The 114,204-nt window shown below is 71.5% G+C and carries 106 protein-coding genes and 1 tRNA gene (2 of these 107 only partly in view); 38 read left to right on the top strand and 69 right to left on the bottom strand.

The window, feature by feature from the left end:
* A protein-coding gene (locus tag KZC56_RS12425; protein ID WP_136045664.1) for a peptidase crosses the window boundary here: on the bottom strand, positions 1-121 show its beginning. 215 nt of this gene lie to the left of the window's left edge; only the first 121 of its 336 coding nucleotides appear in the window; it begins with the start codon at positions 119-121; its stop codon lies off the left edge, out of view.
* Positions 118-1,524 (bottom strand): inorganic phosphate transporter, encoded by a 1,407-nt coding sequence (locus KZC56_RS12420; RefSeq protein ID WP_136045665.1) that lies wholly within the window; start codon positions 1,522-1,524, stop codon positions 118-120. The genes KZC56_RS12425 and KZC56_RS12420 overlap by 4 nt, the downstream gene beginning before the upstream one ends.
* Positions 1,525-1,676: 152 nt before the next feature.
* Between KZC56_RS12420 and KZC56_RS12415 the strand changes: the two genes are divergently transcribed.
* Positions 1,677-3,818: a S9 family peptidase gene (locus KZC56_RS12415; protein ID WP_247638670.1), complete on the top strand. Its 2,142-nt coding sequence runs from the start codon at positions 1,677-1,679 to the stop codon at positions 3,816-3,818.
* Here KZC56_RS12415 and KZC56_RS12410 read toward each other — a convergent pair.
* The 6 genes from KZC56_RS12410 to truB all read right to left on the bottom strand — a co-directional run bounded on the left by KZC56_RS12410 (position 3,788) and on the right by truB (position 10,079).
* Positions 3,788-4,816, bottom strand: coding sequence for a 6-phosphofructokinase (locus tag KZC56_RS12410; protein WP_136035092.1), 1,029 nt, complete (start codon positions 4,814-4,816; stop codon positions 3,788-3,790). The two genes, KZC56_RS12415 and KZC56_RS12410, sit on opposite strands and share 31 nt — an antisense overlap.
* A 209-nt stretch (positions 4,817-5,025) precedes the next feature.
* Positions 5,026-7,170 (bottom strand): DEAD/DEAH box helicase, encoded by a 2,145-nt coding sequence (locus KZC56_RS12405; RefSeq protein ID WP_247638669.1) that lies wholly within the window; start codon positions 7,168-7,170, stop codon positions 5,026-5,028.
* A gap of 209 nt (positions 7,171-7,379) precedes the next feature.
* The gene (locus KZC56_RS12400; RefSeq protein ID WP_136035096.1) at positions 7,380-8,330 is read right to left on the bottom strand and encodes a bifunctional riboflavin kinase/FAD synthetase; all 951 of its coding nucleotides are present in this window, start codon (positions 8,328-8,330) and stop codon (positions 7,380-7,382) included.
* Positions 8,327-8,764 (bottom strand): hypothetical protein, encoded by a 438-nt coding sequence (locus KZC56_RS12395; RefSeq protein ID WP_205812769.1) that lies wholly within the window; start codon positions 8,762-8,764, stop codon positions 8,327-8,329. Before KZC56_RS12395 ends, KZC56_RS12400 begins: the two co-directional genes overlap by 4 nt.
* Positions 8,765-8,820: 56 nt before the next feature.
* Entirely contained in the window at positions 8,821-9,189 is a 369-nt protein-coding gene (locus tag KZC56_RS12390) for a hypothetical protein (protein WP_136035100.1), read from the bottom strand.
* A complete protein-coding gene (truB, locus tag KZC56_RS12385) occupies positions 9,186-10,079 on the bottom strand; it encodes a tRNA pseudouridine(55) synthase TruB (RefSeq protein ID WP_247638668.1) in 894 nt (297 codons plus the stop codon). The genes KZC56_RS12390 and truB overlap by 4 nt, the downstream gene beginning before the upstream one ends.
* A 142-nt stretch (positions 10,080-10,221) precedes the next feature.
* On the opposite strand from truB, the gene KZC56_RS12380 reads away from it, so the two are divergent.
* Positions 10,222-11,088, top strand: a complete 867-nt coding sequence (locus tag KZC56_RS12380) for an iron-sulfur binding domain-containing protein (RefSeq protein WP_247638884.1) — start codon at positions 10,222-10,224, stop codon at positions 11,086-11,088.
* 7 nt (positions 11,089-11,095) lie between these two features.
* On the opposite strand, the gene KZC56_RS12375 is transcribed toward KZC56_RS12380, so the two are convergent.
* The 6 genes from KZC56_RS12375 to KZC56_RS12350 all read right to left on the bottom strand — a co-directional run bounded on the left by KZC56_RS12375 (position 11,096) and on the right by KZC56_RS12350 (position 19,120).
* Positions 11,096-13,231: a LuxR C-terminal-related transcriptional regulator gene (locus KZC56_RS12375; RefSeq protein ID WP_247638667.1), complete on the bottom strand. Its 2,136-nt coding sequence runs from the start codon at positions 13,229-13,231 to the stop codon at positions 11,096-11,098.
* 105 nt (positions 13,232-13,336) lie between these two features.
* Positions 13,337-13,762 carry a 30S ribosome-binding factor RbfA gene (gene rbfA / locus KZC56_RS12370; protein WP_136035107.1) on the bottom strand — a complete coding sequence of 142 codons (426 nt, stop codon included), beginning with the start codon at positions 13,760-13,762 and terminating at the stop codon, positions 13,337-13,339.
* Between the two features lie 69 nt (positions 13,763-13,831).
* Positions 13,832-16,579 carry a translation initiation factor IF-2 gene (infB, locus tag KZC56_RS12365; RefSeq protein WP_206251390.1) on the bottom strand — a complete coding sequence of 916 codons (2,748 nt, stop codon included), beginning with the start codon at positions 16,577-16,579 and terminating at the stop codon, positions 13,832-13,834.
* Between the two features lie 94 nt (positions 16,580-16,673).
* Positions 16,674-16,913: a YlxR family protein gene (locus tag KZC56_RS12360; protein WP_240744613.1), complete on the bottom strand. Its 240-nt coding sequence runs from the start codon at positions 16,911-16,913 to the stop codon at positions 16,674-16,676.
* Positions 16,914-16,989: 76 nt separating this feature from the next.
* Positions 16,990-17,973: a transcription termination factor NusA gene (gene nusA / locus KZC56_RS12355; protein WP_136032885.1), complete on the bottom strand. Its 984-nt coding sequence runs from the start codon at positions 17,971-17,973 to the stop codon at positions 16,990-16,992.
* Positions 17,974-18,079: 106 nt separating this feature from the next.
* Positions 18,080-19,120: an LOG family protein gene (locus KZC56_RS12350; RefSeq protein ID WP_247638666.1), complete on the bottom strand. Its 1,041-nt coding sequence runs from the start codon at positions 19,118-19,120 to the stop codon at positions 18,080-18,082.
* Between the two features lie 140 nt (positions 19,121-19,260).
* Here KZC56_RS12350 and KZC56_RS12345 point away from each other — a divergent pair, with 140 nt between their 5' ends.
* Positions 19,261-19,761: a pyridoxamine 5'-phosphate oxidase family protein gene (locus tag KZC56_RS12345; RefSeq protein ID WP_136032881.1), complete on the top strand. Its 501-nt coding sequence runs from the start codon at positions 19,261-19,263 to the stop codon at positions 19,759-19,761.
* Positions 19,762-19,779: 18 nt separating this feature from the next.
* Here KZC56_RS12345 and KZC56_RS12340 read toward each other — a convergent pair whose 3' ends face one another.
* The 3 genes from KZC56_RS12340 to KZC56_RS12330 form a co-directional block, all read right to left on the bottom strand.
* Positions 19,780-21,537 (bottom strand): proline--tRNA ligase, encoded by a 1,758-nt coding sequence (locus KZC56_RS12340; protein WP_247638665.1) that lies wholly within the window; start codon positions 21,535-21,537, stop codon positions 19,780-19,782.
* A gap of 40 nt (positions 21,538-21,577) precedes the next feature.
* A complete protein-coding gene (locus KZC56_RS12335) occupies positions 21,578-22,348 on the bottom strand; it encodes an isocitrate lyase/PEP mutase family protein (RefSeq protein ID WP_136032878.1) in 771 nt (256 codons plus the stop codon).
* A 131-nt stretch (positions 22,349-22,479) separates the two neighbouring features.
* A complete protein-coding gene (locus tag KZC56_RS12330; RefSeq protein WP_247638664.1) occupies positions 22,480-23,535 on the bottom strand; it encodes a zinc-dependent alcohol dehydrogenase family protein in 1,056 nt (351 codons plus the stop codon).
* A gap of 105 nt (positions 23,536-23,640) precedes the next feature.
* Between KZC56_RS12330 and KZC56_RS12325 the strand changes: the two genes are divergently transcribed.
* Entirely contained in the window at positions 23,641-25,098 is a 1,458-nt protein-coding gene (locus KZC56_RS12325) for an RNB domain-containing ribonuclease (RefSeq protein WP_247638663.1), read from the top strand.
* Here the strand turns inward: KZC56_RS12325 and KZC56_RS12320 are convergent.
* On the bottom strand, positions 25,067-25,933 hold the full coding sequence (locus KZC56_RS12320; protein ID WP_206251393.1) for an alanyl-tRNA editing protein: 867 nt from the start codon (positions 25,931-25,933) through the stop codon (positions 25,067-25,069). The two genes, KZC56_RS12325 and KZC56_RS12320, sit on opposite strands and share 32 nt — an antisense overlap.
* A gap of 50 nt (positions 25,934-25,983) precedes the next feature.
* Entirely contained in the window at positions 25,984-27,135 is a 1,152-nt protein-coding gene (gene ispG, locus KZC56_RS12315; protein WP_205812722.1) for a flavodoxin-dependent (E)-4-hydroxy-3-methylbut-2-enyl-diphosphate synthase, read from the bottom strand.
* Positions 27,136-27,350: 215 nt separating this feature from the next.
* Between ispG and KZC56_RS12310 the strand changes: the two genes are divergently transcribed.
* Entirely contained in the window at positions 27,351-29,234 is a 1,884-nt protein-coding gene (locus KZC56_RS12310) for a chorismate-binding protein (protein ID WP_247638662.1), read from the top strand.
* A gap of 21 nt (positions 29,235-29,255) precedes the next feature.
* Here KZC56_RS12310 and KZC56_RS12305 read toward each other — a convergent pair whose 3' ends face one another.
* Positions 29,256-30,569, bottom strand: coding sequence for a M50 family metallopeptidase (locus KZC56_RS12305; RefSeq protein ID WP_247638661.1), 1,314 nt, complete (start codon positions 30,567-30,569; stop codon positions 29,256-29,258).
* A 65-nt stretch (positions 30,570-30,634) separates the two neighbouring features.
* On the opposite strand from KZC56_RS12305, the gene KZC56_RS12300 reads away from it, so the two are divergent.
* From KZC56_RS12300 to KZC56_RS12290, 3 genes are all read left to right on the top strand, one after another.
* Entirely contained in the window at positions 30,635-31,219 is a 585-nt protein-coding gene (locus tag KZC56_RS12300; protein ID WP_247638660.1) for a hypothetical protein, read from the top strand.
* Positions 31,220-31,302: 83 nt separating this feature from the next.
* Positions 31,303-31,998 carry a YcnI family copper-binding membrane protein gene (locus tag KZC56_RS12295; protein ID WP_247638659.1) on the top strand — a complete coding sequence of 232 codons (696 nt, stop codon included), beginning with the start codon at positions 31,303-31,305 and terminating at the stop codon, positions 31,996-31,998.
* Positions 31,999-32,084: 86 nt separating this feature from the next.
* Positions 32,085-33,707 (top strand): Mur ligase family protein, encoded by a 1,623-nt coding sequence (locus KZC56_RS12290; RefSeq protein ID WP_205812607.1) that lies wholly within the window; start codon positions 32,085-32,087, stop codon positions 33,705-33,707.
* Positions 33,708-33,760: 53 nt separating this feature from the next.
* Here the strand turns inward: KZC56_RS12290 and dxr are convergent, their stop codons facing one another.
* On the bottom strand, positions 33,761-34,843 hold the full coding sequence (gene dxr / locus KZC56_RS12285; RefSeq protein WP_247638658.1) for a 1-deoxy-D-xylulose-5-phosphate reductoisomerase: 1,083 nt from the start codon (positions 34,841-34,843) through the stop codon (positions 33,761-33,763).
* Positions 34,844-34,880: 37 nt separating this feature from the next.
* Positions 34,881-35,843 carry an FKBP-type peptidyl-prolyl cis-trans isomerase gene (locus KZC56_RS12280; protein ID WP_247638657.1) on the bottom strand — a complete coding sequence of 321 codons (963 nt, stop codon included), beginning with the start codon at positions 35,841-35,843 and terminating at the stop codon, positions 34,881-34,883.
* A gap of 123 nt (positions 35,844-35,966) precedes the next feature.
* Between KZC56_RS12280 and KZC56_RS12275 the strand changes: the two genes are divergently transcribed.
* Entirely contained in the window at positions 35,967-36,746 is a 780-nt protein-coding gene (locus KZC56_RS12275) for a lysophospholipid acyltransferase family protein (protein ID WP_205812755.1), read from the top strand.
* 99 nt (positions 36,747-36,845) lie between these two features.
* Here the strand turns inward: KZC56_RS12275 and KZC56_RS12270 are convergent, their stop codons facing one another.
* On the bottom strand, positions 36,846-37,343 hold the full coding sequence (locus KZC56_RS12270) for an OsmC family protein (RefSeq protein ID WP_247638656.1): 498 nt from the start codon (positions 37,341-37,343) through the stop codon (positions 36,846-36,848).
* Positions 37,344-37,428: 85 nt separating this feature from the next.
* On the opposite strand from KZC56_RS12270, the gene KZC56_RS12265 reads away from it, so the two are divergent.
* On the top strand, positions 37,429-38,424 hold the full coding sequence (locus KZC56_RS12265; protein ID WP_136030025.1) for an asparaginase: 996 nt from the start codon (positions 37,429-37,431) through the stop codon (positions 38,422-38,424).
* 10 nt (positions 38,425-38,434) lie between these two features.
* Here the strand turns inward: KZC56_RS12265 and KZC56_RS12260 are convergent, their stop codons facing one another.
* The 16 genes from KZC56_RS12260 to prmC form a co-directional block, all read right to left on the bottom strand.
* Entirely contained in the window at positions 38,435-41,089 is a 2,655-nt protein-coding gene (locus tag KZC56_RS12260; protein ID WP_247638655.1) for an FtsK/SpoIIIE domain-containing protein, read from the bottom strand.
* A gap of 154 nt (positions 41,090-41,243) precedes the next feature.
* Positions 41,244-42,038: a PP2C family protein-serine/threonine phosphatase gene (locus KZC56_RS12255; RefSeq protein ID WP_136030030.1), complete on the bottom strand. Its 795-nt coding sequence runs from the start codon at positions 42,036-42,038 to the stop codon at positions 41,244-41,246.
* A gap of 235 nt (positions 42,039-42,273) precedes the next feature.
* Positions 42,274-43,098 carry a DUF5684 domain-containing protein gene (locus KZC56_RS12250; RefSeq protein ID WP_206251403.1) on the bottom strand — a complete coding sequence of 275 codons (825 nt, stop codon included), beginning with the start codon at positions 43,096-43,098 and terminating at the stop codon, positions 42,274-42,276.
* A gap of 108 nt (positions 43,099-43,206) precedes the next feature.
* Positions 43,207-43,953, bottom strand: a complete 747-nt coding sequence (locus KZC56_RS12245; RefSeq protein ID WP_247638654.1) for a YaaA family protein — start codon at positions 43,951-43,953, stop codon at positions 43,207-43,209.
* 70 nt (positions 43,954-44,023) lie between these two features.
* Complete coding sequence (locus KZC56_RS12240; protein ID WP_136029295.1) at positions 44,024-44,284, bottom strand: F0F1 ATP synthase subunit epsilon; 261 nt, start codon at positions 44,282-44,284, stop codon at positions 44,024-44,026.
* Between the two features lie 2 nt (positions 44,285-44,286).
* Positions 44,287-45,741 carry a F0F1 ATP synthase subunit beta gene (gene atpD / locus KZC56_RS12235; protein WP_136029293.1) on the bottom strand — a complete coding sequence of 485 codons (1,455 nt, stop codon included), beginning with the start codon at positions 45,739-45,741 and terminating at the stop codon, positions 44,287-44,289.
* Between the two features lie 23 nt (positions 45,742-45,764).
* The gene (locus KZC56_RS12230; RefSeq protein WP_136029291.1) at positions 45,765-46,664 is read right to left on the bottom strand and encodes a F0F1 ATP synthase subunit gamma; all 900 of its coding nucleotides are present in this window, start codon (positions 46,662-46,664) and stop codon (positions 45,765-45,767) included.
* A gap of 19 nt (positions 46,665-46,683) precedes the next feature.
* Positions 46,684-48,324 carry a F0F1 ATP synthase subunit alpha gene (gene atpA, locus KZC56_RS12225; protein WP_247638653.1) on the bottom strand — a complete coding sequence of 547 codons (1,641 nt, stop codon included), beginning with the start codon at positions 48,322-48,324 and terminating at the stop codon, positions 46,684-46,686.
* Between the two features lie 47 nt (positions 48,325-48,371).
* The gene (locus KZC56_RS12220; RefSeq protein WP_247638652.1) at positions 48,372-49,163 is read right to left on the bottom strand and encodes a F0F1 ATP synthase subunit delta; all 792 of its coding nucleotides are present in this window, start codon (positions 49,161-49,163) and stop codon (positions 48,372-48,374) included.
* Positions 49,163-49,720 (bottom strand): F0F1 ATP synthase subunit B, encoded by a 558-nt coding sequence (locus KZC56_RS12215; RefSeq protein WP_247638651.1) that lies wholly within the window; start codon positions 49,718-49,720, stop codon positions 49,163-49,165. The genes KZC56_RS12220 and KZC56_RS12215 overlap by 1 nt, the downstream gene beginning before the upstream one ends.
* A 27-nt stretch (positions 49,721-49,747) precedes the next feature.
* Positions 49,748-49,984 carry an ATP synthase F0 subunit C gene (gene atpE, locus KZC56_RS12210; RefSeq protein WP_025103147.1) on the bottom strand — a complete coding sequence of 79 codons (237 nt, stop codon included), beginning with the start codon at positions 49,982-49,984 and terminating at the stop codon, positions 49,748-49,750.
* 43 nt (positions 49,985-50,027) lie between these two features.
* On the bottom strand, positions 50,028-50,837 hold the full coding sequence (atpB, locus tag KZC56_RS12205) for a F0F1 ATP synthase subunit A (RefSeq protein WP_504919223.1): 810 nt from the start codon (positions 50,835-50,837) through the stop codon (positions 50,028-50,030).
* A gap of 122 nt (positions 50,838-50,959) precedes the next feature.
* A complete protein-coding gene (locus KZC56_RS12200; RefSeq protein ID WP_136029281.1) occupies positions 50,960-51,478 on the bottom strand; it encodes a Cg1360 family ATP-synthase-associated protein in 519 nt (172 codons plus the stop codon).
* Positions 51,475-52,647 carry an MraY family glycosyltransferase gene (locus KZC56_RS12195; protein ID WP_136029279.1) on the bottom strand — a complete coding sequence of 391 codons (1,173 nt, stop codon included), beginning with the start codon at positions 52,645-52,647 and terminating at the stop codon, positions 51,475-51,477. The genes KZC56_RS12200 and KZC56_RS12195 overlap by 4 nt, the downstream gene beginning before the upstream one ends.
* On the bottom strand, positions 52,644-53,348 hold the full coding sequence (locus KZC56_RS12190; protein WP_136029277.1) for an L-threonylcarbamoyladenylate synthase: 705 nt from the start codon (positions 53,346-53,348) through the stop codon (positions 52,644-52,646). The genes KZC56_RS12195 and KZC56_RS12190 overlap by 4 nt, the downstream gene beginning before the upstream one ends.
* A gap of 52 nt (positions 53,349-53,400) precedes the next feature.
* The gene (gene prmC / locus KZC56_RS12185) at positions 53,401-54,261 is read right to left on the bottom strand and encodes a peptide chain release factor N(5)-glutamine methyltransferase (RefSeq protein WP_136035258.1); all 861 of its coding nucleotides are present in this window, start codon (positions 54,259-54,261) and stop codon (positions 53,401-53,403) included.
* Between the two features lie 100 nt (positions 54,262-54,361).
* On the opposite strand from prmC, the gene cysK reads away from it, so the two are divergent.
* Positions 54,362-55,300: a cysteine synthase A gene (gene cysK, locus KZC56_RS12180; protein ID WP_136029273.1), complete on the top strand. Its 939-nt coding sequence runs from the start codon at positions 54,362-54,364 to the stop codon at positions 55,298-55,300.
* An 8-nt stretch (positions 55,301-55,308) separates the two neighbouring features.
* Positions 55,309-55,878: a serine O-acetyltransferase EpsC gene (epsC, locus tag KZC56_RS12175; RefSeq protein WP_136029271.1), complete on the top strand. Its 570-nt coding sequence runs from the start codon at positions 55,309-55,311 to the stop codon at positions 55,876-55,878.
* Here epsC and KZC56_RS12170 read toward each other — a convergent pair.
* The 6 genes from KZC56_RS12170 to lysA all read right to left on the bottom strand — a co-directional run bounded on the left by KZC56_RS12170 (position 55,866) and on the right by lysA (position 63,251).
* Entirely contained in the window at positions 55,866-56,297 is a 432-nt protein-coding gene (locus KZC56_RS12170; RefSeq protein ID WP_247638650.1) for a phage holin family protein, read from the bottom strand. The genes epsC and KZC56_RS12170 overlap by 13 nt on opposite strands.
* Positions 56,298-56,330: 33 nt before the next feature.
* Positions 56,331-57,410, bottom strand: coding sequence for a peptide chain release factor 1 (prfA, locus tag KZC56_RS12165; RefSeq protein WP_136029266.1), 1,080 nt, complete (start codon positions 57,408-57,410; stop codon positions 56,331-56,333).
* Positions 57,411-57,418: 8 nt separating this feature from the next.
* A complete protein-coding gene (gene rho / locus KZC56_RS12160; RefSeq protein WP_168442780.1) occupies positions 57,419-59,398 on the bottom strand; it encodes a transcription termination factor Rho in 1,980 nt (659 codons plus the stop codon).
* A gap of 142 nt (positions 59,399-59,540) precedes the next feature.
* Positions 59,541-60,509 carry a homoserine kinase gene (gene thrB / locus KZC56_RS12155; protein ID WP_247638649.1) on the bottom strand — a complete coding sequence of 323 codons (969 nt, stop codon included), beginning with the start codon at positions 60,507-60,509 and terminating at the stop codon, positions 59,541-59,543.
* Positions 60,506-61,810, bottom strand: a complete 1,305-nt coding sequence (locus KZC56_RS12150; RefSeq protein WP_247638648.1) for a homoserine dehydrogenase — start codon at positions 61,808-61,810, stop codon at positions 60,506-60,508. The genes thrB and KZC56_RS12150 overlap by 4 nt, the downstream gene beginning before the upstream one ends.
* 22 nt (positions 61,811-61,832) lie before the next feature.
* Positions 61,833-63,251: a diaminopimelate decarboxylase gene (gene lysA / locus KZC56_RS12145; protein WP_247638647.1), complete on the bottom strand. Its 1,419-nt coding sequence runs from the start codon at positions 63,249-63,251 to the stop codon at positions 61,833-61,835.
* Positions 63,252-63,399: 148 nt separating this feature from the next.
* Here lysA and KZC56_RS12140 point away from each other — a divergent pair, with 148 nt between their 5' ends.
* From KZC56_RS12140 to KZC56_RS12125, 4 genes are read left to right on the top strand one after another with little or no spacing between them, the layout of a single operon-like run.
* On the top strand, positions 63,400-64,482 hold the full coding sequence (locus KZC56_RS12140) for a YihY/virulence factor BrkB family protein (protein WP_247638646.1): 1,083 nt from the start codon (positions 63,400-63,402) through the stop codon (positions 64,480-64,482).
* 57 nt (positions 64,483-64,539) lie between these two features.
* Positions 64,540-65,427, top strand: a complete 888-nt coding sequence (locus tag KZC56_RS12135; protein WP_247638645.1) for an alpha/beta fold hydrolase — start codon at positions 64,540-64,542, stop codon at positions 65,425-65,427.
* Positions 65,420-66,001, top strand: coding sequence for a TetR/AcrR family transcriptional regulator (locus tag KZC56_RS12130; protein WP_136029255.1), 582 nt, complete (start codon positions 65,420-65,422; stop codon positions 65,999-66,001). The genes KZC56_RS12135 and KZC56_RS12130 overlap by 8 nt, the downstream gene beginning before the upstream one ends.
* Before the next feature lies 1 nt (position 66,002).
* Positions 66,003-66,755 carry an alpha/beta fold hydrolase gene (locus KZC56_RS12125; protein WP_247638644.1) on the top strand — a complete coding sequence of 251 codons (753 nt, stop codon included), beginning with the start codon at positions 66,003-66,005 and terminating at the stop codon, positions 66,753-66,755.
* A gap of 4 nt (positions 66,756-66,759) precedes the next feature.
* On the opposite strand, the gene KZC56_RS12120 is transcribed toward KZC56_RS12125, so the two are convergent.
* Together KZC56_RS12120 and argS are read right to left on the bottom strand one after the other, a co-directional pair.
* Positions 66,760-67,602, bottom strand: coding sequence for an LmeA family phospholipid-binding protein (locus KZC56_RS12120; protein WP_247638643.1), 843 nt, complete (start codon positions 67,600-67,602; stop codon positions 66,760-66,762).
* 28 nt (positions 67,603-67,630) lie between these two features.
* On the bottom strand, positions 67,631-69,295 hold the full coding sequence (gene argS / locus KZC56_RS12115; RefSeq protein ID WP_136029249.1) for an arginine--tRNA ligase: 1,665 nt from the start codon (positions 69,293-69,295) through the stop codon (positions 67,631-67,633).
* A 93-nt stretch (positions 69,296-69,388) separates the two neighbouring features.
* On the opposite strand from argS, the gene KZC56_RS12110 reads away from it, so the two are divergent.
* The 5 genes from KZC56_RS12110 to nhaA all read left to right on the top strand — a co-directional run bounded on the left by KZC56_RS12110 (position 69,389) and on the right by nhaA (position 72,389).
* A complete protein-coding gene (locus tag KZC56_RS12110; RefSeq protein WP_136029247.1) occupies positions 69,389-70,195 on the top strand; it encodes an SGNH/GDSL hydrolase family protein in 807 nt (268 codons plus the stop codon).
* 16 nt (positions 70,196-70,211) lie between these two features.
* Positions 70,212-70,284 (top strand) — tRNA-Arg (locus KZC56_RS12105).
* A gap of 120 nt (positions 70,285-70,404) precedes the next feature.
* Positions 70,405-70,803, top strand: coding sequence for a VOC family protein (locus KZC56_RS12100; protein WP_247638642.1), 399 nt, complete (start codon positions 70,405-70,407; stop codon positions 70,801-70,803).
* A gap of 68 nt (positions 70,804-70,871) precedes the next feature.
* The gene (locus KZC56_RS12095; protein WP_168387297.1) at positions 70,872-71,045 is read left to right on the top strand and encodes a hypothetical protein; all 174 of its coding nucleotides are present in this window, start codon (positions 70,872-70,874) and stop codon (positions 71,043-71,045) included.
* 60 nt (positions 71,046-71,105) lie between these two features.
* Positions 71,106-72,389, top strand: coding sequence for a Na+/H+ antiporter NhaA (nhaA, locus tag KZC56_RS12090; protein WP_247638641.1), 1,284 nt, complete (start codon positions 71,106-71,108; stop codon positions 72,387-72,389).
* Between the two features lie 30 nt (positions 72,390-72,419).
* On the opposite strand, the gene KZC56_RS12085 is transcribed toward nhaA, so the two are convergent.
* Positions 72,420-73,679, bottom strand: coding sequence for a hypothetical protein (locus tag KZC56_RS12085; protein ID WP_247638640.1), 1,260 nt, complete (start codon positions 73,677-73,679; stop codon positions 72,420-72,422).
* A gap of 109 nt (positions 73,680-73,788) precedes the next feature.
* On the opposite strand from KZC56_RS12085, the gene KZC56_RS12080 reads away from it, so the two are divergent.
* Entirely contained in the window at positions 73,789-74,127 is a 339-nt protein-coding gene (locus tag KZC56_RS12080; RefSeq protein WP_247638639.1) for a nuclear transport factor 2 family protein, read from the top strand.
* 33 nt (positions 74,128-74,160) lie between these two features.
* Here KZC56_RS12080 and KZC56_RS12075 read toward each other — a convergent pair whose 3' ends face one another.
* The 4 genes from KZC56_RS12075 to KZC56_RS12060 form a co-directional block, all read right to left on the bottom strand.
* Entirely contained in the window at positions 74,161-76,401 is a 2,241-nt protein-coding gene (locus KZC56_RS12075; protein ID WP_247638638.1) for a heavy metal translocating P-type ATPase, read from the bottom strand.
* A gap of 68 nt (positions 76,402-76,469) precedes the next feature.
* Complete coding sequence (locus KZC56_RS12070; protein WP_247638637.1) at positions 76,470-76,730, bottom strand: YHS domain-containing protein; 261 nt, start codon at positions 76,728-76,730, stop codon at positions 76,470-76,472.
* Between the two features lie 23 nt (positions 76,731-76,753).
* Complete coding sequence (locus KZC56_RS12065; protein WP_247638636.1) at positions 76,754-79,021, bottom strand: heavy metal translocating P-type ATPase; 2,268 nt, start codon at positions 79,019-79,021, stop codon at positions 76,754-76,756.
* Positions 79,018-79,227 carry a heavy-metal-associated domain-containing protein gene (locus KZC56_RS12060; RefSeq protein WP_136032558.1) on the bottom strand — a complete coding sequence of 70 codons (210 nt, stop codon included), beginning with the start codon at positions 79,225-79,227 and terminating at the stop codon, positions 79,018-79,020. The genes KZC56_RS12065 and KZC56_RS12060 overlap by 4 nt, the downstream gene beginning before the upstream one ends.
* Before the next feature lie 168 nt (positions 79,228-79,395).
* Between KZC56_RS12060 and KZC56_RS12055 the strand changes: the two genes are divergently transcribed.
* The gene (locus KZC56_RS12055; RefSeq protein ID WP_136044360.1) at positions 79,396-80,328 is read left to right on the top strand and encodes an HAD family hydrolase; all 933 of its coding nucleotides are present in this window, start codon (positions 79,396-79,398) and stop codon (positions 80,326-80,328) included.
* A 46-nt stretch (positions 80,329-80,374) separates the two neighbouring features.
* Here the strand turns inward: KZC56_RS12055 and KZC56_RS12050 are convergent, their stop codons facing one another.
* From KZC56_RS12050 to KZC56_RS12030, 5 genes are all read right to left on the bottom strand, one after another.
* The gene (locus KZC56_RS12050; RefSeq protein ID WP_136044363.1) at positions 80,375-81,259 is read right to left on the bottom strand and encodes a formylglycine-generating enzyme family protein; all 885 of its coding nucleotides are present in this window, start codon (positions 81,257-81,259) and stop codon (positions 80,375-80,377) included.
* 67 nt (positions 81,260-81,326) lie between these two features.
* Positions 81,327-83,660: a sulfatase-like hydrolase/transferase gene (locus tag KZC56_RS12045; protein WP_136044359.1), complete on the bottom strand. Its 2,334-nt coding sequence runs from the start codon at positions 83,658-83,660 to the stop codon at positions 81,327-81,329.
* Positions 83,661-83,674: 14 nt separating this feature from the next.
* Positions 83,675-84,976, bottom strand: coding sequence for a hypothetical protein (locus KZC56_RS12040; RefSeq protein ID WP_136032567.1), 1,302 nt, complete (start codon positions 84,974-84,976; stop codon positions 83,675-83,677).
* Positions 84,977-85,012: 36 nt separating this feature from the next.
* Complete coding sequence (locus KZC56_RS12035) at positions 85,013-85,357, bottom strand: SHOCT domain-containing protein (protein ID WP_136032569.1); 345 nt, start codon at positions 85,355-85,357, stop codon at positions 85,013-85,015.
* Position 85,358: 1 nt separating this feature from the next.
* The gene (locus KZC56_RS12030) at positions 85,359-85,793 is read right to left on the bottom strand and encodes a DUF6325 family protein (RefSeq protein WP_136032571.1); all 435 of its coding nucleotides are present in this window, start codon (positions 85,791-85,793) and stop codon (positions 85,359-85,361) included.
* 192 nt (positions 85,794-85,985) lie between these two features.
* On the opposite strand from KZC56_RS12030, the gene KZC56_RS12025 reads away from it, so the two are divergent.
* Positions 85,986-86,372, top strand: coding sequence for an SHOCT domain-containing protein (locus KZC56_RS12025; RefSeq protein WP_247638635.1), 387 nt, complete (start codon positions 85,986-85,988; stop codon positions 86,370-86,372).
* A gap of 38 nt (positions 86,373-86,410) precedes the next feature.
* On the opposite strand, the gene KZC56_RS12020 is transcribed toward KZC56_RS12025, so the two are convergent.
* Positions 86,411-88,936, bottom strand: a complete 2,526-nt coding sequence (locus KZC56_RS12020) for a winged helix-turn-helix domain-containing protein (protein WP_247638634.1) — start codon at positions 88,934-88,936, stop codon at positions 86,411-86,413.
* A 111-nt stretch (positions 88,937-89,047) separates the two neighbouring features.
* Between KZC56_RS12020 and KZC56_RS12015 the strand changes: the two genes are divergently transcribed.
* From KZC56_RS12015 to KZC56_RS12005, 3 genes are all read left to right on the top strand, one after another.
* A complete protein-coding gene (locus tag KZC56_RS12015) occupies positions 89,048-90,196 on the top strand; it encodes an AI-2E family transporter (protein WP_240753137.1) in 1,149 nt (382 codons plus the stop codon).
* A gap of 80 nt (positions 90,197-90,276) precedes the next feature.
* Entirely contained in the window at positions 90,277-91,947 is a 1,671-nt protein-coding gene (locus tag KZC56_RS12010; protein WP_136044889.1) for a SulP family inorganic anion transporter, read from the top strand.
* Positions 91,948-91,951: 4 nt separating this feature from the next.
* A complete protein-coding gene (locus tag KZC56_RS12005) occupies positions 91,952-92,623 on the top strand; it encodes a GAP family protein (RefSeq protein WP_136044888.1) in 672 nt (223 codons plus the stop codon).
* 71 nt (positions 92,624-92,694) lie between these two features.
* Here KZC56_RS12005 and KZC56_RS12000 read toward each other — a convergent pair whose 3' ends face one another.
* The gene (locus KZC56_RS12000) at positions 92,695-95,229 is read right to left on the bottom strand and encodes a winged helix-turn-helix domain-containing protein (protein WP_247638633.1); all 2,535 of its coding nucleotides are present in this window, start codon (positions 95,227-95,229) and stop codon (positions 92,695-92,697) included.
* Between the two features lie 249 nt (positions 95,230-95,478).
* On the bottom strand, positions 95,479-97,143 hold the full coding sequence (locus tag KZC56_RS11995; RefSeq protein WP_247638632.1) for a SulP family inorganic anion transporter: 1,665 nt from the start codon (positions 97,141-97,143) through the stop codon (positions 95,479-95,481).
* Positions 97,144-97,486: 343 nt separating this feature from the next.
* Here KZC56_RS11995 and KZC56_RS11990 point away from each other — a divergent pair, with 343 nt between their 5' ends.
* Positions 97,487-97,888, top strand: a complete 402-nt coding sequence (locus tag KZC56_RS11990) for a RidA family protein (protein WP_247638631.1) — start codon at positions 97,487-97,489, stop codon at positions 97,886-97,888.
* A 2-nt stretch (positions 97,889-97,890) separates the two neighbouring features.
* Here KZC56_RS11990 and KZC56_RS11985 read toward each other — a convergent pair whose 3' ends face one another.
* The 5 genes from KZC56_RS11985 to KZC56_RS11965 are packed head-to-tail and all read right to left on the bottom strand — an operon-like array spanning position 97,891 to position 101,941.
* Positions 97,891-98,967 carry a DNA polymerase IV gene (locus KZC56_RS11985; protein ID WP_247638630.1) on the bottom strand — a complete coding sequence of 359 codons (1,077 nt, stop codon included), beginning with the start codon at positions 98,965-98,967 and terminating at the stop codon, positions 97,891-97,893.
* Positions 98,968-99,017: 50 nt separating this feature from the next.
* Positions 99,018-99,410: a DUF1304 domain-containing protein gene (locus KZC56_RS11980; RefSeq protein ID WP_136032583.1), complete on the bottom strand. Its 393-nt coding sequence runs from the start codon at positions 99,408-99,410 to the stop codon at positions 99,018-99,020.
* 40 nt (positions 99,411-99,450) lie between these two features.
* Complete coding sequence (locus tag KZC56_RS11975; RefSeq protein ID WP_247638629.1) at positions 99,451-100,335, bottom strand: CPBP family intramembrane glutamic endopeptidase; 885 nt, start codon at positions 100,333-100,335, stop codon at positions 99,451-99,453.
* Positions 100,332-101,057 carry a tRNA (guanosine(46)-N7)-methyltransferase TrmB gene (gene trmB / locus KZC56_RS11970; RefSeq protein WP_136032587.1) on the bottom strand — a complete coding sequence of 242 codons (726 nt, stop codon included), beginning with the start codon at positions 101,055-101,057 and terminating at the stop codon, positions 100,332-100,334. The genes KZC56_RS11975 and trmB overlap by 4 nt, the downstream gene beginning before the upstream one ends.
* 44 nt (positions 101,058-101,101) lie before the next feature.
* On the bottom strand, positions 101,102-101,941 hold the full coding sequence (locus tag KZC56_RS11965) for a DUF3097 domain-containing protein (protein WP_247638628.1): 840 nt from the start codon (positions 101,939-101,941) through the stop codon (positions 101,102-101,104).
* Between the two features lie 122 nt (positions 101,942-102,063).
* Between KZC56_RS11965 and KZC56_RS11960 the strand changes: the two genes are divergently transcribed.
* The 4 genes from KZC56_RS11960 to KZC56_RS11945 all read left to right on the top strand — a co-directional run bounded on the left by KZC56_RS11960 (position 102,064) and on the right by KZC56_RS11945 (position 106,201).
* Entirely contained in the window at positions 102,064-104,085 is a 2,022-nt protein-coding gene (locus tag KZC56_RS11960; protein WP_247638627.1) for a TPM domain-containing protein, read from the top strand.
* A 59-nt stretch (positions 104,086-104,144) separates the two neighbouring features.
* On the top strand, positions 104,145-104,891 hold the full coding sequence (locus KZC56_RS11955; RefSeq protein ID WP_136032592.1) for a PspA/IM30 family protein: 747 nt from the start codon (positions 104,145-104,147) through the stop codon (positions 104,889-104,891).
* Between the two features lie 66 nt (positions 104,892-104,957).
* Complete coding sequence (locus KZC56_RS11950; RefSeq protein WP_247638626.1) at positions 104,958-105,761, top strand: arginase family protein; 804 nt, start codon at positions 104,958-104,960, stop codon at positions 105,759-105,761.
* A complete protein-coding gene (locus tag KZC56_RS11945) occupies positions 105,758-106,201 on the top strand; it encodes a Fe-S oxidoreductase (RefSeq protein ID WP_240744603.1) in 444 nt (147 codons plus the stop codon). The genes KZC56_RS11950 and KZC56_RS11945 overlap by 4 nt, the downstream gene beginning before the upstream one ends.
* A 1-nt stretch (position 106,202) precedes the next feature.
* Here the strand turns inward: KZC56_RS11945 and KZC56_RS11940 are convergent, their stop codons facing one another.
* From KZC56_RS11940 to KZC56_RS11930, 3 genes are read right to left on the bottom strand one after another with little or no spacing between them, the layout of a single operon-like run.
* A complete protein-coding gene (locus KZC56_RS11940) occupies positions 106,203-106,673 on the bottom strand; it encodes an SIP domain-containing protein (RefSeq protein WP_136044548.1) in 471 nt (156 codons plus the stop codon).
* A gap of 52 nt (positions 106,674-106,725) precedes the next feature.
* Positions 106,726-107,439, bottom strand: coding sequence for a tyrosine-protein phosphatase (locus KZC56_RS11935; protein WP_247638625.1), 714 nt, complete (start codon positions 107,437-107,439; stop codon positions 106,726-106,728).
* The gene (locus KZC56_RS11930) at positions 107,436-107,912 is read right to left on the bottom strand and encodes a carboxymuconolactone decarboxylase family protein (protein ID WP_136036868.1); all 477 of its coding nucleotides are present in this window, start codon (positions 107,910-107,912) and stop codon (positions 107,436-107,438) included. Before KZC56_RS11930 ends, KZC56_RS11935 begins: the two co-directional genes overlap by 4 nt.
* 177 nt (positions 107,913-108,089) lie before the next feature.
* On the opposite strand from KZC56_RS11930, the gene KZC56_RS11925 reads away from it, so the two are divergent.
* The 6 genes from KZC56_RS11925 to KZC56_RS11900 all read left to right on the top strand — a co-directional run bounded on the left by KZC56_RS11925 (position 108,090) and on the right by KZC56_RS11900 (position 114,046).
* Complete coding sequence (locus KZC56_RS11925) at positions 108,090-109,016, top strand: alpha/beta fold hydrolase (protein WP_240745409.1); 927 nt, start codon at positions 108,090-108,092, stop codon at positions 109,014-109,016.
* Positions 109,017-109,108: 92 nt separating this feature from the next.
* Positions 109,109-110,629 carry an ABC transporter substrate-binding protein gene (locus tag KZC56_RS11920; protein ID WP_136036870.1) on the top strand — a complete coding sequence of 507 codons (1,521 nt, stop codon included), beginning with the start codon at positions 109,109-109,111 and terminating at the stop codon, positions 110,627-110,629.
* An 18-nt stretch (positions 110,630-110,647) separates the two neighbouring features.
* Positions 110,648-111,598, top strand: coding sequence for an ABC transporter permease (locus KZC56_RS11915; RefSeq protein ID WP_136032606.1), 951 nt, complete (start codon positions 110,648-110,650; stop codon positions 111,596-111,598).
* Positions 111,595-112,464: an ABC transporter permease gene (locus tag KZC56_RS11910; protein WP_136032608.1), complete on the top strand. Its 870-nt coding sequence runs from the start codon at positions 111,595-111,597 to the stop codon at positions 112,462-112,464. Before KZC56_RS11915 ends, KZC56_RS11910 begins: the two co-directional genes overlap by 4 nt.
* Positions 112,461-113,252 (top strand): ABC transporter ATP-binding protein, encoded by a 792-nt coding sequence (locus tag KZC56_RS11905; RefSeq protein ID WP_247638624.1) that lies wholly within the window; start codon positions 112,461-112,463, stop codon positions 113,250-113,252. The genes KZC56_RS11910 and KZC56_RS11905 overlap by 4 nt, the downstream gene beginning before the upstream one ends.
* Positions 113,249-114,046: an ABC transporter ATP-binding protein gene (locus KZC56_RS11900; protein WP_136032612.1), complete on the top strand. Its 798-nt coding sequence runs from the start codon at positions 113,249-113,251 to the stop codon at positions 114,044-114,046. Before KZC56_RS11905 ends, KZC56_RS11900 begins: the two co-directional genes overlap by 4 nt.
* A 3-nt stretch (positions 114,047-114,049) precedes the next feature.
* Here the strand turns inward: KZC56_RS11900 and KZC56_RS11895 are convergent, their stop codons facing one another.
* Positions 114,050-114,204: the end of a GNAT family N-acetyltransferase gene (locus tag KZC56_RS11895; protein ID WP_136036873.1), read on the bottom strand. Its footprint extends 463 nt past the window's final position; only the last 155 of its 618 coding nucleotides appear in the window; its start codon lies off the right edge, out of view — the gene reads right to left on this strand; its stop codon occupies positions 114,050-114,052.

The raw sequence follows: 114,204 nt of genomic DNA, 5'->3' as shown, positions 1-114,204 counted from the left end.
CCCGGCCGCTGCGGACCAGGAGCCGCAGTCCCAGCGCGTAGAAGGTGACGATGGCAGCAGCGCCGATGAGGGCGGCGGCGAACACCTGGAAGAACGCGAGCCAGTCGATCGTGACGCTCATGCCGAGTCCCCGTTCCGCGTGATCGTGGCCTCGTCGGCGGCCGACTCCGGTGCCGGGGCCGGGGGCGGGGCGACGGGTGCAGCGCCGGTCTTCGCCGCCTTGGCACCGGCCTTGGCCTCCGCCTTCTTCTTGGCCTTGTTCTTCGCCTCGGCCTTCGCGCGGTCCTTGGCCTCGGCACGCGCCTTGGCCTCGGCCTTCGCGCGCTCGATGCGCTGCTGACGGCGCGTGGGCGGGGGCGTGTCCGGCAGCTCGATCGCGAGACCCGACTCCGCCACATCGCTCATCGCGTTCGCGTGCGTGACCGCGTTGCGCCGCGAACGCAGGAACAGGCCCAGGATGATCGCGAGCGCAAGGACCGCATCGATCGCGACGCCCCAGGGGCCGAGCCACACGACCAGCAGGGCCGCGAGGGCGCCGACACCGCCGGCGGCCGGCAGCGTCAGCAGCCAGCCGACGCCGATGCGTCCGGCCGTCCGCCACCGCACGGTCGAGCCGCGGCGACCCAGCCCCGAGCCGATGACCGAGCCGGACGCCACCTGGGTCGTGGAGAGCGCGAAGCCCAGCGCGCTGGACGCGAGGATCGTGGCCGCGGTCGAACTCTCGGCGGAGAAGCCCTGCGCCGGCTTGACATCGGTCAGCCCCTTGCCGAGCGTGCGGATGATGCGCCACCCGCCGAGGTACGTGCCGAGCGCGATCGTGAAGGCGCACGCGACGATCACCCACAGCTCGGGCTCGTGGTGGGCTCCCGACTGCCAGCCGATCGTGATCATGGCCAGGGTGATGACACCCATGGTCTTCTGCGCGTCGTTCGTGCCGTGCGCCAGCGCGACCAGCGAGGACGTGAAGATCTGACCCCAGCGGAAGCCGTCGCGTCCGTCCGGCTTGCCGTCGTAGCGGCGCGTGACCGAGTACGCGATCTTGGTGGCCGCGAACGCGATGATGCCCGCCGTGATCGGGGCGATCAGCGCGGGGAGCACGATCTTCGACAGCACTGCGCCGAAGTCGATGCCGCCGAGGCCCGCGCCGACGAGCGTGGCGCCGATCAGGCCGCCGAACAGCGCGTGCGAGGAGCTCGACGGCAGGCCGAGCAGCCAGGTGAGCATGTTCCACGTGATCGCACCGATGAGTCCGGCGAAGATGAGCGACAGGAACAGTTGCGCCCCCGCCTCGAGGATCGCATCCTCGCGGATGATGCCGCCCGAGATGGTCTTCGACACCTCCGTGGACAGGAAGGCACCGACGAGGTTGAGCACGGCGGCCAGCAGCACCGCGGTCTTGGGCTTCAGGGCACCGGTCGCGATGGGAGTGGCCATCGCGTTGGCGGTGTCGTGAAAGCCGTTCGTGAAGTCGAAGAAGAGTGCCAGCGCGATGACGAGCACAACAATGAGGGCTGCGGTTTCCACCGTTCGCTTTCGGTCTTGAGGAAAGGGAATGTCGACGGGATCGACGTGACGAACGAAGAGTTCACCGTGGGTTTGACTTCCGTTTACCGGCCCCGGTAAATCCTCCCACCGTCCCCCGTGCCGGTCAACTCGACCTGGGATAGCGTGGAGCGGTGACTGACGCCCCGATCGCCGCCCGCCGTCCGACGTTCCGCACGCACCACGGGGACACCGTGGAAGACCCCTACGAATGGCTGCGCGAGAAGGACTCCCCCGAGGTCATCGCTCATCTCGAGGCCGAGAACGCCCACACCGAGGCCGAGACCGCCCACCTGGCCGGACTGCGCGAGACCCTGTTCCAGGAGATCAAGGGCCGCGTGCAGGAGACGGATCTGTCGGTGCCGACCCGCCGCGGCGACTGGTGGTACTACAGCCGCACCGAGGAGGGCGCGCAGTACGCGATCCACTGCCGCGCGGCCGCGGAACCCGACGACTGGACTCCCCCGCGCCTGGAGCCCGGCGTCCCGGTGCCCGGCGAGGTCGTGCTGCTGGACGGCAACGCCGAGGCGGAGGGCCACGAGTTCTTCTCGCTCGGAGCCTTCGACACCACGGATGACGCGACGAAGCTCCTGTGGTCCACCGACTTCGAGGGCGACGAGCTCTACACCGTGCGCGTACGCGATCTCGCGACGGGCACCACGCTCGACGACGAGATCCCGAACACCGGCAGCGCCTTTTTCACCCCCGACGGCACGGGGGTGCTCTACACCACGCGCGACGAGGCCTGGCGCCCGGACACCCTGTGGCTGCACCGCCTCGGCACCCCCGTCGCGGACGACGTGCGGCTGTTCCACGAGCCGGACGAGAAGTTCTGGCTCGGCGCCGGGATCACCCGCAGCCGCCGGTACCTCGTGATCGCGGTCGGGTCGAGCATCACGAGCGAGGAGCGCCTGGTCGACCTGTCCGGCGACATCACCGCGGAGCCGCAGCTGGTGTGGCCGCGTCGCGAGGGTGTGGAGTACTCGCTGGAGCACGCCGTGGTCGACGGCGAGGACCGACTGCTGATCCTGCACAACGACGGCGCCCTGGACTTCGAGCTCGTGTCGGTGACCGTCGCGGACCCGCAGGGCGAGCGACGCGTGATCCTCCCCCACGAGCCGGGACGGCGACTCCTCGGGGTCGATGCGTTCCGGGACTTCGCCACCGTGGAGTACCGCAGCGAGGGGCTCGAACGGGTCGGCCTGCTCGACTACGCGACCGATGCGGTCGAGGAACTCCGCTTCGACGAGCCGCTCTACTCCGCCGGCGTGAGCGGCAACCCCGAGTGGCACGCCCCCTTCCTCCGGCTCGGCTACACCTCCTTCGTGACGCCAGGCACTGTGTACGAGCTCGAACTCGCCACGCGCGAGCTCGTGCTGCGCAAGCAGGTGGCCGTCCTGGGCGGCTATGAGCCCTCCGCCTACGGCCAGCGCCGCGAGTGGGCGACCGCGGAAGACGGCACCCGCGTGCCGATCTCGCTCGTCTGGAAGCGGTCGTTCGGGGAGCCGGGTGCTGAGGCGCGCCCCGTGCACCTGTACGGCTACGGCTCGTACGAGCACTCGATCGACCCGGGGTTCTCCGTGGCGCGGCTGTCGGAGCTCGACCGCGGCGTGGTCTTCGCGGTCGCCCACGTGCGCGGCGGCGGCGAGATGGGACGGCAGTGGTACGAGGAGGGGAAGCTGCTGCACAAGCGCAACACCTTCACGGACTTCGTCGCGTGCGCACGGCACCTGGTCGCGGAGGGCACGACGACGCCCGCGCAGCTGGTCGCCGAGGGCGGCAGTGCGGGCGGCCTGCTGATGGGCGCGGTCGCGAACCTGGCCCCCGAGTTGTTCGCCGGAGTGCTCGCCGGGGTGCCGTTCGTCGACGCCCTGACCACGATCCTCGACCCGTCGCTTCCCCTCACCGTGATCGAGTGGGACGAGTGGGGCGACCCGCTGCACGACGCAGAGGTGTACGCCTACATGAAGTCGTACACGCCGTACGAGAACGTGCGCGAGGGTGTGCACTACCCGCGGATCCTCGCCGTGACATCACTCAACGACACGCGAGTGCTGTACGTCGAGCCGGCCAAGTGGGTGGCCCGGCTCCGCGAGGCCGGGGCGACCGACGTGCTCCTCAAGTGCGAGATGGTCGCCGGGCACGGGGGCGTGAGCGGGCGCTACAACTCCTGGCGTGAGCGCGCGTTCGAGCTCGCCTGGCTGCTCGACACGCTCGGCCTCGCCGACGCCAGAGCCGCGGCGGGTCAGCCGAACAGCGCGGCGGCCTCGTCGTAGCGGTAGCGCGGCACCGTGTTCAGCTCGCCCAGCGCATCCGCGAAGGGCACGCGCACGATGTCGGTGCCCTGCATCGCCACCATCTGGCCCCAGGCGCCGTCGACGATCGCGTCGGCGGCGTGCAGGCCCAGGCGCGTGGCCAGCACGCGGTCGAACGCCGAGGGCGAGCCGCCGCGCTGGATGTGACCCAGGATGGTGGCGCGGGTCTCGATGCCGGTGATCCGCTCGATTTCCGGGGCCAGCAGGTCGCCGATCCCGCCGAGGCGCGGGCGGTTGAAGGCGTCGAGGCCCTTGTCGCTGTAGGCCTCCTCCATGCCCGTGAGCGTAAAGCCCTCCGACACTACGACCAGCGGAGCGCGGCCGCGGTCGTGTGCCCGCGTGACCAGCTCGGTGATCTCGTCGATGGACATGGGGACCTCGGGGATGCAGATCACGTGGGCACCGGCGGCCATGCCGGCGTGCAGTGCGATCCAGCCGACGTGACGGCCCATGACCTCGGCGACCATGCACCGCTGGTGCGAATCGCCGGTCGTCCGCAGACGGTCCATGGCGTCGGTCGCGATGTTCACCGCGGTGTCGAAACCGAACGAGTAGTCGGTGGCGCGCAGGTCGTTGTCGATCGTCTTCGGGACGCCGAGCACCTTGATGCCGTCCTTCGCGAGCCGGTCGGCCGCGGCCAGGGTGCCCTCGCCGCCGATCGCCACGATGCCGTCGATCTTGTGACCGTAGAGCGTCTTGGCGATGTTCTCGGCGCCGCCGCGCTCACCCTCGTACGGGTTGGTGCGGCTCGTGCCGAGGATCGTGCCGCCCACCTTCGACAGCCCCTTCACCTCGTGCCGGGTGAGGGGCATGAAGTCGCCCTCGACGACCCCGCGCCAGCCGTCGCGGATGCCGACGAACTCCAGGTCGTAGGTGGTGGTGCCCTTGAGCACGATGCCGCGGATGACCGCGTTGAGTCCGGGGCAGTCGCCGCCGCTCGTCAGGATGCCGATCTTCATGCTGCTGCCTTCGGAGGTTCGAGTGTCGGGAGGGGGAAAGGCGACGGTGCCTGGGATCGACCCTAGCGGCACGCCGCCCTCCGCCGCCATTCGGACGCGTCGAAAAACCAGGATCTTGACGCGCCCGACCCGCGGAATCCGCGAACTTTGAGATCGAAGCCCGATCCGAGGCGAATCCGGCGTTAAGAAGTCGCGTTCTTAGCGGAGGCTCAGCTCCCGCCGAGGGCCTCGCGCAGCAGGTGCATGAGGGCCGCCAGCTGCACCGACTCGCTCGCCGCCTCCTCGGTCGCCTCGCCGTCCAGCGCCCTGGCCGCGAGGCCCTGCTTCTGGTCGATGAGCTCCGCGATCTTGGTGTCGATCGTGTGCGCGGCGATGATGCGCCACGCCGTCACCGGCTCGTCCTGCCCGATGCGGTGCACGCGGTCGATGGCCTGCGTCTGCTCGGCCGCCGTCCACGAGAGCTCGGCGAGCACGACGTTCGACGCGGCCTGGAGGTTGAGCCCCACACCGGCAGCCGTCAGCGAGCACACCGCGATGCCCACGTCCGGGTCGCCGTTGAAGTCGTCGATCGCTTGCTGACGCACGGTCGTGGTCTGATCGCCGCGGATCGACACCGCGCGGATGCCCGCGGCGGCGAAGTGCGCCTCCGCCTGGTCCATGACGTCGATGTGCTTCGCGAAGAACACGACCTTGCCGACCGACCGCTGCAGCTGCGCCGCGTAGTCGGCCGCGAGCGGCGCCTTGGCCTGACCGATGCGGCGCACCATCGTGAAGACGTTGTCGCCGCCGGTGCCCGCGGCCTTCGACTCCTCGAGCTCGTTCTGAGCGACCAGGCGCACGATGTCGTCGTCGATCTCGCCGGGAAGGAGCCCGCGATCGCCCCGTGCCTCGATGATGCGGCGGTAGCGCGCGGCCAGCCGCTCCCCCAGCTCGCGCTCGGCCTGACGGATGCTGCGTCCGAACTCGTCGTCGAGCTGCACCGGCAGATCTGCGACGAGCTTGTCCGGGAGGTCGGCCGCGACGTCCTTCTTCTTGCGGCGCACGATGCCCATCGAGATCACCGCGTCCCGCGCTTCGGGATAGAACGCCTTGTCGGCGGGCGTGAACCCGGTCGCGTCGAGCTTCTCCATGAGCGCCGGTCCCGGCTTCTCGCCGTTCGTCCACCCGAGGAAGCGCCAGATGGCGTCGAAGTCCTCGACGTCGTTGATCAGCGGGGTACCCGTGAGCGCGAGCATCAGCGGGTCGTGTCCCGGCGTGCGCTCACGCACCTGCGCGGCCAGCGACAGCACGTTCTGGGAGCGCTGCGACGACAGGTTCTTGATGAAGTGCGCCTCGTCGACGACCATGCCCCGCAGACCGATGGTCGCGAGCCACGACAGGTGACGATCGAGGATCTCGTAGTTGACGATGAACACGTCGGCGAACGCGTCGATGTCGTCGCCGTCGCCCTGGATGACGGTCGCGCGGCGCTGCGGCGTCCACCGCTCCACCTCGCGCGCCCAGTTCATCTTCACCACGTTCGGCACCACGGCGAGCAGCGGGTAGGCGCCTGCGACGGATGCCGCCAGCACCGACTGCGCGGTCTTGCCCAGACCCGGCTCATCCGCGAGCAGGAAGCTGCGGTGCCCCGCGCGCACCGCCTCGAGGAAGCGCGACTGGTGCACCATCACGTCGAGGCCCTTGGGCGACACGTGGTCGAACTCGGGCGCGGGCGGAAGCTCCATCGAGGCTGCCGCACCGCCGGCGCCGGTCTCGAACGCCTTGTACAGCGGCCCCATCAGCTCCCAGCCGTCGAGGCGGCGCCGGGGCGTGCTGGCCGGGCGCGGCGTGAGGTCGGGCGCGAGGAAGGGGTTGGCGAGCTGTCGCGACTCCACGGACGGCGGCGTCACCTGACGTTCGGCGATCGCGGCCGGCACCACGGGGGCCTGCACGGGCACCTGGTCCGCGATGATGAGCTCCTCGGGCGGCAGCTCGGCGCCCGACTCCAGCAGCCAGTCGCGGCGCATGCGCTTGGCGACGGGCGACGTGGCCTGGTCGGCCTCCAGCAGCTGGATGAGCGAGGTGTCGCGCGCGGCCGTCTTGGCGAGGATCGTGGCGACGCCGTCCAGACGCTTGAGCAGCTCGGTGCGCGCGGCGTCGGTGATCTCGGTGTCGGCCTTGACCCGCGCGCGCTCCTCACGCACCAGGAACGCGATGACCTGGAACTTCGTGCGGTTCGTCGGGCCCAGCTTGCCGCGCTGGGACTTCGCCTCGATCTCGCGCACCTTGCGCGCGAGGATCGGGATGAGGGGTGCCTCGTCGTCGCGACGGGACGTCTTCTTGCGCCGCGTGGCGGCGGTTGCCGTGGTCGGCATGCTCCTCCTGAGCCTGAAGGGCCCGGCGCCCCCAGGGAGCCGATGGCCGTTCTCGTCGTCCGCGTGTGGCGTGAGCCAGGACCGTGCGGACCGTGGATCGTCTCCCTCCGGCGCTCACGGCGGTGCGCGGGTCGGCGGGAGCCTGCTCCCATTCTATGTCATCGGGCCGACCGCCCGCGGAACCGCGCGCCGGAATCGCGGTGCAGCGGTCAGGACTCCACGCCGAGGATCGCCGCAGCCTGCGCCACATCGGCCGCCATCTGCGACATGAGCTTCTCGATGCCCTCGAACGCCACCATGCCGCGCAGCCGCTCCACGAACTCCACCGTCACGTCGTGCCCGTAGAGGTCGAGCCCCGTCTCTCCCAGCACGTGCGCCTCGACCTGGCGGACCAGCACGTCGTCGAACGTGGGGTTCGTGCCGACGGAGATCGCGGACGGATGCCGGATGCCGGTGTCGTGGTCGACCAGCCAGCCGGCGTAGATGCCGTCCGCGGGGACGAACGCGTCGACGATGGTCGAGAGGTTGGCGGTGGGGAAGCCCAGTTCGCGGCCGCGCTTGAGGCCGTGCACGACCTCGCCGCGCACATCGGGAGAGCGCCCCAGCACCCGCGCGGCGCCCGCGACGTCGCCGTCCACGAGCAGCTCGCGGATCCAGCTCGACGACACGCGCCGCGACGACCCCTCGAGGTACACGTCCTCGACCACCTCGACCGTGAAGCCGTAGCGGGGGCCCAGCTCGCGCAGCAGCTCGGGTGTGCCTGCCCCGCGATGCCCGAACCGGAAGTCCGCGCCGACGAACACGGTCGACACCTGCAGCGCGCCCACCAGGATGTCCACCACGAAGTCCTCCGCCGAGCGGGCGGCGAGCTCCTCGTCGAAGGTGAGCATTAGGGTCGCGTCGAGGCCCAGCTCGCCGAGCAGCTCGAGCTTGCGCTCCACCGTGACGACGTTCTCGGGGCACCGGTCGGGGCGCAGGACCGCGAGCGGATTGCGGTCGAAGGTGACGGCGACCGCCCGGCTCCCCGTGGCGGCCGCGGTGTCCTTCAGCCGCTGGATCACGGCGCGGTGCCCTCGATGCACCCCGTCGAACTTGCCGATGGCGACCGCGCTGGGTCCGAAGCCGTCCGGCACCTCCTCCGGACTGCGGAACACGATCACGCGACGGCCTCCACCGGGCGTTCCACCGCGACGGGGCGGTGCGTGCGCAGCCACCAGATGCCGAAGACGGGAAGCACCAGCGGCACGAAGAGGTAGCCGCGGCCGAACAGCGACCACACGGTCTCGTGCTGGAACAGCGCGGGAAGCAGGATGCTCAGCACCCCGACGACGAGAACGCCGGTGAGCTCGAACACGATCGCGACCCACGCCACGGTGTACCACCCGCGACGCCGGGCGAAGATCAGCGCCAGTGTCGCGAGGATGTAGACGAGCGCGGCGACGGCGGACAGCGTGTACGCGAGCGGCGCCTCATCGAACCGGCGCACGATCTGCACGAAGCTGCGCCCCGTGGCAGCCAGCGCCATGACGGCGTAGACGATCACGAGGACGCGACCGATTCCGGTCATCCGGGTGGAGGGGGCGGTGGAGCTCATAGCGCATTCCATCCTAGAGCCGCGGCGGGACGCCGGACTCCGCCGGGCTCCCGCCGTCAAGCGACCTGGACGGTCCAGATGGCCTGCATGCGCCACAGCATGACCGCGATCGCGAGCGCCGCGACGCCCAGCACGACCGTGCTCCAGCGGCTGCGCTCCATCAGGGCCCACAGCACGGCGCCGATCGGCAGCAGCACGGCGGAGACCAGATACACCCAGTACTCGAGGAGATCGCCCGTGGGCGGGTTCCCCGCGAGCGGGGCGACGATCGCGACGACGACCTGCCCGATCAGCAGCAACTCGACGAGTGCGAGCGCGCCGACCGAGAAGTCGCTCGGCCGGCGCCCCGCCAGACCGGCCACCAGGCAGAAGACGCCGGCGGCGACCGCCACCGCGATCTGCACGATCGTGAACCACAGGATCATCGGACGGCCTCCGGCATGTTCATGGCGCTCTTGACGTCGGCGCCGCGTCTCTCGACGATGCCGACCAGCACGTCGTCCTGATCGATCGCCGCGACGAGGGCGCCGGAGAGCCGATCGGCCTGGCCCACCAGGCGTTTCCCGTGCCGCAGGTCCCTCGCCTCATCCGCCGAGACCGCGAGCACCGGGAGGATGCGGGACGCCGCCTGCGCCGGGGTCAGCGTCGGCGCGCCCTCCAGCTCGTCGACGCCCACCGCGTCCGCCGCGTCGAAGGGGCCGACCCTGGTCCGCCGCAGGGCCGTCAGATGGCCCCCGACCCCGAGCGCGGCACCGAGGTCGCGGGCCAGGGAGCGGATGTAGGTGCCGGACGAGCAGTCCACGATCACGTCCAGGTCGATGTGGTCCTCGCCGCGACGGCTGGCGAGCACGTCGAACCGGCTGACCGTGACCTCGCGGGCCGCGAGCACGACCTCCTCCCCCGCGCGCACCCGGTCGTAGGCGCGACGTCCGTCGACCTTGATGGCCGACACCGCGCTGGGCACCTGGGAGATCTCCCCCGTCAGCGCGGCGACGCCGGCAGCGATCGCGTCGTCGGTGACGGTCGACCACGCCGCAGACTCGGCGACCGTGAGCGTGTCACCCTCGGCGTCGTCCGTGGTCGTGGTGGCGCCGAGCCGGATCGTGGCCAGGTAGGTCTTGTCGGCACCCACGACGTAGGTGAGCAGCCGCGTCGCACCCTCGATGCCGATCACCAGCAGCCCGGTCGCCATCGGGTCGAGCGTGCCGGCGTGACCCACCTTGCGGGTGCCGAAGGCCCGCCGCGTGCGGGCGACCACGTCGTGACTGGTGAGCCCGCCGGGCTTGTCGACGAGGAGGATGCCGGAGGGGACCATCCCTCCAGCCTACCGACGCGTGGTGCGCCGTCCGTGCGTCAGCCGCGCACCTCGTACGACGGCTCCGTGCCTCGGCCCGGTCGTCCCGATCCCGCTCGCCTAGGCTGGCGGGGTGCCCGTTCCGCCGTCTTCCCCCACGACGATGCCGAACCTGACGTCATGGTATCGATCGGCCGCCCGCGACCTGCCGTGGCGGCGCCGCGAGTTCCACGACGGCTTCGGCGCCTGGGGCGTGCTGGTCAGCGAGTTCATGCTGCAGCAGACCCCCGCCACCCGGGTCATCCCGCATCTGGACGCCTGGCTGACGCGGTGGCCGACCCCCGCGGCGATGGCCGAGGCGACGACCGCCGAGGTCGTGCAGCAGTGGGCCAACCTCGGCTACCCGCGCCGTGCCCTGTGGCTCCACCGCGCCGCGATCGAGGTCGTCGAGCGGCACGGAGGTGTCGTGCCGCGTGACGTCGACGCGCTCCTGGCACTCTCCGGCATCGGCGACTACACGGCACGAGCGGTCGCGGTGTTCTCGTACGGTGATCGGCACCCGGTCGTCGACACCAACACCCGACGCGTGCTGGCCAGGGCGGTCGAGGGGCGCGCACACCCGGCGCCGCCGTCCCGGCGCGACCTCGCCCTCATGGACGCGCTGCTGCCGGACGACGACGTGGAGGCCGCGCTCTTCAACGCGGCGACCATGGAGCTGGGCGCCACGATCTGCACGGCTCGGGCACCGCGCTGCGAGGTGTGCCCGATCGCCGAGCAGTGCGCCTGGCTGGCGGCCGGTCGACCGGACACCGGCGACGCTCGACGCCGCCAGGCCGCCTACGAGGGATCGGACCGTCAGGCCCGCGGCACGGTGCTGCGCCTCCTCCGCGACGCCGCCCCCGACGCCGTCCCCCTGGCCGCGGTGATCCCGGAGTGGCCCGACGCCCGGCAGCGCGACCGGGCGATCGACTCCCTCATCGCGGACGGCCTCGCCGAGACCGACGGCGAAGGGCTCACGCTCCCCCGGTGACCCCGGATCACAGGTGACGCTCGGTGCGGTGGGCGAGAGCCGTGAGCTCGACACGGTTGCGCACCTCCAGCTTCGCGAACACGCGCCCGAGGTGCACCTCCACGGTCCGCACCGACACGCTCAGCTCTCGACCGATCTCGCGGTTGCCCGCGCCACGAACGGCCAGCATCGCGACGTCGAGCTCACGGGCGGTGAGCCGCCGCCTCCACACGCTGCGGCACACCGAGAGCCGCTCCGGCGCGGGGACGAGCTGCGCCGCCGTCGTGTCGAGCCGATCGATCCTGTCCCTGGCCGCCCGCGCCCACGCGTCCGCACCCGCCGCCTCGAACAGCCGCTCCGCCCGCTGCAGGTGCATCCGTGCGGCGAGATGGTCGTCACGCACCGCGTGCTGCAGACCCAGCACGAGCTCGACGCGCGCCCGCGCGAACGGGGAGCGCAGCGTGCGCGCCGTCTCCCGCACGTCGTCCCGCTCCGACGGCCAGCTCCCCGCCGACGCCGCCAGGAGGCGCACCCGGAGGTCGCGTGCCACCGCGAGGTCCGGAGGTGTGACGGGCCCGGACGCCGCGCGCTGCACCTGCGCCGCGACAGCCACCTCCTCGAGCCCGGGAACACCGAGCACCGGCTCCGGAGCCCCGCCGTCGCGCCAGAGCTCCACCGCCGCCCCCGCCGCGTCCACCGCGCCCGCCAGGAAGGCCTCGATCCCGCTGTCGACCAACCCGTCGACGCCTCCCCCCACCGGAAGCACGGCCGTGAGGGCGTGGGCGACCGGTCCGATCTCCCCCCGCACGGCGAGATCGAGCCGCCGCGCGAGGACGACCCCCAGTCCCGCGAACGGAAGCGCGACCGGGAGCTCGACCGCGGCGCGGAGCAGCCGCTCCCGCGCCGCACCGATGTCACCACGCCACACCAGCAGCAGCGTCTCGGCCACCGCCCGATAGGCGCGCACGAGCGGACTGCGCTCGAGCCCCGGCACCAGATGGTCCGGTTCGAGATCGGCCAGGGGCGAGTCGTCGCGCAGCAGGCGCAGCCCCTGCTCGATGTCACCGCGAGCGGCGAGTCGGAGCGCCCGGAGCAGGGTTCCGCACAGCGGCCCCTCACCCTCTCCATCGCCGACCTCGCTGTCCCCCGCAAGAAGCCAGCACAGGGCGACGACGGGCTCCCGCAGCCCGGTCTCGGCCCCGACGACCGCGGCTCCCTCGCGCACCGCGTCGAGCCACAGGCGCATCGGGGCCCGGTCTCCTCGTTCCGCGCACAGCAGCGCCGCGAGTCCGGCCGCTCTCGTCCAGTCGCGCCATGCCGCCCGACCCTTCGCGCTCCGCGGTCGGAACAGCGCGGGATCGACATCCGGCACCGCGCCCAGCACGAACGTCTGCGCCACCAGCAGTCCCCCGAGCGCCCGTCCCCGGAGCCGCGCCGACGCGCGGGGATACAGGCTGCCGAGATCGTGCACGGCATCCCCGGCGAGCCCCGCGCCGACGGCCGCGAGTCCGGCGAGCAGCATCGCCCCGTCCCGCCGGCGGCCCGACACGTGCGCCGCGGCCTCCCGGGCGAGAGCCAGCGCGCGCTCCTCCCGTCCGGCGCCGAGCAGTCTCCGCGCCGCACCGACCAGCGTCCGTGCGGCCGCGGGGTCGCCGGTCAACGACGCGCGCGCCCGATGCCACGCGGCTGCGTCCTCATCGCCGAGGGCCGCGTGCAGTCCCGCCAGCCGGGAATGCACCTCCGCCGTCCGCGCCGAGGTCGACAGCGCCTGAATCCACACCGAGAGGCGCGGGTCGGACAGTCGCACCCGGCCCGCATGGATCACGAGCAGTGCGCCGACCGGGGAGGCCGCCAGCTCCCGCGCCGACCGGCCGTCGAACGCGACCAGGGTGCCGAGGTCGTCGCCGCTGCGCAGTGTCTGCGCGAGCAGCAGCGTGCGGTCACGCTCCGAGAGCTCGAGCTCCGCGAAGGCACGCTCGACCGCGGGCGTCAGGGGCAGGGGTGAGGGCAGCGCGCGCCGTCCCAGCCGCTGGTCCGGCGTCAGCCGCTCCGCGACCTCGACGACGCTCGGCGGATCGGCGGCGAGACGCGCGGCCAGTCGCGCCACCACGTGCGGCGCGCAGACCAGTTCGCGCGCGAGAAGATCGCGGAGCAGCAGCTCCACGATCGCGGGCGCGACGACACCGCCGTCGCTCGATACCGTCGCTGGAATGCCGATCCCCCAGGTCCATCGGATGTCATCCCCGCGGACCCGAGGGTATCAAACGGATCAGTCCTCGTCGTCGACCGAGCGGTACGGGTCGGCGTCGCCGGCCGGGGAGGCAGAGGAGGCGAGCTTCGCGACCTCGGCGTCCCGCTCCTGCGCCTCACGCAGCAGCGCCGTGATGTGATCGGCGTTCTCCGGGAGCGCGTCCGGGATGAACTCGAGCGTCGGCACGAGACGCGTGCTCAGCTGTCGGCCGACCTCGCTGCGCAGCATGCCCGTCGCCGAGGTCAGGGCGGCACCGCTCGCGATGCGCTCCTCCTCCGAGCCGAGGACCGTGTAGAACACCGAGGCGTGCTGCAGGTCTCCGCTCACGCGGACATCGGTGATGGTCACGAACCCGAGCCGCGGGTCGCGCAGACCCTTCTCGAGACGCTCGGCGAGGATCACACGGATGCGGTCCGCGAGTCGTGCCTGTCGTTCGCCTGCCATAGCTCTTTCCCTTCAGAGGCCTTCGGGCGGGGACGCCTCAGCATCCCCGCCCGAAGGTATCGAACCCGATCAGCCGCGAGGCTTCTCGACCATCTCGGTGGTCTCGATCTCGTCGCCGATCTGGATGTCGTTGTACTTGCCGAGGCCGATACCGGCTTCGTAGTCGGTGCGCACCTCGGTGACGTCGTCCTTGAACCGGCGCAGCGACTCGATGGCCAGGCCATCGGCGATGACGACGCCGTCGCGGATGACGCGGGCCTTCGCGTTGCGCGTGATCGTTCCCGACCGCACGATGACACCGGCGATGTTGCCGAACTTCGAGGAGCGGAACACCTCGCGGATCTCGGCGACACCCGACTGGACCTCTTCGTACTCCGGCTTGAGCATGCCCTTGAGCGAGCTCTCGATCTCGTCGATCGCGTTGTAGATGACGGAGTAGAAGCGGATGTCCACGCCCTCACGGGAGGCGCGCTCGCGCGCCTTCGTGTCGGGGCGGACGTTGAAGCCCACGATGATCGCGTTGTCGATCGTCGCCAGGTTCACGTCGGACTCGGTGATCGCACCGACACCGCGGTGGATGATGCGCAGCTGGACCGAGTCGTCGACCTCAATCTTGAGGAGCGACTCCTCCAGCGCCTCGACGGCACCGGAGACGTCACCCTTGATGATGAGGTTGAGCGACTCGACCTTGCCCTCTTCCAGAGCACGGGTGAAGTCCTCGAGCGAGATGCGCTTGCGGGCCTTGGCCAGCTGGGCGTTGCGCTCGACCGCTTCACGCTTCTCGGCGATCTGACGGGCCATGCGGTCTTCCTCGGTGACGATGAAGACGTCGCCGGCGCGGGGCACGGAGTTGAGTCCCTGCACCTGGACCGGGCGAGACGGCGCGGCCGCCTCGACGGTCTCGCCGTTCTCGTCGATCATCGCGCGCACGCGGCCGTAGGCGGTACCCGCCACGATCGCGTCACCGACCCGCAGGGTTCCGGACTGGATCAGCACCGTCGCGACCGAACCGCGGCCCTTGTCGAGCTTCGCCTCGATGGCGACACCGCGAGCGGCCTTGTTCGGGTTGGCGGTGAGGTCGAGACCGGCGTCCGCGGTGAGCAGCACGGCGTCCAGGAGGTCCTGGATGCCGGTGTTCGCGCGAGCCGACACGTCGACGAACATCACGTCGCCGCCGTACTCCTCGGCCACCAGACCGTATTCGGTCAGCTGCTGACGCACCTTGGCCGGGTTGGCCTCGGGCTTGTCGACCTTGTTGACCGCGACCACGATCGGCACGTTCGCCGCCTGGGCGTGGTTCAGGGCCTCCACCGTCTGCGGCATGATGCCGTCGTCGGCCGCGACCACGAGGATCGCGAGGTCGGTCACCTGGGCACCACGGGCACGCATGGCGGTGAACGCCTCGTGACCCGGGGTGTCGATGAAGGTGATGGCCCGCTCGATGCCCTCGTGCTCGGTCCAGACCTGGTACGCACCGATGTGCTGGGTGATGCCGCCGGCCTCGCCCTCGATGACGTTCGTCTGACGGATCGCGTCGAGAAGGCGCGTCTTACCGTGGTCGACGTGACCCATGACGGTGACGACCGGGGGACGGATCTCGAGGTCGTCCTCGCTCTCCTCCGCCAGCTCCTTCTCGAGGTCGAGACCGAAGCCCTCGAGGAGCTCCTTGTCCTCGTCTTCGGGCGAGACCATCTGGACCTTGTAGCCCAGCTCCTCACCCAGGACCTCGAACGTGGCCTCGTCCAGCGACTCGGTGGCCGTGGCCATCTCGCCGAGGTTGAAGAGGATCGTCACGAGCGTGCCCGGCTGCACGGTGTAGCCGGTCAGTGCCTCGATCTTGTCGGCGAAGTCCGCGATGGACGCACCGCGGCGCATGCGGATCGTCTCGCCGTTGCCGCGCGTGACGTTGACGCCGCCGACGACCGGGGCGCTCCGCATCTCGAACTCTTGCCGCTTCGCCCGCCGCGACTTGCGCTGCTTGCTCTTGCCGCCGCCCTTACCGAAGGCACCGGCCGTGCCGCCACCGGGGCCACGACCGCGACCACCGCCGCCACCGGGACGACCGGCGAAGCCACCACCGGGACGGGGGCCCGCACCGGGACCGCCACCGGCGCCACCCGGACGACCGGGACCGCCCGTGCGCTGCTGGAACGGAGCACCGGGACGACCGCCCTGGCCGCCACGAGGCGCACCCGGACGGGGCGAACCCGGACGGGGCGCTCCGGGACGAGGAGCCCCGGGACGCGGCGCCTGCGGACGCGGGATGTTGCCGGGGGTCGGCCGCTGTCCCATGCCCTGCGCCGAGGCGAAGGGGTTGTTGCCGGGACGGGGACCGGCGGGGCGCTGCCCCATGCCCTGCGCCGACGAGAAGGGGTTGTTGCCGGGGCGCGGCGCACCGGGCTTCGGGGCGTTGCCGTCACCCGACGACGGGGCGGCCGGCGCCGGAGCGGACGGCTTGGCCGGAGCCGCGGGAGCCGGAGCCTTCTCCGCCGGAGCCTGTGCGGCGGCGGGAGCCTCGGCGGGTGCCGGAGCGGCCGGAGCCGCGGGTCCGGGCTTGGGTCCCGGCTTCGGGCCGGGGGTCGGTGCCGAGCTCTTCGCCGCGGGCTTGGGCCCGGGCTTGGCCGCCGCGGGCTCGCCGGACGCCTTGAGCGACGGGTCGGCCTCGATCGCGGCGCGCAGCTTGCGCGCCACCGGGGGCTCGACCGTCGACGACGGGCTCTTCACGAACTCGCCGAGCTCCTTGAGCTTCGCGAGGGCGACCTTGCTGTCGACGCCGAGTTCAGCGGCGATCTCATGTACGCGTGGTTTACCAGCCACAATTCTCCTGTCTGGGTCGGTCTGCCCAGACAGGGCAGACCACTAGTCGCGGACGGGTCTCATTTCGAGCCGTTCACTTTGTTTCCATAGCCGTTCAGCCTTTGGTTCTCAGCGGATGCTGTTCGATGGTCTGCGTGTCCAGAGTGGCGGACACACGGAGTGCACGTCCGAAAGCACGGCGCCGCAGGGCGGCATCCATGCATTCCTGTGTCGGATGCACCCACGCGCCTCGTCCCGGCAGGACAGCACGCTCATCGAGGACGAGGGTGTTGTTCTGGCTCACCACCCTGAGCAGGGCGGAGCGGGGAGCACGCGTGCGACAACCGACGCACATTCGTACGGGATCCATCTTACACCTGCGTTCCGTCCGCGTTCGCCCGCCCCGGGGCGTGGCGGGCCGCGGAGTCCGATCAGTCGAGGACGCTGTCCGGCTGGATGTCGATCTTCGCGCCGGTCAGCTTGGCGGCGAGGCGGGCGTTCTGCCCCTCCTTGCCGATCGCGAGGGACAACTGGTAGTCCGGCACGAGCGCCCTGACCGCCTTGGTGGAGGCGTCGAGCACGAACGAGCTCGTGACCTTCGCCGGTGACAGCGCATGGGCGACGAAGGTCGCGAGGTCGGGGTCGTGGTCGACGATGTCGATCTTCTCGCCGGACAGCTCCTCCGTGACGGCGCGTACGCGCCGCCCGAGCTCGCCGATGCACGCGCCCTTCGCGTTGATCGACGGGTCGTTCGCGCGCACGGCGATCTTCGTACGGTGACCGGCCTCCCGCGCGAGCGAGACGATCTCGACCAGTCCGGCTGCGATCTCCGGCACCTCGAGCGCGAACAGCTTGCGGACGAGGCCCGGGTGGGTGCGCGACACGGTGATCTGCGGCCCCTTGAGCCCCTTGGCGACGCTCGTGACGTACACGCGCAGACGCGAGCCGTGCGTGTACTCCTCGCCGGGCACCTGCTCCTCCGGCGGGAGGATCGCCTCGACCGAGCCGAGGTCGACGTGGATCATCCGCGGGTTGGGCCCCTGCTGGATGACGCCGGCGACGATGTCGCCCTCACGCCCCTTGAACTCGCCCAGCACGGCGTCGTCGGCGATGTCCCGGAGGCGCTGGCTGATGACCTGCTTGGCGGCGAAGGCGGCGATGCGCCCGAAGTCGTCGGGGGTCGCGTCCTCCTCGCCGATGACCGCGCCCTCCTCGTCACGGACGACCTGCAGCACGGCGACGTGCCCTGTCGTACGGTCGAGCTCGACGCGGACGCCCTCGGGCGCCGCCCCCTCGGGCGACACGTGCTTGGAGTACGCGGTCAGGATCGCCTGCTCGATGATCGCGACGAGCTCGTCGAACGGGATCGCCTTCTCCTTCTCGATCCCTCGCAGCAGACTCAGTTCGATGTCCATGACGGCCTCCCTATTCAGCTCTCGTCGCGCCTGATCGCACGCGCGACATCCGTACAACGATACCGTGCGTCGGAGACCCCGGCCACGCGGCAGGGGCGGGGGCGGGTCAGGCGGTCGGGGCGGACGGCAGCGCGTTGATCGCCCCGATGAGGCGGAACAGGTTGCCGACCTGGCGCTGATCCAGGTGCAGCATCAGACGCGGCAGGTCGAGGCGATCGTCGTCGGCCGCCTCGGGCGGCAGCGGCGGCGTCCGCTCGATGCGACCGTCCGACAGCATCGAGCCGAACGCCTCGTTCAGTTCCGCCACCTCGGCCTCGGTCGGTTCCGCGCGCAGCCGCAGCACCAGCGCGTCACCCACCCAGCGCAGCGAGTCGTAGTTGCGCCAGAAGCCCGTGATCTCCGCCCTCGCCGCCTCCACCGAATCGGTGATCACGACCCGATCGAAGTCGCCCTCCGAGATCACACCCATCGGCGCGAGGTGCTCGTCGACGAAGCGACGCATCCCCTCCCAGAACGACCCGCCCTTCTCGTCGAGCAGGACGATGGGCGTCGGCTCCGCCTTACCCGTCTGCTGGAGCGTGAGGAGCTCGAACATCTCGTCCAGCGTCCCGAACCCGCCGGGAAGGCAGAGGAACCCGCTCGACTCCTTGATCAGCATCAGCTTGCGCGTGAAGAAGTACTTCATCGCGACCACCTGGTCCTGACCTGCGACGACCGCGTTGGCCTTCTCCTCGAAGGGCAGCCGGATGGAGACACCGAGCGACAGCGCGGGGCCCGCTCCCTCCGCCGCGGCTTGCATGATCCCGGGGCCGGCGCCCGTGACCACCATCCAGCCATCGCGGGCGAGCGCGGCGGCCACGTCCCGCGCCTGCACGTACAGCGGGTCGTCCTGGCGCGTGCGGGCGGAGCCGAACACCGTCACCTTCGGTACACCGCGGAACGGTGCGAACAGACGGAAGGCGTCGCGCATCTCGGCCAGCGCCGCCGAGGCGATCTTGAGGTCGAGGCGATCCGTGCCGTCCTCCCCCAGCTGCAGCGCGGTCCGGAGCATCCGCATCACCAGGCGCCGATCCGCGTGCACGCCCGCCTCGTCCAGCACGGCGTTGATCTCGGACGTGAGCGCGGGAGGAAGGGACTGTTCGGCCATGTCACCAGCGTGTCATGCTCGCACGCGATCGGGCCCCGCAACGCCGTCCGCGCGGCGGAGCACCACGCGCGGCGTCAGCACGCTCGTCCGCCCCTGTCAACGCCCCTGCGGCGGCGACCGGGCGGGGGCATCCTGGCTCCATGACCGAGATCACCGGACCTGAAGCCCTCGCCCGCGTCTCCGAGCTCGTGGAGGACATCGACATCACGATGCTCACCACCGTCGACGAGGACGGCCACCTCGTGAGCCGCCCGATGTCCACCCGGCAGATGGACGATGCGGGAGACATCTGGTTCTTCACCGCGGAGGACACCGAGAAGGTCGATGAGGCACGCCGCAACCACGACGTGGGGCTCGCGTACTGCGACTCCAAGGGCATGCGCTACGTCTCCGTCGCCGGAACCGCGGAGGTCGTGCACGACCGCGCCAAGATGGAAGAGCTCTACTCGCCGTCACTCGACATCTGGTTCGCCGACGGCCTGGAGACGCCGGGCATCGCCCTCCTGCGGGTCACCCCGCGGGTCACCGAGTTCTGGGAACCCGCCAAGGGGAAGATCGCGATGGCCGCCGGGGCGCTGAAAGCCCTCGTGACCCACGACACCCCGGACGACACCATGGATCACGGCCGCATCACCTGCTGAGCCGCGCGGTCACCGAGGTCAGCGCGACGTGAGTCGCGCGACCGCCTCCTCGATGGACAGCGCGTCACGCTCGCCGCTGCGCCGATCCCACAGCTCGACCTGTCCTTCGGCGGCACCGCGACCCACGATCAGGATGCGCGGCACACCGACGAGCTCGGCGTCGCCGAACTTGACGCCGGGCGAGACCTTCGGACGGTCGTCGTACAGGACATCGAGTCCCGCGCTCTCCAGCCGCTGCGAGATCTCCTCCGCGACGTCGAAGGCCACCTGGTCGCGGCCCGCCGCCACCACCTGGACGTCGAACGGGGAGACGGACGCGGGCCAGATCAGTCCCTTGTCGTCGTTGTTCAGCTCGGCGATGATCGCGAGGATGCGCGTGACACCGATGCCGTACGAGCCCATCGTCACCGTCACGAGCTTGCCGTTCTCGTTCAACACCTTCAGTCCCAGCGCCTCGGCGTACTTGCGACCGAGCTGGAAGACGTGGCCGATCTCCATGCCGCGCGCGAGCTCGACCGGACCGGAGCCGTCGGGCGCGGGGTCACCCGCGCGCACGTTCGCGATCTCGACGATGCCGTCGGCGGCGAAGTCGCGGCCCATCACGACGGAGTGGGCGTGCTTCTGGTCGATGTTCGCCCCGGTGATCCAGCTGGTGCCCTCGCTCACCCGCGGGTCGACGAGGTACCGGATGCCGGTGGCGGACTCCTCCCCCAGCACCGCGCCCGTGGGTGACCACGGACCGATGTAGCCCTTGACGAGCAGAGGGTTGTTCTCGAAGTCGTCCGCGGTCGCGGTCTCGACCTCGGCGGGAGCGAAGGCGACCTCGGCGCGCTTCTCGTCCACCTCGCGGTCGCCGGGGATGCCCACGATGACGAGTTCGCGGGTGCCGTCGAGGTGCTTCAGCGCGAGCACGACGTTCTTGAGCGTGTCCGCCGCCGTGTACTCGCCCTCCAGCTCACGGTTGCAGTGCGAGACGAGCGTCTCGATGGTGGGGGTGTCGGGCGAGTCGAAGATCACCGGGGTCGCGTCGGCGTCGAACGGCACGGGCGCAGGCACCTCGGTCGTGAACGCTTCCACGTTCGCCGCGTAACCACCGGCGCTGCGCACGAACGTGTCCTCGCCGACGGGGGTGGGGTGGAGGAACTCCTCACTGCGCGAGCCGCCCATCGCGCCCGCATCCGCCTGCACGATCACGTACTCGAGTCCCAGGCGCTGGAAGATCCGCTCGTAGGCGTCGCGCTGAGACTGGTAGCTCACGTCCAACCCCTCGTCCGAGGCGTCGAACGAGTAGGCGTCCTTCATCGTGAACTCGCGGCCGCGGAGAAGGCCGGCGCGGGGCCGCGCCTCGTCGCGGTACTTGTCCTGGATCTGGTAGATCGTCAGCGGCAGATCCTTGTACGACGAGTACAGGTCCTTCACGAGCAGGGTGAAGGCCTCCTCGTGCGTCGGGGCGAGCAGGTAGTCGCCCCCCTTGCGGTCCTGGAGGCGGAACAGCAGATCGCCGTATTCCTCCCAGCGACCCGTCGCCTCGTAAGCCTCCCGCGGCATCAGCGCCGGGAAGTGCACCTCCTGGGCACCCGCGGCGGCCATCTCCTCGCGGATGACCGTCTCGATCTTGGCCTTCACCCGCAGCCCGAGCGGCAGCCACGCGAAGATGCCCGCGGCCTGCGGTCGGATGTACCCGGCGCGGATCAGCAGCTTGTGACTGGCGACCTCTGCACCGGCAGGGTCTTCACGGAGTGTACGGAGGAAGAAGTTCGAGAGACGAGTGACCACGGCTCAAGTGTAGTGAGCCGTGGTCCCCCGTCCCGCCGCGTCAGTTCAGGGCGGGCAGGCCCTGCGGGACGACGCCGCCCGCGTACAGGCTCTCCGCCAGCTCCTGGAGCGCCGTGAGCGCGACCCGCTGCGGCAGCGGACCGTACGAGATGCGGGCGACGCCGAGCTTCTCGTACTCCGAGGCGGCGAGCGCACCGGGGATGCCGATGACGCTCACCTTGCGCTCGCCGATGCCCTCGACGAGCTGCCGCGTCACGTTCGCGTCGAGGATCCCGGGCACGAACACGGCCGTCGCTCCCGCGTCGAGGAAAGCGCGGCCGCGCTGGATCGCATCGGCGACGCTCTCCTGGACGGGACGGTGACCCGCGCGCACGAACGCGTCGGTGCGGGCGTTGAGCGCGAACGGCACGCCCTCCGCCTCGGCTGCCTTCACGATCGCCTCGACCGCGGCCACCGACTCGTCGAGCGGCTTCAGCCGGTCTTCGACGTTCGCCCCGACGACACCGGCGGCGATCGCGAGCCGCGTGGTCTCCCCCGCGTCGCCGTAGCCGTCGTCGAGGTCGGCGGTGACCGGGACCTGCACGGCGGCGGCGATGCGTCCCACCATGTCGATCATCAGCTCGCGCGGGGTGGAGCCGTCGTCGTAGCCGAAGGTCGCGGCGATGCCGTGTCCGGCGGTCGCGATCGCCTTCGTCTCGGGCAGAGCGGCGACCGCGCGCGCCGACACGACGTCCCACACGTTCACCACGCGGAGGATCTCCGGCGCGTCATAGAGTCCGACAAGGGTCTGAGCCTTCGCAGCAGTGGTCATGTCCCCACGCTAACGCCCGGCACGGACGCGAGGGCCGCAGCGGTGGGGATGATGTCTCGGCCCGGTCGCGGGGCGCCGACGGATGCTGAGAGTCGGCATCCCCCCATGCCGACCCTCTGTCCCCTGTGCGTTCAGGCGGTGAGCACCACCTTCAGCGCCTTCGTCTCCGCGGCCCGCGCGAACGTGTCGTACGCCTGTTCGATGGCGTCCAGCGCGAAGCGGTGACTGACGAACACCGCCGGGTCGATCCGACCCTCGGCGACGAGCCGGGTGAGCATGCGCGCCGTGTCGGCGTTCACCAGGCCCGTCGTGATGGTGAGGTTCTGGATCCACAGGCGATCGATCGGGAAGTCGACGGACGCGCCATGGACTCCCACGTTGGCGACGTGCCCGCCGGGGCGCACGATGTCCAGCGCCATGCTCCAGGTCGCCGGAACACCCACGGCTTCGATCGCGACGTCGACGCCGAGCCCGTCGGTCAGGGCGAGCACCTGATCGCGCCAGTCCTCGGCGCCGGCGACCACGCCGTGCGTGGCCCCGAAGAGTCTGGACTGCTCGACACGGTTCGCGTCGAGGTCGATCGCGATGATCTTGCTCGGCCCGTAGAGCTGCGCGGTCATGATCGCCGCGAGGCCCACCGGCCCGGTGCCGACGACGGCGACCACGTCGCCCGCCTTCACGCCGCCGTACTGCACCCCGATCTCGTGGCCCGTGGGAAGGATGTCGCTGAGCACGACCGCCGTCTCGGCGGAGACGCCATCCGGAAGCCGGTGCAGCGAGGTCTCGGCGAACGGGATCCGCACCAGCTCCGCCTGCGTGCCGTCGATCAGGTGCCCGAGGATCCAGCCGATCCCCGACGCCCCCTCCTCGGCTCGGCAGTGCGATGCCAGCCCGGCGGTGCAGAAGTCGCACTTCCCACACGAGGTGATGCACGAGATGATCACGCGGTCCCCCACGGCGAGATCGGTCACGGCTCCTCCGACCTCGGTGATCACCCCGACACCCTCGTGACCGAGGATGCGCCCCTCGGTCACGGCCGGGACATCGCCCTTGAGGATGTGCAGGTCGGTGCCGCAGATGGTCGTGGCCTCGATGCGGACGATCGCGTCGGTCGGCGCCAGGATGGTCGGATCCGGAACCTCCTCCCATCGCTTCTCACCGGCTCCGTGGTAGACGAGTGCTTTCATGGCTGTCCCTTCCGGCGTCACCCTGACGTCGTCGGTGAAATGTTACGCGCCACCACCGACAGAACGCCTCCGGAGACCGGGGCTTCTCGGCCTAGGGTGGGAGCCATGCCTCAGCGCCGGTCCCATGTCGCTCCCTCCGCCGCCCAGACCGAGCTCGCCGCCGCGCTCGCCGACCTCCGCGAAGCGCTCGACGCACCCACCTCGTTCCCACCCGACGTGCTCGCCGAGGCCGAGCGCGCCAGCGGATCCACACCCGAGCTCGACCTGCGCGACATCCCCTTCGCGACGCTCGACCCGGCGGGCTCGCGCGACCTCGATCAGGCCTTCCACCTGGAGAAGACCTCGTCGGGGTACACCGTGCGCTACGCGATCGCGGACGTCCCCGATTTCGTCGAGCCCGGCGGGGCGGTCGATGCGGAAGCCCGTCGGCGCGGACAGACCCTGTACGCGGCGGACGGCACGATCCCGCTGCACCCTCCCGTGCTCAGCGAGGACCGCGCCTCCCTCCTCGCCGACGCCGACCGCCCCGCGCTGGTGTGGACCTTCGCGCTGGACGAGACCGGGGAGGTCGGCGACTTCCGGCTCGAACGGGCGCTCATCCGCTCCCGCGCCCAGCTCGACTACGCGACGACGCAGGCCGCCCTCGATCGCGGCGAGGGTGGACCCGCGGCGCTCCTCCCGGAGATCGGCGCCCTTCGGCTCGAGCGGGAGCGGAAGCGTGGCGGGGCCAGCCTCAACCTTCCCGACGAGGAGGTCGTGCGCGCGGAGGACGGCAGCTACGCGATCGTGCGTCGCCGTCCCCTCCCGATCGAGGAGGCGAACGCTCAGCTGTCGATCATGACGGGGATGGCGGCAGCGCAGCTGATGCTGGGTGCGGGCGTCGGCATCCTGCGCACGATGCCGGAGCCCGACGATGCCGCCTTCGAGACGTTCCGCCTGCAGACGATCGCCCTCGGTCGCCCGTGGACCGACGGCACCTATGGCGAGTTCCTGCGCGGTCTGGACAGGGACGACCCGCTGACGCTGCCCGTGCTCGAAGCCGCGTCGTCACTGTTCCGCGGCGCGGGCTATCTGGTGTTCGACGGCACGGCTCCGGACGACGCCGTCCAGGCCGCCATCGCCGCCCCCTACGCGCATGCGACCGCGCCCCTGCGGCGACTCGTCGACCGGTGGTCGCTGGCGATCTGCCTGGCGGTCTCGAGCGGCGCACCCGTACCGGCATGGGTGCGTGACTCGCTCGCCGATCTGCCAGGCGTGATGCAGGAGTCCGGTCAGCGCGCCTCCCGGCTGGCGTCCGGGACTGTCAACGCCGTGGAGGCGGCGCTGCTGACCCCGCTGGTCGGCACCGAGCTCGACGCCACCGTCGTCGAGGATCGCGGCGAGCGCGTGACCATCCAGATCGCCGAGCCCGCGGTCACGGCGAGCGCCCCCGCTCCCGTCGGCGTGAAGCCGGGCGATCGCCTCCGCGTGCGCGTGGCGCGCGCGGACATCGCGAAGGGCGAGGTGGAGTTCGAGGGCGTCGCCGAAGAGTTCAGGCCGCGGGAGTCGCGGTCGTCGTCATGACGAGCAGCTGAGGATCCGACAGGTCCAACGCCACCCGGATCGCGACGAACTCGTCGAGCGAGTGCGCGTGGGTGCCCCCGCACAGGATCACGGCCTCGCCCTCCGGCAGCTCGCAGTGCCAGCGGCGACGGTCCACGATCGTCGGACCCTCGGTCTCGACGCGGCTCGCGGCGGCGGACTCGACCCACGCCTCGAGCTGTGCGTTGATCCGCTGTTCGCGGTCGGCGAGGGTCGACGCGAAGGTCTCGGTGTCGAAGCCCGCGCGGCGCAGGCTCTTGCCCAGGCGGTACTCGTCGACGGCGCCATCCGCGTGGATGCGGCTCGTCTGGTTGGCGCGCCCCTCGAAGTCGGGGGTGCCGAGGGCGTCGGCGCCCGGGTCCTTGCGCCACAGGTCGGCGACCGCGAGGTCGAGGGCGAGGGACGCGAGATGACAGGCGGTGTGCCCGCGGCTCAGGCCAGCGCGACGGTCTGCATCGACGTCCAGCCGCGCGGCGACCCCGGGCACCAGGGCCGCCGGGGCGTCGCCCGTGAGGCGGTGGCCGACCAGCCAGGTCCACCCTTCCGCCCCGCGCTTGACGGGGATGTCGGCACCCACCGCGAACGTGCCGTCGTCGGACACGGCCGCCATGACGGCCTCTGCCACGGCCACGGAGGAGCCGTCGACCGTGAGGGTCCCGGCATCACCCGGCTGGTCGGGCCAGGTGTGGTCGACGGGGTGGAACGGGGTCTCGTCCACCACGACCACCACGCCCTCCGGCGTCCTCTCGACGTGGGTGACGACGCCCTCTCCACTCGTGGAGCCGGTGGCGAAGGTCACGACGGTGGGCGAGGACATGCTTCTCCTGTGCGGTACGGCGGGGATGGCGATCGGGGTGCGGACGACGGTCAGGCCGTAACGACCTGCGCGGTGCCGAGCGGTGCGTCCGGGCCCATCTCGGCGGCGATGCGGTTCGCCTCCTCGATCAGCGTCGCGACGATGTCCTCTTCGGGCACGGTCTTGATGACCTCGCCCTTCACGAAGATCTGCCCCTTGCCGTTGCCGGAGGCGACGCCCAGGTCGGCCTCGCGGGCCTCTCCGGGACCGTTCACGACGCAGCCCATGACGGCGACACGCAGCGGCACCGTCATGTCCTTGAGACCCTCGGTCACGTCTTCCGCGAGCGTGTACACGTCGACCTGTGCGCGACCGCACGACGGGCACGACACGATCTCGAGCTTGCGCTCCCGCAGGTTCAGCGACTGCAGGATCTGGTGGCCGACCTTCACCTCTTCGGCGGGCGGCGCCGACAGCGACACGCGGATGGTGTCGCCGATGCCCTCACCGAGCAGGATGCCGAAGGCCGTCGCGCTCTTGATCGTGCCCTGGAACGCCGGCCCGGCCTCGGTCACGCCGAGGTGCAGGGGCCAGTCGCCCCGCTCGGCCAGGAGGCGGTACGCCTTGACCATGACGACCGGGTCGTTGTGCTTGACGGAGATCTTGAAATCGTGGAAGTCGTGCTCCTCGAACAGGGACGCCTCCCAGACCGCGCTCTCGACGAGCGCCTCGGGCGTGGCCTTGCCGTACTTCTCCAGCAGGCGGCGGTCGAGGGACCCGGCGTTCACGCCGATCCGCAGCGAGACACCCGCGTCCTGCGCCGCCTTGGCGATCGCGCCCACCTGATCGTCGAACTTCCGGATGTTGCCCGGGTTCACCCGCACGGCCGCGCAGCCCGCATCGATCGCCTGGAACACGTACTTCGGCTGGAAGTGGATGTCGGCGATCACCGGGATCTGGCTCTTCTTCGCGATGATGTGCAGCACGTCGGCGTCGTCCTGGGACGGCACGGCGACGCGCACGATCTCGCACCCGGAGGCGGTGAGCTCGGCGATCTGCTGCAGGGTCCCGTTGATGTCGGTCGTCTTGGTGGTCGTCATCGACTGCACGCTGACGGGGGCGTCGCCGCCCACGAGCACCTTGCCGACCTTGATCTGGCGGGACTTGCGGCGCGGGGCGAGGACTTCGGGGATGCGAGGCATCCCAAGGTTCACAGCTGGCACCCCCTCAGCCTACGCCGCCCGGATGCGCGCGGGCTGGATGCGCGGCCCGTCATCCGCCCGGGTCGCGGGTGCCGCGTGTGGTAGTTTCGCCCCATGCTCGCGAACCTCACCTGGTGGCCCGCCTCCTAGGCGGTGTTCGCGTTCCCACGAATCCAGACCGCCTCCGGGGCGGTCTTTTCGTTGCGCCGAGCCGGAGCCCTGCACAGGAGACATCGATGACCCTCTCACGACTCGCCGAGCTCAGCGCCGATCCGGCCGCATCCTTCGTGCTCATCGCGCGCGACGGCGCCGACTCCGTCGAGCTGCTCACGGGCGAGGTCGTCGACGTCGACCTGCTCGCCGACATCCCGCTCACCGCGGACGGCGTGCCGCGTGAGGTGCTCGCACTGGTGCCCTACCGCCAGGTGCGCGAGCGCGGCTTCGTCGCGCAGGACGACGGCGCTCCCCTGCGCTGCATCGTGGTGGACGAGCACCTGCACCTGCCGACGCCTGCGGTGCTCGATGCGCTGCCGACCTCGTCGGTCCCCCTGCACGACGGCGGCTTCGACATCGCTGACGAGGAGTACGCGGCCATCGTCGAGACGGTCATCTCCGACGAGATCGGACGCGGCGAGGGCGCGAACTTCGTGATCCGCCGCGACTACACCGCCAGCATCGACACCGACGACCGCACGGCCGCCCTCACGTGGTTCCGTGCCCTGCTCGCGCATGAGCGCGGGGCGTACTGGACGTTCGCGGTGGTCACCCCGGGGCGGATCGCGGTCGGCGCGAGCCCGGAGGCGCACGTCGTCGCGCGTGAGGGCGTCGTCACCATGAACCCCATCTCCGGCACCTTCCGGCACCCGGCCGGGGGCTCGACCAAGGGGACCCTCGCCGCCTTCCTCGCCTCCACCAAGGAGACCGAGGAGCTGTTCATGGTGGTGGACGAGGAGCTCAAGATGATGAGCGCCGTCTGCGCCGACGGCGGGCGCATCACCGGCCCGCACCTCAAGGAGATGTCCCGCCTCACCCACACGGAGTACATGCTCCGCGGACGCAGCGGCATGGATCCGCGCGACATCCTCCGCGAGACGATGTTCGCTCCCACGGTCACGGGCTCACCGATGCAGAACGCGTGCGCGGTGATCCGTCGCCACGAGAAGAAGCCCCGCGGCTACTACTCGGGCGTCGCAGCGCTGTTCACCCCGAACGCCGACGGCGGGCACGACCTCGACGCCCCGATCCTCATCCGGACCGTGTATCTCGCCGACGGCGAGCTCAGCGTCCCCGTCGGCGCGACCCTCGTGCGCCACTCCGACCCGCACGGCGAGGTGTCCGAGACCCACGGCAAGGCGGCGGGCGTGCTCGGCGCCATCGGGGCGATCGACCGCGACCGTGCGGCCGAGGCTCGCAGCGACGCCGATGCCCCCGGTGCACGCCGCTCCCTCGCCGACGACCCGGAGATCGCCGCGCTGCTGTCCTCCCGCAACGCCCGCCTCGCCGAGTTCTGGCTGAACCCGCAGGGCGAGGAGTTCACCGGCCCGTTCACGGGGCGCTCCGCCCTCGTGGTCGATGCCGAGGATCGCTTCACCACGATGCTCGCCCACCAGCTGCGTCACCTCGGCCTGGACGTGACGATCTCCGCCTGGGATGCCGTGACCGACGACGCAGTGGCCGCGGCCGACCTCGTCGTCGCGGGCCCCGGCCCCGGCGACCCCCGCGATACCGGCAGCGCGCGGATCGCCCGGATGCGCGCGGTCGTGGAGCGACGGCTCGACGCCGAGGCCCCCCTGCTCGCCGTGTGCCTGAGCCACCAGATCCTCGCGGACCGTCAAGGCGCAGCGCTGGTCCCGCTGGCCGCCCCGCATCAGGGACTGCAGAAGTCGGTGCCCGTGTTCGGCGAGGACGCCTCGATCGGGTTCTACAACACCTTCACCGCGCGTGTGACACCCGGTGCCACGAGGATCGGGGATGCGGAGGTCTCCGCCGACCCGGGCTCCGGCGACGTGTTCGCACTCCGCGGCCCGCGCTTCGCGTCCGTACAGGGACACCTGGAGTCGATCCTGTCGCGCGACGGCATCCGCACGCTCGAACGCCTGGTGTCGTACGCCCTCGCGTGACCGGCGCCGGTGCCGGGCCGGTCAGCCGAGCAGCTTGACGGGGTTGAACAGGTCGGCGACGAGGAGCAGCGCGCCCATCCCGATCAGCAGGACGGCCACCACCACCGTCAGCGGCACCAGCCGGGTGGCGTCCACGGGTGCGGGCGGCGGGCGCCGGAAGAGCTTCGCCCATGCCCGCTTGACCCCCTCCCACAGCGCGACCACGATGTGACCGCCGTCGAGCGGCAGCAGCGGGATCAGGTTGAACACGAACAGCGCCACGTTGAGGGACCCCAGCAGCCCCAGGAGGACGGCGAACCGGTTGAGGATCGGGGCATCGGTCGCCGCGACCTCGCCGGCCAGGCGCCCGACGCCGACGACGCTCAACGGGCCGTTCGGGTCACGTTCGCCCCCGGTGACCAGGGACACACCCACATCCCACAGCCGCACGGGCAGCGTGACGATGAGCGACGCCACCCTCGCGACGTTCTCGGCGGCCATCTCCGGTCCGGCGCTCAGCGGCTGTTGCACGAAGCCCATCTGCGAGATCATCCCCGCGTACCCGACCTCGCGCACGACCGGGTCGCCCTGATCGTCGAGCACGGGCCGCCCGCTCGCGTCGGTGATGGTGCGCTCCGCCGCGATGGGCGTGAGGCTCAGCGTCTGCTCGGCCCCGTCGCGCCGCACCACCAGCTCAAGCGTCTCGCCGGGCGAGGCCTGGACGATCGTCGTCGCCTGCTCGAAGGTCGACACGGGCTGACCGTCGATCGACACCAGCACGTCACCGGGTCGCACCCCCGCCTCCGCCGCGGGGGACTCCGGGTCGTCCGGGGCGCACTCGGTGGCGGTCGACGACGCGGGCACCACGCACTCGTTCACCGCGGAGATGGTCGTCGTCCCCTGCTGCACGCCGATGCCGCACACGAGCACCGTGAAGATCACCACGGCCAGGACCAGGTTCATCAGCGGACCGCCGAGCATCACGATCACGCGCTTCCACACCGGCAGCTTGTAGAAGACCCGGTCCTCCGCGCCCTCGGCGATCGTCTCGTCGTTGGCCGAGCGGGCGTCCTGGATGAGCGTGCGGAACACCCCGGACGCCGGTCGCTCCCCCTTCGACGCCGGATACATGCCGGACATCGAGATGAACCCGCCGAGCGGGAGCAGCTTGAAGCCGTACTCGGTCTCGCCGATCCGCTTCGACCACAGCCGCGGGCCGAAGCCGATCATGTACTGGCCGACGCGCACGCCGAAGAGCTTCGCGGGGACGAGATGGCCGACCTCGTGCAGACCGATCGAGAGGCCGAGGCCGATCAGCATGAACAGGATGCCGCCCACATAGAGCAGGATTTCCACCCGCCCACGGTACTGCCCGCAGCTAGGAATCCGCCCCGCCCGCGCCGCTTGGCTAGGCTGGGATGGTGACCACCCGGCAGCTGCGACTCCTGCGCGCCGCCGCCGTGTCCGCCACCGCGACCCTCATCGCCGCGGTGTCCCACACCATCGGAGGCGGCGCGGCACCCCACCCGCTGCTGATCCTCGCGGTCACGGTGCTGTTCCTGGCACCGACCGCCGCCCTCCTCGGGCTCCGTCGGTCGCGCTGGCGCGTCGCGGTCGCCGTGCTCGTGTCTCAAGCCGTGTTCCACCTGGTGTTCCAGCTGCTCGGCTCCCCCACCGCGGACGTCGACGGCGCGATCGGCCCGCACGTCCATCACTTCGACCTGGCAGCGTTGAGCGGCACCGTCTCCGTCGCGCCCATCGACGCGACGATGCTCCTCGCGCACGCCGGCGCCGCCGTGCTGACAACTCTGCTGGTGTGGCACGCCGAACGCCTCCTGCGGGCCGTCGCCGGCTGGTTCCGCGCTCTCGTGCGTCGCGCGTCGCCGACGGGCTTCTCCGGCCATCGCCGCCCGACCCCGCTGCGTCCGCTGCGCTTCGCTCCCCTCGACCGTGCCGTGGCCGCCGCCGTCTCCCGGCGCGGCCCCCCGGTGTGCGCACGCGGCTGACCCGCCGCCCGAGAATCACGGCCGAACCCTCGGCCACCCTTTGCGCGCCCTCCGGCGCGCCCGCACACCTTTTCTGGAGAATCATGTCCCGTACCACCACGTCCCCTCGTCGTCCGCGCTCCCGCCGGGCCCTCGTCGCCACGACCGGCGCGCTCGGCGGGATCGCCCTCGCCCTCGCGGTTCCGCTCATGGCGGGAGCCCACGTGTCCGTCAGCCCGGATGAGCTCGCCGCCGGCGACCACGGCGTGCTCACGTTCTCGTTCGCCCACGGCTGCGGCACCTCGCCGACCACGGCACTGCGCATCACCATGCCGGACGGCCTCACGTCCGTCGCCCCGACCCTGGACGGCGACTGGACCATCCAGGTCGAGCGCGGTGAAGACGGCCTCGTGAGCGCCGTCACGTACACCGCGCTCACGCCGGTGCCGACCGACCTCCGCGGCGCGGTCAGCATGTCGGTCGGGCTCGACGAGAAGACGCCCGAGACGCTCGCCTTCCCGGTGGTGCAGCAGTGCGTCGACGGTGCGACCGAATGGACGCAGCTCGCCGAGGAGGGTGAGGACCCGCACGCGCTCGATGCCCCCGCTCCCGTGGTCACGGTCACGGATGCGGAGGCGTCGATGCATGGCGCCCACGGCGACGGGGAGGCGGACACCGCGGACGCCGACGCGGCCGCCACGGCCGCCGACCCGCTCGGCATCGCCCTCGGCACGGGCGGGCTCCTCGCCGGGGCGGCTGCTCTCGTGGTCGCCGTGCTGGCCTACCGCCGCCGGGCCTGAGCCCCGGCCCGCCGCGCGTCCGACCCCGGCGCGCGGCGGGCCGTCCGCCCGGCATCCGTGCGGCGCCGTGAGATCATGGATCCGACATGTCGATTGAACAACAACCGAGCCTGCCCCCTGTGCTCCGCCCCGCGAACCCGCCCCGGCGCGAGCTTTCCGAACTGGCCTCCCGATTCGCCGCCACCGTGCGCGGCGACGCCACCGGAGTGTCCCTGAGCGGCATCACTCTCGCCACCGCGGATCTTCGCCCCGGTGAGGCCTTCGTCGCGATCCAGGGCGTGAACCGCCACGGAGCCGACTTCGCGGCGACCGCTGCCGAGAAGGGCGCGGTCGCGGTCATCACCGACGAGCGCGGCGCGGAGATCGCCGCGGACGCCGGCCTGCCCGTCCTCGTGGTGGACGATCCGCGCGCCGTGCTGGGCGACCTGAGCGCCTGGGTCTACGGCACCGGGGCGGACGACCCCCTGCCGCTGCTCTTCGCGACGACGGGCACCAACGGCAAGACGAGCGTCTCCCACCTCCTGGAGGGCATCCTCGAGCAGATGGGCGTCGTCACGGGGCTGTCGTCGACGGCCGAGCGCCACATCGCGGGCGAGGTCATCGTGTCGCGGCTCACCACGCCGGAGGCGTCGGAGATGCACGCGCTCCTGGCGCTGATGCGCGAGCGGCACGTGGAAGCGGTCGCGGTCGAGGTGAGCGCGCAGGCGCTGTCCCGCCACCGCGTCGACGGGATCCGGTTCGATGTCGCCGGCTTCACGAACCTCAGCCACGACCACCTCGACGACTACGCCGACATGGAGGAGTACTTCGAGGCGAAGCTGCCGCTGTTCCGTCCCGATCGCGCGGTCCGCGGCGTGGTCTGCCTCGACTCCCCCTCCGGCGCGCTGGTCGTCGATCGCGCGGAGATCCCCGTCGTCACGGTCGGCACGCCGTCGATCGCCGCCGACCCCGATGCCGCGGCCCGCGCGGACTGGGTGGTCGTGATCGACGAGGAGCGCGCCGCCGGCACCACCTTCACGATGAGCGGCCCTGCCGGAACCCTCACCACCACGGTGCCGGTGATCGGTCCGCACATGGCCGCCAATGCCGCGCTCGCGATCGTCATGCTGCTGGAGGGCGGGTACGCGTGGGAGCGGATCACCGACGCGCTCGGCCGCGACGGCGGCATCCACGCCTACCTCCCCGGCCGTACGCAGCTCGTCTCCGGCGACCGCGGACCGGCGGTGTTCGTGGACTTCGGGCACTCGCCGGACGCCTTCGAGAAGACCCTCGCCGCCGTGCGCCGGGTCACCCCCGGAAAGGTGCTGATGCTGTTCGGCGCGGATGGCGACCGCGACGCCAGCAAGCGCTTCGACATGGCGCGCACGGCCGTGGAGGGCAGCGACATCCTCGTCGTGACCGATCACCACCCGCGCTTCGAAGACCCGGCGTCCATCCGGGCGACCCTCGTGGAGGGCGCGCGCCGGGCACGACCCGACGCGGAGATCCACGAGTACTCCCCACCGGAGGCGGCGATCGTCGCGGCGGTCGGCCTGGTGGGCGACGGCGACGCGATCCTGTGGGCGGGTCCCGGGCATCAGGACTACCGGGACATCCGCGGCGTGCGCACCCCGTACTCGGCGCGTGAGCTGTCCCGCCGCGCGCTGAAGGCCGCCGGATGGCCGGTCCCGGAACCGCGCTGGCCTGTGCCCTACCCGGACGAGGACTGACCGCCGCCCGGTGCAGCGCCGCGCTGCATCGGGCGCCCTCGGCGGCCGCGCCGTCAGCTCGCGGCGATGAGCCGATCGGCCGTGCGCCGTGCCCAGTCCTCGGCCTCTGCGAGCGTCTCGACCGTGAGGGTGCTCGGCGCCTCGTGCTGGTCGACGACCGCGGAGATCGTGTCGACGATGCCGAGGAACGACAGGCGTCCCTCGTGGAACGCGTCGACGGCCTGCTCGTTGGCTGCGTTGTACACGGCCGGGAAGGTGCCGCCCGCGCGTCCGACCGCCTTGGCGAGTGCGACGGCCGGGAAGGCCTCGCCGTCGAGCGGCTCGAAGGTCCACGAGCTCGCGGTCGTCCAGTCCAGCGGTCGACCCACGCCGCCGATGCGGTGCGGCCAGTCCAGGCCGAGGGAGATCGGCAGACGCATTTCCGGCGGGGACGCCTGTGCGATGGTGGACCCGTCGATGAACTCGACCATGGAGTGCACGATCGACTGCGGGTGCACGACCACCTCGATGTCGTCGTAGGCCACGTCGAACAGCAGGTGCGCCTCGATCACCTCGAGCCCCTTGTTGACGAGGGTGGCGGAGTTCGTCGTGACCGTCCTGCCCATGTTCCAGGTGGGGTGCGCGAGCGCCTGCCCCGGTGTGACCTCGGTGAGCTCACTGCGCGTGCGTCCGCGGAACGGTCCGCCCGACGCGGTCACCACCAGGCGTCGCACCTCGTCATGCGTCCCGGAGCGGAGCGCCTGTGCGAGGGCGGAGTGCTCGGAGTCGACGGGGACGATCTGCTCGGGGGCGGCCGCCGCCAGCACTAGATCTCCCCCGACGATCAGCGACTCCTTGTTCGCGAGGGCGAGCGTGCGGCCCGCCTGCAGCGCGGCGAGCGTGGAGCCGAGTCCGATCGAGCCGGTGATGGCGTTGAGCACCACATCGGCCTCGACGTCCCGCACGAGCTGTTCCGCTTCGACGGCTCCGAGGGCCGTGTCCTCCACCTGGAACTGCTCCGCCTGCTCTGTCAGCAGCTCGCGGTTGGAGCCCGCGGCGAGCCCGACGAGCTCGAACCGGCGCGGGTTGGCGCGGATCACGTCCAGCGCCTGGGTGCCGATGGAACCGGTGGAGCCGAGGACGATGACGCGACGCATGACGCCAGCCTAGGACACGGCCGCCGTCGCGCCCGCGCTACTGCTGCGCCTGGACCGGGGTCGTGGCGAGGATGTCGACGACGAATACGAGGCTCTCGTTCTGCAGTTCGTTGCCCTCGCTCGCACCGTAGCCGTCGGACGGGGGCATCACGACGAGCACCTGCGAGCCGACCTTCTGACCTTCGAGCGCCTTCCGGAATCCGGTGACCACTCCCGTGGTCTGGAACTGCGCCGGCGCCGCGTCGCGACTCCAGCTCGAGTCGAACTCCTTGCCGTCGGACCACTTGACCCCGAGGTACTGCACGACGACCAGGTCGCCCGAGGCGACCGTCGCTCCGTCACCCTGCTTGAGCACGGCGACCTGGGTCTCGGCCGGCGCATCGCCGTCCGGGATCGTGATGCTGGGCTTGCCGTCGTCGTCCAGCTTCACCTCGGGCATGCCGGGGGTCGGGTCGACCGGCGTGCCGGTGGCGACCTCGGGCAGTTGCTCGACGGCCTCTGCGTACACGACCTTGTTCGTCCCGCCCTCGCCGAAGACCTCGCCTGGAAGGGCGAGGACGACCTGCGTTCCGATCGGCTGGCACTCGAGAGCGGCGATGAAGAGAGATGCACTGTTCTGGTCGAGAAGGACGGGAGCCTCACCACCCTCGCTTCGTGCCGAGGAATCGACGACTTCACCTGTCGACGCTTCCACGATCTGGTACTTCACCCCGACGAGGTCATTCGCGACGACTTCGTCACCTGTGCCCTCAGCGATCACCGTTCGCTCCACATCGGCGAAGGCCGCATCAGCTGGCACTTTGACGACGGCATCGAGTCCCTCGCCCTGAACGTCAATGGAATCCGAGGTCTTGCCCGGCTGCGCGTCGAGCAGACACCCACTCGAAGCGGACGGGTCGGGGGTGCCCGAGCTCTCCGGCGAACCGCTGCCGGAGCAGCCGGCGAGCAGGAGGGTCGCCGCGGCGACGGTGGACAGGACGATGAGCGGACGCTTGCGCACAGTGAGACCTCGGGATCGCGGGCGGGACACTCCATCCTGCCCCATCGCCCTTTGCCCTCCCTGGGAGGTACGGCGCGAGTCTTCATTCCCACGTCGGCATGGGGCCGGGAGTATCCTGCTCTGATGACCTCTGAGCAGTCCGTCGAGCCCGAACCCGCCTCAGAGGACACGCCGAAGCCGCGCCATGCGGGCTTCACGTACGCGCTCGGTCGCAGCCTGATCGCCCCGCTCGCGCGGCTGATCTACCGTCCCCGCATCGAGGGCCGCGAGAACGTCCCCACCACCGGTCCGGTGATCTTCGCGAGCAACCACCTGTCGTTCATCGACTCGATCGCCATCCCGGTCGCGGCACCGCGACCCGTGCACTTCCTTGCGAAGTCGAGCTACTTCGAGGGGACCGGATTCAGCGGCCGGCTCACCAAGACCTTCTTCGAGGCGATCGGCGCGATCCCCGTCCGGCGCGGCGCTGGTCAGGCCGCACTCGACGCGCTCGATCTGCAGCGGCAGCTGCTCGAGGAGGGCCTCGCGGTCGCGCTGTACCCCGAGGGGACCCGTTCCACCGACGGTCGCCTATACAAGGGCCGGACAGGCGTGGCGTTCCTGGCCCTGCAGACGGGCGCACCGGTGGTCCCGGTGGGACTGATCGGCACCGACAAGGTGATGCCGGTGGGCGCGAAGATGCCGACGCTCTCCGAACGCGTGACGGTGCGGTTCGGCGAGCCGCTCGACCTGTCCCCCCACGGACCCGCTACCAGCGGACGCGCACGGCGGCTCGCGACCGACGAGATCATGGCCGCGATCCATGCCCTGTCCGGTCAGGAGCTGGCGGGCACCTACAACGAGGCTCCGGCCCAGGGCACCATCGAGAAGATCAAGCAGGCGCTCCCGCACGAGCGCCGCTGAGTAGCGCTGAGCGTGAACCCCGGACCCTCCCGGTAGCGGCGACGACGTGTCCCTTCCCGAGCGAGGAGTCCGACAGCGGTTGCTCCTCCGCCGCGGGGGTCACACGCTCGCGGTGACCGTGGCCTCGTGCCGCACCGGGAAGTTGACCGAGTTCGCGATGAAGCACCACTCGCTCGCCTGGGCGTGCGCCCGCTCTGCCGCCTCGATCATGGACGGATCGGCGACCACGACCTCCGGGGAGAGCGTCACCTCGACGAACGATCCCCCTCCTGCCCCGTTCTCGCGCATCAGCCCGCGCGCGCTGTCGCGGTAGGAGACGACCACGACGCCGGCGGTGACGCAGGCGTGCAGATACGACAGCAGGTGGCACTCGGAGAGCGAGGCCAGCAGGAGGTCTTCGGGGTTCCAGCGGGAGGGGTCTCCGCGGAACGGCTTGTCGGACGAGGCCAGCAGCGCGGGCTTGCCCTCGATCTCGATCGTGACGTCGCGGCGATAGTCGCGGTATCCGCTCGTTCCGGTGCCGGAGTTGCCCGTCCACGTAGTTGTGAGAGCGTAGCGGTGTTCACCGAGCGGACGCGACGTGGTGTGCTCTGCCATGCGCTCAGTCTGCCAGGTGCCGCCGACGTCGCGACCCTCCGCGGGGACCCCGAGGCCGCGGGACCACCGGCACTAGGCTGGTGGAGTGCTGGAGACACTCACCGTTCAGGATTCCGTCGAGCTCGCCGTCGTCGAACGGAGCGGATTCATCGAGTCACGTCACGCCGGCGCCGCGGTGGTGCTCTCGCCCGACGGCGAGGTGATCGCGCGACACGGCAACGCCGACGCGCTCATCCTCCCGCGGTCGAGTCTCAAGCCGCTGCAGGCCGTGGCGTGCATCACCGCCGGCGCACCGCTGGAGGGCGAACAGCTCGCCCTCGCCACGGCGAGCCACACGGGCACGGACCGGCACGCCGCGGTGGTGCGCGACATCCTCACCGCCGGGGGCCTGACGGAAGACGACCTCGCGTGCCCTCCGGCCTGGCCGGGCGACTCCGCGACCCGCGACGAGCTGGTGCGCGAACACGGCCAGGAGGCGCGCGTCCGCATGAACTGCTCGGGCAAGCACGCCGCGATGCTGCGGGCCTGCGTGGCCACCGGCTGGCCGACCGCCGGATACCTCGACCCCGCGCATCCGCTGCAGGCTCACATCCGGGAGGTCGTCGAGCGCCTCACCGGGGAGAAGATCGCGCACACCTCCATCGACGGCTGCGGCGCTCCGGTGCATGCGCTCACCCTCACCGGGCTCGCGCGCGCGATCCACCGCATCGGCACCGCGTCCGACCGTTCGCCGTTCGCGCTGCACCGCGTGGCCGGGTCGCTCGTCCGCGCGGTGCGCGAGAACCCCTGGACCGTCGAAGGGCCCGGCCGCCCCGACACCATCGCGACCGAGCGTCTCGGCGTCTTCACCAAGGGCGGCGCGGAGGGCGTCATGGTGATGGTGGCGCCGGACGGGACGACCGCGGCCCTGAAGATGCTCGACGGCGCCGCGCGCGCGTCCACCATCGTCGCCGCCACCCTCCTGGCTCGCGCGGGCTCTCTGAGCGACACCGACGTGGCCGGTCTCGCGGAGGCCCTCCCGCTCGACGTGCTCGGGGGCGGTGCCCGCGTGGGAACGGTCCGCCCCGGCGCCGGCCTCTGACGCACCAGCCTCACCGCGACCCGAGCCCCGGCACGACGACCCGCCGCGGCGCGCGGTCCCCCACCACCGACCACGCGCGCCCCTGATGCAGCCGGGCGAACGGCGGGAGGTCGCGCACACCGACTAGCTGGCGCAGATCGGACGGACGCTCCGCGCGGACCAGGACCTCGCCCTCGGCGCGGATCTGCTGCCACAGGGCCCACTGCCGCTGCCAGCCCTCCGCGTCGGCCATCAGGATGCACGGGCTCGCGGTCGTCGGCACGTCGCTCCCGGCCGTCCGCACGTCCCACTCCGGGCGCGCCGCGCGGAGTGCGCCCACCGCGTCCGACGCGCCCGCCGTGACCAGCGCCACGACCGGCCTCGCCGGTGCCCAGATCTCCGTCGAGGAGGCAGCGGACTGCCTCGGCCGCTCGTCCGCCCAGGCGAACTGCACCTCCCGCCCGTCGAGCACCGCGCGTCCCGGCGGTCGGTCCCGCACGAACCCCGACGTCTCGCCACCCGCTGCGAGGTGCTCGACGCGCGACGCCGCGCGTAGAAGCGCTCGACGGGGCAGCGCGTCGAGCACACGGCCCAAGGGACCCGATGCCCGTGCGGCCGTGAGGATCCAGGTCGTCGAAGGTGACAGGCGCAGCGACTGCTCCCACCGCTGCGCGAACTCCTGTGCGTACTCGACGGGGAGCTCGGCGTGCAGCGCGTCGATGTCGTCGCACAGCACGAGCTCGGGGATCTCCGTGTCACCCCTGACCCACGCCGCGAGCAGGTCCACCGCGCTTTCCGCATCGGAGGGGAACAGCAGGGCATCATGGCGCTGGGCCGCCACCGCGCGCACGAGCGCCGTGCGTCCGCTGCCCGGAGCGCCGACCACGGCGAGCCCGCGCTCACGTCCCGGACGCAGGAGCTCCCGAGGCTGCCGCTGTCGCTGCGGGTCGTCGGCGAGACCGAGCACCACCGCGTCTCCCCCGGCGTCGTCGCTGCCGTCGTGATCCGCGCCACGAAGGTCTGCGAGATCGATGCGTCGCGGCAACGGCGGGAGCCAGGGGCTGACAGCCGGAACCGCCTGGCTCCAGCGCGTCGCTGCACGCCGCAGGTCTCCGGGACCGGTCAGCGCGACGCGCACGAGCTGCGGCTCCGCATCCTGCGGTCGACGCACGAGCGCACAGCCGCGCCCCTCCGGCCCCCCATCGAGCAGCGCCGCGCCGTCCGTCCCGATCACGGCCCTGCTGTCCGCGGGATCTGCGACCCGCAGGCTGATCCGCAGCGGGCAGTTCGCCGCCAGGGCGTCACGGATCACGCCGCCCGCACGCTGCGTCCCGAGGACCAGGTGCATCCCCAGGGCGCGGCCGCGCGCAGCGATGTCGATGAACACGTCGCCGAGGTCGGCGTGCTCGAGGAGCAGGGCGGCGAACTCGTCGACCACGATCACCAGGCGTGGCAGGTCGGCCTCTGACACGTCACGAACGCCGGCCGCGGCGAGGGCGGCCTCCCGTCGTCGCATCTCCGCCCGCAGGCTCAAGACACCCCGGCGCGCACCCTCGTCGTCGAGGTCCGTGATCACCGCCGACACCTGGCGGAGAGCGCGAAGCGGCTCGAACGCCGTCCCACCCTTGAAGTCGGCCAGCACGAACGTCACCCGATCCGGTCCGTACGCTGCACACATCGCCGCAACCCAGGTCACGAGCAGTTCGCTCTTGCCCGCGCCGGTCATGCCGGTGACGATCGCGTGCGGTCCGTGCTCCACCAGATCGACCGCGATGTCGGTACCCCGGGCGTCACGGCCCACCACGACCGCGAGACCATCACCTGCCTCTGAGACGATCACGTCAGCCAGCGGCACGCTGAGCGGGAGCTCCGCATGCGTGTCCGACGGCTCGCCCGTCGCCGAGGCGACCAGTTCTGCCTGCGGTCGCGACAGGCACTCGACCGCGACCTCGGTCACGCCCTCCGGCGTACGCAGCGATGCGGCCCCCGGCTCGACCACGTCGAGCACGGTCGTGATCCCCGACGGCACCTCGGCGTCGGGAGCCGCCGTCCAGATCACCGCATCTGCCGCGACGGGCGCTCCGAGCGTGCCCCACCCCACCCGGAAGGCTCCCCGGCGCGCCCGCACCGCGTGAGCCGCCGTGGTCAGGCCGGACGACGCCAGCTCCTCGCCGACGAGCGCCAGTTGCGCCGGCCCGAAGCGGAGGCAGAGCTGCGCGACCAGAGCTCGTGCCGCCGCGGCTGCGACCGGGGCCTGGCCTCGGACGCAGACGCCCCCGCCGAGCCGCACCACGACCGGTGCGTCATCGAGCTCGGCGCATCGCGCGCGGAACGCCTCTGCTCGATCGCCCTCCCCACCCGTCGTGCGCACGGCGCTGACACGCACACCGCGACCCACGGTCATCTCGGTGTCGGCAGCGATCGGATCCGTCCCACGAAGCGGCGGTTCTGCGACGCACGCGGCGACGTCCGGGTGGCGCGACTCGAGCTGGGCCCGCTCCTCGGCGTGACGACGGGCGAGCGCATCCTCGACCGCGCGCCACTCGGCCTCCACCCTGTCCGCCTCACGCCGTCGATCGTGCCGTCGCGTCCTCGCGGCGTCGGCCACCGAAGCGAGCATCATGAGGGGACCGAGTGCGGCGAACCACAGCGACTGCACCGACCCTGTGGTGAGCCACAGCGCCACCCCCATCCCAACCGGGACGATTCCCGCGAGATAAGGCAGCGAGGTACGGCGCGGCGGCGCGGGCGCGGAAGGAATGACGAGGGGAGACGGGTCCATCTCCCCAGTGCACCGCTCCGTGACAGCAGAGAGCCTGCTGTCCACAGCGTCGGAGTGACTACTCCGCGGTGTCCCCCTCTGGGGAGGAGGACTGGGGGTCGCTCACCTGCAACACGATGAGCGTCACGTTGTCGCGACCACCGTTGTCGAGAGCCGCAGCGAGCATGGCGTCGACGCACGCGGCCGGATCGGAGTTCTCCCGCAGGAAATGCTGGATGCCGTAGTCGGTCAGCTCCTTGGTGAGTCCGTCGGAGCAGATCACGAACCGGTCGCCCGGACGCAGGTCGATGGTGACATAGTCCGGAGCGGTGAGCTCGCTGGCGCCCACCGCGCGCGTGATGACGTTGCTGTAGGGGTGGCCCTCGGCCTCCTCCGGGCTGAGCTTCCCCGCTGCGATCAGCTCCTGCACCACCGAGTGGTCCGTGGTCACCTGCACGAGCCGGTCATCGCGCAGGAGATAGACCCGCGAGTCGCCGATGTTCAGCGCGACCCACTGCGCCTGGTCTCCGCCGTCGTCCAGGTAGACGCCCGTGAGCGTGGTCCCGGTTCCCTCGTCGGTGGTCTCCGGGTGCTCCGCGATGTCGTCGACGGCGCGGGCGAGAGCCTCTTCGATCGTGCGATGCGAGATGTCGCCCGCGACGACCGCGGCCTGCAGGCGGGACACGGTGCTTTGGCTTGCGATCTCGCCTCCCGCGTGCCCGCCCATTCCGTCGGCGACGATGAAGAGGGGGAACTCCGCGAGGAACGCGTCCTGGTTGGTCTCACGGCGACGGCCCTGATCCGTGACACCCGACCACGAGAGCAGCAGCGGGCGTCCCGCAACCGTGACGGTGTGCGTCTTCGTCTCAGCCACGTGCTGCCTCCGATGGACCTGCGGCGGAAAGGGCGGTCGCAGGATACTCACACATCGTAGTGGAACACGATCCCCTCGCTCGCACCGGGGCCCTTCGAGGGGCAGAGCGGAACGGAGACGCCGATCGGGCGCTGCGACAAGACCATGACCTCCACGTTAGCGGGCGCATCGCCCGCGAGAACACCGTTCACACCACGAAACCCCCGGCGGTGGGCCGGGGGTTTCGCGACGACGGTCACGCAGGGGGCTGCGTGGGATCGTTCGGGGTAGTGGGAGGAGCCGGCGGTGCGGCCGGCGGGGCCGCGGGCGGAGCCGGCGGCGTGGTCGGCGGAGCCGCGGGCGGAGCGGGCGGCGTGGTCGGCGGCACAGGCGCGCTCGTCGAGGGAGCGGCGGAGGGCGCGGCCGGCGGGGCGTAGCCGGGAGCCGGCGGAGCCGTGAACCCGGGCTGCGGCGGCGCATAGCCCTGGGGCTGCTGCGGGTAGCCCTGGGGCTGCTGACCGTAGCCCTGCGGGGCACCGTACCCCTGCGGCGCCGCGGTCGCGGAGGGCTGGACCGGGATGCCGTCCCACACCGTGCGATCGCCGAGGAAGCCGTTCCCGGCCCACGAGGCGGGCTGGATGTTGGGGTTCCACCGCGACTTGTCGAAGGCGTTGATACCCAGCCACACCGGCGGGAGGAAGAAGTACAGGATGACCCAGACCGCATCCTTCTGCAGCTTCAGTCCGACCCGCCACGCGGCGATGAGGTCGAGGACACGGCCGGCGATGCCGACGAGCGGGAGGATGAGGAACCAGCCCAGGACCGGGATGATCGCCCCGACCACGCCGGCGCCGATGAGGTACAGCACGAGCCACGGGCTGAGGTCGCCGAGCTTGTAGAAGATCATCGAGTTGTAGACCGGGACCCAGGCGCGCCACTTGCCCTGGACACCGGCCTTCTCGAAGACCTTCATGTAGAACCAGGCGTAGATCGCGTACACGATGAGCGGCAGGATCGTGTACAGCAGCGTCAGCGCGACGAGTGCGCCGCCTGAGATGCCGTAATCGTAGTAGTCGTCCAAGGTTCCCCTCCAGAAGGCTGATATTCCCGGGTGATGCGCTGCTTACACTAGCGCGTCACCGCCGCCGCGCGCAGGACCCTCGCTGACGTCCCGCGCCGCGAACCGGTCTCACTCCGCGACGACGAGTTTCAGCTCGCCGGGATGGTCGGTCTCGCGCAGCACGATGCCTCGCCCCTCCGCCCACCGCAGCAGTGCCCGGCGGGAGCCGATGCGCGGTCGGTCCTCCGTGAGTGCACGCACCAGGAGGCCCTTCGACTTCTTGTTGAAGTGGTTCAGCGCTCTGCCCTGCTCGGTGACCACGCGCACATACGCCGAGGGCACCGATGCGGGCACGGGTCCGAGACCCACGTACGCCTCGCTGCGCAGGTCGAGGACGAACGACGGCGCCTCGTCCGCGATCGCCGAGGTCGTGGCTTCCGCCCAGTGACGCCGGAGCGGCGGCACCCCGGGAAGCGACGTTCCCGCGGCGAGGCGGTAGGTCGGGATCGGGTCGAGCGCGCCGACCGGACCGAACGGCGCGCTCTGGATCCACACGTGGGCGTCCGCCCACCGCCGTGACGCCGGGGAGAGCGAGGCCGCGTCGAGGGCGTCGAACAGCACGCCGGTGTAGCGGTCGATCGCCGGCATGGTCGGCGCGCTGCGGAGAGCGCGGTTGTGCGCGATGTCGTCGAGCTGCCGCTCGCTCAGTTTGAGAACACGGCGGGCGGCCTCCTCGTCGGCCGCGAGCTCGACCAGGGCGTCGAGCACGGCCGCGCGATGCTCAGCGAGAGACGGCAGCGGCAGGACACCGAGGTCGAGCGGCGCGCCCGTGCCTCCGGGACGCTTGGTCTCGGACGGCGGAAGCAGGATCTTCATGGCACCTCGTAACGCAGACGCGTCCGCCTCGACACCCAGGGTGCCGAGGCGGACGCGATGTTCAGGACTGTCAGGCGATGAGAGCCGCGTTGCCCGCCACGATGGTCAGAACGTCGCCCTCCATGGAGAGGAAGCCGTCCTGCGCGTTGGCGAGCACCTTGGCGCCGTCGGTCTGGGTGATCCGGACCTGGCCCTCGGCGAGGATGGCCAGCACCGGCTCGTGACCGGACATGAAGCCGATCTCGCCCTCGACGGTCTTGGCGACCACGAGGCTCGCCTCACCCGTCCAGACCTCCGCGTCGGCGGAGACGAGGCTGACGTTGAGCGCCATGATCAGGCGTTCTCCTTCTGGATCTGCGCCCAGCGCTCCTCCACGTCGGAGATGCCACCGACGTTGAAGAAGGCCTGCTCGGCGACGTGGTCGAAGTCACCGCGGGTGATCGCGTCGAACGACTCGATGGTCTCCTTGAGCGGAACCGTCGAACCCTCGACACCCGTGAACTTCTTCGCCATGTAGGTGTTCTGCGAGAGGAACTGCTGGATGCGACGTGCGCGCGACACGACGATCTTGTCTTCCTCGGAGAGCTCGTCGACACCGAGGATCGCGATGATCTCCTGCAGCTCCTTGTTCTTCTGGAGGATCTGCTTGACCGTGGTCGCCACGCGGTAGTGGTCCTCGCCCAGGTAGCGGGGGTCCATGATGCGCGACGTCGAGGTCAGCGGGTCGATGGCCGGGTACAGACCCTTCGACGCGATCTCACGGGAGAGCTCGGTCGTCGCGTCGAGGTGCGCGAAGGTCGTGGCCGGAGCCGGGTCGGTGTAGTCGTCGGCCGGCACGTAGATCGCCTGCAGCGAGGTGATCGAGTGACCACGCGTCGAGGTGATGCGCTCCTGCAGGAGGCCCATCTCGTCGGCGAGGTTCGGCTGGTACCCCACGGCGGAGGGCATGCGGCCCAGCAGCGTGGAGACCTCGGAACCGGCCTGCGTGAAGCGGAAGATGTTGTCGATGAAGAGCAGCACGTCCTGCTTCTGCACGTCACGGAAGTACTCCGCCATCGTCAGAGCCGAGAGCGCGACGCGCAGACGCGTCCCCGGCGGCTCGTCCATCTGGCCGAACACGAGCGCGGTCTTGTCGAAGACGCCCGCCTCCTCCATCTCGTGGATGAGGTCGTTGCCCTCACGGGTGCGCTCACCGACACCGGCGAACACCGACACACCACCGTGGTCCTGCGCGACGCGCTGGATCATCTCCTGGATGAGGACGGTCTTGCCGACGCCGGCGCCACCGAACAGACCGATCTTTCCGCCCTGCACGTACGGGGTGAGGAGGTCGATCGACTTGATGCCCGTCTCGAACATCGTGGTCTTCGACTCGAGCTGGTCGAAGTTCGGGGCCTTGCGGTGGATGGGCCAGCGCTCCGTGACCTCGATGGTCTCACCGGGCTCGCCGTTGAGGACCTCGCCGATCACGTTGAAGACCTTGCCCTTGGTGATGTCACCGACGGGGACCGAGATGGCCTCACCGGTGTCACGCACCTCCTGACCGCGGACGATGCCGTCGGTCGGCTTGAGGGCGATGGCGCGCACCAGGTCGTCGCCGAGGTGCTGTGCGACCTCGAGCGTGATCTCGGTCGACTCCTCGCCGATCACGATGGTGGTCTTCAGCGCGTTGTAGATGTCGGGGATCGAGTCGTGCGGGAACTCGATGTCGACAACCGGACCGTTGACGCGCGCGACGCGCCCGACGACCGCGGTCGCCGGCTGGTCAGCCGTGGCGGTGGTGGTCATTTCTTCGTCTCTTTCCTGATGGTCTATTTGCTCGACGAGAGGGCGTCGGCGCCGCCGACGATCTCCGCGATCTGCTGCGTGATCTCCGCCTGACGCGCGTTGTTGCGCAGACGGGTGTAGTCGGTGATGAGCTTGTCGGCGTTGTCGCTGGCCGACTTCATCGCCTTCTGCGTGGCCGCCTGCTTGGCGGCGGACGACTGCAGGAGGGCGTTGAAGACGCGGCTCTGGATGTACACCGGCAGGATCGCGTCGAGCACCGTCTCGGCATCCGGCTCGAACTCGTACAGCGGGTAGACCGTGCTGCCCGCCTCCGAGTCGTCGGCCTCCGCGATCTCCAGCGGCAGCAGGCGCACGGACTCCGGCGACTGCGTCATCATGCTGACGAAGCGGTTGTAGACGAGAGTGATCTCGTCGACGCCGCCGTCCTCGCCACCGCGGTTGAAGGCCTCGAGAAGCGTCTGCGAGATCTCCTCCGCGGTGTGGAAGGACGGGGTGTCGGTGTCGCCGGTCCACTCCGCGGCCGCCTCGATGCGACGGAACTGGAAGTAGCCCACCGCCTTGCGTCCGATGAGGTAGAACACCGGCTCCTTGCCCTGCTCGCGCAGCAGCTCCGCCACCTCGAGACCCTCACGGAGGATCTGCGAGTTGAAGGCACCGGCGAGACCGCGATCGGACGAGAAGATCACGACCGCGGAGCGGCGGATCGTCTCGGGCTCACGCGTGAGCGGGTGGTCGACGTTCGAGTGCGTCGCGACGGCGGACACGGCCCTCGTCACGGCTCGCGCGAAGGGGGTGGACGCCTTGACGCGTGCCATCGCCTTCTGGATGCGCGAAGCCGCGATGAGTTCCATCGCCTTCGTGATCTTCTTGGTCGTCTGAGCAGAAGAGATCTTCTGCTTGTAGACCCTGAGTTGAGCGCCCATGAATCAGTACCTCACGCGATTACGCGCGACGACCCTTGACGATCTTCTCCTGGTTGACGTCGTCGGCCTCGGCCGCAGCGTGCTCCTCGTGGCCGGGGGCGCCGATGGCGTGGCCCTTGCCGCCCTGGAACTCCAGGAGGAAGTTGTCGGTCTGCTTGTCGAGCTCGGCGACCGTGTCGTCGTCCAGCACGTTCGTCTCGCGCAGCGTGTCGAGCACCTTGGTGTTGCGGCGCAGGTAGTCGAGCAGCTCGCGCTCGAAGCGCAGCACGTCTTCGACCTCGATCTTGTCGAGCTTGCCGTTCGTGCCGGCCCAGATCGAGACGACCTGCTCCTCCACGGGGTACGGCGAGTACTGCGGCTGCTTGAGCAGCTCGGTCAGACGGGCACCGCGCTCGAGCTGACGACGCGACGCCTGGTCGAGGTCGGACGCGAACATCGCGAACGCCTCGAGGGAGCGGTACTGCGACAGCTCCAGCTTCAGCGTTCCGGAGACCTTCTTGATCGACTTGACCTGGGCGTCACCACCGACTCGCGAGACCGAGATACCCACGTCGACCGCCGGACGCTGGTTGGCGTTGAAGAGGTCGGACTGGAGGAAGATCTGGCCGTCGGTGATCGAGATCACGTTGGTCGGGATGTACGCCGAGACGTCGTTGGCCTTCGTCTCGATGATCGGAAGACCCGTCATCGAACCGGCGCCCAGCTCGTCGGACAGCTTCGCGCACCGCTCGAGCAGGCGCGAGTGCAGGTAGAACACGTCGCCGGGGTACGCCTCGCGGCCCGGCGGACGGCGGAGCAGCAGCGACACGGCGCGGTAGGCCTCGGCCTGCTTCGACAGGTCGTCGAAGATGATCAGGACGTGCTTGCCGCCGTACATCCAGTGCTGGCCGATGGCCGAGCCGGTGTACGGAGCCAGGTACTTGAAGCCGGCGGGGTCGGACGCGGGAGCGGCCACGATCGTGGTGTACTCCAGGGCGCCGGCCTCCTCGAGCGCGCCCTTCACCGAGGCGATCGTCGAGCCCTTCTGGCCGATCGCGACGTAGATGCAGCGCACCTGCTTGGTGACGTCGCCGGACTCCCAGTTGGCCTTCTGGTTGATGATCGTGTCGAGCGCGATCGCCGTCTTGCCGGTCTGGCGGTCGCCGATGATGAGCTGACGCTGACCACGGCCGACCGGGATCATGGCGTCGATCGCCTTGATGCCCGTCTGCATCGGCTCGTGCACCGACTTGCGCTGCATGACGCCGGGGGCCTGGAGCTCGAGCTCGCGGACGCCCTCCGTCGCGATCGCGCCGAGACCGTCGATCGGGTTGCCGAGCGGGTCGACCACGCGGCCGAGGTAGCCGTCGCCGACCGGGACCGAGAGGACCTCACCCGTGCGGGTGACCTCCTGGCCGGCCTCGATGCCGGTGAAGTCGCCGAGGACGACCACGCCGATCTCGTGCTCGTCGAGGTTCAGGGCCAGGCCCTTGGTGCCGTCCGCGAACGTGACGAGCTCGTTCGCCATCACGCCGGGCAGACCCTCGACGTGCGCGATGCCGTCGGCGGCGTCGATGACGGTGCCGACCTCGGTCGCAGCGGCGCCGGTGGGCTCGTATGCGGCGGCGAAGTCCTTCAGCGCGTCACGGATGACGTCGGGGCTGATCGATAGTTCTGCCATTGTCTTCCCTTTGTATCTGGGTGCGCGGTTCCCCGCGCGAAGTCGTGTTAGCCCGCGAGCTTCTGGCGAAGGTCGGCGAGTCGTGCGGAGATGCTGCCGTCGATGACGTCATCGGCGATCTGCACGCGCAGACCCCCGACGACGGCGGGATCGATGACGACGTTGAGCGAGACCTCGCCGTCGTAGCGACGCGAGAGGGCGTCGCTCAGACGGGTGCGCTGCGCATCGCTGAGCGGGGTCGCGGTGTACACCGTGGCCACGACGAGACCGCGCTGGGCGGACACGAAGCGGATGGCCCTGCTCAGGAGCTGGCGGACACGCCGCTCGCGCGGACGACGCACGAGGGACGAGACGATCAGCGTGGTGGCCGCACCGGCGGAGGATCCGGCGAGGAGGCGCTCGACGAGCTCCCCCTTCGCGTCCTCTCCCCCGAGGCGGCTGCCCAGAGCGAGTTCGAGCTCCGGGTTCGCGGCGACGAGCCGGGCGAAGGCGAAGAGCTCACCCTCGATGTCGACACCGGGCTCGGCGATCGCGGCGGACCGGATCGCGAGCTCCTCGATGCCGTCGACGAGCTCGTCGGCGTTCGACCAGCGTTGCGCCACGGCTGCGCTCAGAACGCTCTGAGACGCGGCCGAGAGCCCGCCGAACACCGCGGAGACGACGTTCTGCCGCGACTCCACGGACGCCGACGGGTCGGCCAGCGCGCCGCTCAGCTGAGACGAATCGCCCACGGTGCGCGCGGCGACGAACAGCTCCCGCGCGGTGTCGAGGGTGACGTCCTTCGCTGCGGCAAGCGCCTGAGTGGATGCCGCGAGTGCCTGAGCGGTCGCGCTGCCCATTACTGAGCCGCCTTCTCGGATGCTTCGAGATCGGCGAGGAAGCGGTCGACCACGGCGGCCGCGCGAGCGTCGTCGGACAGCGTCTCGCCGACCACGCCACCGGCGAGGTCGAGTGCGAGCGAGCCGACCTCGCTGCGCAGGGAAACGAGAGCCGTCTGGCGCTCCGCCTCGATCTGCGAGTGCGCGGTGGCGGTCAGACGCGCAGCCTCGCTGGCTGCGGTCTCCTTCGCCTCGGCGATGATCTTCTTGCCGTCCTCACGGGCGGCCTCGCGGATCTCCCCGGCCTCGGTGCGCGCCTCGGCGAGCTGGCGGGTGTACTCCTCGAGGGCGGCCTCCGCCTGCTTCTGCGCCTCATCGGCCTTGGCGATGTTGCCCTCGATGGCGGCGGACCGCTCGTCGAGCATCTTCGTCAGACGGGGAAGGGCGACCTTCCACACGACGACGAGGATGATGAGGAACCAGAGGCCCGACCAGATGATGTCGTACCCCGCGGGGAGCAGCGGATTGGGGGACTCCCCCTCCGCTGCCGCGAGGTTCGTGACAAGAGCGTTCAGCATCCTGTCTCCTTCAGAAGTCGGTGGGGATTACGGGAAGGGGATGAATCCGACGGCGATGCCGACGAACGCAAGCGCCTCGGTGAAGGCGATACCGATCCACATGAGGACCTGCAGGCGACCGGCCAGCTCGGGCTGACGGGCGACGCCCTCGATGGTCTTACCGACGACGATGCCCACACCGATGGCCGGACCGATGGCTGCGAGGCCGTAGCCGACCGCCGCGAGGTGGCCGTTGATTTCAGCGAGAACCGTAGTTGCGTCCACGGGTTTTTCCTTTCGTTGGGTGGGAGGGCTGTTGCCCGCCCGCTCAGTGCTCTTCTGCGACCGCGAGCTGGATGTAGACCGCGGTGAGGACGGTGAAGACGTAGGCCTGCAGGACGGCCACCAGGATCTCGAAGAGAGTGAAGGCGCCGCCGAAGGCGAGGGTTCCGATACCGAGGACGGCCCAGCCGCCACCCGCGGTGAAGAAGAAGAACTGGGTGGCCGCGAAGCACAGCACCAGGATCATGTGGCCGACGACCAGGTTCATCAGCAGTCGCAGGGTGAGGGTCACCGGGCGGATGATGAACGTCGAGATGAGCTCGATCGGCGTGACGATGAAGTAGACCGGCCACGGGACACCCGACGGGAAGAGCGCGTTCTTGAAGAAGTTCTTCGGGCTCTTCTTGATGCCGGCGTAGATGAAGGTGACGTAGCTGACCACGGCGAGGGTGAGCGGGACAGCGATGATCGCGGTGCCCGGCATGTTCAACCCCGGGATGATGCCCGTGACGTTCATGAACAGCACCATGAAGAAGATCGTGGTGAGGATCGGCAGGAACCGGTCGCCGTCCTTGCGGCCGAGCAGGTCGTGCGCGATGCCGCCGCGGACGAAGCCGAGGCCCATCTCGACCAGGCTCTGGAACCGCCCAGGCACGACCTTCATACGGCGCGTGCCCAGCCAGAGGATCAGGACCACGGCGATCACCGAGAGGAGCTGGATCAACTGGATGCGGGTCACCGGCAGAGGCCCGACCTGGAAGAGGATCGGCGGGAAGAACTCGTCGATCGAAGGGCCGTGGAACTCGCCATCGGAAGACGCGAGTCGGGGGGTCAGGGTCGCAGCAAGATTAAACAGCGCGGGCTCCAGCTTCGGGGCACCGGTCAGAACCGGGGCGACGATGGTCGGTGTGCTTCAAGCGCAAGCGCTCGCGGGCGAGCGGCGGGCACTCCCCAACACTATCAGAATCCAAGGGTGCCCTAAGACCGCGGAGCGTCGTCCGCCGGGCCGGTGGAGCCGCCGTTCGCGGCGCCGGGCGCGCGGTCCTCCGGCACCTCGGTCGGCAGCGTGGTGTCGCTCACGTTCGGCAGGCGCATCTGGGTGAGCACCACCACATCGATCACCAGCGACATCACCACCCCCGCGACGATCGAGAGGAAGAACACCATCGGGTCGAGCCACGGCTGCCCCGACAGCAGGATCATCACCAGCACGAACACGCCGAGCTTGAGCAGCCAGCCGCCCAGGACGATCGCGAAGAACAGCTGCACGTACAGCGGGTCGCCGTACCACCGGTTCGCGATCAGGATGCTGATACCCGTGATCGCGAGGAACAGCGCCGCCAGCAGCACGCCGAGAAGGCCGCTGACCAGCCCCTCCCCCTGGGCGACGGCGAAGCCGATGCCGCCGGCGAGCAGCGCCAGCACGACGGTCGCCACCGCCGACCAGACGAGGGTGCGACGCAGGATCGGCGTGCTGGAAACGGGACTCGGGCTCATCGGGGCTCCACGGGGGTCGGGTCGGGTTCAGCGGCCGCCGGCGCCTTGCGGCGGCGGGTGGGACTCAGGGTGATGACGAGGCAGGCGGCGATGCCGACCACGCCGAAGCCGACACCGGGAAGGTACTGGCCGGGCCAGTCCTCTCGCGCACCGACGTACATGAGGAGGACGGCGAGGGAGATCACAGCCGTCCACGCGTAGAAGATGAGGACGGCGTCGCGGTCGCGGTGGCCGAGGTCGAGCATCCGGTGGTGCAGGTGCTTGCGGTCGGGCGAGAACGGCGACCGACCCGCGCTCATCCGCCGCAGCACCGCGAGCCCGAAGTCGAGCAGCGGCAGCAGCACGACCAGCAGCGGCAGCAGGATCGGCAGGAACGCGCCGACGAGCTGCGACCGGCCGAGGCGATCCGGCTCCAGCGCCGACGGATCCATCTGCCCGGTGATCGCGATCGCGGACGTCGCCATGAGCAGGCCGAGCACCAGCGCACCGGAGTCGCCCATGAAGAGCTTCGCCGGGCTCCAGTTCAGCGGGAGGAAGCCCAGGCACGCCCCGATCAGCACCGCCGCGAGGAACGTGGAGAGGTTGAAGTAGCTGGAGGCGCCGGAGTCGCGCGTGAAGATGTAGGAGTACGCGAAGAACACGCCGTTCGAGATCAGGCACACGCCCGCGACCAGGCCGTCCAGCCCGTCGATGAAGTTGACCGCGTTCATCACGATCACGATCGCGAACATCGTGATGGTGATGCTCAGCCAGCTCGACACGACGATCAGGTCGCCGAAGGGCAGCGACAGGATCTGCAGTCCCCCGCCCACGGTGATGATGCCTGCGGCCAGGAACTGCGCACCGAGCTTGATCATCCAGTCGAGGTCCCACAGGTCGTCGACGACGCCGATCACCGCGATCAGCAGCGAGGCCGCGAGGATCGCCCACATGGTCTGCGGAGGCGTCCAGATGCTCTGGAAGAACGGGTTGGCGGCCGACACCGCGAACGCCGCGACGATGCCGAGGAAGATGGCCACGCCGCCCAGCCGCGGGGTGGGCGTGGTGTGCACGTCGCGCTCGCGGATGCCCGGGTACAGCTTGAAGCGGAGGCTCAGCCGCCACACCGCCCACGTCAGCACGAAGGTGATGGCGGCGGTGACGATGATCGTGAAGAGGTACTGCTTCACGAATCCCCGTCCTGCTCCTGCTGCTGCTCCGGCTCGAGCAGCTCGCCCAGGACCTCGTGCAGCTGCTCGCGCGTGACGACGCCGTGCCGCAGGATCCGCACGACCCCCTCGCCGTCGTCGGCGCCGCGACGCACGAGCGAGGTCGCGTCGACGATGGTCGAGGCGATGCCGTTCGCGCTCATGCCGTCGGCGAGGTACACCGCCACGCTGTCGCCGAGCATCTTCTCGGCGTCGAGCGCGGAGATCGCCGCGTCCCGTCCCGTGAGGTTCGCACTGGACACGGCGAGCGGCCCGGTCTCGGCCAGCAGCTCCAGGACCACCCGGCCCTCCGGCATGCGCACGGCGACGGTCCCCTGGGTCTCCCCCAGGTCCCACACCAGCGACGGCTGCGCGGGGAGCACGATGGTCAGCCCGCCGGGCCAGAACGCGTCGACGAGGCGCTGCACCGGCTCCGGAACCGACTCGGCCAGGGCCGTCAGGGTCTCCTTGCTGCCGATCAGCACGGGCGGCGGCTGATCGCGCCCTCGACCCTTCGCGTCGAGCAGACGCTGCACCGCCGTCGGCGAGAACGCGTCGGCGGCGACGCCGTACACGGTGTCGGTGGGGATGACGATGAGGTCGCCGCGGCCGATCGCCTGGCGCGCGTTGCGCATTCCGGCGAGCAGCTGCGCCTCGTCGCGGCAGTCGAAGATGGGGGACATGACGGTTCGATTCTATGCGGGACGGACGTCGGAGATGCTCGGAGACCCCTGATCAGGGCCGGATCGCGGTGGTCGCACGGTCGCGCAACGTCAGATCGCGGTGCGTGGCCGCGGCGCGCCAGCCGTCCGCCGTGAGCAGCTCGCGGATCTCCGCGCCCTGCAGCTCCCCGTGCTCGATCACCAGCACGCCCCCCGGGCGGAGCAGACGCAGCGCCCGGTCGCTCAGCACCCGCACGACGTCGAGCCCGTCCGCGCCGCCGTACAGCGCGAGCGCCGGATCGAACAGGCGCACCTCGGGGTCGCGCGGCACCGCGGCATCGGGGACGTACGGCGGATTCGAGATGACCACGCTGGCGGTGCCGTCGAGCTCGGGGAACGCCTCGGCCAGGTCGGACAGCACGAGCGTGAGGTTGCCGGTGCCGGCGACGTTGCGTGCCGCCCAGGCGTGGGCCTCCTCGGACAGCTCCGCGGCGAAGATCCGCGCGTGCGGCACCTCGGTCGCCATCGCCAGGGCGATCGCGCCGCTGCCCGTGCCCAGGTCGACGCCGACCGGGGCGGCCTCGCCCGAGTTCAGCAGGGCGTCGATCGCGAACTGGGCGACGGTCTCGGTCTCCGGCCGCGGGATGAACACCCCGGGGCCCACCGACAGCTCCAGGTGCCGGAACGGCGCGACACCCGTGAGGTGCTGCAGCGGCTCCCGCCCGGCGCGACGGGACACCAGGCGGGTCAGCGCGGCCTGCTGCTCCTCGTCGATGCGGTCGCCCCGCACGATCGCCGCCTGCACCTCGCCCCGCCGCCGGTCGAGCACGTGCGCGGCCAGGAGCTCCGCGTCCACGAGCGGGTCGGGGACACCGGCATCGGCGAGGCTCTGCGCGGCGGCGCGCACGACGGCAGCGAGCGAGGAGTCGGGCATGCCTCCAGCGTAGAGCGCCCGCACCCGTCACATTGCCCTCCCCCACAGGCCGCTCCCGTAGTCTGGGAGCCGCAGCGACCCGTGAAGGAAGGCCTCACCCATGCCCGGTATCCACTCCGACATCACCACCGCTTTCGGCAACACCCCGCTCGTGCGCCTGAATCGGGTGACCGAGGGACTCGGGGCCACCGTGCTCGCGAAGCTCGAGTTCTACAACCCGGCCTCCAGCGTCAAGGACCGCATCGGCATCGCCATGATCAACGCGGCCGAGGCGTCGGGAGAGCTGAAGCCGGGCGGCACGATCGTCGAGTCCACCAGCGGCAACACCGGCATCGCCCTCGCCATGGTCGGCGCGGCCCGCGGCTACCGCGTGATCCTCACGATGCCCGCGTCGATGTCGAAGGAGCGCCGGGTGCTGCTCAAGGCGTTCGGCGCCGAGATCGTGCTCACCGACCCCACGAAGGGCATGAAGGGGGCGATCGAAGAGGTCAAGCGCATCGTCGACGAGACCCCCGGCGCGATCTGGATCCGCCAGTTCGAGAACCCCGCCAACCCGCAGATCCACCGCGAGACGACGGCGCAGGAGATCCTCCGCGACACCGACGGCGCGGTCGACATCTTCATCGCCGGCGTCGGCACGGGAGGCACGGTGACCGGCACCGGGCAGGCGCTCAAGGCCGCGAAGCCCGGCGTGCAGGTCATCGCCGTCGAGCCCAAGGACTCCCCCGTGCTGACCGAGGGGCACCCCGGCCCCCACAAGATCCAGGGCATCGGCCCGAACTTCGTCCCCGACGTGCTCGACCGCGACGTGCTCGACGAGATCATCACGGCGGAGTTCGACGAGTCGCTGCGGGTCGCGCGCGAGCTCGCGGCGAAGGAGGGCCTGCTGGTCGGCATGTCGTCCGGTGCCGCGGTCGCGGCCGCGCTGACGGTCGCCGCGCGACCAGAGAACGCCGGCAAGACGATCGTCGTGATCATCCCCGACACCGGTGAGCGCTACCTCTCCACCGCGCTGTTCGAGGACCTGCGCGAAGACTGAGACCGCCGATGGGACTGATCGCGCGAATGCGCGAGGACATCGCCGCCGCACGCCTCCGCGACCCCGCCGCGCGCACGTCGCTCGAAGTGGCCCTGCTCTACCCCGGCCTGCACGCCATCTGGGCGCACCGGGTCTCGCACGCGCTGTGGCGTCGACGGCTGCGACTGCTCGCCCGCGCGGGGTCGCAGCTGTCGCGCTGGCTCACCGGCGTGGAGATCCACCCCGGCGCGCGCATCGGCAGGCGCTTCTTCATCGACCACGGCATGGGCATCGTGATCGGCGAGACCGCGGAGATCGGCGACGACGTGCTGATGTACCACGGGGTCACCCTGGGCGGACGCACCCGCGACGTCGGCAAGCGGCACCCGACGCTCGGCGACGGCGTCGCGGTCGGAGCCGGCGCGAAGATCCTCGGCCCGGTGACGGTCGGCGACCGCTGCGTCATCGGGGCGAACGCGGTCGTCACGAAGGACGCCCCCGCGGATAGCGTGCTGGTGGGTGTGCCGGCGAAGCCGCGTCAGCGCACCGCGGGCGAGGACACCAGGGCCCTGCTGACCGCCCCCGACTACTCCATCTGACGCCCGGCACGGGGCGCACGCCTCGCGCCGCGCGCCTCGAGTCGGCGCCGCAGGAACAGCCACGGGAGCAGCACGCTGCCGACGGCCGTGACCAGCCACACGATCACCGACCCCAGCAGCCACCCGGTCAGATCGGTGATGCGCAGACCGCCGATCGGGAGCAGCACGACGACCACGAGCGCGATGAAGGTCGACACGATCCCGATGCCGCCCATCAGCACCGGCGCGTAGCGATCCGCGAGCCTGCTGACCCACGGTGACAGCACCGTCTGCAGCACCGCGAACACGAGGATGCACACCACGAAGCCCCACCACTGGCTCCACTGGATCTGGAAACCGTCGAGCAGCACGTCGGCCGCGAGCAGACCGAGGCCCGCCGACACCAGATACAGGAGAGCGCGGAACAGGAGGGTGATCACGGGGCCGAGCATAGCGGCACCGAGAGGCCGCACTCAGGAATCGGATCCCACCGCGGCGAGCCGCGCCTCCTCATCGGCCGCGATCGCGCTCTCGATGATCGGATCGAGCGCGCCGTCCATCACCTGGTCGAGGTTGTATGCCTTGAAGCCGGTGCGGTGGTCGGCGATCCGGTTCTCCGGGAAGTTGTACGTGCGGATCCGCTCGGAGCGGTCCATGCCGCGGATCTGCGACTTGCGCGCATCCGAGGCCGCCGCGTCGAGCTCCTCCTGCTGCTTCGCCAGCAGCCGCGCGCGGAGCACCCGCATCGCGGCCTCGCGGTTCTGCAGCTGCGACTTCTCGTTCTGCATCGACACGACGATGCCGGTCGGCACGTGGGTGATGCGCACCGCCGAGTCGGTCGTGTTGACGGACTGCCCCCCGGGGCCCGAAGAGCGGAACACGTCGATCTTCAGGTCGTTCTGGTCGATGTGGATCTCCTCCGGCTCATCGACCTCCGGGAAGACCAGCACCCCGGTGGTGGAGGTGTGGATGCGGCCCTGGGACTCCGTCGCCGGTACCCGCTGCACGCGGTGCACGCCGCCCTCGTACTTGAGGTGCGCCCACACGCCCTGGGCCGGATCGGACGAGGAGCCCTTGATCGCGACCTGCACATCCTTGTAGCCGCCGAGGTCGGACTCGTTGCGCTCCAGCAGCTCGGTCTTCCAGCCCTTCGACGCGGCGTACTGGATGTACATGCGCAGCAGGTCGGCGGCGAACAGCGCCGACTCGGCACCGCCCTCCCCCGCCTTGATCTCCATGATCACGTCGCGGGCGTCGTCGGGGTCGCGCGGGATGAGCAGTCGGCGCAGGCGTTCCTGCGCGGCCTGCACGCCCTCCTCCAGCGCGGGGACCTCGGCGGCGAACGCCTCGTCCTCGCGCGCCAGCTCCCTCGCCGCCTCCAGGTCGTCGACCGCCGCCGTCCACGCCTCGTGCGCCGCGACGATGCGCGACAGCTCGGCGTAGCGGCGGTTGACGCGCTTGGCGCGGGCGGCGTCGGCGTGCACCGCCGGGTCGGAGAGCTCCTCCTGCACCCGGCGATGCTCGTCGATCAGAGTCTGGACGGACTCGAACACGTCGCGTCTCAGCGGATGTTGTTGTCGTGCCCGTGCGCGCCCGAGGGCAGCGTCGGGATCGACTTCTGCATCTGGACCAGGAACTCCACGTTGGAGTGGGTCTCCTTGAGCTTGCCGAGCACGACCTCGAGAGCCTGCTGCTGGTCGAGGCCGGCGAGGGCGCGACGCAGCTTCCAGGTGATCTTGACCTCGTCGGCCGACAGCAGCATCTCCTCGCGGCGGGTGCTCGACGCGTTCACGTCGACCGCCGGGAAGATGCGCTTGTCGGCGAGAGCACGCGACAGCCGCAGCTCGCTGTTGCCGGTGCCCTTGAACTCCTCGAAGATGACCTCGTCCATCTTGGAGCCGGTCTCGACGAGAGCGGTGGCGAGGATCGTGAGGGATCCGCCGTTCTCGATGTTGCGCGCCGCGCCGAAGAAGCGCTTCGGCGGGTACAGCGCCGACGCGTCGACCCCACCCGTGAGCACGCGACCCGACGCGGGGGCGGCCAGGTTGTAGGCACGGCCGAGGCGCGTGATGGAGTCGAGCAGCACGACCACGTCGCGGCCCAGCTCGACCAGGCGCTTGGCGCGCTCGATCGCGAGCTCGGCGACCGTGGTGTGGTCTTCCGCGGGGCGGTCGAAGGTCGAGGCGATGACCTCGCCCTTCACGGTGCGCTCCATGTCGGTGACCTCTTCGGGGCGCTCGTCAACGAGCACGACCATCAGGTGCACCTCGGGGTTGTTCTGCGCGATCGCGTTGGCGATCTGCTGCAGGACGATCGTCTTGCCGGCCTTGGGCGGCGCGACGATCAGGCCGCGCTGGCCCTTGCCGATCGGCGCGACGAGGTCGATGATGCGCTGCGTCAGCTTCTCGGGCGCGGTCTCCAGGCGCAGGCGCTCCTGCGGGTAGAGCGGCGTGAGCTTGCCGAACTCCACGCGGGTCGCGGCGTCGTCGACCGAGAGGCCGTTGATCGAGTCGACCTTCACGAGCGCGTTGTACTTCTGGCGCCCCTGCTGCTCGCCCTCGCGCGGTTGCTTGATGGAGCCGACGACGGCGTCACCCTTGCGCAGGTTGTACTTCTTGACCTGGCCGAGCGAGACGTAGACGTCGCTCGGGCCGGCGAGGTAGCCGGTGGTGCGCACGAACGCGTAGTTGTCGAGCACGTCGAGGATGCCCGCGATCGGGATCAGGACGTCGTCCTCGCCGATCTCGGTCTCGAACTCGTCGACCGGCGTGCCCCCGCGGCGCTTGTTGCGCTGGCGGTTGCGGCCGTTGCCGTTCGCCTGGTCGTCGTCCGACGCGGCGGGCTGCTGCTCCTGGCCGCCGCCGCCCTGACCGCGGCCACGGTTGCGGTTGCGGCTCCGGCTGCGCCCACGGCCGCCCTGCTCCTCGCCGCCGTCGGCATCGGAGGAGGAGTCCTTCGACGGCGCATCCTGGCCGGCGTCGTCGCCACCCTCGGCCGCCTCGGCACGGCGGTTGCCGCGACCGTTGTTCTTGGGGCGCTCGGCGCGAGCGTCGTCGCCCTTGGCGTCGTCAGCCTGCGGAGCGGTCTCCGCGGCGCCGCTCGGGGCGTCGGCGGATGCCGGTGCGGCGGCGCCCTCACCCTGCTCGGCGGCGGGCGCCTCGGCCTCGGTCTTCTTGGTGCGACGACCGCGACCCGTCTTGGGCGCCTCGGCGGGCGCCTCGGCGGCAGCCGGAGCCTCGCTCGCCGCGGGAGCCTCCGTCGCCTCGGCGGCCGGGGCATCGGCATCGGTCTTCTTCGCCCGCGAGCGGCGCGGGGCCTTCGCCTTGGGCGCTGCCTCGCCGGACTCGGCCTCGGCGGGTGCCGCGGCCGACTCCTCGGCCGACTTCTCGGCCTTCGCGGCGGCGGTCGCCGTGGTCGCCCGGCGCGGAGCGCGCTTGCGCACCGGCGCGGACTCCGCGGTCTGGACGGCGTCGGCCACCGGAGCAGCCTGATCGTTCTGGGTCTCGGAGAGGTTCTCCACGAGTACTCCCTTATAGGTCATGGGATATGAGCGTGAACGCGCACAACGGGTGCTGCGCACGATCGCACGGGCTGACGCTCGGCGTCAGCCAGCCTCGGCACTTGTGCCTCAAGGGTTTGCGTGCGGGTCTTGCAAGAGTTGCAATGGGGCCAGATTCACGACGTTACGTGGAGCCCTCCGCTCGATCCCCCACTGTACCACCACGAACGTCGACGGCGAGCAGCAGCGCCTCCCACGGGGTGTCGGTCACACGATCGGCGAGTTCCACCGCGTCCTGACGGCTGCCCGGGCCGTCGGCGAGCACGAGCACGCTGGGGCCCGCACCCGACACGACCGCGGCGAACCCGGCCGCGCGCAGCGCCTGCACGAGCCGCTGCGTCTCGGGCATCGCCTCGGCGCGGTAGTCCTGGTGCAGCCGGTCGGCCGTCGCATCGAGCAGCAGCTCAGGGCTCTGCATGAGCGCCGCGACCAGCAGGGCGGAGCGCGACAGGTTGAACACCGCATCGGCCGTCGACACGTGCGGCGGCTGCAGCGACCGCGCCTGCGACGTCGACATCGTGTAGGCGGGGACGAGCACGAGCGGCGAGACGCCCCGGTGCACGAGCAGCTTCTTGTGCTGCGGTCCGCGCTCGCCCATCCACGCGATCGTGAGCCCGCCGAACAGCGCGGGGGCGACGTTGTCGGGGTGACCCTCGATCTCGGTCGCCAGACGCAGCAGGTCGGTGTCGGACAGATCCACGTCGCCCGCCAGCAGACCCTTCGCGGCCAGGACGCCCGCGGCGACAGCGGCACCCGACGACCCGAGTCCGCGGCCGTGCGGCACGCCGTTCTCCGCGACGATGCGCAGCCCGGGGACCGGGCGCCCGACGTCCTGGAACACGTAGGCGACCGTGCGGACGATCAGGTTCGACGCATCGCGCGGGATGTCGTCCGCGCCCGACCCCGTGACCTCGATCTCCAGCTGTCCGGCCGGCAGGGCGGTGACCTCGAGGTGGTCGTACACGCTGAGCGCCAGGCCGAGCGTGTCGAAGCCGGGGCCCAGGTTGGCACTGGTCGCTGGCACCGTGACCTCGACCGTGCGGCCGAGGATCGAGCGCTGCTCCTCCGGCGCCAGGGCGGCCACGGTGCTCACTCGCCTTCCACCCGCAGCACGGACACGACGCGGGCGACGACGTCGCTGCCCGCGAGGACCGCGACCGTGTCGCTCAGTGCCTGCTCCGTCGCGCGGTGCGTGCCGATGATGAGGCGGGCGGTCGGCTCGTCCTCACCCTCGACGGTCTGCACGACCGTCGCGACCGAGACGCCGCCGTCGCTGAGGATGCCCGCGACCGTCGCGAGCACGCCCGGCGCATCGGAGACCTCGAGCGTGATCTGGTAGCGGGTGGTGACGTGACCGATCGGCACGATGGGGAGGTTCGCCCTGGTCGACTCCCCCACCCCGACGCCGCCCGCGATGTGGCGCCGCGCGGCCGAGACCACGTCGCCCAGCACGGCAGAGGCCGTCTGCACGCCGCCGGCGCCCGCGCCGTAGAACATGAGCGAGCCGGCGGCCTCCGCCTCGACGAACACGGCGTTGTTCGCGCCGTGCACGGAGGCCAGCGGGTGGGTCGCGGGGACCAGCGCCGGATACACGCGCACCGAGATCGACTCGGCACCGTTCGCCTCGATGCGCTCGCACACCGCGAGCAGCTTGATCACGAAGCCCGCCGCGCGCGCCTCCTCGATCATCGACGGCGTGATCGAGGTGATGCCCTCGCGGTGCACCGCGTCGAGCGGGACGGCGGTGTGGAAGGCGAGGCTCGCGAGGATGGCGGCCTTCTGTGCCGCGTCGTAGCCCTCGACGTCGGCGGTGGGGTCGGCTTCGGCGTATCCCAGGCGCTGCGCATCGGCGAGCACGTCGGCGAAGTCGGCCCCCTCGGTGTCCATCCGGTCGAGGATGTAGTTCGTGGTGCCGTTCACGATGCCCATGATCCGCACCACGCGGTCGCCCGCGAGCGAGTCGCGCAGCGGCCGGATGATCGGGATGGCACCGGCCGCGGCGGCCTCGTAGTACACCGAGGCGCCCACGCGGTCGGCCGCCTCGAACAGCTCGGGCCCGTGCGTCGCCAGCAGCGCCTTGTTCGCGGTGACGACGTCGGCACCGGAGCCGATCGCCTGCAGGATGTTGGAGCGCGCCGGCTCGATCCCGCCGATCAGCTCGATCACGATGTCGGCGCCGAGGATGAGCGACTCGGCGTCGGTCGTGAACAGCTCCTTCGGCAGCTCCACGTCGCGCGGGGCGTCCACATCGCGCACCGCGATGCCCGCGAGCTCGAGGGCGGCTCCCGCGCGATCGGCGAGCTCGTCGCCGTGACGCAGCAGCAGCGCCGCCACCTGGGAGCCGACCGCTCCGGCGCCCAGCAGCGCCACGCGAAGTCGTCGGTAGTCAGTCATGCGTGCTCCTTCAGGGGGTGGGTCATCGGTCTCCCTCGGGGGCGTCGGCCCCGTCGATGCCCGCATCGCGGGCCAGCAGGTCGTCGACGGTCTCGCCGCGGACGATCACCCGCGAACGGCCGTCGCGCACCGCCACGATCGGCGGTCGCGGGACGTGGTTGTAGTTGCTCGACAGCGAGGCGCAGTAGGCGCCCGTCGCGGGAACGGCCAGCAGGTCGCCCGGTGCGAGGTCGGCGGGAAGGTACTCGTGGTCGACCACGATGTCGCCCGACTCGCAGTGCTTGCCGACGACGCGGCTCAGCTGCGGCTCGCCCTCCCCCGTGCGCGATGCCAGCCGCGCCGAGTAGCTGGCGCCGTACAGGGCGGTGCGGGCGTTGTCGCTCATCCCGCCGTCCACGCTGACGTAGCGGCGGGTCGCCCCGGAGGCGATCGTCACGTCCTTCGTGGTGCCGACCTCGTAGAGGGTCACTCCGGCCGTGCCGATGATGGCCCTGCCCGGCTCGAACGACAGCGCGGGCACGGGGATGCCCCTGGCCGCGCAGCCCTCGGCGACCGCGGCCACGATGGCGGCAGCGAGCTCGTCGATCGGCGTGGGGTCGTCGACCCGGGTGTACGCGATGCCGAAGCCGCCGCCGAGGTTGAGCTGCGGCACCGGTCCGTGCTCCAGGAGCGCCGCATGCAGCTCGAGCACGCGCGACGCCGACTCGCGGAACCCGGCGACGCCGAAGATCTGCGAACCGATGTGACAGTGCAGACCGGCGAACTCCAGCCCGGGGATCTCGCGGATGCGGGCGACGGCGGTCTCCGCCTCGGCGAGGGGGAAGCCGAACTTCTGGTCTTCGTGGGCGGTCGCGAGGAAGTCGTGGGTCTCGGCGTGCACGCCGCTGATGACGCGCACCATGACCCGCTGCACCGCATCGGTGCGGGCCGTGATCGCGGCCAGCCGCTCGATCTCGATCGCGCTGTCGACCACGATCGTGCCGACGCCCACCTGCACCGCGCGCTCCAGCTCGGCGACCGACTTGTTGTTGCCGTGGAAGCCGAGCGACGCGGGCGCGACCCCGGCGGCCAGGGCCACCGCGAGCTCGCCGCCCGTGCACACGTCGACGCGGAGCCCCTCGTCGACGACCCACCGGGCGACGGTCGTGCTCAGGAACGCCTTGCCCGCGTAGTACACCTGCGCCGTGGTGCCGTGCTCCGCCGCGGCCCGGTCGAACGCCACCCGGAAGGCGCGCGCCCTGGTGCGGACCTCGTCCTCGTCGAGCACCAGGACCGGGGTGCCGTAGGTGCGGGCGAGCTCGGTGGCGCGCACGCCGGCGAGCACGAGGGCTCCGTCGTCGTCACGGCGGGCCGACGCCGGCCACACACCGCTCGCGAGATCGTTCGGGTCATCGGGGACGAGGAGCCATTCCGGGGCGAGCGAGTCGGCAGGAGCAAGCACGGAGCACCAATCGTGGGTCGGGTCTCGGGCGGAGGGCGCACATCGAGTTGCCCCCGATTCTAGGGCAACGCCCCGATCCGCCTGCGCACGGTGACAGCCCGCGTCAAGCCCCTGGGGACCCCCGTCGCGGCTCTCCTAGGGTGGGGGCGTGGCAGACACCGACGCAACAGACGCTCACACCCGATCCGACGGGCCGTCGCGGCCCGGACTCGTCGCGCGCATCACAGGACCCGTCATCGCCTGGGCCCTCGCGCGTCGCCCCGTCCGCGCGGCCCTGCTGTACTCCGAGCGCCGCGGCCCGATGCTGGCCGACAGCGTCACCTACCGTGCACTGTTCAGCGTGTTCGCTGGCGTGCTGCTCGGGTTCTCGATCGCGGCGCTGTGGCTCGCGGGCAACCCCGACGCGTGGCGCGCGATCATCGACGCGGTGCAGGCCGCCGTGCCCGGACTGATCGGCGACGACGGCGTGATCGATGCGAAGGACCTCCGCGCCCCGGCATCGCTCTCCGTCGCCGGGCTGGTCTCCCTGGTCGCGCTGATCGGCGCGGCGCTCGGGGCCATCGGTTCGCTGCGCACCGCCATCCGCGTGATCGCCGGGACCGTGCAGTCCGACATCCTGTGGATCTGGGTGATCGTGCGCAACCTGCTCCTCGGACTCGGCATCGGCGTGGCATTCGTGCTCGCGGCCGCGCTGACGTTCATCGGGCAGCTCGGCGCCACGTGGGTCGCTGACCTCCTCGGTCTGCCGTCGGACTCCCCCGCGGTCGCCGTGACGGTGCGGCTGCTGTCGCTCGTGGTGGTGTTCGCGCTCGACGCCGCGCTCATCGTCGGCGCGTTCCTCCTGCTGTCCGGGGTGCGCCCCGCGGCGCGGTCGCTGTGGGCGGGGGCGCTGCTCGGGGCATTCGGTCTCATCGTGCTGCAGGAGCTGTCCGGCCTGTTCGTCGGCGGTGCCACGAGCAACCCGCTGCTGGCGTCGTTCGCCTCGCTGCTGGCCCTGCTGATCTGGCTCAACCTGTCGACGCAGGTGATCCTCGTGGCCTGCGCGTACATCGTCACCGCCGAGGAGGAGCGCAAGGACCGGCTGCACGAGCGGTTCGGCGCTCGGACGTTCGTGCAACGCCGGCTGCAGCGCGCCGAGGTGGACGTGCAGGTGGCGACCGCGGAGCTGCGCGAGGCCCAGCGCGCCGCCGCAGAGGAGGCCGGGACCGGCGCCGCACACGAGGACCGCTGACCGCGCGACCCTCGTTGTGACCAGAACTGCTAGTTTGGTCACAACGAGAGGACACGCATGACTCCCACGCGGACGCGCATCAGCCTCCCCGGCGCCGAGGTCTCACTGTGCGAATGGACCCCGACGCACGAATCCGGCTCGCCCCTCCTGCTGCTGCACGGCGGCGGAGCCGACAGCGCCGAGCTCTCCTGGGGCGGCATCGGCCCGCAGCTCGCCGCCGCCGGGCACCGGGTCCTCGCGCCGGACCACCCCGGCTTCGGGCACAGTCCCCGTCCGGAGTGGAGGCTCACGCAGGAGCGGCTGGTGCACTACGTGGGCGAGCTCGTCGACGCGCTGCGCCTGAGCGACTACGCCGTCGCCGGGCTCTCCCTCGGCGGTGGTCTGACCGTCGGGCACCTCCTCGACCGCCCCGGGCAGGCACGCGCGGCCGCCCTGCTCGGCTGCTACGGGCTGATGCCGCGGCTGGCCGACGGTCCGCTCGGCGCCCTCACCCACTTCTCCACCTTCCTGCTGCTGCGCTCCGGCCTGCTCTCCGCGATGACGCGCTCGTACGCGCGCAACGCCACCGCGATGGAGAAGGGTCTCGCCGACCTGGTGCGCAGCCCGGAGGCGCGCACGCCCGAGCTCGTCGAAGCCGTGCTCTCCGAGGCCGCCACGGGCACCGGGCTCGCGACGTTCGGCGAGTGGCAGCGCGACCAGGTGCGGTGGAACCGACTGCGCACGGTGTACACCGACCGGCTGCCGTCCGTGCACACGCCGACGCTGCTGGTGCACGGCGACCGCGACTCCGGTGTGCCCCTCGACCGCATCCGCACCGCTGCGCGCCTGCTGCCCGACGCCCGTCTGGTCGTGGTCCCCGGCGCCGGCCACTGGGTGCAGCGCGATCGTCCCGACGTCGTCACCGCGGCGCTGCTCGAACACCTCGACGGGCGGGCGGATGCCTAGACCGCTCATCCCCCACCGCCGCGACCGCATCCTCGACGCGGCCGAGCGGCTCGTGCTCGCCCGCGGCTTCGACGCCATGAGCATCGCCGCCGTCGCGGAGGACGCGGGGATCGCGAAGGGCGCCGTGTACCGGGAGTTCACGTCGAAGCGCGACGTGCGCGACGCCCTGCTCCAGCGCGGCAACGCCCGCATCGCCGCGCGCGTGGAGCAGGAGCTCGGCGCGCACCCCTCGCTCGCCGCCGCATATCGTGCGACCGCCCGCGCGCTGCTCGACGACGAGCTGATGACCGCGGCGTTCCTCGACGACACCGGCGTGCTCGGGGCGCACGTCGCGGAGGAGCAGGACGGACGGTACCGGGAACGACACGAGCGCGTGATCGCGTGGGTGCACGACCTGCAGCGACGCGGGCTCGTCGTCGCCGACGTGGCGCCGGAGTCGCTCGCCCTCGCCCTGTCGAGCGCCACGCTCGGCCTGCTGTCGGCCGCGCGGCTGCTCGGCCCCCTCAATCGCGATCGACTGGAGAGCACGATCGACACCATCGGCCGCATGGCAGCCACGTTCGAGAGGCAGTGACGTGCACCACGAGACTTCCGGCCCCGCCGGCCCACGACCCCTTCTCCTGCTGCACGGTGGCGGGGTCGCCGGGTGGATGTGGGACCCGGTGCGCGCCCGGCTCGGCGAGCAGCAGCGGGTGATCGTGCCCGACCTGCCCGGCCACGGCGCGAGTGCGACCGAGCCGTACGTGTCGCACGCCGCGACCGTCGACGCGCTCACCCGGCTCCTGGAGCACGAGTCCGCCCCCGCGACCGTGGTCGGGTTCTCGCTCGGCGCGCAGTTGACCGTGCTGCTCGCGGCGCAGCGCCCCGACCTGGTCTCCGACGCGGTGGTCATCAGCGCCCAGGCGGAACCGGCGCGCGCGATCGGCCCGACCCTCGCGCTCCTGCGGGCGACCGCCGGGCTGGCGAAGAACGAGCACTTCGCCCGGCTGCAGGCGCGGGAGCTGTTCGTGCCGGACGACCTGCTCCCCGCCTACCTGCGCACCTCGGCCGGCATCTCGCGCGAGACCCTGGTGACCGCGGTGGCGGAGAACCTGCGCTTCGCTCCGCCGCCCGCGTGGTCGCAGTTCCCCGGCTCGGCGCTCGTCCTCGTCGGACAGAACGAGAAGAAGCTCATGCACCGTTCCGCCGCGGCACTGCACCGCGCGCTCCCCGGCAGCACGTTGGTCACGGTCGACGGCTGTGGCCACGGCATCCCGCTGCAGCGGCCCCAGTGGCTCGCCGAGCTCCTGCGGGCCCGGATGGACGGACCGCGCGCCGAGACCGGGTAGCCGGTCAGCGCGGGCAGGTGCCCTTCTCCTGCAGCGCCTCGTCGGTGACGATCGCGCCGTCGACATCCACGTCGATCACGGCGGCATCACCGGAGATCTGCAGCCCGGTGAGGGTGAGCCCGGCCGGCAGCTGATCCGCGATGCAGACGCGACGCGGCTCCGTGAGGCCCTCGCCCAGTCCGCCCAGGGACGAGCCGACGCGGGACAGGTCGATGTCGATCCCGCCGACGCTCGCCGCCACGGGGGTCAGCTCCAGATCGCCGTCGACCGCGCCCGGGGTGAGCGTGATCGACACCGGCACCGCGGTGCCCAGCACGTCGAAGGAGCCGCCCAGCGTGGCATTCGGCTCGTCCAGCTCGACGGAATCCACCGGGAGGTCGGTCGTGGCCAGCAGCGCCGTGAACTGCTCCTGGTCGATGCGGATCGTGCCGTCGGCGCCGCCGAGGTCGCCGCCGCGCAGGGGCACGCCGGTCGCGGTCACGTCGGCCGCGCCGGTGATGCCCTCCAGGGTCACCGCGTCGGTGGACAGGTGCAACGTCTCGAGGCGTCCGCCGATGAGCTGCGGCAGGAGCAGGCCCGTGGTCTCCACGTCGAGCTGCTGATCCGCCGGGAGGTCGAGCTGCTCGATCACGATCGACCGCACCACGCCGGGAAGCACGGCGCGGGCGATGAGCTCCGCCGCCACGACGAGCACCGCGAGCACCACGACCACGATCAGCACGACCCACGGCCACCGCGGCCGTCGCCTGGCCTTCTCCGGCTGCGGCGCCGCCGCGTCGGGGATCACCAGCGTCGGGTGCTCCCGCGACGGCTCGGGGTACGGCAGCGTGTGGTTGTCGTCGCTCATGGTGTCATCCTGCCGCACGGGCGGCCGGTCACATGCGCTCGGGAGCCGAGACGCCCAGCAGGCCGAGGCCGTTGCGGAACACCTGACCGGCGGCGTCGTTCAGCCACAGGCGGGTGCGGTGCACGCTCTCGACCGGGTCGTCGCTGAGCGGGATCACGCGGCAGTTGTCGTACCAGCGGTGGTACAGGCCCGCGAGCTCCTCCAGGTAGCGGGCCACGCGATGGGGTTCGCGCACCTGAGCGGCGAACGCCACGATGCGCGGGAACTCCTGCAGCGCGCCCAGCAGGGCGGCCTCGCTCTCGTGCGTCAGCGTCTCCGGCGCGAACTCGGAGCGGTCGACACCGGAGTCGGCGGCGTTGCGGGCCACGTTGTGCGTGCGCGCGTGGGCGTACTGCACGTAGAACACCGGGTTGTCGTTGGTGCGCTTCTGCAGCAGCTCGGGGTCGAGGTCGAGCGGCGAGTCGGCGGGCGAGCGCTCCAGCGAGTAGCGCAGCGCGTCGGTGCCGAGCCAGTCGAGCAGGTCGTCCATCTCGATGATGTTGCCCGCGCGCTTGCTCAGGCGGGCGCCGTTGATCGACACCATCTGGCCGATCAGCACCTCGACGTTCTTCTCCGGGTCCTCCCCCGCGGCACCGGCAACCGCCTTGAGGCGGTGCACGTAGCCGTGGTGGTCGGCGCCGAGCAGGTAGATCTTGTCGCGGAAGCCGCGGTCGCCCTTGTCGAGGTAGTACGCGGCATCGGCGGCGAAGTACGTGTACTCGCCGTTCGAGCGGCGGATCACGCGGTCCTTGTCGTCGCCGAAGTCGGTCGTGCGCACCCACACCGCGCCGTCCTGGTCGAACACGTGCCCCTGCTCGCGGAGGCGGTCGACGGCACGGTCGATCAGGCTCAGGCCCGACGCGTCCTTCGCGTGCAGCGTGCGCTCGGAGAACCACACGTCGAACGGCACGTTGAAGCGGTCGAGCGAGTGCGTGATCTCGGCGAGCTGGTACTCGTACGCGAGCTCGCGGGCGACGTCGAGCTGCTCGGCCTCGGGGAGGTCGAGCAGGTCGGGGCGGGCCTCGAGCACGCGGCCGGCGAGCGTGGTGATGTACTCGCCGGGGTAGCCGCCCTCGGGGGTCGGCTCGCCCTTCGCGGCGGCGAGCACCGAGCCCGCGAAGCGGTCCATCTGCACGCCGGCGTCGTTGATGTAGTACTCGCGCACCGCATGGGCGCCGCTCGCCAGCAGCAGGCGCACGATCGCGTCGCCCAGCGCGGCCCAGCGCGTGTGCGCGATGTGCAGCGGACCCGTGGGGTTGGCCGAGACGAACTCGACGTTGACGCTCACGCCCTCCTGCGAGGAGTTGGTGCCGTACGCGGGACCGGCATCGACGATGACCTTCGCGAGCGCGCCGGCCGCGGCTGCGTCGAGACGGATGTTGAGGAACCCGGGACCGGCGACCTCGGCGCTCGCGACCCCGTCGACGCGGACGAGTCCGTCGGCGATCTCCTGCGCCAGCTCGCGCGGGTTGGTGCCGAGCGGCTTCGCCAGGCGCATCGCGATGTTGGAGGCCCAGTCGCCGTGGTCGCGGTTGCGCGGACGCTCCAGCACCACGTCGGCGGCGGTGACCCCGAGCGGCTCGCCGGGACGTCGAGCCTCGGCGATCGGTGCGAGGACGGCGAGGATGGCGGAGGCGAGCGTTTCGGGGTTCATAGACTCCCCAGTTTACGGGCGCGGACGGGTGATCTCCGCCCCCGTGCGTCGCGCCGAATTTGCGTTCGGCCGACCGTGATCTACTCTCATGCCATGAAGGCCCCCGCCACCCGCCGCCGACTGCGTGCCGCCGGGGTCGCCACCGCACTGGTGCTCGCCGTCACGGCGGGCGTTCTGGGTGTGTGGCGGCCATGGACTCCCGCTCCCTCCGCCGCGCCCGTCGCCGCCGGTGACGACACCGCCACCGCGGCCATCGCTCCGGCTCCCCTCACGCTCCCCGACGACCCCACCGTGCTGGTCTTCGGCGACTCGTGGACCTACGGCTCGGCGGCCACGGATCCCACGCTCGGGTACGCGTACGTGCTCGCCGACCTGATCCACGGGCACACGGTCGTCAACGGCGTGCGCGGCAGCGGCTACCTCAAGCCGGGGCTCGACGGCCCCACGTTCGGGGAGCGGATCGCCGCCCTCGACCCCGCGATCGACCCCGACCTGGTGATCGTGCAGGGCTCCATCAACGACCGCGCCCAGGGCGAGGTGGGCTACCGCGACGCCGTGACCGCCGCCTGGGACGCGCTCACCGCGCTGTACCCGGAGGCCGCGATCGTCGTGCTCGGCCCCGCCCCGCACGAGCTCCCCGTCGGCACGCAGACCGCCCGCATCGACCACGACCTGTCCGAGCTCGCGGCCGCCCGCGGCTGGTGGTACATCTCCCCCGTGCAGCAGCACTGGATCACCGAGCAGAACTACCTCTCCGTGATCGACGTGGAGGTCGGACGCAAGCATCCGTCGACCGCGGGCCACCGCTACCTCGCCGAGAAGCTGGCCGCCGCGCTCGACGAGCTGCGGGCCGCCCCGGTCACCGAAGCGGGCGGGTCGGAGACCACCCCGGACGAGTGATAAGGTCGATCGGTACGCCTCCGTAGCTCAGTGGATAGAGCGCCGGTTTCCGGTACCGTAGGTCGCAGGTTCGACTCCTGTCGGGGGCACATCAGCAGAAGGCCGCTCTTCGGAGCGGCCTTCGTCGTTGGTCGGCGAGAGCTCGCCGACCTGCGTCGCGCGGACGTCGGCGATTGCCGTGTCGGCGGTTCGAGAGCACGATGTCTGACATGGGACTAGCGGACTACCCGGTGAGGGCTTCCATCGGCGTCACCGATATCGGACGAGCGGCCGCCTTCTATGAAAGGGTGCTGGGCCTCGCCGCCGAGCGGAGCGGACCGAGCGCCGGCATCGCGGAGGGCGCTCGGTTCTACGCCTGCGGCGACGGGACCATGCTCAACGTGTTCGAGACGCCGACCGCGGGCTCGACGCGCTCGACAGTCGCCACGTGGTACGTCGACGACCTCGATGCGGTCGTGGCGGAGCTGACGGCTGCGGGAGCCGAGTTCGTCCGCTACGACGGTTTCGGCCAGAACGCGGACGGCATCGGCCCTCGGGCGGGCGGTGGGCGGATCGCCTGGGTCGAGGACCCGGACGGGAACACGCTCGCCATCGAATCCGACAGCTGAGGCCTTCCGGCGACACCTCCGGCGAGACGCCTCGGGGCAGTACGGATGACAGACGGTAGCCTGGACGGGTGCCCTCCCTCGTCTCCGCCGGTTCGACGCGCGCCCCGCAGCGCCTGTCGTCGGCGACGCCGATGACGGAGTGGATGCGCGTCGTGCTGCACCCGGGGACGAACGGGTGGACGAGCGTGTGGGGCACCCTCTCGCACGGTGAGATCGCGGGCTGCCCGCCGCCACGCGGCTAGCCGCGCCGGATGGCGCGGCCTGTTCGCATCGACCGCCCATCTCTCCCGTGAGGTACCCCTGTGTCTTCGTCGTCCCCTGCCCGTTTCCGTCTCGCGCCGCATGAGCTGTGGCGCGGTATCCGCTCCACAGCCCGCAGCGAGGTGCTCGGTGGTGCGCTGCTGCTCGCGGCGACCGTCGCGGCCCTGATCCTCGCCAACTCCCCCGCCGCGCCCTGGTACGAGGCCGTGCGCGACGTGCGCTTCGGCATCCCCGAGCTCCACCTGGAGCTGAGCGTCGGCGCGTGGGCCGCCGACGGGCTGCTCGCCGTGTTCTTCTTCGTCGTCGGGCTGGAACTCAAGGAGGAGTTCGTCGCCGGGCGACTCCGTGACCCGCGCCGCGCCGCGCTTCCCATCGCGGCAGCCGTCGGCGGGGTGGTCGTGCCCGCGCTGCTGTTCCTTGCGGTCAACGCCGCGGCCGGCCCCGAGGTGCTGCGCGGCTGGGCGATCCCCACCGCGACCGACATCGCGTTCGCGGTGGCCGTGCTCGCCGTCGTCGGCCGGTTCCTCCCCCCGGCGCTGCGCGTGTTCCTGCTGACCCTCGCCATCATCGACGACCTCATCGCCATCACGATCATCGCGACGTTCTACACCGAGACGATCCAGGCGCCGTGGCTCATCCTCGCGCTGCTGCCGCTCGCCGGGTTCGCGCTCGCGGTGCAGAACGGCGTGCGCTCCTGGTGGCTGCTGCTCCCCCTCGCGGTGGCCGTGTGGGTGTGCGTGCACGCGTCGGGGGTGCACGCCACGGTCGCCGGTGTGCTGCTCGGGTTCCTCGTGCCCGTGCGAGCCACCGCACGCACGCGCGTGCAGACCGGTACCGATGCGGACGGCGCCCCGGTGTACGACGGGCTGGCGGCGCACTTCGCCGACCGCTGGGGTGTCGTGGCCACGCTGTTCGCCGTGCCGGTGTTCGCGTTCTTCGCCGCGGGAGTCGACGTCGGTGGAATGGACGGCCTCGTCTCCGCGCTGACCGACCCGATCACGGTCGGCATCGTCGTGGGACTCGTCGTCGGCAAGCCGGTGGGCATCCTGCTGACGACCTTCCTCCTCAGCCGCGTTCGGGCGCTGCGTCTCGACGAGACGCTGCGCTGGCCCGACCTGGCCGGCATGTCGCTGCTCGCCGGGATCGGCTTCACCGTGTCTCTCCTGGTCGGCGAGCTGGCTTACGGCAGCAGCAGCGTCGCCGACGATCACGTGAAGATCGGGGTGCTGGTCGGGTCCCTCGTCGCGGCGGTGCTCGGCGGTGTGGTCCTGGCGCTGCGCGGTCGGCGAGCCCGGAGCGCTGCGCGGGACCTGGCGGAGGCATGACGGCCTCGCGGCGAGCGGAGGTATGACGGCCTAGCGGCGGGCGGAGGCGCGTCCGGGGCGTTTCGGCTGCTTCCGCTGACGCTCCTCCGCGCGCCGGAGCACCCGCGCCTCGGACGCGGCGCGGGCCTTCGGGCCCGACAGGATCCGCACCAGGACGTAGGCGACGGCGAGCGAGATCAGCGCTTGCAGCATGCGCGGGATCACGTCCGGATACGACGCGTTGAACGAGATGCCGTAGGAGTACACGAGGCCGATTCCCGCGAGCGCCCACGGGTTGTCCCGGCGGGTGAGGAAGCCCATGACGAGCGTCAGCACCACGGCGAACACGACGATCCCTATCCAGCCCTCGAAGATGTAGACGTTGCCGAGCATGGTGGCCGACTGCGAGCTGGTCGGCGCACCGCCGAGCGCGATGCTCATCTGCGAGCCCGTGTCCAGTGGTGGGCGATCCGGGTCGAGGAACCCAGGAATCAGACCGATGCGGAACAGCGTCGGGATGTCGAGGACCTCAAGACCTGCCGGCCTGGGGACGAATCGGGCGATGAGAGCCATCTGCGTGTCCAGTTGAAGGCGCTCCAGAGGCGCATCCGCACTCACCGCGCCCGGGCCCGAGACGGATGCTCGGCGCAGGGAGTCGCGGAAGTCGTAGATCGGCGGCCAGAGGATCGGGATGGCTGCGAGCACGATCACGAGCGTCCGCAGGCGGATCAGCTTGGCGAACAGGGCCAGGATCACCACCGTGAGGATCAGCGCTGCGGACTGCCCGAGGATGGCGCGCATGAGCCCCTCCCACAGGAACACCACCGCGGCGATCGCACACACCCAGAGCGCGGTCGCGCGCGTCACCTGCCCCTGCCGGAAGAGCCAGAGGACGAGAGCCACTCCGAACAGCACCCAGAGCGTGAAGGGCGCTGCGATCGAGACGATCGGCGATTCGGAGGCGACACCGATCTGCACCGCATACGAGCCGCGTCCCCCGAGCGTGGAGATCACGGTGGCGGCCACGCCCACGGCGAATACGGTGAACGCCGCGCGAGCGGTGATCGGCTTCGCGGTGGCTTCCGGCATCTTCAGCGGTTGCACCATCAGCTCGATGAACAGGGCGACGGCGATCGTGACGGCGCAGATCGCGAGGATCAGCCCGAACGGCTGTGTCCCCTTCAGGGCAGCGGGAATGACCACCATCGCCGCCAGCTGGATACCCAGCAGGATCGTGACGGGGAAGCGCTCGACCCGCATACGGCTCGGGTCGCCGACGACGGGCTTCAGCGTGGGGGGCTGCAGAGGCACAAGGGCAACCATACGGGTTTGCGGAACGTCCCCGAGGGCGACGGGCTCGCCGTCCGAGCCGTGAGCCAGGGCGTTCCGCGGGAAGCGACGCCGGAGTAGGGTGCGGGGCATGACGCTGATCGAGGACCTGCGCACGAGCGAGGAACGACTCTCCCGGGGCGACCTCGCGTACTACCGGGACATCTGCCGCGACGACGCCCTGTTCGTGATGCCGGGCATGGTCGCGACACGGGAGGAGGCGATCACCGGACTCGAGCACGCCGACCCGTGGGACTCGTTCGACCTGAGCGCGGTGCAGGTGCGCGAGCTCGGCACCGACGCCGCCGCCATCGCGTATCGCTTCGAGGGACGCCGCGGCGCACAGACCTACACGGCGGACATGGTGTCGACGTACGTGCGCGAGGGCGGACGGTGGCTGCTCGCCGTGCACCAGCAGACCCCGGCCTGAGCGCACGGGCGTCGGGCCGGGGTCTGCGGGCGGTCAGCGGTCGAGGATCTCGCGGGTCGTGACCTCGGGGCGCAGGTCGAGTCGGCGCAGCAGCTGCGCGTTGAGGGCGACCACGATCGTCGACAGCGACATGAGCACCGCGCCGACCGACATCGGCAGCACGAAGCCGATCGGGGCGAGCACCCCGGCGGCCAGCGGCACCGACAGCAGGTTGTAGCCGGCGGCCCACCACAGGTTCTGCTTCATCTTGCGATATGACGCCCGCGACAGCTCGATCACCGACAGCACCGACCGCGGATCGTCGCCCGCCAGGATCACCCCGGCCGATGCGATCGCGACGTCGGTGCCCGCGCCGATCGCGAGCCCCACGTCGGCCTGCGCCAGGGCGGGGGCATCGTTCACGCCGTCGCCCACCATCGCCACCCGGCGACCCTCGCGCTGCAACTCCTGCACCTTCGCGGCCTTGTCCTCGGGTCGCACCCCGGCGAACACCCGGTCGATGCCGAGGTCGGACGCGACGGTCTGCGCCACCGCCTCCGCGTCGCCCGTGATCATCACGACCTGCACCCCGCGGGCGTGCAGCGCGTCGACCGCCTCCCGCGACTCCGGCCGCACCTCGTCGGCGAGCGCCAGCGCACCGATCACACGGCCGTCGCGCAGCACGTGCAGGATGATCGCGCCGTGCGCGCGCCACCCCTCGGCTGCCGGCAGCTCCTCCGCGCCTTCCTCGGTCAGCAGGTGCGGGCCGCCGACGCGCACCGTGGCACCGTCGACCGTCGCTGTGACGCCCACCGCGGGCGACGACGAGAAGTCGCGGCTCGCCGGCACCGTCAGCCCGCGGTCGCGCGCGGCCCGCACGATCGCCTTCGCCAGCGGGTGCTCGCTGTCCGCCTCGGCCGCAGCAGCCAGGGCGAGCACCGCATCGGCGTCGTCCCCGCCGATCGTCGACACCTCCGACACCACCGGCTCGCCCTTCGTGAGCGTGCCCGTCTTGTCGAAAAGGACCGTGTCGACCGTGCGCATGCTCTCCAGGGCCAGGCGGTCCTTGACCAGCACGCCGCCGCGGGCCGCGCGCTCGGTGGCGATCGACACCACCAGCGGGATCGCGAGCCCCAGCGCGTGCGGGCAGGCGATCACGAGCACCGTGATGGTGCGGATGACCGCGTCGTCGGGCAGACCGACCAGCGTCCACACGACCGCGGTGATCGCCGCCGCTCCGAGCGCGAACCAGAACAGCCAGCCCGCGGCCGTGTCGGCGAGGCGCTGCGCCCGCGAGGACGAGTTCTGCGCCTCCGTCACGAGCCGCTGGATCCCCGCGAGGGTCGTATCGTCACCGGTCGCGGTGATCTCGACGCGCAGCCCCGAGTCGGTCGCCACGGTGCCCGCCGTGACCGGGTCGCCCGCACCGCGCGACACCGTCCGCGACTCCCCCGTCACCATCGACTCGTCCATCGAGGCACGACCGTCGACGATGCGGCCATCGGCGGGGATGCTGCCGCCCGGCCGCACCACCACCACGTCGCCCACCCGCAGGTCGGCCGGAGACACCCGCACCACCTGGTCGCCCTCCACGCGCTCGGCCTCGTCCGGCAGCAGGGCCGCCAGCGAGTCGAGCGCGGACGTCGTCTGCGCGAGCGACCGCATCTCGATCCAGTGCCCGAGCAGCATGATCACGATCAGCAGCGCGAGCTCCCACCAGAAGTCGAGCTCGTGGTGCAGCAGTCCCAGGCTCGCACCCCACGACGCCACGAAAGCCACCGTGATCGCGAGCGCGATCAGCAGCATCATCCCGGGCTTGCGCGCCCGAAGCTCGCTGACGGCGCCCACCAGGAACGGCCGCCCGCCCCACACGTACATGACGGTGCCGAGCACGGGAGACACCCACGCCAGACCCGGGACCTCCGGCAGCGAGTAGCCGAGGATCATCGCGAACATGCCGGACAGCGCAACCGTCGGCACCGCCAGCACGAGCATGATCCAGAACAGCCGCCGGAACTGCCCGACGTGGTCGCCGTGACCGCCGTGCGCGCCGTGGCCCGCGTGCGCGTCGTGACCGGCGTGGGCCTCGTGACCCGCGTGCGCATCCTGACCGCCGTGGGCCTCGTGACCCGCATGAGCCTCGTGCGCGGCGTGACCCGCGTGCGCGTCATGACCGCCGTGGGCGTCGTGACCGGTATGGGCCTCGTGAGCCGCGTGCGCGTCGTGACGTGCGTGCTCGTCGTGCGCGTCGTGACGGGCGTCCGCGGGGGCGGGGTCGTGGTGCGGGGTGCTCATGGTGTTCCCTCCAACGTCGATGATGCCGTGCGGGGCCGCCGTCGGGCAGCCCCGCACGGTGCGGCCGCTCAGGCGGCCGCGATGTACTTCGCGGGGTCGGCGTCGAACGCCGGACCGCAGCCCGCGCAGCAGAAGTGGTAGCGGGTGCCCTCGTAGTCGCGGAACAGCCCGGCGGCCTCGGCCCGCGCGATGACCACGGGACTGCCGGCCATCACCGGGCACGTGGTCATGCCCTCGGCGTTCGACGCCAGCAGGTCGGGGCGTCCCTCGGCGGCGACACCGCCGGCGGTCGGGACGCTGCAGCAGGATCCTGCGGGGGAATCGGACATGTCGGTACTCCTCTTTCTCGGGGTCACTGAGCGTCCACCGCCGTGCTGCGGAACGACCGCAGGCGGAGGCTGTTGCCGACCACGAAGACGCTGGAGAACGCCATCGCCGCGCCGGCGAGCATGGGGTTGAGCAGGCCGAGCGCCGCGAGCGGGATGGCCGCGACGTTGTAGGCGAACGCCCAGAACAGGTTGCCCTTGATGGTGCCGAGCGTGCGTCGGGAGAGACGGATTGCGTCGGCCGCGCTGCGCAGGTCGCCGCGCACGAGGGTGATGTCGCTCGCCTCGATCGCCGCATCGGTCCCTGTTCCCATCGCGAGCCCCAGGTCGGCCTGCGCGAGGGCCGCGGCGTCGTTCACGCCGTCGCCCACCATCGCGACCACCCGGCCCTCGTCCTGCAGCCGGCGCACCACCGCGACCTTGTCGGCCGGAAGCACCTCGGCGATCACCTCGTCGATGCCAACCTCCGCGGCGATCTGCTCCGCGACCGCGCGGTTGTCGCCCGTGAGCAGCACGGGGGTGAGCCCGAGCCCGACGAGCTGGGCCACGGCCTGCGCGCTCGTCGCCTTGACCGTATCGGCCACCACGAGCACGCCACGCGCCGCGCCGTCCCAGCCGACAGCGATCGCGGTCTTGCCCTGGCGCTCCGCCTCCGCCTTCGCCTCGGCGAGCGCGGACGGCAGATGCTGCGACCAGTCCGCGAGCAGGGACGCACGACCCACGATCACGGCGTGACCGTCGACCACGCCCTGCACGCCACGGCCCTCGATGTTCGTGAAGTCCTCCGGCGCGGGCAGCGCGCCCAGCTCCCTGGTCGCCGCGGTGGCGACGGCCTGGGCGATCGGGTGCTCCGAGGCGTCCTCCAGCGCTCCCGCGAGGCGCAGCAGCTCGGCGCGCTCCACGCCCTCCGCCGTGTGCACGGCCGTGAGAGTCATGCGCCCCGTGGTGACGGTGCCGGTCTTGTCGAGCACGACCGTGTCGACCCGGCGCGTGGACTCCAGGATCTCGGGGCCCTTGATGAGGATGCCGAGCTGAGCGCCGCGACCCGTGCCGACGAGCAGCGCGGTGGGCGTGGCGAGTCCGAGCGCGCACGGGCAGGCGATGATGAGCACGGCGACGGCGGCGGTGAAGGCCGCGGCGGCCGGGAACCCCAGGCCGAGCCACACGCCCAGCGTGCCGAGAGCCACCACGATCACGATCGGCACGAAGATGCCGGACACCCGGTCGGCGAGGCGCTGCACCTCGGCCTTCCCGGTCTGCGCCTCCTCCACGAGCCGGGCCATCTGGGCCAGCTGCGTGTCGGAGCCGACGCGGGTCGCCCGCACCACGAGACGTCCGCCCGCGTTCACGGTCGCGCCGGTCACGGCGTCGCCCTCGCGCACCTCCACCGGGACGGACTCGCCCGTGAGCAGGGAGGCGTCGATCGCGGAGGTTCCCGAGACGACGACGCCGTCCGTGGCGATCTTCTCCCCCGGACGGACGACGAACTCGTCGCCCACCGCCAGCTCGGTCGTGGGGATCCGGGTCTCCACACCGCCGCGCAGCACCGCGACCTCCTTTGCGCCGAGCTCGAGCAGCGCGCGCAGCGCCGCCCCCGCCTGCCGCTTGGAGCGCTTCTCGAAGTAGCGTCCGGCGAGGATGAACGTCGTCACCCCGGCGCCCACCTCCAGGTAGATGTTGCCCGCCCCGTCACTCGGTGCCACGGTCAGCTCGAACGGGTGCGTCATGCCCGGCATCCCGGCCGTGCCGAAGAAGAGGGCGTAGAGCGACCAGAGCAGCGCCGCGAGCGTGCCCATCGAGATGAGCGTGTCCATGGTCGCCGTCCCATGGCGCAGGTTGGTCCACGCGGCGCGGTGGAACGGCCACGCCGCCCACACGATCACCGGTCCGGCGAGCGCGAGCGACAGCCACTGCCAGTACGTGAACTGGAGCGCCGGGATCATCGCCATCGCGATCACCGGGACGGTGAGCACGATCGACACGATCAGCCGCTGGCGCAGTGCGGCCAGCCCGTCGTCGGCCTGCTCCGGCGTCGCGTCCTCGGTGGTCGGGGCCGGAGGCGCGGGGACAGCGGCGGTGTAGCCCGTCTTCTCTACCTCGGCGATGAGCACCGCCGTGTCGAGGCCGGCCGGCGCGGTGACCGTGGCCTTCTCGGTCGCGTAGTTGACGCTCGCGGTCACGCCGTCGATGCGGTTGAGCTTCTTCTCGATCCGCATCGCGCACGACGCGCAGGTCATGCCCCCGATCTCCAGCTCGACGCTGGTCTCGTCGGGCACGGATCGCGTATCGGTCATGACCGCACCGCCTCGTAGCCCGCCTCGTCGACGGCGGCCAGCACCGCGGCGTCATCGACCGGGGCGGAGCTGTGGACCACCAGGCGTCCGGTCTGCGCGCTGACGTCGACGCCGTCGACCCCGGGAATGCGGGAGACCTCGCCGCGGACGGCCATCTCGCAATGCCCGCACGTCATCCCGGTCACCTGGTACTCGCTCGTGTTCATCGTCGTTCCTCTCCGCTGTCAGGATACCCCCCTGGGGTACTCCCTGGCCACAACCTTATACCCATCACGGGTATTCCCGACACCGCCGAACGCCCCGCTCGGACCACGCTCGCCCCGGCGGGGTGAGCGTCCGCCCCCGGCGCCCGGCCCGCCTGGCACCCTGAACAGATGGACGACGCGACGCTCCCCTCCTGGAGGGACACCCCCACCCGACGCGCCATCGAGGCGTTCGTGACGGGCGTGGCGACCGGACCGGATGCGGTGCCCGCGGAGGAGCGCGTCGCCGTGTTCGACAACGACGGAACGCTGTGGACCGAGAAGCCGATGCCCACGCAGCTCCACTACGTGGTGGAGCGTTGGCGGGAGGTGGCCCTGGCGGATCCCTCCCTGGCCGACACGCAGCCCTACCGCGCGGCCGTCACGGGCGACCTGGCGTGGCTCGGCGCGGCCGTCGAGAAGCACTACGCTGGGGACGACTCCGACCTCGGCACCATCATCGCCGCCCTCGTCGGCCTCACCGACGGACTCGACGTCGAGCAGTACGCCGCCGCCGTGTCGGCGTTCTTCCGCACCGCGCGCCACCCCGTGCTCCACCGCCCCTACACCGAGCTCGTGTACCAGCCGATGGTCGAACTGCTGCGCTACCTCGAACGGCACCGCTTCACGTGCTACATCGTCTCGGGCGGCGAGCGTGACTTCCTGCGCCCCCTGACGCAGTCCATCTACGGCATCCCGCCCGAACGCGTCGTGGGTTCGGCGCTGGGGCTCACGTACGACGAGGCGACCGGATCGGTGCGCTACTCCCCCGCGCTCGCGTTCTTCGACGACGGACCCGAGAAGCCGGTGCGCATCTGGAGCCGCATCGGCCGACGCCCGCTCCTCGCCGCGGGCAACTCCAACGGCGACATGCCGATGCTCGACCACGCACGGCGCGGCCCCCGCCGGGGTCTCGCGCTGCTGATCCACCACGACGACCACGACCGCGACGACACCCCGTACGACGCGGGCGCCGATAAGGCCCTCGCCGCCGCACGCGAGCGCGGGTACACGGTCGTGAGCGTGCGCGACGACTGGGCGAGCGTGTTCCCCGCACCCTCCTGACCGCTCAGCCCTCGGCGCTCAGCCCCCGGCGCTCAGCCCCCGGCGCTCAGAGGGCGCAGCGGAAGCCGATGTGGGTCATGGCGGTGTCCTCGGCCTGTGCCGACCGCGCGGCCGGGCGATACCGCAGGCAGTACTCGGGGGCGCACAGGTGCGAGCCGCCCTTGAGCACGCGCCGCGGGATGGGCGAACCCGGCTCGGCCGACAGCAGGCTCGCCCGGCGACCGGGATCCACCGCGACCGTGCCGGGCGGCACGTGCCGGTGCGTCCAGTAGTCCGCCGTCCACTCCCACACGTTGCCGATCATGTCGAACAGGCCGTAGCCGTTAGCGGCGAAGCTGCGCACGGGCGCCGTGCCCACCCAGCCGTCCGCCCCGTCGTTGCGGTAGGGGAAGGCACCCTGCCAGGTGTCGGCCATCAGCACGCCGTCCGGCTTCGTCTCGTCGCCCCAGGCGAAGCGCGCGCCGACCAGTCCGCCGCGCGCCGCCCACTCCCACTCGGCCTCGGTGGGCAGCCGCTTGCCCGCCCACGCGGCGAACGCGACCGCGTCCGGATAGGCGATGTGCACCACCGGGTGGTCGAGACGGTCGTCGATCGACGAGTCCGGCCCGAACGGACGCCGCCAGAACGCGCCAGGCTCCCACCGCCACCACTGCCGCCAGTCGCGCAGGTCGACCGGGCCCGACGTCGGTGTGAACACCATGGCGCCGGGAACGAGGTCGTCGGGGTGCACGCCGGGATAGTCGGCCGGATCCATCGGCTTCTCGGCGACCGTCACATAACCGGTCTCGTCGACGAACGCCGCATAGTCGCGGTTGGTCACCGGGTGCTCGTCGAGACGGAACGAGGCCACCTCGCGCTCGTGAACCGGGCCCTCCTCGGGGTAGAACTCGTCGGAACCCATGCGCAGCGTGCCACCGGGAACCTCGATCATCGCCACCATGCCTTCATCGTAGGGGCCGTCAGCGGGGCCGGGCCGTGCCGGGCGACTCCGGCGGCCGCTACTCGCGGGAGAGCATCGCGGCCGCCTCCAGCTCCAGGTCGAGGTACTGCTCGGCGCTCACGTCGATCCCCACGCCCAGCAGTTTGCCGCCCGTGAACGGGAACGCGCTGCCGTACTGGCGGCTCACCGGGTCGGCGCTGTCCCAGCCGACGCAGAGGCCGTCCCCGCACAGGGTGAACTTGCCCACCTGCGCCCGCATCGGCCCGGACGCCACCGCCCGGTCGTCGACGTACAGCGTCGCGGTGCCCACGGACTCCCCGTGCTCACCCGCCCCCTCCCGCACGAACTCCACGCCGAGCGTGTGCGGGCCCGGCGTGAGCGGCTCCGACGTGAAGGTCTGCTCGGGCGGGATGCCCAGGAAGTTGTACACGTAGGTGAGCCGGCCGTCCTTCACGAACAGCGAGTGCCCGCCGAACCGGGAGCCGTGCGCGAACAGCACGCCCTGCGCCCCGTCCTCGAGCACCGCGTCGGCGATGATCTTGAACGACCGGCCGCGCACGTTCACCGCGACGCTCTCGGGCACCGCGGCCGTGCCCGGGTAGTACACGTACCGCTCGCGGGGCCGTTCGGCCTGCGGGCGCTGCACGGTCAGCAGTTCCCTGGCGGACCGGTCGTCCAGCGGCAGCGCGAAGTTCGCCTCGGCCTCCGCGAACCACGCGTCGATGAGCTCGCGGAGCTTCTCCGGATGCGCGGCGGCGAGGTCGTGCGCCTCCGCGCGATCCTCGGCCACGTGGAACAGCTCCCACGCGTCGTCCTCGAAGTGCCCCGTGCCCGTGAGCGGTGCGTGCACGGCGGCGGCCTTCCACCCGTCCTTCCAGATGCCGCGCGTGCCGAGCATCGCGTAGTACTGGACGTGCTTCTCGCTCGGGCCGTCGGGAGCCGCGTCGAAGCTGTACCTCATCGAGACGCCGTCGAGCGGACGCTGCGTCACCCCGCGGTAGGTCTCCGGCATCTCGACGCCGATCACGTCGAGCACGGTCGCCACGATGTCGACCGAGTGGTGGTACTGGTGGCGCAGCTCTCCCTTCGCCGCGATGCCCTGGGGCCAGTGGATCACCATCGGGTCGCACGTGCCGCCCGAGTACTGGGAGTAGCGCTTGAACATCGGGAAGGGCGTCGAGAACGCCGCGGCCCACCCGGTCGGATAGTGGTTGTAGGTGTCCGCGGAGCCGAGGTGGTCGATCATCGCCAGGTTCTCGGCGAGGTCGTCGGGGAAGCCGTTGAAGAACTTGTTCTCGTTGACCGAGCCGTCGGGCGAGCCCTCCCCCGATGCGCCGTTGTCGGCACAGTAGAACACGAGGGTGTTGTCGAGCTGTCCGGTCTCCTCCAGATAGTCGATGATGCGGCCGACCTGCGCATCGGTGTACTCGCTGAACCCGGCGAACACCTCGGCCATGCGGGAGAACAGGCGCCGTTCGTCGTCGTTCAGCTCCGACCACGGCCGCACGTGATCGGCCGGGTTCGCGACGTCGTCCGGCATCGGGTTGAACGGGGTGAGCGCGGTGCCCTCGGGCAGCACGCCCCTGTCGATCATGCGCGCGAGCACCCACTCCCGGTACGCGTCGTAGCCGTCGTCGAACATCCCCCTGTACTTGTCGATGTACTCCTGCGGCGCGTGATGCGGGGCGTGGTTCGCACCGGGACAGAACCAGAGGTACCAGGGCTTCGACGGGTTCGACGCCTGCTGGTTGCGGATCATCGTGAGCGCCTGGTCGGCGAGGTCTTTCGACAGGTGGTACCCCTCCTCCGGCGTCGCGGGGGCGTCGATGAAATGGTTGTCCTCGACGAGATCCGGGTACCAGTTGTTCGTCTCGCCGCCGAGGAAGCCGTAGAACCGGTCGAAGCCGAGCTGCAGCGGCCACATCGAGCGGTTGCCACCCGGGGCGATGTCCTCCTCCGGCACGTTGTGGTTCTTGCCGACCCAGAACGTGGAGTAGCCGTTGTCCTGCAGCACCTGCCCGATCGTCGCGCACTCGGCGGGCAGCCGTCCCGCGAAGCCCGGGAACCCCGTGGTGCCCTCCATGATCACCCCGGCGCGGTTGACGTGATGGTTGCGGCCGGTGAGCATGGTCGACCGCGTCGGCGAGCACAGCGCCGTGGTGTGCCACTGCGTGTAGGTGAGTCCGTTCTGCGCGAGCCGGTCCATGGTCGGCATGCTGATGCGTCCGCCGTACGGCGACCAGGACGCGAGGCCCGTGTCGTCGTACAGCACCACCAGCACGTTCGGCGCGCCGTCCGGTGCGGTCCGCAGCTCGTACGGCGACCAGTCCGGCGTCGAGTCCCGCACGTCGAGCCGGATCTCTCCGGTGAAGTCCGCGTTGAAGTCCGACATGTCCACTCCTTCTCTCATGGGTTTTCCTCCGGTACCGTCGGCGCGATGGGCGGGCGACGCAGCAGCTCCACCAGCACGACGAGCACCAGTACGCCCGCCGCGACGCCCACCACGGCACCGAACGACACCGGCCGCAGGACGATCAGCAGAAGGAGCGCGACGACGAGCCCCGCGACCAGGATCGGCCCGCGGTACCGGTCGACCGCCACACCGAACCGCCCCGTGGAGACACCGTGACGCTCCGCGGCGCCCCGGAGCGCGGCGACACCGCTCTCCACGGCCGTCCGCGTGCGCACCGCGGCGCGGGACGACCCGGCGACCCAGGCCCACAGCGCGACCAGCACCGCCGACAGGGCGAGCGCCGCGACCGTCGAGGACAGCAGCGCCGTCACCTCATCGAACAGCGACGCCGCCGCCGCCGCGGTCATGATCGACGGGCTCACCGCGCCCAGGAAGAACGAGCGGCCGATGCCCAGGCCGGCAGCCAGCAACAGGAAGGCCGCGGCGAGCGCGACACTCGTCCACAGCAGCGCCCGTGGTCGGTCGCGGGCCAGCAGCACCCCCAGCACCACGAGCCCCGCCAACACCCACGGCAACCAGAAACCCGCCGCGACCGCGACCTGGTACAGCGCCCGGACGAGCACGAGGGCATCGGCCTGGGCGATCGGGATGGAGCGGTCGATGACCGGGATCAGGTCTGCCACGCCGACACCGCGCTCCGCCAGTGCATCTTTCACGCGCTCGATCACCACACCGAGGTCGAGCGACAGCACCCCGTCGTCGGCCAGCTGCAGCGCGGTCCCCGGCTCGTCCTGCAGCACGGCGACCGCACGCTCGTGCGCGACCCGCAGCGACTGCGCCCAGATGTCGGCGAACTGCGCGGACGACACGACGTCGTGCACCACGCCGTCGATCAGGGACGACAGCCCCGACGCCGCCGGAGCCTGGAGGAGCGTGAGCGCGGACTCGGCGCGGGGCGGCAGGTCGAGCGAGCGCAGCCCGTCGAACAGCTCGCCGACGACGGCGTCGAGGTCGACCTGCTCGTCGATCGCGGCGCTCACCTGGTCGGCGACGAAGTCCTGCACGTCGGGGTCGTCTGCGAGCGGCCCGAACGTGGCGACGAAGCGGTCCGCGTCCACGAGCTGGAGGCGGGCCCAGGTTCCGAGCACGGCGACGGGCGCGAGCAGCACCGCCACCGCGAGCACGACCCCGGCGAGGATGCTGCGCGCGGCGGGCCGACGGCGCGGCGTGCGCAGGGCCTCGTTCTCGCGCTCGAGCAGCTCGACCCGCGCCCGCAGCTCGTCGAGCTCGCCCATCGGTCCTCCTCGATCGTCGTCGTGGTGCACCGGCGGCTAGGTGCCGAGCAGCCGCTGCTTCGCCGCCGCGAACTCCTCCGCCGACAGCACGCCGGCCTGCTGCATCGCCGCGAGCTGCTGCAACTTCGCGATCAGGTCGTCGCCGGCGGGAGCCGTCGGTGGCGCGGGTGGCGTGGCGGGGGCCGTGGCGTCGCGCACGGTCGCCTCGACCTGCGCCTGCTGCTGCGCGGCCTCGTACTGCTGCTGCTCGTACTCCTCCTGCGCCCGGCGGGCCTGGTGCCGCTGCGCCGCCCCGGTGACGGCCGTCGCCGTGCCAGCGACCACGGCCGTGCGCGCTGCGAGGCCCAGCAGTCCCGGCCGTCCGAATCTCCGCAGAGGCATGTCAGTCCCCCTCCTGGTCGAGGATGTCGATGAGCGCATTCACCACGGGTGCGGGGACGCGCTCCGTGCGCAGCACCCGTCCACCGGCGGCCGCGAGGTCGTGCGCGAGCACGCGGGCGAACGCGAGTTCCAGGACCACGACCGCCGCCGAACGACCAGGATCGAGCTCGCCGGCCAACAGCTCCACGTCTTCCTCCCCCGCGAGACCGGAGACGATGGGGGCGAACCCGGCGAGCCCGAGCTGCTCGGCGTCGTCCTCCAGCTCCAGGATCTCGATGTCCCCGTCGGTCGTCTTGCCGACGAGCACGATGTCCAGGATCCGGACCACGCCGCTCTCGGCGACGTCGGCGAGAGCACGGAAGGTGCCGGGGTCGGGTCGATCGCCCTCGAACCCCACCAGATAGAGCTCGACCGGGCCGAACCGGAAATCGTTCATGGCACCGCCTTCCTCGCGCGGATCAACGGCGTCATGCTCGCACCATCGTCGCGTGGCCCTCACGAGGGGATCACCCGGGCGGGGTGAGCTGCGACGACGGCGACTCGCCCGGATCGGGTGACCACCGCCACGCCCGGCACCGTGGTCGCTGCCACGATCACCTCACCTGCTCATCGACGAAAGGGGTCCGACGTGTCGTTCTGGGAAAGCTTCTGGGACATCATCTGGTGGTTCTTCTGGGTGTTCGTATTCGTCTCCTACCTCATGGTGCTGTTCAACATCGTCGCCGACCTGTTCCGCGACCACGCGCTGAACGGCTGGTGGAAGGCCGTGTGGATCATCTTCCTGATCTTCGTGCCCTTCCTCACCGCGCTCGTCTACCTGATCGCGCGCGGGCGGGGAATGGCCGAACGTGCGGCCGCCTCCTACCGACAGCAGCAGGACGCCGCCGATACGTACATCCGCAGCGTCGCAGGGACCAGCGCGACTGACGAGATCGAGAAGGCCTCGAAACTGCTCGCGGCCGGCACCATCACCGACGCCGAGTTCGCCGCGATCAAGGCGCGCGCCCTCGCCTGACCCGGGTGGACGGGGGCCGTCGAACGCGGCGCCCCCGTTCACACCGTCGAGCGCACGGCCTCCCGGCGCGACGACACCCCGAGCTTGCGGTAGATCGCCCGCTGATGCGTCTTGACCGTGTTGATCGACACCGACAGCTCCCGTGCGATCTCGGGCAGCGTCCGTGCGGTCTGCAACTGCTGGAACACCTCGCGCTCCCGCTCGGACAGCCGATCCGCGAGCGAGCCCGTCGCGTCCATCGCGAGGCAGCGGCCGATGAAGTCCTCGAACTGCGTGCCGAAGTGCACGTGCTCGTGCAGCAGCCGCCGCACGGCCACCTCGCGCGGCCCGAACAGCACGCGGATCCCCTCGCCGGACGCGACAGCGACGGCCGCCTCGCACAGCTCGTGCGCCTCCTCGTGCCGCCCCGCGTGCCGCCGCATCACGGCGGCCGTGATCAGGGTCGACGCCTTGACGTACGACACCTCGGCGTACCCCCGCAGCGAGCGCAGCGACTCCAGCGCCGCGGGGTACTCCTCCGCGCGACGAAGCACGCCGGCGAGCGCGACGTTCACCAGCGGAAGGTCGGGACGCTGCACCGAGCGTGCCGCGATCCGGCGGGCGCGCTCGCCACTGCCTACGGCCTCGTCGAGCAGCGCCACGGCCGATTCCCGCAGCGCCGCCCAGCTGAACCCGCGGATCACCTCCAGCGGGATCTCCTGCACCGCGATCGCCGCGCGACGGCACGCGGCCACGTCGCCGGTCTCGGCCGCCGCGTAGGCGATCATCATCCTCGACAGCCCGGCGACCACCCGATCGGCTTCTCCGCCGTCGAGGACCGCGGAGAACGACTCCGTCGCGTCCGCGCTGTCGCCCGACCAGTAGGCGACGAACCCGGCCGCGGCAGCCTCGGTCCCTCCCCGATGCCGTTCGTCGGAGACGTGCGGGGCGATGCGGGCGAGCGTGTCGCGAGCGTCGACCACGCGACCGGCCCAGACCTGTCCGAACGCGAGTTGGGCGAGCGACCAACGCACGCGCTCGGGGTCGGCCGAGCGCTCGGCCTCCCGCGCCGCGGCGGCGAAGTACTCGACCGGCAGTGCGGGGTCGCCGCGATGACGGATCTCGCTCCAGCCCAGCAGGTAGTCGAGCGCGGTGCGGTCTGCGACCTCCACCGCCGTGGCGTCGTGCAGCAGCGCGTGCACCTGCGCGCTGGCCTCCACCACGTCGGCGCTGTCGTCCGCGAGCAGCAGCCGCGCGACCGGCAGGACCGTCGACGTCGGCACCCCGTCGCGGTCCCGCAGCGCGTGCGCCCGCTGGAACAGCTCGCGTGCCACGTGGCGCTCGCCGAGCGCATCGCACGCGCACGCCTGCACGAGGAGGAGATCGGGGTCGTCGGGGTCGTGCCGCCGTAGCTCCGTCACCGCGTGCTCGACCTCGGCGGCGCTCCCGCCCACGACGAGCCCGAGCCAGTGTCGATCCAGGATGGTGCGCGCGACGTCGGGCTCACCGCCCCGCAGGGCGTGCCCGATCGCGGCGACCGGATCGGACTCGGCCAGTGTCGCGGCCGCTCGACGGTGCACGTCGGCGAGCCGGTCGCGATCGGCCGCCGCGATCTCACCACAGCGGCGGGCGAACGTGCGGTGCCAGCGATAGACCGGGCCGTGCGGTCCGTCGAACCGGTCGAGGAACAGCCCCAGTCGCACGCATGCCTCCAGCAGCTCCGCGGCGTCCTCGCGCTGCGTCACCTGCGCGGCGAGCTCGGGCGTGAGCTCGGCGCAGACGGTGGCGTCGAGCACGAAACGGGCGACCTCCGGCGGCAGGGCGCCCAGCACGTGCTCGCGCACGTACTCGCCGAGGAAGCTCGACGCGCTCGGGGCGCTCCGCTCCGGGCGGGCACCACCGATCATCATGAGCCGGACGGCGATCGGCCACCCGCCCGTCTCCTCCACGATCGCGTCCGCGCCGAGGCCCTCTCGCGCGGCGGGAGCGAGCCGCGCCACCTCCTCGCGCGTGAAGCTCAGAAGGTCGGCCCCGAGGAACCCCTCCGGGGCGGTCACGCGCTGGCGGCTCAGGGTCAGCTCGAGCAGCGTCGTCCCCACCAGCACCAGCCGCAGACCGTCCGGCGGCTGCTCCGCGAGCATGCCGAGAAGGCCGTGGCGCCACCGCTCCCCCGCCCGGTGCGCGTCGTCCACCACCAGGTGCACCCGCGCGTCGCGGTCGCCGAAGACCCGGCAGATCTCCTCGTACGCACGCTCCGGGTTCGTGAGGGCGGGCAGGTCGCGCTCGGAGGCGTCGCCGCTGGTCGCCCGCAGCGCCTCGACGACGCCGCGGGTCAGCCGCGCGGGGTCGACGTCGAACGGGCTCAGCGCGAGCCACGCCACCCGGTCCACGCTCGTCGCCCACTGTGCCACGGCCGTGGTCTTGCCGAAACCGGAGGGAGCACTCACGACGGTGACCGGCGCGCCGGCGACCGCCGCGTGCAGTGCCTCGGTCACCCGGTCGCGACGCAGCACGCCGGGCTGCGGGCCCGGCGGCCGGAACCGCATGGTCGGCCCTGGACTCGTCTGACGCACGGGGGACGACATGGCAGTCACCCTAGTGACGGCCGCGCGACCGCATGCGGACCGCGAGGATTCTCACCCGGATGAGAAGGACGGGCCACGGCGCACGCCCCCGCGCGGGGCTACGCTGACCGCGTGACCACCTCCCCCACCTCCCCCGAACGCGTCATCGACGGCTCCCTGTCGCCCTCCCTGCGCGTCCTGCTGGCCCTGGCCGCCGGCGCCATCGCGCTCGCGGGCCTCTCCGTCGCGCGGGACGTGTTCAGCCCCCTCGCCCTCGCCGTCGTCATCGTCGTGGTGTGCGATCCCGTGCGCCGTCCCTTCGGGCGGCGCGGCTGGCCGGCGTGGACGGGATCCACCGCCGTGATCGTGGTGTCGATCGCGATCCTCGTGGCGATGGGCGCCCTGCTGTGGCTCGCCGGGATCCAGTTCGCCGGGCTGATCGGCGACCTCGCGACGGACGGCAGCCTCCGTCGCACGGCCGACGACCTGGTCGCACTGCTGCAGTCGCTCGGGCTCGAGGACGCCGCGACCGACACCGCGGCTTCCGTCCTCGACCCCGAGACGCTCCTCGCCGCCGCGAGCCGGGTGGGCGGCACCGTGGTCGGCGTCGCGACCGCACTGTTCTTCGTGTGCGCGTACATCGTGTTCCTCGCGGTCGACGCGGCCCGATACCAGCGGGCGGGCGAGGTGTTCGGGACGACGCGTCGGGCGTCGATCGAGCGCATCACCCGACTGAACCGCGGCGTGCGCCGCTACTTCGTCGTCAACGCGATCTTCGGCGCGATCGTCGCCGTGATCGACGGGCTCGCCCTGTGGTGGATGGGCGTGCCAGCGCCGCTCGTCTGGGCGATCCTCGCGTTCGTGACGAACTTCGTGCCGAACATCGGGTTCGTGCTCGGCCTCATCCCGCCCGCGGTGCTGGCGCTCGTGGTGGGCGGCTGGCCCCTCCTTCTCGCCGTCGTCGCGGTGTACTGCGTCGTCAACGTCGTGCTGCAGGTTCTCGTGCAGCCGAAGTTCGTGAGCGACGCGGTCGACCTGAGCCTGACGCTGAGCTTCTTCTCGGTGGTGTTCTGGACGTTCGTGATCGGTCCGCTCGGGGCGATCCTCGCCGTGCCGCTCACGCTGGTCGTACGCACCCTGGTGCTGGAGGTCGACCCCGGCAGCACCTGGCTGCGCTGGCTGTCCGGCGACCGCTCGGCCGCTCCGCCCCCGACCGTTCCCGCACGACCGGAGCCCGACCCCGCCGCAGAGCCCGACCGGAAATCACCAGGGGGAGCTTGACCGATCCCGCTGGCGAGGGCACGCGCCGCGGTGGAAGGGTGGACGCGCGGCGCTCGGTGCCGCGGCGAGAGGAGGCGGGGATGCAACGACCGCTCGCCGGTCTGACGGCGCGCAACGCCCTCACGGAGCTGACGGCGGGCGTCACCCTGCTCGCGATCGCCATCCCGTTGAACATCGGATACGCCCAGATCGCCGGGCTGCCCGCGACCGCCGGGCTCTACGCGCTGATCGTCCCCACCGTGCTGTACGCGCTGGTCGTGTCGTCGCGGCAGCTCGTCGCCTCTCCCGACGCGGCGGCGGCCGCGCTCGTCGCCTCGTCCGTCGGCGGGCTGGCCGTGGCCGGGAGCGCCGACTACGCCACGCTCGCACTCGCGCAGGCCGTGCTGTCCGGGCTGATGTTCGTGCTCCTGGCGGTGTTCCGGCTCGGCTTCCTCGCCGACTTCCTGTCGAAACCGATCCTGGTCGGCTTCGTGGGCGGCCTCGCGCTGGACATCATGGTGAGCCAGATCGCCAAGATGCTGGGCGTGAAGATCGACTCCGGTGCCGAGTTCCCCGAGAAGGCAGTTGCGCTGATCGGCGGACTGCCCACGCTCAACGGTTGGTCCCTGCTGATCGCCGCCGGCTCGGTCGCGGTCCTTCTGATCGGGAAGGCCTTCCTGCGCGCGGTCCCGTGGGCACTCGTCGTCCTGATCCTCACGACCGTGCTCGTGCTGCTGGCGGGACTCGACGACCGCGGGGTCGACGTGCTGGGCGCCGTCCCCGCCGGTCCCCCCGCGCTGACGTGGCCCGTGCTGGACTGGGGCACGTGGCTGGCGCTCGTGCCGTCCGCGATCGCGCTCACCCTGGTCACCACGGCCGAGGGCCTGCTGGTGTCGCGGTCGTACGCGGAGAAGCACGGGTACCCGTTCCGAGCCAACCGCGACCTGCTCGCGTTCGGGGTCGCGAACGTCGCAGCCGGCGCGCAGGGCAGCTTCGCGGTCGGCTCGTCCACGTCGCGCACGGCCGCGATGGACCAGGCGGGCTCGCGCACGCAGCTGCCCTCGGTCGTGCTCGCCGTCGGCACCCTCCTCCTGCTGCTGTTCGGGACGGCGCTGCTGGAGGACATCCCCTCACCGGCGATCGGGGCGATCGTGGGCGTCGCGATCATCCCGCTGCTGGGCGTGCGGGAGTTCATCGACCTGTGGCGCAAAGACCGGTTCGAGTTCCTGATCGGCGCAGTCTGCTTCCTCGTCACGCTCCTGATCGGCTCGATCCCCGGGATCCTCGTCGCGTTCGTGCTGGCCCTCATCAACCTCGCCAAGCGCGCGGCCTCCCCCGCGATCGACGTGCTGGAGGCCTCGGGCGATCCGGCGGAGTCGCTGCTGGAGGACGCGCCGTCCGGAACGACGACGGCGCCGGGCATCATCGTGGTGCGCCTGGCCGCGCCGCTCTTCTTCGCCAACGGCACCGTGTTCACGTCCGCGGTGAAGGAGGCGATCCGGGCCGCGGGCGACGGCGCGGTGCAGCACCTCGTCGTCGACATGGAGGCCGTGACCGACGTCGACGTGACGGGTGCCGAGTCGTTCGCCGCTCTGAAACGCTGGCTCGCCGACCGCTCGATCTCGCTGTCGTTCAGCCGGGTCCGCTCGAACACCTGGCGGCGGCTGTCCGAGCTGGACCTGCTCGACGGCGAGCCGCTGCACGCCACCAACCGCGCGGCGATCGCCGCCCTCACCGCGTCGGTCCCCGAGCCGGCGCCCGACGAGAGGTAGACCCATGGGAGCCGCCATCGGGAGTGTCCTCCCCCTCGCGCTCGGCATCGCGATCAGCCCGATCCCCATCATCGCGGCGATCCTGATGCTGTTGTCGCCGAAGGCCCGTGTCACGAGCGTCGGCTTCCTGCTGGGCTGGGTCGCGGGCATCGTGGTCGCCGTGAGCGTCTTCACGCTGCTGTCCGCCGTGCTCCCCGAGCAGGATCCCGACGCCTCGCGACCCATCCGCGGCACCGTGCAGCTGCTGCTCGGCGTCGGCCTGCTGCTGCTCGCGGTGGGACAGTGGCGCCGTCGCCCCGGCGCCGGTCGCACCGCCAGCATGCCGGCGTGGATGAAGGCGATCGACACGATGCGGTTCCCGATGGCACTCGGGCTCGGATTCCTGCTCTCCGCCGTGAACCCGAAGAACCTGCTGATGGCGGCGGGAGCGGGGGTGGACATCGGCGCGGCCGGCCTGGACGGCGGGGCCCTGGTCGTGGTGATCGGCGTGTTCACGCTGATCGCCGCGTCGACGGTCCTCGTACCGGTGGTGGGGTACCTGGTCGCGGCCGAGCGGCTGCGGGGCCCGCTCGACGCTCTGCGCGCCTGGCTCGCCCAGGAGAACGCGGTCATCATGGCCGTGCTCCTCCTCGTCATCGGCGTGTCGATGATCGGCAAGGGCATCGCCGCATTCTGAGTCGCCGCAGCCGGAGCGCGGGAACGGGAACGACGCGGGACCGCTGTGACCGCCTCGCGACGAGTCGGGGATCACCCGATGCCGAGCGCGTGGGCGGCCGCCGTCACCCCCTCGCGGTCGGACACGCCGAGCTTGCGGTAGATGTTGCGCACGTGCGTCTTGACCGTGTTCGGGGAGATGTACTCCTGCGCGGCGATCTCCCGCAGCGTGGCGTTGCGGCACAGGGCGGCCAGCACGATGCGCTCGCGGTGCGTCAGCTCCTCCTCCGCCAGGACGCCGGCGGCGGTGAACCGCTCGCGCACGCGGTCGGCGAACCGGGTGCGCGAACCGGGGGTCGCTCGTGCCGCCAGCAGCTGCGTCACGACCGTCCCGGCCTCCGCGACCCGGCGGACGTGGTCCTCCGGCTCGGCGAGCGCGAGCGCGGTGGCGAGGGCGAACTGCGCCCGATCCGGCTCGGCGTCCTCCACGTCGAGGTGCGACTCCACCAGCCAGGCGTCGATCATCGACGCCGGCAGCAGGCAGCGTGCGGCCCCCTCCAGCACCGGGACGAGGGCTCCGCGCGCGACACCGGGCCGTCGGTCGTGCATCGCGGCGAGCGCACGGAGGACCAGCACGTCCCCGGTCTCGCCGAGCGCCGCCTCCACCTCGTCGATGAAGCGGTCGCGGATCGTGGGCTCGTTCAGACGGTGGAACGCGTGCACCACGAACGGCGCCATCATGGCGTACCAGTGCACCGGCAACGGGAGGTCCTCCCGCGGCGCGAGGAAGTCGAACAGCGCCATGGCCGCGGCGTGGGCGTCGTCGACCGTGTCCGCGGCGAGCCGTGCCTGCAACCCGTGCAGCCCCCGCGCGATCGCGGTCTCCCCTCCCGCGTCGAGGACCCGCGCCGACGGCAGCAGCGCCGGACTCGCGTCGAGCAGGTTCATGGCCTCGTACGGCACCCACGATCGCCACACCCGGGCGACCTCGACGAACGCGTTGTCCGGTGCGCCGAGCTCGTGCCACCGCTCGTCCAGGGCCGCACTCGCATCCATCACCTCGCGCAGCCGCCCGCGGAACAGGGCTGCCGTGAGGAGCGCGGTCTCCGCCTGCAGCTCCGCCGATACGGCACCGATCGCCCGCGCCAGGTCGGCCGCCCGTCTGGCCGACACCTCGGACTGCTCCAGCCGACCGGTGAAGAGCTGGGCCATCGCGAGCTGCAGCATCGCGTAGGCGTCGATCCGCTCCTCGCCCGTCGGCGTGCGGAGCTCCGAGCCCACCGCGGCGAGCGCGTCCTCGATCCCCCCTCGGCGCAGTGCCGTGTGCAGCGCGAGCCCCCGCCTCCACGCCCGGTGCACGTCCGACTCGTCTGTCTCCGGCGTCGACGACAGCGCCGCGACCGCCGCGGACGCGTTCCCGCGGGTGAGCTCAGCCGCCGCGATCAGCATCCGCACCCCCGGCTCCGCGCGGCGCTGCGCGGTCAGCTCCCCGGTCGCCGCGACGACCTCGTCGGGGTGGCCGTCGAGCACGAGCTGCATGCCGCTGCGACGGAGGATCGCCGAGACGCAGAACTCCTCTCCGCTGCGCACGGCGTGGACCAGTGCGGGAAGGGCCTCCCCCTGCCCGTCGAACCACGCCGACGCGATGCCCTCGAGCCGGGCGGGCTCGCTGCTGCCCCTGGCGCGCAGGCGCCCGAGCAGGAAAGCGCGCAGCAGCGGGTGGTAGTGGTACCGCGGGGGGTCCGCGCCGTCGGGGCCGGCGAGCACGTTGAGCCGCAGCAACCGCTCGATCAGAGCGCCCGCGCGTGCGCTGCCGCAGAGGACGGTCGCGAGTGCGGTCGTGAACGACTCGGGGACGGCCGTCGTCTCCAGGAAGCCGCGCAGCTCGTCACTGAGGTCTCCGAAGACCTCCTCCACGAAGTAGTCGACCACGTCGGGGTCGTCTCCCCGGAGCGGGTAGGCCCCGACCGGGCCCCCGCCGGGGGCGTTGAGCATCATGAGCTGCAGCGCCGCGGCCCACCCCGCGGTGCGGGTCAGCAGCGCGGCGATCTCGCTCGGGTTCAGGTGCAGGTCGCGGAGCGCGAAGAACGCCTGGATCTCGTCGGGACGGAACGCCAGGGCAGCACCGTCGAGTTCGAGGGCGATGCCGCTGAGCCGACGACGGGCCAGCGGGATCATGCGCGTGCCGCGACCGGACAGCACGACGTGCACGTCGCCAGGGACCGTCTGCACGAACACCGACATCAGGTGGGCGGACTCGTCGTCCTGAAGGTGGTGCACGTCGTCGACGATGATCACGATCCGTCTGCGGGCCGCGTCGAGCGCCCTGGCGAGTCCGCGCATGGTGGCCGCCCCGTGACCGCGGGGCACGCGGGCGAAGCCGCGCTGCAGTGCGGGATCGGGGATCCGTTCGAGACCCGCGATCAGGGTGTCGACGCCGTCGCCGCGCTCCATCGCGACCCACACGACCTCGACGTCGGCGTGCTCGCGCAGCTCACGCGACCACTGCGCGAGCAGCCGCGTCTTGCCGGCGCCGGCCGGCGCGCCCACGAGCGTGAGCGACCACGGCTCCTCCATCGCGGCGCTGAGCCGGGTCAGCAGTCGGTCCCTCCGTACCTCGCCCTTCATCGATGTGGGGATGGGACTGGTCGTCCCACCTCCGTGTCGAGCATCTTCCGTCATCGGTCCCCCCGATCCTGAAGCGGCTCTCCCCCTCGGCGGCAGTATATTCCCCGATGAGAGCGGTTCCGCAAGGGCATGCCCCTGCTCACGGCGGGGCCGACGCCCCGACCCGCCGACGCCCGCGATGAGGGACCGCGGCCCCGCCAGATCAGCGCCGCGCCGTGTCGGCCCGCCGCGGCCTCTCCCTTGCGCGGGTCAGCGGTCGTCGCGGGCGTCGTCCGGGTGCACGTCGCCCTGCACGCCGCCGGCGGTGCCCACCCCGATGTCGACGGTCGCGTGCACCCGTCCCTGCCGTTCCAGTCCCGCGAACCAGGGCACCCGCCCGGCGACCTCCGCCGCCCCGTCAGGCAGGGCCGCGACGTGCATCGTCACCCCCCGCTGCGCAAGCTCGCGATCCAGTTCCTCCAGCGCGTCGAGCACGGTGATGGACACCGCCGTCTGCTGCTGCAGCCCGAGCACCACCGCGGTCACCGGGGGCTGCAGACCCGCGACGGTGTCGAGCACGAGCCGTTCGTTCGCGAGGGCGTTCGCGGTGTACAGTCCCCGCTCCAGCTCGATCGCGACCACGGGGCCCACGCGCGTCGTCACGCGCACCCGCGGCACGTTCAGCTCGCGCAGCACCAGGACCAGCGTCACGACCACCCCGATCGCGACGGCCGGGAGCAGCCCGGCCGTCAGTCCGATCACCGCGACCGCGGTCGCGATCCAGAAGTCCGTGCGGCTGATCCGGAACCAGCGCACGAGCTGCGGCACGTCGACCAGTCCGACGACCGCGATGAACACCAGCGCGGCGAGGGTGGCCTCCGGCAGCAGGCTCAGGACCGGGCCGAGGAACAGCGCCACGAGCACCGCGAGGACCACGGTGACGAGCGTCGCGAGTTGGGTGCGCGCCCCGGCGCCCTGGTTCACCGCGCTCTGGGAGAAGCCCCCGGCGGCCGGCATCGCGGCGAAGAACGAGCCGACCGTGTTGGCCGCGCCCGTGGCGAGCAGCTCCTGGTCGCTGTCGATCGGAGGCTCGGCGGGCCGTCGCAGGCTGCGGGCGACCGCCGCCGACTCGAGGAACGCCATCACGGCGATCGCGAGGGCACCGGGAACGAGGACGGGAGCCTGTGCGAAGTCGGGCACCCCGGGCACGGGAAGGCCGCTGGGGACCGGTTCGATCAGATCGACGCCGAGCCGGTCGACGTGGCCCAGGCCCACCAGGAGGATGCCGCCGAGCACGACCACCAGGGCGCCGGGGACCCGGGGGAGGAAGCGGCGGCACAGCAGCAGCACCGCGATCGATCCGGCCGACAGCAGCACGGTCGCCGGGTTCACACTCGCCGCCGCCTCGCCCACGGCGACGAGCGACCGCAGGAAGCCGTGTCCGGAGAAGTCGAACGTCTCTCCCAGGAGTTTCGGCAGCTGCCCGACGGCCACGGTCGCACCGACCCCGATCTTGAGCCCCAGAACGGTCGCCCCGCTGATGTTCTCCACCAGGCTCCCGAGGCGGCACAGCCGCGCCAGCAGCAGGATCGCGCCCACGAGGAGCGTGAGCATCATGAGCGAGCCGAGGGCGTCGTCCGACCCCGCGGCGACCCCGGCCGAGACCAGGGTCGTGGCGGTCAGCGTGGCGATGGTCGACGTGGTCGACACGCTCATGGCGCGACTGCCGCCCAGCACCGCGTACACCAGCATCGGCACGATGCACGTGTAGAGGCCCACCTGCACGGGGAGGTTGGCGATCGTCGCATAGGCCATCGCCTGCGGCACGACCACGGCTCCCGCGGCGAGACCGGCGACGACGTCGCCCGTCACCCATCCGCGTCGATACCCGTCGAGAGTGCTGAGCAGCCAGGGCGGCCTGCGCCTCGCGCCCATCCGTTCTCCCTCCACCGTGAGGGAAGCGTACTGCGGTGGACCGACGCGCCGCGCGCTTCCGGCCGGGCCGCCCCGCCGATCACCCGGGTGAACTCGCGCGCCACCCGGTGCGGCAGCGCTCCCACCGCGAGTATCGTCCCACCGTGCCGCCGAAGTCCGACGGCACCGACGTGCTCGATCTCGCGATCGTCTGGGGCCCTCCCGAAGGGCACGGTCGTGGGGGCGCGAACCCCGCCGCGCGCCCTCACGGTCCGTGGACCATCCGCACGCTCCACGGTCGGCCGACGTGGCAGCGGACCCGGGTCTGAATGCCGATGTCGGTGGCAGGGAGGAGGATGCGCGCATGCAGATCACACTCACGCAGCCGGCCGGCCTCGTGGCCAGCCCGGCCTTCAGCCATGTCGCGGTCGTGCCTCCCGGGGCGACGACCATCTACGTCGGGGGCCAGAACGGCGTCGACGAGTCCGGTGCCGTCGTCTCGACCGACGTCGGCGAGCAGTCCGTGCGCGCGGTGCAGAACGCGCGGGTGGCGCTCGAGTCGACGGGCGCGGCGCTCGACGACGTCCTCAGCTGGACGATCCTGATCCATCAGGATGCCGATCTCCGCGCCGCGTACGGTGCCGTGGCACCCACGCTGGCGCGCGAGGGGGCGCCGCCGCTCGTGACAGCCGCCCTCGTGGCAGGGCTCGGCGTCCCCGGCGCCCTGATCGAGGTGAGCGCGGTCGCCGCGGTCATCCGCGACTGAGGTCAGAGGCGGCCGCGCACGGGGGTACGCTCCACCGTGTCCGGGGTGTCCGGCGGCGTCATCTCCGCCCGCACGCCGAGCAGCCGCACCTCCCGCGCGGGGTCGAGGGTGGCGCCGAGCCGCAGGGCCTCCGCCACCACCTCGTCGCGGCGGGTGGCGGGGGCGGGCAGCTTGTGGCCGAAGGTTTTGGTGTCGAACGGGGCGTAGCGCACCTTGAGGTGCACACGCACGACGGCCCGCCCCTCCTTCGCGCAGTCGTCGAAGGCCTGTCCGGCGAGCTCCCGGAGCGCCGCCTCCACCTGCTCGGGCGTCGTGAGGTTCTGCTGGTAGGTGGTCTCCCGGCTGTGACTGCGGGCGACCCAGGGGGTGTCGTCGACCGCGGTGGGCCCGAGCCCGGAGCCGAGGCCGTGGTACCACACGCCCATCCGCGGCCCGAATTCGGCGATCAGCTCCTGCTCGTCCGCGTCGGCCAGCTCGCGCACGGTCGTGATGCCGTGCCCAGCCAGACGCTTCTGCACCTTGGGGCCGATCCCCCACAGCTCTCTCGTCCCGCGCTCGCCCATCACCTCGAACCAGTTGTCGGACGTGAGGCGGAACAGCCCCCGCGGCTTTCCGAACTCGGTCGCGATCTTGGCGCGCACCTTGTTGTCCCCGATGCCGACCGAGCAGTGCAGTGCGGTCGCCTCCCGCACCGCCGCCTGCGCCGCCCGCGCGACCCCTTCCGGGTCGTCGGTAGAGACACCGAGGAAGCACTCGTCCCAGCCGAGCACCTCCACCACCACGCCCGGCAGCTCCCGCAGCGCCGACATCACCGCGTCCGACGCCCGCTCGTACTCCTCGTGGTCGACCGGAAGGAACACCGCGTCCTCCGGCGCCTTGCGCGCGGCGATCTTCAACGGCATGCCCGAGCCGATCCCGTAGGCCCTCGCCTCGTACGAGGCGGTGGAGACGACGGCGCGTTCGGTGGGGTCGCCCCGCCCTCCGACGATCACGGGTCGACCGGCGAGCTCGGGGCGGCGCAGCACCTCGACGGCGGCGATGAACTGGTCCATGTCCACGTGCAGCACCCACTCGGCCATGCACCGAGTGTGGCGGCTGTGCGTGGGAAAGTCACCCCTCGCGCCGGGGTTCAGCCCAGGCCGAGCCCGATCGCGGTCGCGAGCACGGCGAGCAGCGGCAGGGTTCCCTGCATCGCCGCGGCGCGTGCTTTCGAGCGATCGGAGAGCACCAGGACGAGGGCCGCGGCCAGCATCATTCCCGTGCCGGCCAGCACGAGCGTCACACCCACCGTGGCCGCGCCGACGATCACGAGACCGATGCCGAGCAGCGTCGTGAGCGCCAGGAACAGGTTGTAGAAGCCCTGGTTGAACGCGAGCTGCTTCATGGTCACGGCGTCGGCCTCGCTCGCGACGCCGAAGATCTTGCGGGTCTCCGGCTCGGTCCAGCGCAGGGACTCGAGCGCGAAGATGAAGACGTGGAAGGCCGCAGCGGCCGCGGCGAGGACGAGTCCGACGATGAGCACACCCGATTGTCCCGTCGCGAGGCGCTGCGGGGCAAGCCGCTCACACGAGGAAGACCGGAAGCAGCCCGGGGTTGTGAGCGTGCACGAGGACCGCGAACACGACGGCGTCGAACAGCAGGTGGACGGTCACCACGTAGGCGAGAGAGTGCGTGCGGAGGAAGATGAAGCCCTGCAGCAGCGCGAACGGGATGGTCAGCAGCGGCCCCCACTCGCGATAGCCGAGCTCCCACAGGAACGACACGAACACGATCGACTGGAGCACGTTCGCCAGGGCGTCCGGGAAGTGCCGCCGCAGCAGGGCGAAGACGGTGCAGATGAAGAACAGCTCGTCCCAGATGCCGACCGCGCCGACGCCGACGAACAGGCGGGCGATGAGGTCGGGCGTGTCGACCACCGGCCAGTTCTGATACACGCCGCTGCTGATGAAGTAGTACGGCAGGATCAGCCAGCCCAGCACGAGCACCGCCACCAGCCAGCCCCACTGGAGCCGTCCCCAGCGCCGCCCCGTGCGCCACGGGAACGAGATCGCCCGCTCGCGGTACACGAAGCGGGAGATCAGGTACGGCACGGCGACCGCGCCGCCCAGCGCGAGGGTGAACCGCAGCATCGCGAGGTTGTCCAGCTCCGCGGCGAGCGGGATGACGCTCACGATCAGCATGCCGACCGCGATGAGCGACAGGTCGCGCGTGAGCGACGGGGTCCGTCGCCGCCCGTCTTCCGGCACCGCGCCCGCCTCCGCAGCGTCCGTCCGTCGGGAGTTCCCCGAGCGCTCCGCGACCCACGCCGCCGCGAGGCCGACCGCGAGCAGCAGCCACCCGAGCCAGGGCAGTTCCAGCACGAAGAACGCCGGAGCCGCGGCGCACACGAGCGCGGCCGCCACCACGCCGCCCGCACGGAGGGAGGTGGCCGTCGCGGGCAGGGTCACGCGCGCGCCCGCCGACGGTACACGAGGTCGCGGATGTCGCGTCCCTTCGCGATGCCCTTCCGCTCGAAGGCCGTCATCACGCGCCCGTCGAAGCGCTCCGCCCACTCACCGTCGAACGCGCGCTCGAAGAGCGGATCCTCGTCGAGCACCTCGCGCATCTGGAGCGCATAGTCCTCCCAGTCGGTCGCGAGCCGCAGCAGACCGCCGTCGCGCAGCGCCCTGGCCGCGGTCGCACCGAAGCCCGCACGGACGAGGCGGCGCTTGGTGTGCCGCTTCTTGTGCCAGGGGTCGGGGAAGAAGATCCACACCTCGCGCGCGGCACCCTCGGGCAGGTACGACGACAGCACCTCCGGCGCGTTGGCCTCGACCACGCGGAGATTGCGCGCGCCCTCCCGGTCGGCATCGAGCATGGTGCGCGCGAGTCCCGCCCGGAACACCTCGACCGCCAGGAAGTCGTCGTCCGGGCGGGAGGTCGCGGCGGCGACGATCGCGTGGCCCTGGCCCGAGCCGATCTCGACGTACAGGTCGGCGTGCCTGCCGTACTCGGCCGCGGGGTCGAGCCGTGCTTCCGGGTGCACCGAGGTCCAGGCCACGTCGCGCGGCACGTCCAGCAGGTACTGCGGGCCGAGCTCGGCGAAGGCGCGCTCCTGCGCGTCGGACATCCGGCCGCTGCGGCGCACGAAAGACACCGGTTCGTCGCGGAACGTGCGGGGTTCGGGCATGGTTCCAGGGTAGCCGTCGGCGCTCCGCCGCCCGGACCGGAGCGCTAGCCCGCCGGCTCCGTGACGAAGTCGATCAACTCCTCCACACGGCCGAGCAGCGCGGGTTCGAGGTCGCGATACGTGGTGACCTTGGACAGGATGTGCTGCCAGGCCCGCGCGGTGTCGGCCTGGGTCTCGTGCGGCCATCCGAACGCGCGGCAGATGCCCGTCTTCCAGTCCACGCCGCGCGGGATCTCGGGCCACGCCGCGATGCCCAGCGACCGCGGGGTGACGCACTGCCACACGTCGACGAACGGGTGGCCGACGATGCGCACGTGCCGACCGTGGGGTCCGCGGGCCACGGCCTCGGCGATGCGCGACTCCTTCGATCCCGGCACGAGGTGGTCCACCAGCACGCCGTAGCGCCGCTCGCGGCTGGGCGGCTCGGCGGCGAGGAGCTCGTCGAGCAGGTCGACGCCCTGCAGATACTCCACCACGACGCCCTCCACCCGCAGGTCGGCGCCCCACACCTTCTCGACCAGCTCGGCATCGTGGCGTCCCTCGACGAGGATGCGGCTGGGAAGCGCGGTCCTGGCGCGCTGGTCGGCGACCGCGAACGAGCCGGAGGCCGTGCGTCGCGGTCCCTGCTCCTTCGCGGCGGGGACGGTCAGCCGCACGGGCGCGCCGTCGATCAGGAAGCCGCCGCCGAGCGGGAAGAGGCGCTTGCGCCCCTTCCAGTCCTCGAGCTCGACGGTGCCGCCCTGCACGCGCGTCACCGCGCCGCAGTAGCCGTCCGCGGCGACCTCGACCACGAGGTCGATCTCGGCCGGGACGATCGGCACCTGCTTCGCTCCGCGTTCGCGCCAGCCCGACGCCAGCACATCGGATCCGTACCTGTCGTCCATGCCCTCCAGCGTATGTGTCTCCGCTGACGGCGAACGGCGATGCGCACCGCGGCGCTGTCGCGTGTCGTACCCAGTGCATAGACTCGTGACATGGGGCTCGGCTGCCGGTCGGAGGGAACACGATGACGAAACGGTGGCTTGCGCTGGCCGCACTTCTGCTGGCCGCGATGATCGGGACGTTCAGCACGTCCGCCGCCTCCGCCACCGATCCGCTCACGCTCGACGCCGGGTACGTCACCGATCAGGCCGGGGTCCTGAGCCCGTCCGAGAAGAGCACGGTCGAGACCCGCTTGCAGGAGCTCTCGGCCAACTCCTCGGCCGACCTCTTCGTCGTCCTCGTCGACGACTTCACCAACCCCTCCGACAGCGCGGACTGGGCCGACGCGGTGGCGTCGGCGAACAACCTCGGCCCGTCGCAGTACCTGCTCGCGATCGCGGTCGACGGCCGCAGCCTCTACATCTCCGCCGACTCCTCCGGTCCGCTGAGCAACAGCCAGCTCGACGGCATCGAGAACGACATCGCACCGCTCGCGGGAGCCGGGGACTGGGCGGGCGCGATCACCCTCGCGGCCGACCGGATCCAGGGCGACGGCGGCGCGGGTGCCCTGCGGGTGACGCTCATCGTGGTCGCGGTCGTCGTCGTGTTGCTGCTGATCTGGCTCGTGGTCTCGCTCGTCCGCCGTGCGCGGCGCAACGCCGCCATCCGCGAGCGCGGCGCGATGCCCGAGACCCCCGACCCCGCCGACCCGTTCTCCACGCTCACCGACGCGCAGGTCGAGCAGCAGGCCGGTGCCGCGCTCGTGCAGGCCGACGACGCCATCACGTCCAGCCGCGAGGAGCTCGGCTTCGCGGTGGCGCAGTTCGGCGACGGGGCGACGGCCGAGTTCACGCGCGCGGTCGACGAGGCCAAGGCGAAGATCGCGGAGGCGTTCGACCTGCGGCAGAAGCTCGACGACGAGATCGAGGACTCCGTCCATGACCGCCGGGCGTGGCACATCCGCATCATCCAGCTCGCCGACGAGATCGACCGCGTGCTCGACGAGAACACCGAGGCGTTCGACGCACTGCGCCAGCTGGAGCAGAACGCGCCGCAGGAGCTCGAGCGCGTGCGCGGAGAGCGCGCCGCACTGACCCCGCTGCTGCCGACCGCCGCCTCGTCGCTCGCCGCGCTCTCGGCCGCGTACGATCCGGCCGCGTTCGCCACGGTGGCCGACAACCCGACGCAGGCGCAGGAGCGTGCAGCCCTCGCCGACCGCTCGATCCAGGCTGCCGAGCAGGCGATCGCCGCCGGGCGATCGGGCGAGGCGGCGTTCGCGATCCGCACCGCGGAGCAGTCCGTGGCGCAGGCCGGCCAACTGGTGCGGGCGATCGTGGCGCTCGGCACGGAGCTGTCCGCCACGCAGCGGGCCGCCACCGCCCTGGTCGCGGAGCTGCAGTCCGACCTCGCCGCCGCCGCGCAGCTGCCCGACCCGTCCGGCGCGATCGCCGCCGCGGCCTCCGCCACCGCCCAGCAGCTGCAGGTCGCACAGGCCGATCTGACCGGCACGGCGAAGAATCCGCAGCGCGCACTCGACGCGCTCACGGCCGCGAACACGCAGATCGACGCCGCGCTCGCGCAGGGGCGAGAGGCCGTCGACCGCGCGCGCCGTGCGCAACAGCTGCTCGAGCCCACGCTGGCCCAGGCGAACTCCGAGATCCGCGCGACGAGGGAGTTCATCGAGACCCGCCGCGGCACGGTCGGCTCCGCCGCGCGGACGCGCCTCGCGAGCGCCGAGGCCGCACTCACGCAGGCGCTGAGCCTGCGCACGACCGACGTCGAGCGGGCACTCGCCGAGGCGACCAGGGCGCTCGACCTCGCCAGACAGGCGACCGCGGCGGCCGAGTCCGACGTGCGCTCGTACGGCCCGGCCGTGGCCGCCGACGACAGCTGGGGCGGGCTCTTCGGCGGCTCGACCGGCTCGGGCGGCTCCGGCATCGGCGGCGACATCCTCGGCGGGATCATCGGCGGACTGCTGGCGGGCGGCGGGGGCGGGTCCTCGCGTCGCAGCAGCAGCGGCTGGCGCTCCTCCGGCGGCGGCGGTTTCCGCAGCTCCGGCTTCGGAGGCGGAGGCAGCCGCGGACGCTCCGGGGGGCGACGCTTCTGATCCCCCGCACAGACACGTACGACACGCTCTTTACGACGACCCTCTGAAAGGAACCACGCATGACCGCCAAGCAGTCCATCTTCGGACGGATCTCCACCCTCGTCCGCGCGAACATCAACGCCCTCCTGGATTCTGCGGAAGACCCGCAGAAGATGCTCGACCAGCTCGTCCGCGACTACACCAACAGCATCGCCGACGCCGAGTCCGCCATCGCGGAGACCATCGGCAACCTGCGTCTGCTCGAGCGCGATCACGAGGAAGACGTGCAGGCCGCCACCGAGTGGGGCAACAAGGCCCTCGCCGCGAGCCGCAAGGCCGATGAGATGCGCGGTGCCGGCAACACCGCCGACGCCGACAAGTTCGACAACCTCGCCAAGATCGCCCTGCAGCGCCAGATCAGCGCCGAGCGTGAGGCGACCGGCGCCGAGCCGCAGATCGCCGCGCAGACGGAGATCGTCGACAAGCTCAAGACCGGCCTCAACGGCATGAAGGACAAGCTCAACGAACTCAAGAACAAGCGCAGCGAGCTGCTCGCCCGCGCCAAGGTCGCCGAGGCGCAGACCAAGGTGCAGGACGCGGTGAGCTCGATCAACGTGCTCGACCCGACCAGCGAGCTGGGCCGCTTCGAGGACAAGGTCCGCCGCCAGGAGGCCATCGCGCAGGGCAAGGCCGAGCTGGCCGCGTCGAGCCTCGATGCGCAGTTCGAGAGCCTGGAGGACCTCGGCGAGCTGACCGAGGTCGAGGCGCGCCTGGCCGAGCTCAAGGCCGGGGGCGCTGCTCCCCGTCAGGCACTCGAAGGTTCCTGATCCCTCGCTGATGCCCCGGGCCGCGTGCCCGGGGCATCAGCACTTCCGCTGTCGAGAGGTCTTCCCATGGTCCGCTTCCTCGTCGTGCCGCAGTGGCAGGGTTCGCCCGCCGCGCGGGCGATGCTCCTGGTCGACGGGGCGTCGGCGATCGCCGGCGATCTCCCGCGCGCGGCGACCACCGTGCTGGAGGTGCCCGTCGAGGCGGGCGAGTCCCTCGGGACGGGGGTGCGACGCCTCAGCGCCCTGCAGCGGACGCGCGAGCTGGTGCGCGAGCACCTCACGGCCGACACGGTGCTGATCGGCGGCGACTGCAGCATCACGGTCGCGGCACTCGACGCGCTCCCCGGGGGGACGGACGATGTGGCGGTCGTGTGGTGCGACGCGCATGCCGACCTGCACACGCCGGAGACCTCCCCGTCCGGTGCCTTCTCGGGCATGGCGCTGCGCGCGGTGCTCGGCGAGGGCGAGGAGCAGCTCGCGCTGTCCCCCGGTGTGCCGCGGGAGCGCGTGGTGACCGTCGGTGTCCGCAACGTCGACGACGCCGAGGTCGATCCGCTCGCCGCGCTCACCGGTCTGTCGGTCGCCGATCTCGACGATCCGGACGCACTGGCCGCCGCGGTGCGGGCCACGGGCGCCCGCCGCGTGTGGGTCCACATCGACGTCGACGTGCTCGACCCCGCCGCCTTCGCCGGAGTGTCCTCCGCGGTGCCGTTCGGGGTGTCTCCCGCCGCCCTGAGCGCCGCCATCCGCCGCCTGCGGGAGAGCATCCCGCTGGCCGGGGCGACGATCGCCGGCTTCGCGCCGCGGTCCCCTGCCGACGCGGTCGACGATCTGGGCGCGCTGCTGCGCCTGGTCGGAGCGGTCGCGTGACGCCGCCGGAGGGCTGGCAGGACGAGGCCGCCGAACGGCTGCGCCGCGGGCGGCGTGCGGATCGTCGCATCCCCGCGTTCTTGCTGCGCTCCCCCATCAGCCGCCTGGGCTACGCCTGGGGCACAGCCGTCGGCTGGCTCTGGGGCTCCCTGTGGAGCACGGGGCGGGTCGAGCGACGCAACGGCCTGTGGATCTTCCGCGGCATGCCCTCGTGGACGTTCAACCGCGGCGGTGTGTGCGTCGGTGGCTGCTTCCTCACCGGTGACGAACCGCCGAGCGACGCGGTCCTGCGACACGAGGCGGTGCACAAGGAGCAGTGGCTGCGCTACGGGTTCCTGATGCCGGTGCTGTACCTGTTCGCGGGGCGCGACCCGCTGCGCAACCGCTTCGAAATCGAGGCGGGGCTGGAAGACGGCAACTACGTCCGTCGTCCGCGCTGAGTCAGCGCGCGATCGGCAGGAGGCCGAAGCGCTCCGGTGCGTGGATCAGACCGGGGGCGATGCCGAGGGCGCCGGTGAGGTGCTCGACGATGTCGGCCGTGCCGAGGTAGCCGCCCAGCAGCGTGACGTGGGTCTCCACCTCGTCGTCGCACATCATCTCGTCGGCCCAGGCGCAGGTGGCACGGGCGAGCGCCTGTCCCGCGGCGCAGGCGCGACCGCTGCCCGGGGTTCCCGAGCGCTGTCCACGCGCGAGCCAGGTGACCGTCATGCGACCGGGTGCCTCGATCACGCCGATGTCGGACACCTCGGGCACCTCGATGAAGATGCGACCGGAGGCACACAGGGGCAGCGTGGCCAGGAAGGCCTCGAGCTCCGCGAGGGAGTGCTCATCGGCCGTCACCAGGTGGTGGGCGCGGCGACGCGCGGCACGACGTGCAGCGCGGGCTCCGCGGATCTCGAGCGAGGTGGTCATGATGGCTCCATGCTACACCAAGTGAAGGCTTGCCTAACCTTCCCCGTCGACCTCAGTCGATGGGCTCGACCAGGGCGGCACGCAGGGCGTCGAGCTCGCCCTCGGTCATGCCGTTGGCGCGCAGGTATCCCGCCGCCGAGCCCCAGCGCTCATCGACCTGCGCGAGCAGCCGTCGCATGACGTCGGCGGGCGACTGCGTGGCAAGGGCCACCGCGTGCACCGCCTCCGGGTGCTGTGAGCGCAGGTACTCCGCGATGCGCCGCGAGCGCTCCGGCGGCAGCTGCGACTCGGTGAGCGCGTAATCCGCGATCACCGCCTCCCGATCGGCGCCGACGGCCGACAGGGCGAGCGCGACGGTCACCCCGGTGCGGTCCTTGCCCACCGTGCAGTGCACCAGGGTCGGGTCGCCGGCGGCGATGATGCGGACGGCCTCCACCAGCCGGTCGCCGCTCTCCTCCAGCAGGTGCAGGTACAGGTCGTCGAGGCTCACGTCCGACTCGAAGAAGGAGCGGACGGACCCGAGGAAGAGCGGCAGGTGCGTCGTCTCCGGCCCGTCGATCTCGCTCGGCTCCGCGGCGACCTCCTCCCCGTCGCGCAGATCCACGATGCGCGCCACGGCGTCCCGCAGGACAGCGGCCCCGGCGGGCGTCGCGGTGGAGAGCTGACCGGACCGCAGCAGCACACCCGAGCGGATGCGCCCACCTTCCGCCTGCATCCCGCCCACGTCTCGGACGTTCGAGACGCCCTCGACGTCGAGAACGGTCATGACGCGGCCGGTGCGGTGCGCGGCGGCACCGGGTAGCGACCGGCGATGACGATGCGGTTGAATGCGTTGATCGATACGCAGGCCCAGCTCAGCGCGGCGTACTCCTTCTCGGTGAAGACGCTGCCGACCAGGTCGTACACCTCGTCGGAGATGCCGTCCTCCGCGATGAACGTGAACGCCTCGGCGAGCTCGAGCGCTGCCCGCTCCCGGTCGCTGAAGACCCCGCTCTCGCGCCACACGGGGATCTGCGTGAGCGTGTCGGCGTCGATCCCGGCGGCGGCCGCGCGATCGACATGGATGCGCGTGCAATAGCTGCACCCGTTCAACTGCGAGCAGTGGATCATGACGAGCTCCTTGAGCCGGTCATCGATCCCGTTCGCCGCACAGATGGAGCCGACCGTCTTGGAGAACGCGTCGAGGGCCTGATACGCAGCCGGCTCGGTCTTGGAGAGATGCACGCGCTGTTCGGTCATGCCTCCATGATATGGCGCGGTCGAGGCGCAGCGACCGGCGAGCGCGCACACCCGGAAATGCAGAAGGTCAAGCTACTCGCGATGATGTACATCGAAACGAGAAGTAATCGACCGCAGCTTTTTGTCACAATGCTCTCGCATTTCCGCGTCGGCGTGGCAGGGGCGCAGAATAGCCCCGTGGCGATCGACACCAGCGAGTTCACCTATCTTCCCGCACAGGCCGAAGCGCTCGGCGTCCCCCTCCCGGAGGTGCAGCGCCTGACACTACCGCTCGCGGACGGCCGCACCCTCAGCGCCCTCCGGTTCGGCACGGGCGAGCCCCGGATCACGCTCCTGCACGGGGCCGGGCTCAACGCGCACACGTGGGACACGACCGCGCTGGCCCTGCAGCAGCCGGTGCTCGCGATCGACCTCGCCGGTCACGGCGACTCCTCGTGGCGCGACGACGCCGACTACACCCCGCGCGTGCTCGCCGCCGACGTGGCCGCCGCGCTCGACGCCTGGACGACCCAGCCGCAGGTGGTCGTCGGCCAGTCCCTCGGCGGGCTCACCGGCGCCGCCCTCGCCGCGGCCCGCCCCGACCTCGTGGCCGAACTCGTGGTCGTCGACATCACGCCGGGAGTGGACGTGACCGCCGGCCCCGCGGCGCTGCGGGCGTTCTACGAGGGCCCGACCGACTTCGCCACCCGCGACGAGCTGGTCGACAAGGCCATGGCGCTCGGCTTCGGCGGCACCCGCCCCGAGACCGAGCGCGGCGTCTTCCTCAACACGCGTGTGCGCGACGACGGCCGGATCGAGTGGAAGCACCACTTCGCCCACCTCGCGGCGCAGGCGCTGTCGGCGCACGACCCCGGCACCCCCGCCGCCCCGTCCGTCCTGCACGAGACCGGCTGGGACGACCTCGCCGGCGTGCGCTCCCCGCTGACGCTGGTCCGGGCGGAGCGGGGCTTCGTGAGCGCCGAGGACGCCGCCGAGCTGCAGCGCCGCCTCCCCGCCGCCCGCGTGGTGGTGCTCGACGCCACCCACAACGTGCAGGAGACCGCGCCCGCCGAGCTGGCTGCGCTCCTGACCTCGCGCACCACGTCGGCGACCGGCGGAATATGACGTTCCGTTCCGTCGCCGACCCCCGCACCTCCCCGCAACCCTAGGCTCGTCCCACCGGCACACAGCACCTGCCGCACCGAGAGGAAACACCCATGTTCTTTCGTCACCGACGCCTCGCGCTGATCTCCGCACTCGCGGCCACCGCCGTCGTGCTCAGCGCCTGCTCCGGCTCCGCAGAGCCCGGACCCTCCACCGGGACCGGCGAGCCCGATTCGAACGCGACGCTGCACGTGGGGCTCGTGCTCGAGCCCACCAACCTCGACATCCGCCACACGAGCGGCGCCGCCCTCGAGCAGATCCTCATCGACAACATCTACGAGGGCCTCGTCAGCCGCACGCAGGAGAACGAGATCGAGGGGCGTCTGGCCTCGGACTACGAGGTGTCGGACGACGGGCTGACCTACACGTTCACGCTGAACGACGGGGTCGTCTTCCACGACGGCACTCCCCTGACCTCCGCCGACGTCGTCTCGTCGTACGAGACCGTGCGCACCGACGCCACCGTGCAGGGCAACGCCGAGTTCGCGTCGGTCGCCTCGATCACCGCCCCCGACCCGACCACCGTGCAGATCGTGCTGTCTGCGCCGAACCAGAACTTCCTGTTCGCGCTCACGGGCCCGGCCGGACTCGTGTTCAAGACCGGCGACACGACCGATCTGAAGACCGCGGAGAACGGCACCGGCCCGTTCACGCTCTCGCGCTGGAACAAGGGCAGCACCATCACGTTCGCGCGCAACGACGAGTACTGGGGCGACCCGGTGAGCGTCGCCGAGGTCGAGTTCCAGTACATCCCCGACTTCACCGCCGGCGTGAACGCGGCGCTCGCCGGCGACGTCGACGTGCTCACCGCCGTCGACCCGAACCTCGCATCACAGCTGGAGGACTCCGGCGACTTCACCCTCACGAAGGGCCGCACGACCGACAAAGCCACGCTCGCGTTCAACAACAAGAAGGCGCCGCTCGACGACGTGCGCGTGCGTGAGGCGCTGCGCCTGGCGATCGACCACGACGCGCTGATCGAGGCCGTCGGAGCCGGCACCCCGCTGTACGGGCCGATCCCCGAGCTCGACCCGGGCTACGAGGACCTCTCCGACGTGATCTCCTACGACCCGGAGCGCGCGAAGGAGCTGCTGGCCGAGGCGGGGCAGGAGGACCTCGACCTCACGCTCACGATCCCCTCGTTCTACGGCACGACCGTCCCGAAGGTGCTCATCTCCGACTTCGACAAGGTCGGCGTGAACCTCGAGGTCGACTCGGTGGAGTTCCCGACCTGGCTCGAAGACGTCTACACCAACAAGGACTACGACCTCAGCTTCGTGCTGCACGTCGAGCCGCGCGACTTCGGCAACTTCGCCAACCCGGACTACTACTTCGGCTACGACAACGCCGAGGTGCAGGACCTGTACGCCCAGGCGCTGGCCGAGGTCGACCCCGACGCGTCGGCGAAGCTGCTCGCCCAGGCCGCCCGCATCGTGTCGGAGGACCACGCGGCCGACTGGCTGTACAACGGCGAGACCATCACCGCGGTCAGCCCGATCGTCTCGGGCTTCCCGGAGGACTCGATCAACTCGCGCATCAACCTGGCGGACGTCACCGTCAGCAGCGCCGACTGAGCGCCCGGTTCCGACCCCGTGCTGCGCTACGCGCTCGTCCGAGGGGCCCTGCTCATCGCAGGGCTCCTCGTGTCGAGCGCGCTCATCTTCCTGACCCTCCGGGTGTTCCCCGGTGACGTCGCCCAGCTCATCGCCGGGACCCAGGCCTCGCCCTCCGAGGTCGAAGCCCTCCGGGAGTCGCTCGGCCTGAACCGTCCCCTGCTCGCGCAGTACACCGACTGGATCGGCGGCATCTTCCGCGGCGACCTCGGCACCTCCCTCCTCTCCGGCGCGTCCGTCGGCGAGGAGCTGCTGCTCAAGGCGCAGGTCACGGTGCCGCTCGGCCTGCTGTCGCTGCTGATCGCGGTGCTCATCGCCGTGCCGTTCGGGATCCTCGCGGCCCTTCTGCGCGGCCGGCGCGGCGGGACGGCGCTCAGCGTCGGTGCGCAGGCGCTCGCGGCCGTTCCGGTGGTCTGGGCGGGCATGATGCTGATCGTGGTGTTCTCCGTGTGGCTCGGCTGGCTCCCGCCGCAGGGCTTTCCGCGCACCGGCTGGTCGACCCCGGGCCGAGCCATCGAGGCGCTGCTGCTTCCCGCGCTGACCATCGGGATCGTGGAGGGCGCGATGCTCATGCGGTTCGTGCGCAGCGCCACGCTCCAGGCCGCCGGTCAGGATTTCGTGCGCACGGCCGCGGCCAAAGGGCTCACCCGCACGCGCGCCCTGATCCAGCACGGCATCCCGGCGGTCGGGCTGTCGATCGTGACGGTGCTCGGGCTCCAGGTCGCCGGGATCATCGTCGGCTCCGTCGTGATCGAGCAGCTGTTCACCCTGCCCGGTATCGGCCGGATGCTGGTGGCCGACGTGGGCACGCGCGACCTGATCAAGGTGCAGAGCGAGCTGCTCGTGCTCACCGGGTTCGTCCTGGTCGTGGGCTTCGTGGTCGACCTGCTGCATCGCGCGATCGACCCCAGACAGCGGGAGGCCGCATGACCCCCCGCTGGCTGCACCGGCTGTGGCAGACCGCGACCGGACGCTTCGGCCTGATCGTGGTCGCCGTCATCGCGCTCGCGGCCCTCGTATCGCTGTTCTGGACGCCGTTCGACCCGCGCGCCTCCGACATCGGCGACCGTTGGCTGCCGCCGGGCCTCCCCCACCTGCTGGGCACCGACGACACCGGGCGCGACATCCTCAGTCTGCTGATGGCCGGCGCCCGCACGACCGTGTTCGTCAGTGTCGGCGCCGGCCTCATCGCCACGCTCGTCGGCATCGCGCTCGCGGCCCTCGGAGCGCTCACCACGCGGCTCGTGCGCGAGACCGTGGCCGTGCTCGTCGACATCCTGATCGCGTTCCCGGTGCTGCTCATCGCCATGATGATCTCGTCGGTCTGGGGCGGGTCGCTGTGGGTCGTCATCTGGGCGGTCGGCATCGGGTTCGGCGTGAACATCGCCCGGGTCACGCGCCCCGAGCTGCGCCGCGTGCAGCAGAGCGACTTCATCCTCGCCGCCCGCGCCTCGGGGCTGACACCGGCGCAGACGCTCGTGCGCCACCTGCTGCCGAACGTGGCCCCGGTGTTCATCGTGCAGCTGTCGTGGTCGATGGCGGTGGCCGTGCTCGCCGAGGCCGGCCTGTCCTACCTCGGCTTCGGCGCCTCGGTGGTCGAGCCGAGCTGGGGTCTGCTGCTCGCCGACCTGCAGCGCTACATCGGCGTGCACCCGCTCACGGTCATCTGGCCGGGACTGACCATCACCCTCACCGTGCTGGCGCTCAACCTGCTGGGCGACGGACTGCGCGAGGCGACCGACCCGACCCTGCGGCACCGCGCCGCTGAGACGCACACCCCGGCGGTGGTCGCGTGAGCCTGGTGGTGGAGGACCTGGTCGTCGAGCTCGACGGGCGACGCCTGGTCGACGGCGTGTCGTTCGAGGTGCCCGATGGCGCCAGGGTCGGGCTGATCGGCGAATCCGGCTCCGGAAAGTCGCTCACGGCGCTTGCAGTGCTCGGGCTGCTCCCGGACGGGGCGACCGCGCACGGCAGCATCCGCTGGGACGGCACCGAGCTGATCGGCCTTCCCGACCGGGAGCTCGCGCGGCTGCGCGGCGACGACATCGGCATCGTGTTCCAGGAGCCACGCACCGCCCTGAACCCGATCCGTACCGTGGGGCGGCAGATCGCCGAGTCGATCCGTATCCACCAGGGTCTCGGGAAGCGCGAGGCCAGGGAGCGCGCGATCGCCCAGGCGGCACGCGTGCGGCTCCCCGACCCCGAGACCACCGTCGACCGCTACCCGCACCAGCTCTCGGGCGGGCAGCGGCAGCGGGTGGCGATCGCGATGGCCCTCGCCTGCCGCCCTCGGCTGCTCATCGCCGACGAACCCACCACGGCGCTCGACGTGACGATCCAGGCGGAGATCCTGTCCCTGCTGCTGGGGCTCGTGGAAGACGAGGGCATGTCGCTCGTGTTCATCACGCACGACCTCGCGGTGCTGGCCCAGGTGGCGACCGCCGGCGTGGTGCTCGAACACGGCAGGGTCGTCGAGGCCGCACCCGTGTCGACCCTGCTGAGCACCCCCGCCTCCCCCGTGACGCAGGGGCTGCTGCGCGATGCGACCGCGACCCTGTGGCGGCCGGAAGGCGGTGCGGCATGAGCCTGATCGAGGCACGCGGCCTGCGGCGGGACTTCGTGGTACCGAAGCGCACGACCTTCGAGCGAACGCGGCGGCAGACCGCGCTGGAGCCCACCGACCTCGACGTGGTCGAGGGGTCGTCGGTCGGTATCATCGGCGAGTCGGGGTCGGGCAAGTCCACCCTGGTGCGGCTGCTCCTCGGGCTCGACCGCCCGACCGCCGGAACGGTCGCGGTGGACGGTCGTGCGGTCGACGCCGCGGCCTCCGCCCGGGCGCTGCACTGGCTGCGACGGCAGACCGGGCTCGTGTTCCAGGACCCGTACGCCTCGCTCGACCCCCGCATGACCGCGGGCCAGATCGTGCGGGAGCCCCTGTGGGCCCTGGGCATCGAGGGCGACCACCGGGCACGCGTACGGGAAGTGCTCGCCCAGGTCGGGCTCGAGCCGGACATGGGCGACCGCTACCCGCACGAGTTCTCCGGCGGGCAGCGGCAGCGCATCGCCCTCGCCCGCGCGATCGTGCATCGTCCGCGCATCCTCGTGGGCGACGAGCCGCTGTCCGCCCTCGACGTCACGGTGCGCGCGCAGATCCTCGACCTGCTGCGCGAGCTCAAGGCGACCTCCGAGCTGACGCTGCTGCTCGTCTCGCACGACATCGGCGTGGTGCAGAACCTGTGCGACACGGTCGTGGTGATGAAGGACGGCCGCATCGTCGAGCGCGGTGCGACGGCGGACGTGCTGCTGCACCCCGCGCACGACTACACGCGGGCGCTGCTGGCGGCGATCCCGGTCATCCCCGGCCCTGCGGAGGGCTGAGGCTCAGCGGGAGCGGCCGAACAGCGCGCCGCGACGCGGACGGGACGGGCGCAGCGCCCGGCGCAGATACACGGTGCCGAGGTCGCGGCCGAACTTGTGTCCGACACGTCCCATCCGCCCCGCCTCGACGAAGCCGAGCTTCTCGTGCAACCGGATCG

This window comes from Microbacterium sufflavum (assembly GCF_023091155.1).
Classification (GTDB): Bacteria; Actinomycetota; Actinomycetes; order Actinomycetales; family Microbacteriaceae; genus Microbacterium; species Microbacterium sufflavum.
Note: the sequence above shows the minus strand (reverse complement) of the source record. Positions and strands in the feature narration are given on the sequence as shown.

Excerpts from the sequence above, each read along its gene's own strand:
- KZC56_RS12410 (WP_136035092.1), bottom strand. The coding sequence starts at position 4,816 with ATGAAGATCGGCATCCTGACGAGCGGCGGCGACTGCCCCGGACTCAAC.
- KZC56_RS12405 (WP_247638669.1), bottom strand. The coding sequence starts at position 7,170 with ATGCCGACCACGGCAACCGCCGCCACGCGGCGCAAGAAGACGTCCCGT.
- KZC56_RS12395 (WP_205812769.1), bottom strand. The coding sequence starts at position 8,764 with ATGAGCTCCACCGCCCCCTCCACCCGGATGACCGGAATCGGTCGCGTC.
- KZC56_RS12390 (WP_136035100.1), bottom strand. The coding sequence starts at position 9,189 with ATGATCCTGTGGTTCACGATCGTGCAGATCGCGGTGGCGGTCGCCGCC.
- truB (WP_247638668.1), bottom strand. The coding sequence starts at position 10,079 with ATGGTCCCCTCCGGCATCCTCCTCGTCGACAAGCCCGGCGGGCTCACC.
- KZC56_RS12380 (WP_247638884.1), top strand. The coding sequence starts at position 10,222 with ATGCCGAACCTGACGTCATGGTATCGATCGGCCGCCCGCGACCTGCCG.
- rbfA (WP_136035107.1), bottom strand. The coding sequence starts at position 13,762 with ATGGCAGGCGAACGACAGGCACGACTCGCGGACCGCATCCGTGTGATC.
- KZC56_RS12360 (WP_240744613.1), bottom strand. The coding sequence starts at position 16,913 with ATGTGCGTCGGTTGTCGCACGCGTGCTCCCCGCTCCGCCCTGCTCAGG.
- nusA (WP_136032885.1), bottom strand. The coding sequence starts at position 17,973 with ATGGACATCGAACTGAGTCTGCTGCGAGGGATCGAGAAGGAGAAGGCG.
- KZC56_RS12350 (WP_247638666.1), bottom strand. The coding sequence starts at position 19,120 with ATGGCCGAACAGTCCCTTCCTCCCGCGCTCACGTCCGAGATCAACGCC.
- KZC56_RS12345 (WP_136032881.1), top strand. The coding sequence starts at position 19,261 with ATGACCGAGATCACCGGACCTGAAGCCCTCGCCCGCGTCTCCGAGCTC.
- KZC56_RS12335 (WP_136032878.1), bottom strand. The coding sequence starts at position 22,348 with ATGACCACTGCTGCGAAGGCTCAGACCCTTGTCGGACTCTATGACGCG.
- KZC56_RS12330 (WP_247638664.1), bottom strand. The coding sequence starts at position 23,535 with ATGAAAGCACTCGTCTACCACGGAGCCGGTGAGAAGCGATGGGAGGAG.
- KZC56_RS12325 (WP_247638663.1), top strand. The coding sequence starts at position 23,641 with ATGCCTCAGCGCCGGTCCCATGTCGCTCCCTCCGCCGCCCAGACCGAG.
- KZC56_RS12320 (WP_206251393.1), bottom strand. The coding sequence starts at position 25,933 with ATGTCCTCGCCCACCGTCGTGACCTTCGCCACCGGCTCCACGAGTGGA.
- KZC56_RS12310 (WP_247638662.1), top strand. The coding sequence starts at position 27,351 with ATGACCCTCTCACGACTCGCCGAGCTCAGCGCCGATCCGGCCGCATCC.
- KZC56_RS12295 (WP_247638659.1), top strand. The coding sequence starts at position 31,303 with ATGTCCCGTACCACCACGTCCCCTCGTCGTCCGCGCTCCCGCCGGGCC.
- KZC56_RS12290 (WP_205812607.1), top strand. The coding sequence starts at position 32,085 with ATGTCGATTGAACAACAACCGAGCCTGCCCCCTGTGCTCCGCCCCGCG.
- dxr (WP_247638658.1), bottom strand. The coding sequence starts at position 34,843 with ATGCGTCGCGTCATCGTCCTCGGCTCCACCGGTTCCATCGGCACCCAG.
- KZC56_RS12275 (WP_205812755.1), top strand. The coding sequence starts at position 35,967 with ATGACCTCTGAGCAGTCCGTCGAGCCCGAACCCGCCTCAGAGGACACG.
- KZC56_RS12270 (WP_247638656.1), bottom strand. The coding sequence starts at position 37,343 with ATGGCAGAGCACACCACGTCGCGTCCGCTCGGTGAACACCGCTACGCT.
- KZC56_RS12245 (WP_247638654.1), bottom strand. The coding sequence starts at position 43,953 with ATGAAGATCCTGCTTCCGCCGTCCGAGACCAAGCGTCCCGGAGGCACG.
- KZC56_RS12240 (WP_136029295.1), bottom strand. The coding sequence starts at position 44,284 with ATGGCGCTCAACGTCAGCCTCGTCTCCGCCGACGCGGAGGTCTGGACG.
- atpD (WP_136029293.1), bottom strand. The coding sequence starts at position 45,741 with ATGACCACCACCGCCACGGCTGACCAGCCGGCGACCGCGGTCGTCGGG.
- KZC56_RS12230 (WP_136029291.1), bottom strand. The coding sequence starts at position 46,664 with ATGGGCGCTCAACTCAGGGTCTACAAGCAGAAGATCTCTTCTGCTCAG.
- atpA (WP_247638653.1), bottom strand. The coding sequence starts at position 48,324 with ATGGCAGAACTATCGATCAGCCCCGACGTCATCCGTGACGCGCTGAAG.
- KZC56_RS12220 (WP_247638652.1), bottom strand. The coding sequence starts at position 49,163 with ATGGGCAGCGCGACCGCTCAGGCACTCGCGGCATCCACTCAGGCGCTT.
- KZC56_RS12215 (WP_247638651.1), bottom strand. The coding sequence starts at position 49,720 with ATGCTGAACGCTCTTGTCACGAACCTCGCGGCAGCGGAGGGGGAGTCC.
- KZC56_RS12200 (WP_136029281.1), bottom strand. The coding sequence starts at position 51,478 with ATGAGCCCGAGTCCCGTTTCCAGCACGCCGATCCTGCGTCGCACCCTC.
- KZC56_RS12190 (WP_136029277.1), bottom strand. The coding sequence starts at position 53,348 with ATGTCCCCCATCTTCGACTGCCGCGACGAGGCGCAGCTGCTCGCCGGA.
- prmC (WP_136035258.1), bottom strand. The coding sequence starts at position 54,261 with ATGCCCGACTCCTCGCTCGCTGCCGTCGTGCGCGCCGCCGCGCAGAGC.
- cysK (WP_136029273.1), top strand. The coding sequence starts at position 54,362 with ATGCCCGGTATCCACTCCGACATCACCACCGCTTTCGGCAACACCCCG.
- epsC (WP_136029271.1), top strand. The coding sequence starts at position 55,309 with ATGGGACTGATCGCGCGAATGCGCGAGGACATCGCCGCCGCACGCCTC.
- rho (WP_168442780.1), bottom strand. The coding sequence starts at position 59,398 with ATGACCTATAAGGGAGTACTCGTGGAGAACCTCTCCGAGACCCAGAAC.
- KZC56_RS12150 (WP_247638648.1), bottom strand. The coding sequence starts at position 61,810 with ATGACTGACTACCGACGACTTCGCGTGGCGCTGCTGGGCGCCGGAGCG.
- KZC56_RS12135 (WP_247638645.1), top strand. The coding sequence starts at position 64,540 with ATGACTCCCACGCGGACGCGCATCAGCCTCCCCGGCGCCGAGGTCTCA.
- KZC56_RS12130 (WP_136029255.1), top strand. The coding sequence starts at position 65,420 with ATGCCTAGACCGCTCATCCCCCACCGCCGCGACCGCATCCTCGACGCG.
- KZC56_RS12120 (WP_247638643.1), bottom strand. The coding sequence starts at position 67,602 with ATGAGCGACGACAACCACACGCTGCCGTACCCCGAGCCGTCGCGGGAG.
- argS (WP_136029249.1), bottom strand. The coding sequence starts at position 69,295 with ATGAACCCCGAAACGCTCGCCTCCGCCATCCTCGCCGTCCTCGCACCG.
- KZC56_RS12110 (WP_136029247.1), top strand. The coding sequence starts at position 69,389 with ATGAAGGCCCCCGCCACCCGCCGCCGACTGCGTGCCGCCGGGGTCGCC.
- KZC56_RS12100 (WP_247638642.1), top strand. The coding sequence starts at position 70,405 with ATGGGACTAGCGGACTACCCGGTGAGGGCTTCCATCGGCGTCACCGAT.
- KZC56_RS12080 (WP_247638639.1), top strand. The coding sequence starts at position 73,789 with ATGACGCTGATCGAGGACCTGCGCACGAGCGAGGAACGACTCTCCCGG.
- KZC56_RS12075 (WP_247638638.1), bottom strand. The coding sequence starts at position 76,401 with ATGAGCACCCCGCACCACGACCCCGCCCCCGCGGACGCCCGTCACGAC.
- KZC56_RS12070 (WP_247638637.1), bottom strand. The coding sequence starts at position 76,730 with ATGTCCGATTCCCCCGCAGGATCCTGCTGCAGCGTCCCGACCGCCGGC.
- KZC56_RS12065 (WP_247638636.1), bottom strand. The coding sequence starts at position 79,021 with ATGACCGATACGCGATCCGTGCCCGACGAGACCAGCGTCGAGCTGGAG.
- KZC56_RS12060 (WP_136032558.1), bottom strand. The coding sequence starts at position 79,227 with ATGAACACGAGCGAGTACCAGGTGACCGGGATGACGTGCGGGCATTGC.
- KZC56_RS12055 (WP_136044360.1), top strand. The coding sequence starts at position 79,396 with ATGGACGACGCGACGCTCCCCTCCTGGAGGGACACCCCCACCCGACGC.
- KZC56_RS12050 (WP_136044363.1), bottom strand. The coding sequence starts at position 81,259 with ATGATCGAGGTTCCCGGTGGCACGCTGCGCATGGGTTCCGACGAGTTC.
- KZC56_RS12045 (WP_136044359.1), bottom strand. The coding sequence starts at position 83,660 with ATGTCGGACTTCAACGCGGACTTCACCGGAGAGATCCGGCTCGACGTG.
- KZC56_RS12040 (WP_136032567.1), bottom strand. The coding sequence starts at position 84,976 with ATGGGCGAGCTCGACGAGCTGCGGGCGCGGGTCGAGCTGCTCGAGCGC.
- KZC56_RS12035 (WP_136032569.1), bottom strand. The coding sequence starts at position 85,357 with ATGCCTCTGCGGAGATTCGGACGGCCGGGACTGCTGGGCCTCGCAGCG.
- KZC56_RS12030 (WP_136032571.1), bottom strand. The coding sequence starts at position 85,793 with ATGAACGATTTCCGGTTCGGCCCGGTCGAGCTCTATCTGGTGGGGTTC.
- KZC56_RS12020 (WP_247638634.1), bottom strand. The coding sequence starts at position 88,936 with ATGTCGTCCCCCGTGCGTCAGACGAGTCCAGGGCCGACCATGCGGTTC.
- KZC56_RS12010 (WP_136044889.1), top strand. The coding sequence starts at position 90,277 with ATGCAACGACCGCTCGCCGGTCTGACGGCGCGCAACGCCCTCACGGAG.
- KZC56_RS12005 (WP_136044888.1), top strand. The coding sequence starts at position 91,952 with ATGGGAGCCGCCATCGGGAGTGTCCTCCCCCTCGCGCTCGGCATCGCG.
- KZC56_RS12000 (WP_247638633.1), bottom strand. The coding sequence starts at position 95,229 with ATGAAGGGCGAGGTACGGAGGGACCGACTGCTGACCCGGCTCAGCGCC.
- KZC56_RS11995 (WP_247638632.1), bottom strand. The coding sequence starts at position 97,143 with ATGGGCGCGAGGCGCAGGCCGCCCTGGCTGCTCAGCACTCTCGACGGG.
- KZC56_RS11990 (WP_247638631.1), top strand. The coding sequence starts at position 97,487 with ATGCAGATCACACTCACGCAGCCGGCCGGCCTCGTGGCCAGCCCGGCC.
- KZC56_RS11985 (WP_247638630.1), bottom strand. The coding sequence starts at position 98,967 with ATGGCCGAGTGGGTGCTGCACGTGGACATGGACCAGTTCATCGCCGCC.
- trmB (WP_136032587.1), bottom strand. The coding sequence starts at position 101,057 with ATGCCCGAACCCCGCACGTTCCGCGACGAACCGGTGTCTTTCGTGCGC.
- KZC56_RS11965 (WP_247638628.1), bottom strand. The coding sequence starts at position 101,941 with ATGGACGACAGGTACGGATCCGATGTGCTGGCGTCGGGCTGGCGCGAA.
- KZC56_RS11960 (WP_247638627.1), top strand. The coding sequence starts at position 102,064 with ATGACGAAACGGTGGCTTGCGCTGGCCGCACTTCTGCTGGCCGCGATG.
- KZC56_RS11955 (WP_136032592.1), top strand. The coding sequence starts at position 104,145 with ATGACCGCCAAGCAGTCCATCTTCGGACGGATCTCCACCCTCGTCCGC.
- KZC56_RS11950 (WP_247638626.1), top strand. The coding sequence starts at position 104,958 with ATGGTCCGCTTCCTCGTCGTGCCGCAGTGGCAGGGTTCGCCCGCCGCG.
- KZC56_RS11940 (WP_136044548.1), bottom strand. The coding sequence starts at position 106,673 with ATGACCACCTCGCTCGAGATCCGCGGAGCCCGCGCTGCACGTCGTGCC.
- KZC56_RS11935 (WP_247638625.1), bottom strand. The coding sequence starts at position 107,439 with ATGACCGTTCTCGACGTCGAGGGCGTCTCGAACGTCCGAGACGTGGGC.
- KZC56_RS11930 (WP_136036868.1), bottom strand. The coding sequence starts at position 107,912 with ATGACCGAACAGCGCGTGCATCTCTCCAAGACCGAGCCGGCTGCGTAT.
- KZC56_RS11920 (WP_136036870.1), top strand. The coding sequence starts at position 109,109 with ATGTTCTTTCGTCACCGACGCCTCGCGCTGATCTCCGCACTCGCGGCC.
- KZC56_RS11910 (WP_136032608.1), top strand. The coding sequence starts at position 111,595 with ATGACCCCCCGCTGGCTGCACCGGCTGTGGCAGACCGCGACCGGACGC.
- KZC56_RS11900 (WP_136032612.1), top strand. The coding sequence starts at position 113,249 with ATGAGCCTGATCGAGGCACGCGGCCTGCGGCGGGACTTCGTGGTACCG.